Origin of the sequence: Nostoc sp. (assembly GCF_036917755.1) — a bacterium.
GTDB lineage: Bacteria > Cyanobacteriota > Cyanobacteriia > Cyanobacteriales > Nostocaceae > Nostoc.
On sequence record NZ_JBALFC010000120.1, the window covers coordinates 1 to 115,343 of the forward strand.

105 protein-coding genes, 1 tRNA gene and 7 pseudogenes (1 of these 113 running past the window's edge) are annotated in these 115,343 nt (G+C 42.9%); 49 read left to right on the top strand and 64 right to left on the bottom strand.

All coding sequences use genetic code 11. From position 1 onward, the window contains the following. Window positions 1-29 precede the first annotated feature (29 nt). Window positions 30-914, bottom strand: a complete 885-nt coding sequence (locus V7L05_RS26025; protein WP_335168425.1) for a type I restriction enzyme HsdR N-terminal domain-containing protein — start codon at window positions 912-914, stop codon at window positions 30-32. A gap of 440 nt (window positions 915-1,354) precedes the next feature. Between V7L05_RS26025 and thrC (V7L05_RS26030) the strand changes: the two genes are divergently transcribed. Beyond that, a complete protein-coding gene (gene thrC / locus V7L05_RS26030; RefSeq protein WP_335168427.1) occupies window positions 1,355-2,659 on the top strand; it encodes a threonine synthase in 1,305 nt (434 codons plus the stop codon). A 90-nt stretch (window positions 2,660-2,749) separates the two neighbouring features. Then, window positions 2,750-3,025 (top strand): ubiquitin-like small modifier protein 1, encoded by a 276-nt coding sequence (locus V7L05_RS26035; RefSeq protein ID WP_335168429.1) that lies wholly within the window; start codon window positions 2,750-2,752, stop codon window positions 3,023-3,025. A 457-nt stretch (window positions 3,026-3,482) separates the two neighbouring features. Here the strand turns inward: V7L05_RS26035 and V7L05_RS26040 are convergent, their stop codons facing one another. Beyond that, a complete protein-coding gene (locus tag V7L05_RS26040; RefSeq protein WP_335168431.1) occupies window positions 3,483-3,836 on the bottom strand; it encodes a hypothetical protein in 354 nt (117 codons plus the stop codon). A 941-nt stretch (window positions 3,837-4,777) separates the two neighbouring features. On the opposite strand from V7L05_RS26040, the gene V7L05_RS26045 reads away from it, so the two are divergent. Continuing rightward, complete coding sequence (locus V7L05_RS26045) at window positions 4,778-7,159, top strand: hypothetical protein (RefSeq protein WP_335168433.1); 2,382 nt, start codon at window positions 4,778-4,780, stop codon at window positions 7,157-7,159. Between the two features lie 101 nt (window positions 7,160-7,260). Here V7L05_RS26045 and V7L05_RS26050 read toward each other — a convergent pair whose 3' ends face one another. After that, on the bottom strand, window positions 7,261-7,452 hold the full coding sequence (locus tag V7L05_RS26050) for a hypothetical protein (protein WP_334786100.1): 192 nt from the start codon (window positions 7,450-7,452) through the stop codon (window positions 7,261-7,263). A 542-nt stretch (window positions 7,453-7,994) separates the two neighbouring features. Between V7L05_RS26050 and thrC (V7L05_RS26055) the strand changes: the two genes are divergently transcribed. The 3 genes from thrC (V7L05_RS26055) to V7L05_RS26065 all read left to right on the top strand — a co-directional run bounded on the left by thrC (V7L05_RS26055) (window position 7,995) and on the right by V7L05_RS26065 (window position 10,304). Then, window positions 7,995-9,086, top strand: a complete 1,092-nt coding sequence (gene thrC / locus V7L05_RS26055) for a threonine synthase (protein WP_335168435.1) — start codon at window positions 7,995-7,997, stop codon at window positions 9,084-9,086. Between the two features lie 302 nt (window positions 9,087-9,388). Beyond that, window positions 9,389-9,979, top strand: a complete 591-nt coding sequence (locus tag V7L05_RS26060) for a chromophore lyase CpcT/CpeT (RefSeq protein ID WP_335168437.1) — start codon at window positions 9,389-9,391, stop codon at window positions 9,977-9,979. A gap of 254 nt (window positions 9,980-10,233) precedes the next feature. Further along, window positions 10,234-10,304 (top strand) — tRNA-Cys (locus V7L05_RS26065). Between the two features lie 359 nt (window positions 10,305-10,663). Here the strand turns inward: V7L05_RS26065 and glgB are convergent. From glgB to V7L05_RS26085, 4 genes are all read right to left on the bottom strand, one after another. Next, window positions 10,664-12,955, bottom strand: a complete 2,292-nt coding sequence (glgB, locus tag V7L05_RS26070) for a 1,4-alpha-glucan branching enzyme (protein ID WP_335168439.1) — start codon at window positions 12,953-12,955, stop codon at window positions 10,664-10,666. 94 nt (window positions 12,956-13,049) lie between these two features. Continuing rightward, a complete protein-coding gene (locus V7L05_RS26075) occupies window positions 13,050-13,211 on the bottom strand; it encodes a hypothetical protein (RefSeq protein WP_335168441.1) in 162 nt (53 codons plus the stop codon). 127 nt (window positions 13,212-13,338) lie between these two features. Beyond that, window positions 13,339-13,671 carry a hypothetical protein gene (locus tag V7L05_RS26080; protein WP_335168443.1) on the bottom strand — a complete coding sequence of 111 codons (333 nt, stop codon included), beginning with the start codon at window positions 13,669-13,671 and terminating at the stop codon, window positions 13,339-13,341. Window positions 13,672-14,220: 549 nt separating this feature from the next. Further along, a complete protein-coding gene (locus V7L05_RS26085; RefSeq protein ID WP_335168444.1) occupies window positions 14,221-14,436 on the bottom strand; it encodes a hypothetical protein in 216 nt (71 codons plus the stop codon). Window positions 14,437-14,915: 479 nt separating this feature from the next. On the opposite strand from V7L05_RS26085, the gene V7L05_RS26090 reads away from it, so the two are divergent. Both V7L05_RS26090 and V7L05_RS26095 read left to right on the top strand, forming a co-directional pair. Beyond that, window positions 14,916-15,596, top strand: coding sequence for a hypothetical protein (locus tag V7L05_RS26090; RefSeq protein WP_335168446.1), 681 nt, complete (start codon window positions 14,916-14,918; stop codon window positions 15,594-15,596). Window positions 15,597-15,778: 182 nt separating this feature from the next. Continuing rightward, window positions 15,779-17,617: a peptidoglycan D,D-transpeptidase FtsI family protein gene (locus V7L05_RS26095; protein ID WP_335168448.1), complete on the top strand. Its 1,839-nt coding sequence runs from the start codon at window positions 15,779-15,781 to the stop codon at window positions 17,615-17,617. Window positions 17,618-17,625: 8 nt separating this feature from the next. On the opposite strand, the pseudogene V7L05_RS26100 reads toward V7L05_RS26095, so the two are convergent. The 3 genes and pseudogenes from V7L05_RS26100 to V7L05_RS26110 all read right to left on the bottom strand — a co-directional run. Next, a pseudogene (locus tag V7L05_RS26100) lies at window positions 17,626-17,931 on the bottom strand (AMP-binding protein); the annotation flags it as partial. A gap of 28 nt (window positions 17,932-17,959) precedes the next feature. Next, complete coding sequence (locus V7L05_RS26105; RefSeq protein ID WP_335168450.1) at window positions 17,960-18,190, bottom strand: hypothetical protein; 231 nt, start codon at window positions 18,188-18,190, stop codon at window positions 17,960-17,962. 15 nt (window positions 18,191-18,205) lie between these two features. Further along, entirely contained in the window at window positions 18,206-19,537 is a 1,332-nt protein-coding gene (locus tag V7L05_RS26110) for a HEAT repeat domain-containing protein (protein ID WP_335168605.1), read from the bottom strand. Window positions 19,538-19,732: 195 nt separating this feature from the next. Between V7L05_RS26110 and V7L05_RS26115 the strand changes: the two genes are divergently transcribed. Continuing rightward, window positions 19,733-20,587: an HIT domain-containing protein gene (locus V7L05_RS26115; RefSeq protein WP_335168452.1), complete on the top strand. Its 855-nt coding sequence runs from the start codon at window positions 19,733-19,735 to the stop codon at window positions 20,585-20,587. Window positions 20,588-20,707: 120 nt separating this feature from the next. Here V7L05_RS26115 and V7L05_RS26120 read toward each other — a convergent pair whose 3' ends face one another. After that, the gene (locus V7L05_RS26120) at window positions 20,708-22,408 is read right to left on the bottom strand and encodes an iron uptake porin (protein WP_335168454.1); all 1,701 of its coding nucleotides are present in this window, start codon (window positions 22,406-22,408) and stop codon (window positions 20,708-20,710) included. Between the two features lie 74 nt (window positions 22,409-22,482). Next, the gene (locus V7L05_RS26125) at window positions 22,483-22,977 is read right to left on the bottom strand and encodes a DUF4363 domain-containing protein (RefSeq protein WP_335168456.1); all 495 of its coding nucleotides are present in this window, start codon (window positions 22,975-22,977) and stop codon (window positions 22,483-22,485) included. Between the two features lie 426 nt (window positions 22,978-23,403). Here V7L05_RS26125 and V7L05_RS26130 point away from each other — a divergent pair, with 426 nt between their 5' ends. Further along, a complete protein-coding gene (locus V7L05_RS26130; protein ID WP_335168458.1) occupies window positions 23,404-23,688 on the top strand; it encodes a peptidase in 285 nt (94 codons plus the stop codon). A 1-nt stretch (window position 23,689) separates the two neighbouring features. Here V7L05_RS26130 and V7L05_RS26135 read toward each other — a convergent pair whose 3' ends face one another. The 3 genes from V7L05_RS26135 to V7L05_RS26145 all read right to left on the bottom strand — a co-directional run bounded on the left by V7L05_RS26135 (window position 23,690) and on the right by V7L05_RS26145 (window position 26,188). Beyond that, on the bottom strand, window positions 23,690-24,934 hold the full coding sequence (locus tag V7L05_RS26135) for a sensor histidine kinase (RefSeq protein ID WP_335168460.1): 1,245 nt from the start codon (window positions 24,932-24,934) through the stop codon (window positions 23,690-23,692). 52 nt (window positions 24,935-24,986) lie between these two features. Further along, window positions 24,987-25,664, bottom strand: a complete 678-nt coding sequence (locus tag V7L05_RS26140) for a response regulator transcription factor (protein WP_335168462.1) — start codon at window positions 25,662-25,664, stop codon at window positions 24,987-24,989. 95 nt (window positions 25,665-25,759) lie between these two features. Continuing rightward, complete coding sequence (locus tag V7L05_RS26145) at window positions 25,760-26,188, bottom strand: hypothetical protein (protein WP_335168463.1); 429 nt, start codon at window positions 26,186-26,188, stop codon at window positions 25,760-25,762. Window positions 26,189-26,384: 196 nt separating this feature from the next. Here V7L05_RS26145 and serA point away from each other — a divergent pair, with 196 nt between their 5' ends. Both serA and prmA read left to right on the top strand, forming a co-directional pair. Beyond that, on the top strand, window positions 26,385-27,965 hold the full coding sequence (serA, locus tag V7L05_RS26150) for a phosphoglycerate dehydrogenase (protein WP_335168465.1): 1,581 nt from the start codon (window positions 26,385-26,387) through the stop codon (window positions 27,963-27,965). Window positions 27,966-28,087: 122 nt separating this feature from the next. Continuing rightward, window positions 28,088-29,008 carry a 50S ribosomal protein L11 methyltransferase gene (prmA, locus tag V7L05_RS26155; protein ID WP_335168467.1) on the top strand — a complete coding sequence of 307 codons (921 nt, stop codon included), beginning with the start codon at window positions 28,088-28,090 and terminating at the stop codon, window positions 29,006-29,008. 197 nt (window positions 29,009-29,205) lie between these two features. Here the strand turns inward: prmA and V7L05_RS26160 are convergent, their stop codons facing one another. The 9 genes from V7L05_RS26160 to V7L05_RS26200 all read right to left on the bottom strand — a co-directional run bounded on the left by V7L05_RS26160 (window position 29,206) and on the right by V7L05_RS26200 (window position 44,932). After that, entirely contained in the window at window positions 29,206-31,962 is a 2,757-nt protein-coding gene (locus V7L05_RS26160) for a hypothetical protein (RefSeq protein WP_335168469.1), read from the bottom strand. 107 nt (window positions 31,963-32,069) lie between these two features. Continuing rightward, window positions 32,070-36,098, bottom strand: a complete 4,029-nt coding sequence (locus V7L05_RS26165) for a TonB-dependent receptor (protein WP_335168471.1) — start codon at window positions 36,096-36,098, stop codon at window positions 32,070-32,072. Continuing rightward, window positions 36,095-37,654 (bottom strand): hypothetical protein, encoded by a 1,560-nt coding sequence (locus tag V7L05_RS26170; RefSeq protein ID WP_335168473.1) that lies wholly within the window; start codon window positions 37,652-37,654, stop codon window positions 36,095-36,097. The genes V7L05_RS26165 and V7L05_RS26170 overlap by 4 nt, the downstream gene beginning before the upstream one ends. Window positions 37,655-37,848: 194 nt before the next feature. Continuing rightward, window positions 37,849-38,412: a hypothetical protein gene (locus V7L05_RS26175; protein ID WP_335168475.1), complete on the bottom strand. Its 564-nt coding sequence runs from the start codon at window positions 38,410-38,412 to the stop codon at window positions 37,849-37,851. A gap of 170 nt (window positions 38,413-38,582) precedes the next feature. Beyond that, entirely contained in the window at window positions 38,583-41,060 is a 2,478-nt protein-coding gene (locus V7L05_RS26180) for a beta strand repeat-containing protein (protein ID WP_335168476.1), read from the bottom strand. A gap of 788 nt (window positions 41,061-41,848) precedes the next feature. After that, window positions 41,849-42,445 (bottom strand): CPBP family intramembrane glutamic endopeptidase, encoded by a 597-nt coding sequence (locus tag V7L05_RS26185; RefSeq protein WP_334952536.1) that lies wholly within the window; start codon window positions 42,443-42,445, stop codon window positions 41,849-41,851. A 196-nt stretch (window positions 42,446-42,641) separates the two neighbouring features. After that, entirely contained in the window at window positions 42,642-43,730 is a 1,089-nt protein-coding gene (locus V7L05_RS26190) for a DUF3326 domain-containing protein (protein ID WP_335168478.1), read from the bottom strand. A 434-nt stretch (window positions 43,731-44,164) separates the two neighbouring features. Further along, window positions 44,165-44,350 carry a hypothetical protein gene (locus V7L05_RS26195; RefSeq protein WP_335168480.1) on the bottom strand — a complete coding sequence of 62 codons (186 nt, stop codon included), beginning with the start codon at window positions 44,348-44,350 and terminating at the stop codon, window positions 44,165-44,167. Window positions 44,351-44,614: 264 nt separating this feature from the next. Beyond that, window positions 44,615-44,932 carry a 2Fe-2S iron-sulfur cluster-binding protein gene (locus V7L05_RS26200; protein WP_335168481.1) on the bottom strand — a complete coding sequence of 106 codons (318 nt, stop codon included), beginning with the start codon at window positions 44,930-44,932 and terminating at the stop codon, window positions 44,615-44,617. Window positions 44,933-45,656: 724 nt separating this feature from the next. Between V7L05_RS26200 and V7L05_RS26205 the strand changes: the two genes are divergently transcribed. The 12 genes from V7L05_RS26205 to V7L05_RS26260 all read left to right on the top strand — a co-directional run bounded on the left by V7L05_RS26205 (window position 45,657) and on the right by V7L05_RS26260 (window position 53,461). Next, window positions 45,657-46,082, top strand: coding sequence for a hypothetical protein (locus V7L05_RS26205; protein ID WP_335168482.1), 426 nt, complete (start codon window positions 45,657-45,659; stop codon window positions 46,080-46,082). Between the two features lie 129 nt (window positions 46,083-46,211). Continuing rightward, the gene (locus tag V7L05_RS26210) at window positions 46,212-47,132 is read left to right on the top strand and encodes a DUF4351 domain-containing protein (RefSeq protein ID WP_335168484.1); all 921 of its coding nucleotides are present in this window, start codon (window positions 46,212-46,214) and stop codon (window positions 47,130-47,132) included. A 291-nt stretch (window positions 47,133-47,423) separates the two neighbouring features. Beyond that, on the top strand, window positions 47,424-50,054 hold the full coding sequence (gene acnB / locus V7L05_RS26215) for a bifunctional aconitate hydratase 2/2-methylisocitrate dehydratase (protein WP_335168486.1): 2,631 nt from the start codon (window positions 47,424-47,426) through the stop codon (window positions 50,052-50,054). A gap of 247 nt (window positions 50,055-50,301) precedes the next feature. Continuing rightward, the gene (locus V7L05_RS26220) at window positions 50,302-50,748 is read left to right on the top strand and encodes a DUF29 domain-containing protein (protein WP_335168488.1); all 447 of its coding nucleotides are present in this window, start codon (window positions 50,302-50,304) and stop codon (window positions 50,746-50,748) included. Window positions 50,749-50,761: 13 nt separating this feature from the next. Continuing rightward, window positions 50,762-50,908 (top strand): type II toxin-antitoxin system HicB family antitoxin, encoded by a 147-nt coding sequence (locus V7L05_RS26225; RefSeq protein WP_335168490.1) that lies wholly within the window; start codon window positions 50,762-50,764, stop codon window positions 50,906-50,908. Window positions 50,909-51,022: 114 nt separating this feature from the next. Further along, entirely contained in the window at window positions 51,023-51,175 is a 153-nt protein-coding gene (locus V7L05_RS26230; RefSeq protein ID WP_335168491.1) for a hypothetical protein, read from the top strand. Window positions 51,176-51,272: 97 nt separating this feature from the next. Further along, window positions 51,273-52,049 (top strand): hypothetical protein, encoded by a 777-nt coding sequence (locus V7L05_RS26235; protein ID WP_335168493.1) that lies wholly within the window; start codon window positions 51,273-51,275, stop codon window positions 52,047-52,049. Between the two features lie 36 nt (window positions 52,050-52,085). Beyond that, window positions 52,086-52,307, top strand: coding sequence for a type II toxin-antitoxin system HicB family antitoxin (locus tag V7L05_RS26240; protein WP_335168495.1), 222 nt, complete (start codon window positions 52,086-52,088; stop codon window positions 52,305-52,307). After that, a complete protein-coding gene (locus V7L05_RS26245; RefSeq protein WP_335168497.1) occupies window positions 52,297-52,509 on the top strand; it encodes a type II toxin-antitoxin system HicA family toxin in 213 nt (70 codons plus the stop codon). Before V7L05_RS26240 ends, V7L05_RS26245 begins: the two co-directional genes overlap by 11 nt. Before the next feature lie 112 nt (window positions 52,510-52,621). After that, entirely contained in the window at window positions 52,622-52,903 is a 282-nt protein-coding gene (locus V7L05_RS26250) for a DUF4258 domain-containing protein (RefSeq protein ID WP_335168498.1), read from the top strand. A gap of 17 nt (window positions 52,904-52,920) precedes the next feature. Next, entirely contained in the window at window positions 52,921-53,151 is a 231-nt protein-coding gene (locus V7L05_RS26255; protein ID WP_335105137.1) for a type II toxin-antitoxin system MqsA family antitoxin, read from the top strand. 82 nt (window positions 53,152-53,233) lie between these two features. After that, window positions 53,234-53,461: a hypothetical protein gene (locus V7L05_RS26260; RefSeq protein ID WP_335168500.1), complete on the top strand. Its 228-nt coding sequence runs from the start codon at window positions 53,234-53,236 to the stop codon at window positions 53,459-53,461. A gap of 332 nt (window positions 53,462-53,793) precedes the next feature. Here the strand turns inward: V7L05_RS26260 and V7L05_RS26265 are convergent, their stop codons facing one another. From V7L05_RS26265 to V7L05_RS26275, 3 genes are read right to left on the bottom strand one after another with little or no spacing between them, the layout of a single operon-like run. Then, window positions 53,794-54,000 (bottom strand): PIN domain-containing protein, encoded by a 207-nt coding sequence (locus V7L05_RS26265; RefSeq protein WP_335168608.1) that lies wholly within the window; start codon window positions 53,998-54,000, stop codon window positions 53,794-53,796. 20 nt (window positions 54,001-54,020) lie between these two features. Beyond that, complete coding sequence (locus tag V7L05_RS26270) at window positions 54,021-54,197, bottom strand: type II toxin-antitoxin system VapC family toxin (RefSeq protein ID WP_335168502.1); 177 nt, start codon at window positions 54,195-54,197, stop codon at window positions 54,021-54,023. Further along, window positions 54,194-54,454: a hypothetical protein gene (locus tag V7L05_RS26275; protein ID WP_292769494.1), complete on the bottom strand. Its 261-nt coding sequence runs from the start codon at window positions 54,452-54,454 to the stop codon at window positions 54,194-54,196. Before V7L05_RS26275 ends, V7L05_RS26270 begins: the two co-directional genes overlap by 4 nt. Window positions 54,455-54,846: 392 nt before the next feature. Here V7L05_RS26275 and V7L05_RS26280 point away from each other — a divergent pair, with 392 nt between their 5' ends. Next, on the top strand, window positions 54,847-55,020 hold the full coding sequence (locus tag V7L05_RS26280; protein WP_442937109.1) for a DUF29 family protein: 174 nt from the start codon (window positions 54,847-54,849) through the stop codon (window positions 55,018-55,020). Window positions 55,021-55,427: 407 nt separating this feature from the next. Here the strand turns inward: V7L05_RS26280 and V7L05_RS26285 are convergent, their stop codons facing one another. Continuing rightward, on the bottom strand, window positions 55,428-56,381 hold the full coding sequence (locus V7L05_RS26285) for a D-2-hydroxyacid dehydrogenase (protein ID WP_335168504.1): 954 nt from the start codon (window positions 56,379-56,381) through the stop codon (window positions 55,428-55,430). Window positions 56,382-56,813: 432 nt separating this feature from the next. Beyond that, window positions 56,814-57,791: a TauD/TfdA dioxygenase family protein gene (locus V7L05_RS26290; RefSeq protein WP_335168505.1), complete on the bottom strand. Its 978-nt coding sequence runs from the start codon at window positions 57,789-57,791 to the stop codon at window positions 56,814-56,816. 223 nt (window positions 57,792-58,014) lie between these two features. On the opposite strand from V7L05_RS26290, the gene V7L05_RS26295 reads away from it, so the two are divergent. Next, the gene (locus V7L05_RS26295) at window positions 58,015-58,251 is read left to right on the top strand and encodes a hypothetical protein (protein WP_335168507.1); all 237 of its coding nucleotides are present in this window, start codon (window positions 58,015-58,017) and stop codon (window positions 58,249-58,251) included. Then, complete coding sequence (locus V7L05_RS26300; RefSeq protein WP_335168509.1) at window positions 58,241-58,444, top strand: hypothetical protein; 204 nt, start codon at window positions 58,241-58,243, stop codon at window positions 58,442-58,444. The genes V7L05_RS26295 and V7L05_RS26300 overlap by 11 nt, the downstream gene beginning before the upstream one ends. 370 nt (window positions 58,445-58,814) lie before the next feature. Here V7L05_RS26300 and V7L05_RS26305 read toward each other — a convergent pair whose 3' ends face one another. From V7L05_RS26305 to fdhD, 3 genes and pseudogenes are all read right to left on the bottom strand, one after another. After that, on the bottom strand, window positions 58,815-60,554 hold the full coding sequence (locus tag V7L05_RS26305; protein ID WP_335168511.1) for an RluA family pseudouridine synthase: 1,740 nt from the start codon (window positions 60,552-60,554) through the stop codon (window positions 58,815-58,817). 51 nt (window positions 60,555-60,605) lie between these two features. Beyond that, a pseudogene (locus V7L05_RS26310) lies at window positions 60,606-61,461 on the bottom strand (Rpn family recombination-promoting nuclease/putative transposase). A 36-nt stretch (window positions 61,462-61,497) separates the two neighbouring features. Then, window positions 61,498-62,337, bottom strand: coding sequence for a formate dehydrogenase accessory sulfurtransferase FdhD (gene fdhD, locus V7L05_RS26315; RefSeq protein WP_442937883.1), 840 nt, complete (start codon window positions 62,335-62,337; stop codon window positions 61,498-61,500). A gap of 134 nt (window positions 62,338-62,471) precedes the next feature. On the opposite strand from fdhD, the gene V7L05_RS26320 reads away from it, so the two are divergent. Continuing rightward, entirely contained in the window at window positions 62,472-63,653 is a 1,182-nt protein-coding gene (locus V7L05_RS26320; RefSeq protein WP_335168515.1) for a serine hydrolase domain-containing protein, read from the top strand. A gap of 33 nt (window positions 63,654-63,686) precedes the next feature. On the opposite strand, the gene V7L05_RS26325 is transcribed toward V7L05_RS26320, so the two are convergent. The 5 genes and pseudogenes from V7L05_RS26325 to V7L05_RS26345 all read right to left on the bottom strand — a co-directional run bounded on the left by V7L05_RS26325 (window position 63,687) and on the right by V7L05_RS26345 (window position 67,993). Beyond that, on the bottom strand, window positions 63,687-64,445 hold the full coding sequence (locus V7L05_RS26325; protein ID WP_335168516.1) for a Uma2 family endonuclease: 759 nt from the start codon (window positions 64,443-64,445) through the stop codon (window positions 63,687-63,689). Window positions 64,446-64,574: 129 nt separating this feature from the next. Next, window positions 64,575-64,871 carry a helix-turn-helix domain-containing transcriptional regulator gene (locus V7L05_RS26330; protein ID WP_335168517.1) on the bottom strand — a complete coding sequence of 99 codons (297 nt, stop codon included), beginning with the start codon at window positions 64,869-64,871 and terminating at the stop codon, window positions 64,575-64,577. Then, window positions 64,864-64,992, bottom strand: a pseudogene (locus V7L05_RS26335) (type II toxin-antitoxin system RelE/ParE family toxin); the annotation flags it as partial. The pseudogene V7L05_RS26335 and the gene V7L05_RS26330, both read right to left, overlap by 8 nt. Then, window positions 64,992-65,711 (bottom strand): Uma2 family endonuclease, encoded by a 720-nt coding sequence (locus tag V7L05_RS26340; protein ID WP_335168519.1) that lies wholly within the window; start codon window positions 65,709-65,711, stop codon window positions 64,992-64,994. The pseudogene V7L05_RS26335 and the gene V7L05_RS26340, both read right to left, overlap by 1 nt. 56 nt (window positions 65,712-65,767) lie before the next feature. After that, the gene (locus V7L05_RS26345) at window positions 65,768-67,993 is read right to left on the bottom strand and encodes an FdhF/YdeP family oxidoreductase (protein ID WP_335168520.1); all 2,226 of its coding nucleotides are present in this window, start codon (window positions 67,991-67,993) and stop codon (window positions 65,768-65,770) included. Window positions 67,994-68,122: 129 nt separating this feature from the next. Here V7L05_RS26345 and V7L05_RS26350 point away from each other — a divergent pair, with 129 nt between their 5' ends. Further along, complete coding sequence (locus V7L05_RS26350; RefSeq protein ID WP_335168522.1) at window positions 68,123-68,257, top strand: hypothetical protein; 135 nt, start codon at window positions 68,123-68,125, stop codon at window positions 68,255-68,257. A gap of 214 nt (window positions 68,258-68,471) precedes the next feature. Here V7L05_RS26350 and V7L05_RS26355 read toward each other — a convergent pair whose 3' ends face one another. From V7L05_RS26355 to V7L05_RS26370, 4 genes and pseudogenes are all read right to left on the bottom strand, one after another. After that, a complete protein-coding gene (locus V7L05_RS26355) occupies window positions 68,472-70,517 on the bottom strand; it encodes an EAL domain-containing protein (RefSeq protein WP_335168610.1) in 2,046 nt (681 codons plus the stop codon). Between the two features lie 8 nt (window positions 70,518-70,525). Further along, window positions 70,526-71,533 (bottom strand): annotated as a pseudogene (locus V7L05_RS26360) (PAS domain-containing protein); the annotation flags it as partial. A gap of 623 nt (window positions 71,534-72,156) precedes the next feature. Further along, the gene (locus tag V7L05_RS26365) at window positions 72,157-72,465 is read right to left on the bottom strand and encodes a hypothetical protein (protein WP_335168524.1); all 309 of its coding nucleotides are present in this window, start codon (window positions 72,463-72,465) and stop codon (window positions 72,157-72,159) included. A gap of 355 nt (window positions 72,466-72,820) precedes the next feature. Further along, the gene (locus tag V7L05_RS26370) at window positions 72,821-73,045 is read right to left on the bottom strand and encodes a hypothetical protein (protein ID WP_335168525.1); all 225 of its coding nucleotides are present in this window, start codon (window positions 73,043-73,045) and stop codon (window positions 72,821-72,823) included. Window positions 73,046-73,343: 298 nt separating this feature from the next. Between V7L05_RS26370 and V7L05_RS26375 the strand changes: the two genes are divergently transcribed. The 7 genes from V7L05_RS26375 to V7L05_RS26405 all read left to right on the top strand — a co-directional run bounded on the left by V7L05_RS26375 (window position 73,344) and on the right by V7L05_RS26405 (window position 83,917). Then, window positions 73,344-73,619, top strand: a complete 276-nt coding sequence (locus V7L05_RS26375; protein WP_335168527.1) for a hypothetical protein — start codon at window positions 73,344-73,346, stop codon at window positions 73,617-73,619. A gap of 40 nt (window positions 73,620-73,659) precedes the next feature. Beyond that, a complete protein-coding gene (locus V7L05_RS26380) occupies window positions 73,660-75,042 on the top strand; it encodes an aminopeptidase P family protein (protein WP_335168528.1) in 1,383 nt (460 codons plus the stop codon). A gap of 595 nt (window positions 75,043-75,637) precedes the next feature. Beyond that, on the top strand, window positions 75,638-76,123 hold the full coding sequence (locus tag V7L05_RS26385) for a hypothetical protein (protein WP_335168530.1): 486 nt from the start codon (window positions 75,638-75,640) through the stop codon (window positions 76,121-76,123). Between the two features lie 154 nt (window positions 76,124-76,277). After that, the gene (locus V7L05_RS26390) at window positions 76,278-77,171 is read left to right on the top strand and encodes an alpha/beta fold hydrolase (RefSeq protein ID WP_335168532.1); all 894 of its coding nucleotides are present in this window, start codon (window positions 76,278-76,280) and stop codon (window positions 77,169-77,171) included. Between the two features lie 377 nt (window positions 77,172-77,548). Next, window positions 77,549-79,189, top strand: coding sequence for an AAA-like domain-containing protein (locus tag V7L05_RS26395; RefSeq protein ID WP_335168534.1), 1,641 nt, complete (start codon window positions 77,549-77,551; stop codon window positions 79,187-79,189). Between the two features lie 65 nt (window positions 79,190-79,254). Further along, the gene (locus V7L05_RS26400; RefSeq protein WP_335168535.1) at window positions 79,255-79,881 is read left to right on the top strand and encodes a type I restriction enzyme HsdR N-terminal domain-containing protein; all 627 of its coding nucleotides are present in this window, start codon (window positions 79,255-79,257) and stop codon (window positions 79,879-79,881) included. A gap of 124 nt (window positions 79,882-80,005) precedes the next feature. Next, window positions 80,006-83,917: an AAA-like domain-containing protein gene (locus V7L05_RS26405; RefSeq protein ID WP_335168537.1), complete on the top strand. Its 3,912-nt coding sequence runs from the start codon at window positions 80,006-80,008 to the stop codon at window positions 83,915-83,917. A 72-nt stretch (window positions 83,918-83,989) separates the two neighbouring features. Here the strand turns inward: V7L05_RS26405 and V7L05_RS26410 are convergent, their stop codons facing one another. From V7L05_RS26410 to V7L05_RS26420, 3 genes are all read right to left on the bottom strand, one after another. Further along, window positions 83,990-84,220 (bottom strand): hypothetical protein, encoded by a 231-nt coding sequence (locus V7L05_RS26410; RefSeq protein WP_335168539.1) that lies wholly within the window; start codon window positions 84,218-84,220, stop codon window positions 83,990-83,992. Window positions 84,221-84,238: 18 nt separating this feature from the next. Continuing rightward, a complete protein-coding gene (locus V7L05_RS26415) occupies window positions 84,239-85,030 on the bottom strand; it encodes a Uma2 family endonuclease (protein WP_335168541.1) in 792 nt (263 codons plus the stop codon). Window positions 85,031-85,148: 118 nt separating this feature from the next. Further along, complete coding sequence (locus tag V7L05_RS26420; RefSeq protein ID WP_335168542.1) at window positions 85,149-85,550, bottom strand: Uma2 family endonuclease; 402 nt, start codon at window positions 85,548-85,550, stop codon at window positions 85,149-85,151. Between the two features lie 183 nt (window positions 85,551-85,733). Here V7L05_RS26420 and uvrA point away from each other — a divergent pair, with 183 nt between their 5' ends. The 5 genes from uvrA to V7L05_RS26445 all read left to right on the top strand — a co-directional run bounded on the left by uvrA (window position 85,734) and on the right by V7L05_RS26445 (window position 89,896). After that, the gene (gene uvrA / locus V7L05_RS26425) at window positions 85,734-88,622 is read left to right on the top strand and encodes an excinuclease ABC subunit UvrA (RefSeq protein ID WP_335168543.1); all 2,889 of its coding nucleotides are present in this window, start codon (window positions 85,734-85,736) and stop codon (window positions 88,620-88,622) included. A gap of 76 nt (window positions 88,623-88,698) precedes the next feature. After that, entirely contained in the window at window positions 88,699-89,031 is a 333-nt protein-coding gene (locus V7L05_RS26430) for a DUF6883 domain-containing protein (protein WP_335168545.1), read from the top strand. A gap of 17 nt (window positions 89,032-89,048) precedes the next feature. Next, on the top strand, window positions 89,049-89,267 hold the full coding sequence (locus V7L05_RS26435; RefSeq protein WP_335168546.1) for a DUF4926 domain-containing protein: 219 nt from the start codon (window positions 89,049-89,051) through the stop codon (window positions 89,265-89,267). A 117-nt stretch (window positions 89,268-89,384) separates the two neighbouring features. Continuing rightward, a complete protein-coding gene (locus tag V7L05_RS26440; RefSeq protein ID WP_442937138.1) occupies window positions 89,385-89,531 on the top strand; it encodes a type I restriction enzyme endonuclease domain-containing protein in 147 nt (48 codons plus the stop codon). A 146-nt stretch (window positions 89,532-89,677) separates the two neighbouring features. Further along, window positions 89,678-89,896 carry a hypothetical protein gene (locus V7L05_RS26445; protein WP_335095260.1) on the top strand — a complete coding sequence of 73 codons (219 nt, stop codon included), beginning with the start codon at window positions 89,678-89,680 and terminating at the stop codon, window positions 89,894-89,896. Window positions 89,897-90,106: 210 nt separating this feature from the next. Here the strand turns inward: V7L05_RS26445 and V7L05_RS26450 are convergent, their stop codons facing one another. The 4 genes and pseudogenes from V7L05_RS26450 to V7L05_RS26470 all read right to left on the bottom strand — a co-directional run bounded on the left by V7L05_RS26450 (window position 90,107) and on the right by V7L05_RS26470 (window position 94,768). Then, complete coding sequence (locus V7L05_RS26450) at window positions 90,107-90,334, bottom strand: hypothetical protein (protein ID WP_335168548.1); 228 nt, start codon at window positions 90,332-90,334, stop codon at window positions 90,107-90,109. 220 nt (window positions 90,335-90,554) lie between these two features. Then, window positions 90,555-91,061, bottom strand: a pseudogene (locus tag V7L05_RS34855) (BrnT family toxin). Window positions 91,062-91,164: 103 nt separating this feature from the next. Continuing rightward, on the bottom strand, window positions 91,165-92,877 hold the full coding sequence (locus V7L05_RS26465; RefSeq protein WP_335168550.1) for a diflavin flavoprotein: 1,713 nt from the start codon (window positions 92,875-92,877) through the stop codon (window positions 91,165-91,167). 166 nt (window positions 92,878-93,043) lie between these two features. Next, window positions 93,044-94,768, bottom strand: a complete 1,725-nt coding sequence (locus V7L05_RS26470; protein WP_335168553.1) for a diflavin flavoprotein — start codon at window positions 94,766-94,768, stop codon at window positions 93,044-93,046. Window positions 94,769-94,911: 143 nt separating this feature from the next. Between V7L05_RS26470 and V7L05_RS26475 the strand changes: the two genes are divergently transcribed. From V7L05_RS26475 to V7L05_RS26485, 3 genes and pseudogenes are all read left to right on the top strand, one after another. Continuing rightward, window positions 94,912-95,796 (top strand): pantothenate kinase, encoded by an 885-nt coding sequence (locus tag V7L05_RS26475; protein ID WP_335168555.1) that lies wholly within the window; start codon window positions 94,912-94,914, stop codon window positions 95,794-95,796. Between the two features lie 198 nt (window positions 95,797-95,994). Beyond that, window positions 95,995-96,471: a hypothetical protein gene (locus tag V7L05_RS26480; protein WP_335168557.1), complete on the top strand. Its 477-nt coding sequence runs from the start codon at window positions 95,995-95,997 to the stop codon at window positions 96,469-96,471. Between the two features lie 8 nt (window positions 96,472-96,479). Further along, window positions 96,480-96,707: pseudogene (locus tag V7L05_RS26485) on the top strand (hypothetical protein); the annotation flags it as partial. Window positions 96,708-96,782: 75 nt separating this feature from the next. Here V7L05_RS26485 and V7L05_RS26490 read toward each other — a convergent pair. Together V7L05_RS26490 and V7L05_RS26495 are read right to left on the bottom strand one after the other, a co-directional pair. Then, entirely contained in the window at window positions 96,783-97,625 is an 843-nt protein-coding gene (locus V7L05_RS26490; protein WP_335168559.1) for an alpha/beta fold hydrolase, read from the bottom strand. A gap of 84 nt (window positions 97,626-97,709) precedes the next feature. After that, window positions 97,710-98,204 carry an NUDIX hydrolase gene (locus V7L05_RS26495; protein WP_334952492.1) on the bottom strand — a complete coding sequence of 165 codons (495 nt, stop codon included), beginning with the start codon at window positions 98,202-98,204 and terminating at the stop codon, window positions 97,710-97,712. A 756-nt stretch (window positions 98,205-98,960) separates the two neighbouring features. Here V7L05_RS26495 and V7L05_RS26500 point away from each other — a divergent pair. After that, window positions 98,961-99,125, top strand: a complete 165-nt coding sequence (locus V7L05_RS26500; RefSeq protein ID WP_167407613.1) for a hypothetical protein — start codon at window positions 98,961-98,963, stop codon at window positions 99,123-99,125. Window positions 99,126-99,296: 171 nt separating this feature from the next. On the opposite strand, the gene argH is transcribed toward V7L05_RS26500, so the two are convergent. The 10 genes and pseudogenes from argH to trmD all read right to left on the bottom strand — a co-directional run bounded on the left by argH (window position 99,297) and on the right by trmD (window position 108,213). Then, entirely contained in the window at window positions 99,297-100,682 is a 1,386-nt protein-coding gene (argH, locus tag V7L05_RS26505; protein WP_335168561.1) for an argininosuccinate lyase, read from the bottom strand. Window positions 100,683-100,805: 123 nt separating this feature from the next. Beyond that, on the bottom strand, window positions 100,806-101,012 hold the full coding sequence (locus V7L05_RS26510) for a hypothetical protein (protein ID WP_335168563.1): 207 nt from the start codon (window positions 101,010-101,012) through the stop codon (window positions 100,806-100,808). Between the two features lie 107 nt (window positions 101,013-101,119). Then, a complete protein-coding gene (larB, locus tag V7L05_RS26515; RefSeq protein ID WP_335168566.1) occupies window positions 101,120-101,908 on the bottom strand; it encodes a nickel pincer cofactor biosynthesis protein LarB in 789 nt (262 codons plus the stop codon). Between the two features lie 39 nt (window positions 101,909-101,947). Then, entirely contained in the window at window positions 101,948-103,738 is a 1,791-nt protein-coding gene (locus V7L05_RS26520) for an ABC transporter substrate-binding protein (protein WP_335168568.1), read from the bottom strand. Between the two features lie 40 nt (window positions 103,739-103,778). Further along, a pseudogene (locus V7L05_RS34860) lies at window positions 103,779-103,856 on the bottom strand (nickel pincer cofactor biosynthesis protein LarB); the annotation flags it as partial. Between the two features lie 124 nt (window positions 103,857-103,980). Next, the gene (locus V7L05_RS26525) at window positions 103,981-105,762 is read right to left on the bottom strand and encodes an ABC transporter substrate-binding protein (protein ID WP_335168570.1); all 1,782 of its coding nucleotides are present in this window, start codon (window positions 105,760-105,762) and stop codon (window positions 103,981-103,983) included. 24 nt (window positions 105,763-105,786) lie between these two features. After that, window positions 105,787-106,386: a PIN domain-containing protein gene (locus V7L05_RS26530; protein WP_335168571.1), complete on the bottom strand. Its 600-nt coding sequence runs from the start codon at window positions 106,384-106,386 to the stop codon at window positions 105,787-105,789. Window positions 106,387-106,395: 9 nt separating this feature from the next. Next, window positions 106,396-106,908: a hypothetical protein gene (locus V7L05_RS26535; RefSeq protein ID WP_335168573.1), complete on the bottom strand. Its 513-nt coding sequence runs from the start codon at window positions 106,906-106,908 to the stop codon at window positions 106,396-106,398. Between the two features lie 54 nt (window positions 106,909-106,962). Beyond that, complete coding sequence (gene ispF / locus V7L05_RS26540; protein ID WP_335168614.1) at window positions 106,963-107,448, bottom strand: 2-C-methyl-D-erythritol 2,4-cyclodiphosphate synthase; 486 nt, start codon at window positions 107,446-107,448, stop codon at window positions 106,963-106,965. Between the two features lie 63 nt (window positions 107,449-107,511). Then, entirely contained in the window at window positions 107,512-108,213 is a 702-nt protein-coding gene (gene trmD / locus V7L05_RS26545) for a tRNA (guanosine(37)-N1)-methyltransferase TrmD (protein WP_335168575.1), read from the bottom strand. Window positions 108,214-108,751: 538 nt separating this feature from the next. Here trmD and V7L05_RS26550 point away from each other — a divergent pair. Then, window positions 108,752-109,615, top strand: a complete 864-nt coding sequence (locus V7L05_RS26550) for a cyanophycinase (protein ID WP_334942831.1) — start codon at window positions 108,752-108,754, stop codon at window positions 109,613-109,615. Window positions 109,616-109,789: 174 nt separating this feature from the next. Next, window positions 109,790-112,495 carry a cyanophycin synthetase gene (cphA, locus tag V7L05_RS26555; RefSeq protein ID WP_335168617.1) on the top strand — a complete coding sequence of 902 codons (2,706 nt, stop codon included), beginning with the start codon at window positions 109,790-109,792 and terminating at the stop codon, window positions 112,493-112,495. 52 nt (window positions 112,496-112,547) lie between these two features. On the opposite strand, the gene tatA is transcribed toward cphA, so the two are convergent. Beyond that, on the bottom strand, window positions 112,548-112,721 hold the full coding sequence (gene tatA, locus V7L05_RS26560; RefSeq protein WP_196527662.1) for a twin-arginine translocase TatA/TatE family subunit: 174 nt from the start codon (window positions 112,719-112,721) through the stop codon (window positions 112,548-112,550). Window positions 112,722-112,911: 190 nt separating this feature from the next. Here tatA and V7L05_RS26565 point away from each other — a divergent pair, with 190 nt between their 5' ends. Then, window positions 112,912-113,349 (top strand): cysteine hydrolase family protein, encoded by a 438-nt coding sequence (locus tag V7L05_RS26565; RefSeq protein ID WP_335168577.1) that lies wholly within the window; start codon window positions 112,912-112,914, stop codon window positions 113,347-113,349. Further along, entirely contained in the window at window positions 113,291-114,112 is an 822-nt protein-coding gene (locus V7L05_RS26570) for a sensor histidine kinase (RefSeq protein WP_335168579.1), read from the top strand. Before V7L05_RS26565 ends, V7L05_RS26570 begins: the two co-directional genes overlap by 59 nt. Window positions 114,113-114,314: 202 nt before the next feature. On the opposite strand, the gene V7L05_RS26575 is transcribed toward V7L05_RS26570, so the two are convergent. The 3 genes from V7L05_RS26575 to V7L05_RS26585 form a co-directional block, all read right to left on the bottom strand. Beyond that, complete coding sequence (locus V7L05_RS26575) at window positions 114,315-114,449, bottom strand: type II toxin-antitoxin system RelE family toxin (protein WP_335168581.1); 135 nt, start codon at window positions 114,447-114,449, stop codon at window positions 114,315-114,317. Between the two features lie 128 nt (window positions 114,450-114,577). Further along, window positions 114,578-114,775 carry a hypothetical protein gene (locus tag V7L05_RS26580; RefSeq protein ID WP_335168583.1) on the bottom strand — a complete coding sequence of 66 codons (198 nt, stop codon included), beginning with the start codon at window positions 114,773-114,775 and terminating at the stop codon, window positions 114,578-114,580. A gap of 31 nt (window positions 114,776-114,806) precedes the next feature. Beyond that, window positions 114,807-115,343, bottom strand: partial view of a serine/threonine protein kinase gene (locus tag V7L05_RS26585; protein ID WP_335168585.1) — the 3' end only. 906 nt of this gene lie beyond the right edge of the window; 537 of the gene's 1,443 nt are visible here — the last part of the coding sequence; its start codon lies beyond the right edge, outside the window — the gene reads right to left on this strand; the stop codon is at window positions 114,807-114,809.

Below are 115,343 nucleotides of genomic sequence, written 5' to 3' on the forward strand. Positions count from 1 at the left end.
CGGTTTAATCTGATTGCTGCTCTCTACAATTACGAGCTTTTTCTCCCCAAAATCAAATCTTCCTGAGTGACTTTTGCAAGAGGTCTATTAATTTGATCAGTAAATACCCCTGGTTCTTTTTCCTGCTCAGTAGCATAGAGTTTGAAAATACGCTTTGCAAGATGATCACTGCTTTCCTCACTGCGGCGCTGAAAAGCATAGGGTTCTCCCTCTAAGTGATCAGGATTTTTTTCATCACGATATTTAACAAAAACAATCTTACAAAACTCACCAAAAGCTGCTATGGGACTGCGGCGACCACCTTCCCAAAGGGTTTGATGACATTTGCGAATGGCGGAACGAAGTTCTTCACGGGGAACGGCGGAAAGGTCTTGACCCGGTTTATCCTTGTAAAATCGCCATTCAGGAGGTTTGCCGTAACGAATAGGAATATCTGTAAGGTGGTTGTGATCGCGTTCTCCTGGTGGATATTTTTTCCGATCATCAAAGCGCAGGAGACGACGAGTTAAGCCAGCGATAGCACCACAAAAAGGTGCATCCAGCCCAGAACGATTACCACAGGCTTGTTCAATAGCTTGCGTAAACTCTGCATCACTGATATCTGCGCGTTTAATTTCAAATACAAAGTAAGGATCTTTAGCTTCATCATCTTTGTAAATAACCAAATCAGCCGAGTCGTTGGGAGTACGTCTAGGCACTCTTACCTCAAACTTGATCCGTTTTGGGTCGTATTCATACTTATAAATCAGTTCTGCCCAAAATTCAGCCCGAATTTTCTCTTCTGGGTCAGTCCATCGCTCAGAATGATTAGCGGCGATATAGCGTATCCGCTCAGTTTTACCTTCATGTGTAAACTCGGCCTGTCCATCTTCAATTGCTAGTTCGAGGTATGTTTTGTGATTCTCAGCAGGCATTTAACAATTTATCCATCTTAAATTTTTCATCTAGCATAATTTCCCAGGTTCTCTTGCAAACGCTGATAAATGCGATCGCTCCAAAAGCAGGCAACAGAGAAACCGTTATTGATAGTCTCCAAAGCTAACTTGCTATCAAAGTCCACCCTGTTACCTATTCCCTGTTCCCTGCTCACGCAAGTAAATTCAGGAATCAAACCGGATTCCTATATTATTCCTCAGTGTTAAGACTGAGTACTTGAAGCTATTGTCTTGTTTTATAGCATAGAAAATATAAATGTAAATACTAGATACGGGGATTACTGATGTCAAAGTTTTACAATAATCATTCCTCTCAATACCAAACATACCCGATAAAAATTATCGGGTATGTTTGACGGGTATTTTTGCTCGTGTTAGTATTCAGGCAACAGCGACAGACAAACAGGGAAAGCTAGTTTATGACTCAGGCAATCACAACCGAAACCAAAGCCAGCACTGCCTACTTTCAAGCCTTGAAATGTAAGGAATGTGGTGCAGAATATGAACTCAAAGCCACTAATGTTTGTGAGTTATGCTTTGGGCCCTTAGAAGTCAAGTATGACTATAACGCCCTACGTCTGACTGTCACTCGTGAAACAATTCAAGCAGGCCCCAATTCAATTTGGCGCTACCGTCCCTTTTTGCCTGTCGCAACTGACAATGTTATAGATGTGGGAACCGGTATGACTCCCTTGGTTCGTTCCCACCGTCTTGCCCGCCGCCTGGGTCTAAATAAACTTTATATAAAAAATGATGCCGTTAATATGCCCACCCTTAGTTTTAAGGATCGGGTAGTATCAGTTGCCCTCTCCAGGGCGCGGGAGTTGGGTTTCACGACTGTTTCTTGCGCTAGCACTGGTAACTTAGCAAATTCTACAGCTGCGATCGCAGCTCATGCCGGTTTAGACTGCTGTGTGTTCATCCCCGCAGATTTAGAAGCTGGTAAAATTATCGGTAGCTTGATTTATAGTCCCACCCTAATGGCCGTCAAGGGCAACTACGATCAAGTAAATCGCCTCTGTTCGGAAGTTGCTAATACATACGGCTGGGGTTTTGTCAATATTAATCTGCGTCCTTATTACTCTGAAGGTTCTAAGACGCTAGGCTTTGAAGTTGCTGAACAACTAGGCTGGGAACTACCTGACCATGTTGTTGCTCCTTTGGCATCTGGTTCACTATTTACCAAAATTTATAAAGGGTTCCAAGAATTTGTCGAAGTTGGTTTAGTTGAAAGCAAGAATGTTCGTTTCAGTGGCGCTCAAGCTGAAGGTTGTTCACCCATCGCCCAAGCCTTCAAAGAAGGACGCGACTTTATTAAGCCAGTGAAGCCGAATACAATTGCGAAATCGCTGGCGATCGGCAATCCAGCAGACGGCATTTATGCTGTGGAGTTAGCTCAGAAGACTGGTGGTAACATTGAATCAGTCAATGATGCAGAAATTATTGATGGCATCAAACTGCTGGCAGAAACCGAAGGTATCTTCACAGAAACAGCTGGTGGTACAACCGTTGCCGTGCTGAAAAAACTGGTAGAAGCGGGCAAAATTGATCCAGATGAAACTACCGTGATTTACATCACTGGCAATGGTCTGAAAACCCAAGAAGCAATCCAAGGTTATGTTGGCGAACCCTTGACAATTGATGCCAAACTCGATAGTTTTGAACGTGCTCTAGAGCGATCGCGTACTCTCGATCGCTTGGAATGGCAACAAGTTCTCGTTTAGTTATTTGTCCTTGGTCATTTGTCCTTTGTCATTTGTAAGAACAAAGGACAAATGCACATCCCCACTCTTCACTCCTAAATTTCTACTTTTATGGCTGTAAAAGTTTTAGTTCCTACGACTCTTCAAAGTTTTACTAATAATCAAGCGACTCTAGAATCCAACGGTAGCACCATTGCTGAATTGTTGGACTCCTTAGAACAAAGCTTTCCTGGTATTAAATCCCGGTTGTGCGATGAACAAGGCAAGCTACGTCGGTTTGTAAATTTTTACGTCGATAGCGAAGATATCCGCCATTTAGATGGTATAAACACAACTCTTAAAGATGGCGATGAAGTAAGTATTGTGCCAGCTGTCGCCGGTGGTTAATACAGAGAACAGCAAATAAAGTAGAATCCTGACTAGACAAACCTTTGCAAGATTGCCTCGTTCCCAGTCTCCGACTGGGAATGCCATTAAGAGGCTCTGCCTCTCTTACCTGACTTTTCGGCGTCATCTGAAAAAATCAACTTGATGGTGTCAGTTTTCATTAGGACTTACGCAAAATATCTCTCAAACTCTGATTTCTCTGTGCCGCGCCAGTTGCTACAAACTCCTCCACCCCCGCAACGCACTGGCTTCTCTGTGCCTCTGCGGTTCGTTATTCCGTAACTTGTGCGTAAGTCCTATTCATGTATTTGAACCACATCTGTCGTAGGGGCACAGCATTGCTGTGCCCCTACGACAGATGTGGTCTATTTACCTGAAAATAGCTGTAAGTTGACACCAATGGCTTTTCGACCCACCCCACAATAAGTAGTTGAGTATTTTTTCATTTGTCAGTCTCTTATGCAGCAATTATCTGAGCAAGTCTTTGTTGCCAAGATTCATTGTTATCAATAGTTAAGATAATCCGCTTGTAGGATTCATCTCGCAATTGAATGGTTAAATAATTTGTCTCTTGATTCACATACCAAAATTCTTTACCCCGATTAGTGTAATAAGTTCCAGCCTTAATCACTCCAGGAACAAAGCTACCAGGCGAACGCAATTCTCGCCAATTACTTTGGGGTTCGGCTGTCGTAACTTGTTCAATATGGGCTAGTGATATTTGCCAAAGTTTATTCAAGCGAACAGCTAGCAGCTGCTCTTTAAACGTAAATTCTATCTGCAATTTATCATCAACTATACTTAGATTCATAATGAACTTCGTTGCCAGTAATTTTTTCTCTAGTATTACCCAGAAAAGTTCCATTATAATCAGTATTTGCTGGGAATTGGCAAGTGCCAAAATTATTCACTATCTTATTGGTAAGCATTTGGCAATTTGGCAGATTGTTATGAGAGTATTTTGATATATTGCAGAAATTACCAAGATGTTTTTACTTTTTATACAAAGGACGGGCTAACCCCCGTCTTTTTTACTGCTAATTATTTAAGTTCTATAATATTTATCTGCAAGCAGAATTAAAAAGTAAAAGTACTCCGCAGAATGCCGATGGTAACTGAGTCACTATCTGGTGTGTTACCAGGCTCCAAGATATGAATTATTCCTGGTGTAATGCTGATTGCAATTTTTGGATTATTGCTAAATCTTCGCGGGTGACTAAATCGTTGGTGGCTGTAGTGATTAATTCGTTGACTCTATCTAAACTTTTGACTCATGAGTAGTTACTGTATTTATGTACTCTTGTGCTAGTACTTTTTGTGCAACTCCATTGACTCCCGCAATTAGTAACCATGCGAACATCCGGGCTTGGCGATGACTGCGGCTAATAAGTCTACCTTTCAACTTTTTACACTCTGCTTACATACTTAAGTGAAGAGTGTATTCGCGATCAGCTAGGGTTCACATGGGGATATTTACGGATTTTGTCCCAAATTAGACTTAATGCTTCTGGGCAACTTCTGAAAGGACGAGTATAACAGGGTATTAGGTAGTGGGGAGTGGGGAGTGGGGAGTGAGGGAGATGAGGGAGAGTGAGAATTTTAGATTTTAGACTTCGGCGTGAGCGCTACTTTGACAACGCTCAGTACAAGTCAGTCGAACGCTTTTGGATTAAAGAATTGAAATTTAATCCAAAATCTAAAATTGAATTGCCCAATGCCTAATAAATCTTATTGGATTGATTGGAAATTAATATGGCAAATCGCTCACGCAAGCTGAGGCCAAAAGGCTCTAAACGAAATCAACCTCATGCTGGTGTGATGAAACGCCTCGCTAAAAAACCCCAGAAAAAGCTAAAACGGGGAAGTTGGTTGTCGGCAATGCTAGCGATGTCTACGACGGGCTGCGCCTACGCAATTCTGTTAAGTAGTGCTAGTCTAATTATGGCTTTTGCCTGGATTAGCGTTCTCTTCATCTTCAATCCAGATCAGGTAAGCTGGCTAAATAAAATTTTACCTGCATGGGCACAAATTCCCCTTGGTAAGCATGAACGCCCCCAAACTCTCAAAGAAATTCAACTCGATTTGAGTAAAAAAAACCAAATATTTGGGGAAACTCTGCCTTTATATCAAAATGCGGAAAACTCATTTTTACTGCCAGTTTTTCAACAGCGTGCTAATTGTCAATCTAATTGTGAAGAACTTGTAGAACTCAGGGTTTACCAGCGCTCAGAAGAGTTAGAGTTTAAATCTCAGTCAGAAAATTACTACTATCTAGCGACTCAATTATCTGTAACTGGGCCAGAAGAATCCTTTGTGATTTCTCCCTTGCTTGATGGAATATCAGAACCCCAGGATATTAGCATTCCCCTACCTTTAACTGAAGTGGAACGCTTTGAAGGTGGGACTCAATTACCAGGAGTTTGGTTTAATTTGCGGGGTCAACGCCAACAAGGAACTGCTGCGTTTACTTACGGTTACGTCGTATACTACAATCCAGAACGCACCAATTTACTACAAATGTTGTCTTGGACTAGTCCTAATGGAGAATTACCCAAATGGCAACAGGTAACTGGTGATGGTACAAAAGAGTTAGTTGTTGATCAAACTATCGGTTTAGAACCGCACTTACTAGTTTACCAAGTCAAGCCTCTGAAGTTATTCCTCAAACCAATTCAATTGGAGGCGATTACCCTCAACTCACCAGCCCTCAAGGATTATGCCTACCAAAACGCCTTGTCAATTGCCCGTAGTGGACTGTGGACACCAGCCTTTGAATGGTTGAAATTCATCAAGAAGCAGCGCAAAGGAGTTTTGCCAGAGGCGGCGCAAGCGCAAATGGATTTGATTCGCTTGCATTCCCAACTTACTAAAACCCAAGCCGAGAAAAATTGGGCAAGTCCTAGTCAAGAAGTGCTGGCAGATTTCATTGATGGTCGCTGGGAGAAAGCTTTACAGGTATTTCAAGCGTCGCCACATAATGCCCAAGAAATTGCTACCCTACTCAAAGCTGATGAAAAACGGTTGTGGAATCGCACAGTGGCGGCGTTGCGGGTGAACCCAAATAGACTAGATGTGCAAGCTTGGTTTGCTTTGATTTTAGCAGTTCAGCAGGGAGAAGAACATGCTAATTCCTGGTTAAAGGCGCAACCAGAAATTACAAAAGATAATCTTGCCTATATTCAAGGTCTGTTAGCAAGACTCAATAATCAGGGTACAAAGTCGCAAATATCCTCTACTCACCCTAGTCAAATTGTTGGTACAGTGCAACCAATTACTCAAGTTACCAACACGGAATGGCTGCAACCAAATTCCTCAGCAGATTTGAAACTCACAAATAACCAAGTTTGGTATCAGGTGGAAGTGAGTGCTTTTAATGATGGAAAACGCTGGCTAAATTCCCCCTTTGAGAATTTCAACTTACCCAAAACTGACACCGCCAAATTTTTCTGGAAAACTTTGGGAATCACTTCTGACCCGGAAATCCAGATTGTAGTCTGGTTGCCAAATGGAGAACAACAAATTACTATAGCTGCTATCAAAGCGGTGCAACTACGGGGTAAAGTTTTGCGCCTATTAGCTGCTAGCCCAAAAATTCCAGAGAATCTAAACAATGTTCTCCAACCGAAACCTTTAGCCTTGACAAATGCAGCGCTGGAATGGGTGCAACCATCTCCAATCAGTTTACAAGAAGTCTATCAACAAAATCCCCAAGGGGTCAAGGTAATTTTATCGAGTGTATGGCAATCTTTACAGCAATCTGGTGAAGTTCCGGCTGGTGCGATTCCTAGCTTTGAGCAGATGCAGGAAAAGTTGGGTGATTGGCCGGTTCAAGTGATTGATTTAACAAATAACGCTCAACCAGAAATAATACTGACTATCTCAGCAGCAGAAATAGCATCTTTGAATCAGTCTACACCTGGAATTCCGGGGGAAAACACCGAGCAACGCCCTGAACGGACGATAATTTTGTCTGATAGTAATAAAGTTATTTACACTGATTTTACAGGAAATTACTTACAAAAACTCTCTGCGATCGCCAAGCTTTCAGGCGGGCAATCTTTAGCTTTACTTGTAGAAAATTCTCATAACTACAGTTTGAGGCGCTGGTCACAGAAAAATCAGCGCTTTGAATAGCAGGCCCCTTAGCAAAATTTAGCCCCTGACTAAAATTTAGATTAGAGAGGGGAAAAGCGTAGGCGTAGCCCGTCGTAGACATCGCTTTCTACAAAACTGACTTATTCTTTTTGGTTAGCGTCGGCTAGACGTTGGTGCTTCAGGTTTTCCAACTGCTGCAACAGGGAGTCTACCTCTGCTTGTAAATGCATAAATTTAGCTTGCTGGTCGTCTTGATAATAAGACTTGGTTAACTTGCTGACCCAGGTAGTCTGGGAGTCGCGATCGGAAACACTAGATAAACAAGTAGGCATCGCTAATTAAATCCACAATTTAACTCACACCATTAGAAATATTATAATAATCCTCTTTTAAGCTTTATTATAATATTGGATATTTTCAATCAATTACTCTAATGGATTTTAGGTTTAATCATAAGAGACTGTGATCATAAGGACTGTGTTCCTGAGAAAACATTGCCCCAAGTGTGCAAAGCTTCCGTCCACTCGACGGTACTTAGCAATACTTAATTGATAGCCTGTCAATTATGGTCGTATGAATTATTATCGCCATTTTGGGGTAATTTACGCAAGAAATTACATATAGACTATATTTCGTTAAACCGAAGAGTGCCGTGGCGGTTTATGATAAACTTACATTCTAAATAAAAAAAAATAGCAAGTGTAACGCCTGCACCACAAAAAATAATATTCTTAATCATATACGTTTGGAATTAAGGGACTCTTAACTGGGAACTGGCAAATAAAAATTTACTTTGTTCCTCTTCCCGATTCGGCGCTTCCTTATCCCACCCTTTCTAAATATCCGATCCTTACATTCAGAAATTTTAAATCCCGTGACTTTGAGCCTGTCTACTGCTAAATCCCATCGCCAACCCTGGCCTGGACTGATAGAAGGATACCGCGAATACTTGCCCGTGAGCGAAAAAACACCGATTGTCACTCTGTTGGAGGGTAACACACCCCTAATACCAGTGCCAGCGATCGCCGAACGCATTGGCAGACAAGTGCGGGTTTTTGTAAAATACGACGGACTGAATCCCACCGGCAGCTTCAAAGACCGGGGGATGACTATGGCAATTTCCAAAGCCAAGGAAGCAGGGGCAAAAGCAGTAATTTGTGCCAGTACGGGCAACACCTCAGCCTCAGCCGCCGCTTATGCCAGGCGTGGGGGAATGAATGCCTTTGTACTGATTCCCGAAGGTTATGTGGCGCTGGGCAAATTAGCCCAAGCATTACTCTACGGTGCAGAAGTATTGTCAATTAAAGGTAATTTTGACCAAGCGCTAGAAATTGTCCGCGAGATGGCCGAAAGCTATCCAATCACTTTGGTGAATTCGGTGAATCCCTACCGATTAGAAGGGCAGAAAACAGCAGCCTTTGAAATAGTTGATGTGCTGGGTGATGCCCCAGACTGGCTGTGTATCCCCGTGGGCAATGCGGGAAATATCACAGCATATTGGATGGGCTTTTGTCAATATCATCAAGCAAAAAAGTGCGATCGCTTACCCCGAATGATGGGATTTCAAGCCGCAGGTGCAGCGCCCTTAGTACACGGTCAGCGAGTAGCGCATCCCGAAACCCTAGCGACAGCAATTCGCATTGGTAATCCTGCTAGTTGGGAGTTAGCTGTTGCAGCGCAAACCGCAAGTCAAGGAAATTTCCACGCCGTTACCGATACCGAAATTCTCGACGCTTATCGACTTTTGGCAGCATCAGAAGGTATCTTCTGCGAACCTGCTAGCGCCGCTTCTGTAGCCGGAATGTTGCAGGTGAAAGACCAAATTCCGACAGGGGCGACAGTGGTTTGTGTCCTCACAGGCAATGGTTTAAAAGACCCAGATACAGCCATTAAACACAATCACAGTCAATTTCAACAGGGTATTGCAGCAGAATTGGGTGCAGTAGCCGAGGCAATGGGATTTTAAAACTGTTAATCATCTTGATAATGGCCGAAACCGAAAAGCATACAGAGCGACTAAATTTATTTAGGACTTACGAAAAAAACCTTCTCAAACTCTCATTCCTCCGTGACGCGCCAGTTGCTACAACGGGGAGCCACTGCGGTGGACGGGTTCCCCGGCATAAAGCAAGTGGCGTGGGAACCCCCGCAACACACTGGCTTCTCTGCGTTCTCTGTGGTTCGTTTTCCATTACCTGTGCGTAAGTCCTATTATTTATGGGGATTGTTAATTTTGAATTTTGAATTTTGAATTCGGAGCGAAGCGACGTGACTCATTCTACTGATATTGCCACCTTAGCCCGGTGGATGGCAGCTGACTTTAGCAATCAAGAACAAGCTTTTGAAAATCCGCCTTTTTATGCCCACATTCGCGTGTGTATCCGTCCCCTTCCTTTGGAATTGTTCTCAGGGGTAAGTTTGTTTCTCGAACAAGCTTATGATTTTATGCTCAATCAACCCTACCGGATGCGGGTAATGAAGTTGATTCCGGTAGAAAACCACATTGTTATTGAACACTACACGCTTAAAGAAGAACAAAAATTTTACGGCGCATCTCGTGACCCCGAACGTTTAAAAGTTTTATCCATTGACCAATTGGAAAAAATGCCAGGTTGCAATATGGTTGTAGAGTGGACAGGTAATAGCTTCAAAGGCAGGGTTGAACCTGGTAAAGGCTGCATTGTGGTTCGTGACGGCAAAAATACTTATCTAGATAACGAATTTGAGATTGACGCTAAAGAATTTTCCAGCCTCGACCGGGGAAGGGATTTAGACACTGATGAACGGCTGTGGGGTTCTATCGCTGGGCCATTTCACTTTGTCCGATGGGGCAATTTTGCCGATGAAGTGAAGGTGTAACAAGTCAGGAGTTAGGAGTGAGGAGTTGGGAGTTAGGAATTAAAACTCATAACTCTCTTTAATCTGCTAAGAGTTGTTTGTAGCATATAGTCAACTTGCGATCAGAATTTTCTAGCGATGCCTAAAGACTACCAGAAACATCCAATTAACCCACTATCACAACCTCACAATCCTATGCTATCATGGTTTAACTAGCGCCCTATCACTACTAAGATACATTAGAAACATTAAAGTAGTTTAGGGAATCCCGGAGTGGCGGCATAGCCAAGTGGTAAGGCAGAGGTCTGCAAAACCTCCACCCCCGGTTCAAATCCGGGTGCCGCCTTCAAGGCTTTCAGCCTTTTAAAACAATCAAAATCACATCAAAAGGTTTTTTGATAGCCAAAGCGACAGTAGAGCAACAGTAAAGACTTTAAGACAGTCATGGCGATCGCTAGTTGAGAAATTACTATAATTCTGTCATTAGAAAACTGGGCTGAATAGCTGTGAATTATCTCGTTCCCAGTCTCTGGCTGGGAATGCCTAATGGGTGGCTCTGCCTCTTGACTTGCGGCAGAGCCGCAATGAGGAAAGTACTGGATAAATTATAAACGTGAAGTTATAGGTAAGTGATGTTGTTATATAGCTGATCTTCGTAATTTTTTCTAGCCAGTTTCTGGGGTGGGCATCACCCACCCCAAATTATTATCCCATTACCTCAGCAGTCTTCTTCTTATCCAACTTGAGAATCAACACACCCAAAGGTGGCAAACACAAATCCAGCGAATGGGGACGACTATGCAAAGACCAATCATCTGTCCACTTACCACCTAAGTTGCCCATATTGCTGCCGCCATACTGACGCGCATCACTATTGAACAACTCAGTATAAAATCCCTTTTGCGGTACACCGATGCGGTAGTGAGAATGGGGTTGCGGTGTAAAATTGCAAACGACGATCACAAAATCATCAGAATCCTTGTCACGCCGGATGAAAGAAACTACACTATGGCGGTTATCGCTACAGTCAATCCACTCAAACCCAGGTTCAGCAAAATCCTGGGTATACAAAACTGGTTCAGAACGGTAGAGATGGTTCAAATCGCGGAAAAACGTTTTTAACTGTTTGTGGGCTTCATGCTGCAATAAATGCCACTCCAAATCTGCCCAAGCATTCCACTCACTCCACTGCCCAAACTCCATGCTCATAAACATGGTTTTCTTGCCTGGGTGAGCAAACATATAGCTAAATAAACAACGCACATTCGCTAACTTCTGCCATGTATCCCCCGGCATTTTGCCGATGATATTGCTCTTGCCATGCACCACTTCATCGTGGGACAGAGCCAGCATGAAGTTCTCACTGTGGTTGTACCACATACTAAAGGTAATATTGTTTTGGTGGAACTGGCGGAACCAAGGGTCCATGCTGAAGTAATCCAGCATATCGTGCATCCACCCCATATCCCACTTCAAGTTAAAGCCCAGTCCGCCTGTGTAGGTTGGCCAAGATACCATTGGCCAGGAAGTAGATTCTTCAGCAATTGAGAGAATACCGGGGAAATAGCTAAAGATAATGTGATTTACCTGACGCAGAAAATCTGCTGCTTCTAGGTTTTCTCTGCCGCCATACTTATTGGGCAGCCATTCTCCAGGTTCGCGGCAATAATCGTTATAGAGCATCGAGGCAACAGCATCAACACGAATCCCGTCAATGTGGTACTTGTCGAACCAGAAAAGGGCATTTGCTGCTAAAAAATTACTGACTTCATGGCGACCGTAGTTGAACACCAAAGTACCCCATCCTTTGTGTTCGCCCTTGCGGGGGTCAGAGTGTTCGTAGAGGTGGCTACCATCAAAGAAAGCTAAACCGTGTCCATCTTTGGGGAAGTGACCGGGAACCCAATCTACAATTACCCCTAGATCATTTTGGTGACATTTGTCAACAAAATACATGAAATCTTCGGGGCTGCCAAAACGGGAGGTGGGGGCATAGTACCCAGTTACTTGATAACCCCAAGAACCATCAAAGGGATGCTCTGCAATGGGTAGCAATTCTAGATGGGTGTATCCCAATTCTTTGACATAGGGAATGAGTCGGTCAGCCAGTTCCCGGTAAGTAAGGAAGCGTGCGCCTGGCTTCAGTTCAGAAACGATAACTACAGGTTCCGTTTCACCATTGGGGAGTATCGCTGGTTGGGCACTAGAAGCGTGTAACCAAGAGCCTAAATGCACTTCATAGACTGAAACTGGCTGAGTGAGGGGATCAGTGCGACGCCGCTTTGCCATCCACTCTTCATCACTCCAACTGTAAGCATTTAAATCAGTAACAATGGATGCCGTTTTCGGGCGGGGTTCCTGCTGGAAACCGTAGGGATCGGATTTTTCGTAAATGTGTCCTTCAAAATTTTTGATTTCATATTTGTAATGTTCTCCCACACCGATTTCAGGAATAAACAATTCCCAAACCCCGGTGGGGCCTTTACGCATCTGGTTTTTGCGCCCATCCCAGAGGTTGAAATCTGCCAGCAATGAAACATTCCGGGCGTTGGGTGCCCAAACAGCAAAATAAACGCCTTTAACGCCGTCTATTTGCGTGGGGTGCGCTCCCAGTTTTTCATATATCCGGTGATGGTTGCCTTCACTAAACAAATGCAAGTCAAAGTCTGTCAAGTTGGGAGAACGAAAAGCGTAAGGGTCATAAGTGACACGCTCATGTTCACCCTCTTTAATCCGTAACTGGTAGTTTGCCAGTTCTGCGGTTTCAATGGTGCATTCAAAAAAGTGGGGATGATGCACTGTTTGCATTGGATATTCCTTCCGTTGTTCGGGAAGAACTACCCATGCGGCACTTGCATTTGGTAGGTAGGCCCGCACAGCCCAGACAGTTTTGCCGTCTTGTTCTATGGGATGAGAACCTAGTATTTCAAAGGGATCGTTATGCTGATTCCAAACGATGCTGTTAACCTGTTCAGGGGCGATCGTGGTCATGGACATGAAGCTACCTAAGTGAAATAACGTGATTGACTAAATCTACTTTTTTAATATCTATATATATTCTTTACATTTACTTGCACTATTGTCGTCACCGTTATCCTACCTCAGAATTGGGCATTGGGCATTGGGCATGGGGCATGGGGCATGGGGCATGGGGGATTGGGCATGGGGCATTGGGCATTGGGGAAAGCTGTTGATTTTTGACCCTCCGAATTTTAGATTTTGGATTTTGGATTTTTTGGGGTACAAGCCCCACTCTCTTAGTGGGTGGAAAAATCTAAAATCGTCTTTTCTTCAATCCCAAGCCGCGCACCCTCGTAGTCGGGGTCAATCCAAAATCGCAAATCTAAAATCCTTGCATTGGTTGACCCTTGAGTAATTTGTCAAAAATTTAAAAATGGGAAAAACTGAAATAACGTTTTACGTAAGCGAAGCAAGAAAATCTGTTCCCGAATTTTGGGGTCTAGTTTTGGTGGCGGGACTTCTTGCAGCTGGGCTTGTAATTGGACGTATTCAGCAGCAGTTAGGAATCTTCCATCAATAGGCGATCGCGCTTCTATGATTATCTTAGTGCGTAATATTTCTTCTGGTGTATCCTCTGGTGGCGGTAATGCTATTACCACTGATCCCCAATAGCTACTTAACACAACCAACGTAGCACTAATCACGATTAAGCACAGTAATTGTATTGCCTTTCTCGCTTTAACTCTTCCCATTTCCTGAACTGCGTTCACAACGCAGGATGAAAATCTGTTTTCCCCATGCCCAATGCCCAATGCCCAATGCCCCATGCCCAATGCCCAATGCCCAAAGTTACAAATTTTCCCAATAAAAATCTGGCAATATCAAGGGACATTACCAGGTCTGTTCTGATATGGAATAGACTACAGGGAATGCTCAAGAGGAATTGCCAGCGTGCGATCGCGATGAATTGTTTTACCCTTTCAAAACTCAGGAGTATAAGCCATTCCAAATACCAAATCAGGGAAGTACCTTACCCACAAAACAGCTTAGATTCAGGTAACTCAACTCCGTTGGACTTGGGGAACAAGGTTCGGTCAGGCAAAAATTTCCGGCGGACACTTGGTTGAGGACGTAAACCTCATCACCAGTGTCCTCTACTTGCTGCCCTACTTAGCTGATATTTGAGCAAACTTTAGGCTCTGATACACCAATAGAAAGATGCAGGTTTTTAGGTTAACCTAATTAATTCCAGCTATGTGGTGACGAGCCTTGTTACTAAGCTGTTTTGGCCATGATTTAAACTATTTAGGAGTAGCTGCGGGAGTAGTTGCAGGAGTAGTTGCAGGAGTAGGTGCTATAGTAGCGGCGGGGCTAGACCCAGCAGCAGGTGCATCAGTTGGTTCACCTGTAGCGGCGGGAGTAGGAGTGGTACCAGCACCATCACCACCACCTTCACAGGCTCCGAGAATTGTAGCCAGACTTAACATTAGAGCCAAACCAAAGATTTTTGTTTTCATAACTCCTCTTTCACCAATTGTGGCTAGAACAATTTTTCGCCTGTTGAATACGATACCGTATTTATTGCTTTTTTTTTAAGGCCGCCAGATTACATACTAAAAAAACAATCCTTTGGCGTATTCTTTTTGGGATTACATATCATATAGCCATCTGATTAGTTTCTCTTAACTCAGGAGCAAAACGGAAATAACCAAGTTTTCTAGCAAACCGAGTTATCATAGCAAAAAATTTTATTTTTTTCACGGAGTATTGCATCTTGCTGCCCCGCGTTGCCATACTTTAGGTGCGATACCTAAAGGGCAAGCTGTCCAGTTGCTAATCGCTGATTGCAAACATTGATACAGCTACCTATCAGAACAGTTAAAAGAGTGTAGTCTGTTATGTGTGCTTGTTCCACAGAAGGTGATTTTAACCTCAGCAAAAAAAGACAATCAAGACAATCAATCGAAAGTACAGGATTTCCCATCTAAAAAAAATTATGGTAGTTGCTCGTAAATCTACTGTTTCTACAAGGGGTAATTGGTTCCGGCAAGATTCTATCCTTTCTTTAGGGAGGCGACGATCTGCGCGTATGGAGTCAGCAGCACGGAGCGCTTCTACACCAGTATCCTCTCAAAGACAACGGCGTTCCTCGAAAAATCTCGCGGTTTCTCCCACAAATGAGGCGGTTATGCCCAAATCGGTGAAAGAGTTGGGTAGACGACAAGTGCCAAATCTTAATGAGCAGTCGAGTCCGAACCAGAAGCCTCCGGAGGTAGGTTTTCTTCCCCTTCCCACAATGTCTAATTCGAGAGCGACACCTTTGTGGTTGCTGCGCTTGTACAGCTTTCATCGTTATTCGGCAGTTTTGGCGTTTTTGTTAGTAGCATCGACACTTGCTGTTTATGGCTGGACGGTATATTGCCAACAGCTTTGGAGTCAGTCATATCGCAGACTGCAAAGCCTCCAACGTCATGAGCGGCTGCTAATGACAACCAACGCGACGCTGACAAATAAAATGGCCCAAGAAGCAGAGCAACCAACAGCAGGGCTGGTATCGCCGACTCCTCAAGGGATGATTTTCTTGCCTCCAGCATCTCATAGTCCTAAGCCAGCATCGTCTAACACAACGCCAAATTCTCAAACGCAACAGCAAACAATCTTGCCACTGGGATACTAATTCGTAATTCGTAATAGAGCCTCCGGCACGCACTCGCGTTCGTAATTCGTAATGACGCTTTGTAGGAGACGCTCTTGCTAGTTTACTTAAGAGCAAGAGTACGAATACTCGCTAACGTAATTCAGAAAGTTAGATTTATAGCAATTTTTAGGCAATTAAACCATACTGTAGGGCGAACAAATGTGCAGAAGTCACCAAGCAGAACCAAATCCAGAAAATTTCGGAATCCAGCACTCACAAGGCGACAAAAAGGTTATAAACGAGGGCTTTTGGCAAAATTAGCCTCTAATATCCAAGACCAAACATTCAACACCAAGTCCCGACTGTTCATAGTCTGGGGCGTATTAATGGCATCAGGGTTGGGGTTGGGGATTAAATTGTATAACCTCCAAATTGTCAAGGGGCCAAAGTTAACTGAGCAGGCACGAAACCAGCAAATGGTGAATTTGCGACCTTTTATGCCCCGTCGCCCGGTGGTAGATCGCAATACTAATCTATTGGCGATTGACCGTCCTGTATATACTTTGTACGCTCATCCCAAGCTGTTTGATAAGTCTAATGAAGATATGGCAGGGCGACTTGCCCCAATTTTGGCAAAAGATCCTGCTGAATTGGTGAAAACTTTTCAAGGCAAAAGAAGCGGAATTATACTTGCCCCAGCCCTACCGGAAGAAATTATCGATCGCATCATCTCTTTGCGCTTAAATGGCTTGGAGTGGATTCAAAAATACTCCCGATATTACCCCTCAGATGATTTGGTTGCTGATGTGGTGGGCTATGTGAATGTTGACCGCCGTGGTCAAGCAGGTGTGGAATATTCTCAAGAGAAGTTGCTAGAACGTCCTGTGCAAACGATGCGGCTCAGTCGGTCGGGTAATGGGGACTTGATGCCGGATCATGCCCCTGAAGGTTTTTTGCATTTTGATGATTTGCGACTGCAACTCACTATCGATAGCCGTTTGCAACGAATTGCTCGGACTGCGCTCAAACAACAAATGCAGAAGTTTGATGCCAAACGTGGAGCGGTAATTGTGATGGATGCGTTGGATGGTTCCTTACTTACCCTGGTTTCTGAACCTACCTATAACCCTAATGAATACGCTAAAGCTAATATTTCGCTATTTAAAAACTGGACGGTAGCGGATCTTTATGAACCGGGATCGACTTTTAAGCCTTTGAATGTGGCGATCGCTCTGGAAAATGGCGTGATCAAAGCAGATGATATGTTTAATGACTCCGGTTCTATTCAAGTAGCTAATTACACCATTAAAAATGCTGAAAACAATGCTTCCAGGCGGATCAACATCGCTCAAATTCTGCAATATTCTAGCAACATTGGCATGGTGCAAATCATCCAACGCTTAAAGCCTTCAATCTACTACAACTGGCTAGAACGTTTGGGGCTAGGACAAAAAGTTGATACAGACTTACCTTTTGAAGTTGGCGGTCGGCTCAAAAGTCAAGAAGAATTTATCGCTTCGCCAATTGAAGCAGCTACTACTTCCTTTGGGCAAGGCTTTTCCATGACACCGTTACAGCTAGTGCAAATGCACGGCGCTTTAGCCAATGGCGGTAAGTTGGTAACACCCCATATAGTTCGGGGGCTGATTGATAGCAAAGGGCAAATGCATGATTCACCCACTCGCACCATCCCCCGCCAAATTTTCTCAGCCGCAACAACTCAAAAGGTTGTGGAAATGATGGAAACTGTTGTTACTGAAGGCACCGGCAAGATGGCACAAATTCCGGGATATCGCATTGCTGGTAAAACTGGTACAGCCCAAAAAGCTAGTCCCTCTGGCGGCTACATCAAGGGTGCTAGAATGACCAGCTTTGTGGCTATTTTGCCCGTGGAATCTCCTCGCTATGTAGTGTTTGCACTGGTGGATGAGCCAAAAGGAGAAAGTGCCTATGGTTCTACTGTCGCCGCGCCAATTGTGAAGTCGGTGATCGAAGCCCTGATTCCTCTTGAGGAGATTCCGCCAAGTTCGGCGATTGAGCAACAGACGCAAGCGCCGTAGGGGTGTTAGCCGCGGATTTTTACCTGCTCGTCGAGGCGACCTAAAAATTCAATGTTACCATCTACTCGATAGCGAACTAAATCACCTGTTTTATAAAGCCGTGCTTTTAACTTATTAGTAAAAGAATGATAGATGAAGCATTCCGCAGTTAAGTCAGGACGGTTTAAATAACCTCGCGCCAATCCATCACCACTTATGTACAACTCTCCCGAAATGGCAATAGGTATTGGTTGTAAATGTTTGTCTAGTATGTAAACTTGCGTGTTAGCGATCGCACGACCAATTGCAGGTGCTAAATTATCTTTATTCTTAACAGAAATAGCTTCAGCAGATAAAACAAGGCTATACATCAGACAGAATCGTTCTCCAACTTTTTACCCGACCCTCAGCAACATCTTTTTTATCCCACTCGAAGGATTCAATAAATCCAGGAATATCAAGTAACTCTTGGGTAGCGTCTTCACTTTCTTTATCTGCTAGATAAGCTAAGAAGTCAGCAACCAGTTCTAGGCGTTCTGAAGACAATCCATCTAGATATTGGTTGATTTGTTGACGAACTTCTGTGTTGTTCATATTTTTGAAACTCTTTTACTTCTCAAATTCTGCCAACTTCTGTTGAGCAAATTTTCGCACTTTCTCATCTGGGTCATTCTCTGCTTTGTAGCGTAACAGTGGTGAAGTCTGGGGATGTTGAGGAAATTGCTTGATAATTATCTCAAGTGCAACGCGCCGAGGGTTGGGGTGCTGCCAGGGGTCATGGCTACCTTCAAAGAAGCCATTGACAGCACAGTTGTAGTAAATTTCAAACAACTCAGGCTGATTTCTGAAGTGTTTCGCTAATGCTTGGATGGCTGCACGTTGCACATTCCTATCATCATCAGCAGTGGCGCGTTCTTTGAGAAACCAGTGGGTGTCCGGGCCATGTGGAAAATTGCTGGCTAATGCTTGGATGGCTGCACCTCGCACATACCCTTCATTATCAGCAGTGGCGCGTTCTTTGAGAAACGAGCGGGTGTCTGGGTCATGTGGAAAATTACTGGCTAATGCTTGGATGGCTGCACCTCGCACATACCCTTCATTATCAGCAGTGGCGCGGTCTTTGAGAAACGAGCGGGTATCCGGATCATCTTGGAAATTGCTAGCTAATACTTCGATGGCTGCACGTCTTACACCCCTTTGATTGTCAGCAGTGGCGCGGTATTTGAGAAACGAGTAAGCATCCGGGTTATCTTGGAAATTGCTAGCTAATGCTTGGATGGTTGCACGTCGCACATCCCCAGATTTATCAGCAGTGGCAAGGTCTTTGAAAATCGAGTGGGTGTCCTGGTCATCTGGAAAATTGCTGACTAATACTTGGATGGCTCTATATCGCACATCCCCAGATTTATCAGCAGTGGCGCGGTTTTTGAGAATCGAGCAGGTGTCCGGGTCATCTGGGAAATTGCTGGCTAATGCTTGGATAGCTGCACGTCGAACATCCTCATATTTATCAGTAGTGGCGCGGTCTTTGAGAATCGAGCAGGTGTCCGGGTCATCTTTGAAATTGCTAGCTAATGCTTCGATGGCTGCATATCGCACATCCCCAGATTTATCAGCAGTGGCGCGGTTTATGAGAAACGAATGGATGTGTGGGTCATCTTTGAAATTGCTAGCTAATGCTTCGATGGCTGCACGTCTCACACCCCCTTGATTATCAGCAGTGGCGCGGTATTTGAGAAATGAATAGGTGTCTGGGCCATCTTTGAAATTGCTAGCTAATGCTTCGATGGCTGCATATCGCACATCCCCAGATTTATCAACACTGGCGCGGTCTTTGAGAATGGAGCAGGTGTCAGGGTCATCTGGGAAATTGCTGGCTAATGCTTGGATAGCTGCACGTCGAACATACTCATATTTATTAGTAGTGGCGAGGTTTTTGATAAACGAATGGGTGTTCGAGTCATCTTTGAAATTGCTGCCCGCACTTCTCTACGAGACGCTGCGCGTAGCTTGCTTCCACGTTCGCGGAGCGTCCCGTAGGGAAGTGGTACGACAAAGCTCAGTGACCGTCGTAGACATCGCATAACTCAAGGGATGCTGGGAATAATAAATTTGGGACATCAGCACCAAAATTCCATGAAACAGCAAAAAAATCAATTCAGCCATCTTACTGCGATCGCAAGAAATTATCTATCATTTCCGGCACAGTTTTTATTAAATCAAAACCTTCTACAAGGCAAAATACTAGACTTTGGTTGTGGCTTTGGTAATGATGTTAAAATATTGCGCCAAAAAGGTTGTGATATTACAGGCTATGACCCTTCTTATTTTCCAGAATATCCTGATCATAAATTCGATACAATAATTTGCTTTTATGTTTTAAATGTTTTATTTACTGAAGAACAAACTAATGTTCTTATGGAAGTATCACACTTATTAAAACCAGGTGGTAAAGCTTATTATGCTGTAAGAAGGGATATCAAAAAAGCAGGTTTTCGAGAACATTATGTCCATAAAAAACCTACCTATCAGTGTATTGTCAAACTTCCATTTACTTCAGTTTGTTTAGATGAACATCGGGAATTATATGAGTATATTCACTATAATCATCAGCGAAATTCATCTAATTATTGCATATTCTGTAATCCCCATAAAAGTCTCAAACTATTAACGGAATCAGCAACTGCTTATGCTATGTTTGATGGCTATCCTATAAGTAAAGGACATATTTTGGTTATTCCCAAACGTCATGTTAGCAGTTATTTTGAATTACCATTCAAAGAGCAATCTGCTTGCTGGTTTATGGTGAACAAAGTACAAGAAATTCTCAAAGCAGAATTTGAACCCGATGGTTTTAATATAGGAATGAATATCAACCGATCCGCCGGTCAAAATATTATGCACGCCAGTATTCATATCATCCCTCGTTACAAAGGCGATACTGTTGGCGCTAAAAGTGGAATCAGAAACGTTATTCCTAAAAGGCAATAGTTTTTAATTACGAATTACGAATTATTTTAACGTTAGTTGTGATCAAGAGTAATTTAGATGCGTTTGCCCTGATACTCTCTTCAGGGCTAAACTCTTCTCGTAACAGATTCAGGTTTACCTTTAGAAAGTAAAAGTAGTTCTCAATGCACCAATGACAGCATCATTGTTATTACTGTTGTTATCCGGCGAAGTCAACCAAATAATTCCGGGAGTAATAGTAATATTGTCGCTCACCTTGTACTGGTAGAACGCTTCTAGATGATATGAATTGTTCTTGTCTTTGCCGATTTGGGCGACACTAGAACTTGTCACATAAGGTTCCATACCAACCACGATACCTGCTAGATTTCCTTTTTTACCAAGGTCGGGGAAGGATAAAGTGACTGCCCAGTTCCAGATATCAAGAGTTCCCGGATTAATTCCACTTCCATTGTTTGGCAGGATACGAGTGTTAGTGTAGCCAGCCCAGCCACCCAAGACAAATTTATCACTCAGTTGTAATGATGCTTCTGCGCCATAAGCATTACTGGATACTGGTAGATCAGAACCAGAAAATGGAGCTAAATCATTTGGTAAATTGGGATTATTCAGTAAAGCTGAACGTAGGTTAGCACGGTTGCTGCCTGTACTACCATTGGCAGTAAAATCATTGTTGTAAGAATTAACGTAAGTCAAACCAAGGGTGAATTTTTCAGTAGGTTTGATAGTTAACTGGGCTATGACTCCATAAGGGCCGTTGAACAAACCACTTTTATTTTGAGGGTTAGCAGGATCATTAGCTAAATACCCCAAACTTAGTTCCAGATTCTTGCTGAACTGGTGCTGGATTCCTAAACCAGCACCATTGACTAGATAGTAAATAGGATTGCGAGTCCCAAAATGAGAAAGAGCGCCGCTACCACCATCTCCATCTAAATAAGGGTTAACTGTATTAGTAAAATCATCAGCTGCACCGGCATTTGCTTCAATGATCACATTTGTTTTCTGAGTAAGAGGGAACTGATACAACAGCGCATCTATCCCAACAGCATTGTTGTTGTCATTAGCAAAAGTACCACCTGCAAACCGGAAGTCACCTTCTGGTGTAAATGTAGAGTTTCCAGAGAAGGCATTTAGATTTGTGGCTTGGAGTCGAGTTCTGAGTAAATCTTTGCCTGTAAAACTGGTGTCAAAGTTGAGGCGGATGCGATCGCCTAAAATAGTATTGCGATTGAGTTTTTCTCCCCTAGCATTATCTCCTGACACAATTCCTGCCACTGCAAAAATAGCTTCAGCATTGAGTTTGGTTGTGGTAGAAAACCGATTGGCTTCCAGTTCGCTACTGCGTGATTCCAGCGCATCCACTCGACCTCGTAGGGTTGCCAGTTCTGCGGTAAATTCCTCTTGCAATTTTTGTAATGTAGCTAAATCTTGTTTCTTGACCAAATCATTAGTTGAGGTAGCAATGAGTTCATTGACGCGTTCCAGACAAGCATTCAAACCCGCCGCAAACTCATATCGCGTCATCGCTCGATTACCACGATATGTACTATTGGGATATCCAGCAATACAGCCGTAACGTTCTACTAGTGATTGCAACGCTTGAAATGCCCAATCAGTGGGCTGCACATCTGATAATTGAGATACGGAGGTGACTTGCGCTACAGCATCAGTAGTCGCTGGAGGATCTAAAGATTGCTCGCTCTGGTTACTTCCAGCTTTTGATGTAGTGTTATTTGCTCCAGATGCGATTGCCAGTCTACTATAACCAACAACTAAGGCAACAAGCACTATTAATGGAGTCTGCCGAAGAAAACTCCAGATAGCTTTTGTTTTTGACATTTTTATTCCTCACACAAAAAATTAATCAGGACTAGCACACTAGCCAACAAATACTCAGTCTATGTATTTGGCTTTTAAGGCTTGGCAACACTAGTGACATTCTTGTTAAGAGACTCTAAGGCTGTTAACATTTTCTGTTTATTTGGTGCAGAGGCTTTAAGTCCTGCCTTCACCTCATCCGATTTATCTTCAATTTCTTTGTAGGCATTGGGAGATTTAACTTTCACTCCATCCTCAACCTTTGACCAGAAATCCTCAAATTTATCAAATTCCCCTTTAGCTTTGGCAAAATTTCCCGCCTCAACTGCTGTCTTAGTATTGGTAACAACACCCTCTAAACCTTGAAATTCGGTTGTTGCAGTGGGACTAACTGCTGTATCAGCCTTGGTTGTCGGAGTGGGACTAGCAGGTGTTTGGGCGCTAGTTGCCGGAGTAGAACTAGCTGTTGTTTCGGAGACAGAACTGCCAGCAGGTGATGTCTGTGCAGTAGGTTCTTCACCCTTGTTGCATCCAACCAAAGCCATTAGGCTGATTAGAGAAACTATCAGTACAGAATTAAAACGATTCATTATAGACTCCTCATCAAAACTCGTTTTTGTAGACTAGTACAGCACGGCGGAAATAAACCACCCATTCCAAATAAATGAAATGCTTACGCTGTATACCTGTTTGAATTTTTAATTTTGAATTCCGCCTTGCGGTACTAGTGTTCAGATATCGCGCTTACTATGAACAAAAATATTAGGTAATATTTCTGTCATTCAAATATTAAAGCTATTAAGGTAAAAAACTCGGAAAGAACTGATATTTTATCTTTCCGAGTTTTTTACCTGCTGTGTTTTACCTTAAGAACAGAGTTTACAAAAACTCCTCGCACCAATTACTTACTTCGAGTCTTGTCTGACAAGACTCGATTTTTCTCATCTAATTTGCATTTACGGTGATATTGAGGCTACATTGTATTGGAAAAAGTTTCTACTGACCGGAGAACTACTATGAAACGATCATTTCGTAAGTATCATCGTATCCTTGGCATCATCTTATCTCTGCCACTTATTTTAACCGTACTGACTGGGATGTTAACAACGGTTGTCCGTGAGTGGTCTATTAGTATAGGAGTTCCAGCTAGCTTCCTCTTAAGTATCCATACAGGTGAAATCCTTCATCTTGAAGGAATCTACCCAATTTTGAATGGATTAGGACTTCTGGGATTGTTGGCAACAGGATTAAGTATGTCTGGTTTATTTGGTAAAAAGACTCGACAAAACCCCAAGAATTAAACTAAGAAGCTAAGGGCAAACGTACCTGAAAGCAGCTACCAACACCGACTTCACTAGTGACGATAATATCTCCTCCATGAGTTCTAGCGATCGCATCGGCAATAGCTAATCCCAAACCTACCCCGCCCTCTCGCTGGCTTCTAGCTTGATCTGCTCTCCAAAAGCGATTAAAAATTAGCGGAATGTGTTCTGGAGCAATACCAATACCAGTATCCTGAACATTTATTACCACCAGCCGCTCAAGTTTAACCAGACAAACTATGACAGTTCCACCTTTCGGTGTATAGTGCAAGGCATTTTGCAACAGATTAGAAAATAATCGCTTTATTTGAATAGCTTCACCTTTGATGAAAACTTCGGTTGATATTTCTGACTTCAGAGTAATTTCCTCAGATACTGCTTGCGGTTCCAAAAAATCCACCAAATCCTCTAATAGCTCATCTAAAGGAATAGTTATCCATGCAATCATTTGAGAACTCGTTACTGCATCAGTTCGAGCTAATAAAAGTAAATCTTCTACTAATCGAGTCATTTGATTACTTGCAGATGATATTGCTTCCAATTTATTCACATTAGCTGGATGAATTCTATCTGGATAATTCATAATCACTTCAACTGAAGTTTTAACTACTGTTAAAGGACTACGCAACTCATGGGAAGCATCGGCAGTAAACTGTTTTAACTGCTGAAAACTTTGCTCAATTGGCTGCAAAGATTGTCTTGTTAGCCACCAACCACCTAAACCACTAAGAATTATTACAATCAGTCCTCCTAACTCAAATCCCCATAAAAGTCTGTCTAGTTCTTCTTCTAGTTCTTCTGTAGATTCACTTACCCGCACATAACCTTGCAGCTGCTTTTTTCCGACACTTAAGCTATGCAGATAAACAGGAATAGTAATGCTGCGGATTTTATGATGTTGGATAACGTTAAAATTAGCAGTAAAAGACATCCGAGAAATAGTGTTTCCCGCTTTAGCCAATAGCCGGCCATTCGCATCAAACCATTCTACCCCTTGATGATTTTCACGTAAATCTTGCCAAGGAATATCTAAATCCCCATCATCATCATTATCTAAAATTCGAGGAATTTTAGTATTAATTGCTTTTTTGTCAACTGGCGCTGCTATTAAGTTGTGAGAAGCTGCATTCGCCAAATTGACAATTTCAGTATCTAATTTTTGATAGAGATTGTAAGATAAAAAATTGTAGACGACTGTAGTAGAAGTTCCCCAAATTGTTACCATTACACCTAAATAGGAAAATAAAAGCCGCCTGCCTAAAGCCTGAAACATCAATTTAAAAAGTTTGTTTTAGTCGATAACCTAAACCGTATATTGTCTCAATAAAATCAACAGTAGCTCCAGCAAACTTCAATTTTTGTCTTAAACTCCGAATGTGAACTTTTATTGTTTCTTCTCCTGGTGGCTCTTCAAAAGACCAAAGATGTTTCAGAATCTCGCTGCGATGAAACACTTGATGGCTGTGACGTAAAAACAATTCCAAAATTCTATATTCTTTGGGAGTCAGATGTACTGGTTGTCCATTATATGTTACTTCACAATTACTTGGATCTAAACGCAAGTTTTCCCACTCAAATACAGGGGGGAAAATAGTAATTCCCCGCCTTAGTAAAGCACGAATCCGAGCCATTAGCTCTTGTAAATCAAAGGGTTTGACAACATAATCATCCGCTCCCGCATCTAACCCGATTACTTTGTCTATGCTAGTATCTTTTGCAGTTAGCAACAGAATAGGCATAGAGTAGCCCTCTTGCCGTAGTTGCCGACACAAACTTATACCATCTAACTTTGGTAACATCAAATCTAACATTATTAAATCATAAGGAAAGGCTTTAGCAAACTCCCATCCTACTTGACCATCGCTAGCAATATCAACAATGTAATTTTGGTCAATTAGTACTTCTGCCAGTGCTTTTGCAATCCGATATTCATCTTCTACTAAGAGAATTTTCATCACAGTTTTGTCCTGTTTGCAATCTTGTCTACTACATTGACTTTCGCTGATTTCGATACAGCATAACGCGCCACACCATAAGCAGAAGTAAAATCTTAATGAAGTCGGAAGTCGGAAGTACAGTTTTGTAACGGGGATTTAGACCCCGCCACAAAACTTAAAGCCGTGCTAGAAGCACGGGGTTTAAAACCCAATTTTTTGATAACTAACAAGACATATAAAGCTATTACACCGACTGGGATAATAGTGATTTTTTTCTCTGCAAGAAATGGTACAAAGATAGATGCAACGCTCACGCCAGTTGTCGATTGGGCAAAAACTAAGGGAATTGGATGAATCAGAATTAGAACAACTCCCAAGATTGAGATCAGACGGTGATATTTAAATATCTGCCCCCGCGCCAGCTGAAACTTCTGATTTTTATGTGAAGTAAGAAGATTGCCGATAACTGCCGTGAGCGTCAACATTCCCGTACCCAGTAATGCGATCGCACTTGAAAGCCAGATTAACTGAAGATGTGACATCACAGAAATCTTTTAACGTCTGTGGCCAATGCTTGTTCAACACTAGCTGCTTTGATACCACCAATATATAGTGTATATAGTGTAAGTTAAGGTTAAGTCGATATTCAAACGAATAATTTTTGCTGAATTGTGACAGATAAAGATTAAACTAAAAAGTCTTGTGCAGCAAAACCTGTAGCTTTAAAATGAAGTAATCATGTCTAAGGTTCTTGTCTCTGATTCTATTGACCAAGCTGGAATTGACATTCTTTCGCAAGTTGCTACCGTTGATGTCAAACTAGGTCTAAAACCAGCCCAACTGATCGAGATTATTGGTCAGTATGACGCGCTGATGATTCGCTCTGGTACACGCGTCACCGAGGAAATCATTGAAGCCGGCACCCAGCTAAAAATCATCGGTCGGGCTGGTGTGGGTGTGGATAATGTGGATGTTCCTGCTGCCACCCGCCGGGGAATTGTGGTAGTCAATTCTCCAGAGGGAAATACAATTGCTGCCGCCGAACACGCGCTAGCGATGATTTTGGCTTTGTCTCGCCACATCCCCGATGCTAATGCTTCGGTGAAACGCGGTGCGTGGGATCGCAATAGCTTTGTCGGCGCAGAAGTCTACAAAAAAACTCTCGGCGTTGTCGGTTTGGGTAAAATTGGCTCCCATGTCGCCTCTGTAGCTAAGACAATGGGGATGAAACTCCTAGCTTATGACCCTTTTATTTCTACAGACCGAGCCGAACAACTTGGCTGTCAGTTGGTGGAGCTAGATTTACTCTTCCAGCAAGCAGATTATATTACGCTACACATCCCCAAAACCCCAGAAACTACCCACTTAATCAATGCCACAACCCTGGCAAAAATGAAACCCACAGCCCGGATTATCAACTGCGCTCGTGGTGGGATCATTGATGAAGTAGCTTTAGCAGCAGCTCTGAAAGCGGGTACAATTGGGGGTGCAGCCTTGGATGTGTTCGAGTCTGAACCACTGGGTGAATCTGAGTTGCGATCGCTAGGCAAAGAAATCATCCTCACCCCCCATTTGGGAGCCTCCACCACGGAAGCTCAAGTAAATGTGGCCATTGATGTTGCCGAACAAATTCGAGATGTACTTTTAGGACTACCAGCACGTTCAGCCGTCAACATTCCCGGACTCGGCCCCGATGTGTTGGAAGAACTCAAACCCTATATGCAACTAGCAGAAACTCTAGGTAATCTAGTAGGACAGCTAGCTGGCGGACGGGTAGAAACCCTCACTGTGCGACTGCAAGGCGAACTAGCGACCAACAAAAGTCAGCCTTTGGTAGTAGCAGCCCTGAAAGGATTACTTTACCAAGCTTTGCGGGAACGGGTAAATTACGTAAATGCCAGTATAGAAGCCAAAGAACGCGGAATTAGGGTGATTGAAACCCGCGATGCTTCCATTCGAGACTATGCCGGCACACTTCATCTAGAAGCCACAGGTACTTTAGGTACTCATTCGGTCACAGGCGCGTTGTTGGGTGAGCGGGAAATCCACCTCACCGACGTTGATGGTTTCCCGATTAACGTCCCACCCAGCAAATATATGCTATTTACCCTGCACCGCGATATGCCAGGGATTATCGGCAAACTTGGTTCCCTACTCGGCAGTTTTAATGTGAATATTGCCAGTATGCAAGTAGGTCGTAAAATCGTCCGTGGTGATGCCGTAATGGCTCTGAGTATAGATGATCCCTTACCTGAGGGCATTTTGAATGAGATTATAAAAGTCCCTGGCATTCGGGACGCGTATACGGTAACTCTCTAATTTTGGATTTCGGATTTTGGATTTTGGATTGGTAATGGCTAATTGCTCATTGTTTTTCGCATTGATCATTAAGCGTTACCAAGTCCCCAATCTAAAATCTAAAATCTAAAATCTAAAATTATATGGCAAAGACTTGGTGGGAACTACAGATTTTATGTGAGCCAGACCTAGAAGATTCGATCTTTTGGCGACTGGAAGATTTTGGCTGTCGTGGTACAGCTAGTGAAAACAAAGGAAATTTATCTTTAGTAAGAGCTTATCTGCCGACAATTGAAATACAGCTACTAGATTTGGCAGCGCTGTCGCTGTGGCTGCGTCAAGATGCCCTTTGTGTGGGACTTTCATCTCCCTCCCTGCAATGGCAGTTAATTGATGAGGAAGATTGGGCGACTAGCTGGAAACAATATTGGCATCCGCAAGAAATAGGCGATCGCTTCCTAATTAACCCCGCTTGGCTACCATTACCAGAAACAACGGAACGGTTAGTGATTCGTCTTGACCCTGGTGTAGCATTTGGTACGGGCAACCATGCCACCACTCAGCTATGTTTGGAATCCCTGGAAATGCGGCTGAGTGGAGTTTCTCAGTCGTTTGTGGGTAATACTGGCAAACATGAACATCTGGTAATTGCGGATATTGGCTGTGGTTCTGGTATCCTTTCCATTGGGGCGCTGCTACTGGGAGCCGAGAAAGTCTATGCAGTGGATACTGACCTTTTGGCGGTGCAATCAACTATCAGCAATCGCACCCTGAACGACATTAGTCCAGAACGTTTACTACCTGCACAGGGAAGTGTAGACGTTTTGACACAACTGGTTTCTCAACCAGTGGATGGTATCGTTTGCAATATTTTGGCTGACGTGATTATTGAATTGGTTCCAGAAATGAGTGCGATCGCTAAACCTGAGACTTGGGCTATCTTCAGTGGTATTTTACTAGAACAATCTAAAGCTGTTGCTGACGCTTTAGAAGAAAATGGTTGGGTCGTTGCTACCCTGTGGAAACGCAAAGAATGGTGTTGTTTGAATGTACGGCGTTCTTAACTCAGTGGATACTAGTACCGCTTCGCGTAATTCGTAATTCGTAATTCGTAATTACGTTTTAGCAAGGGTTTCAGACATGACAAATGGTGAACCAGCGCTGCGGGAGGGTTTACCTCCGCAGGCGACTGGCTTTCCCGTTGGGGTGGCTTATTTACGCCGTGCTGTACTAGTACACTGTGGCGGAAGTTCGAGTACCTTTATTTCACCTTTGCGCGGAAGCGAACAAAGCCATAAGAATTAGCTGGTGTGCCAGATCCAGATGCTGCGGGTAGATTGGGTAAATCGGAACTCCGCGTGATATTCACCATCACAGCCCCATTGATGTTAATGCCACAGGATGATGGTATGCCTGATTCGTTAGCTGTATAAAAATGCCCGCGATCGCTATCTGCGACATTACTCAAATAAACCGTCGGTGTAATAGAACCAATAGCTAAAGCAATACCTTGATCTGCTCCTGGTAAGCCACCATCATTAGGAGTCATACCATTAAAAGCAGTAGGAATAAAATTAACATTAATCGGAACTAAGTCACAAAACTTCACATTAGTTGCATTACCCAGACCATTGGAAAGAAAATAGATGGTGTATTCCAATTCATCTCCCGGTTTGACAGTGCCAGCATTGATTAATCCTCGCAAGTAGCCAACCGGCCATTTAGGATCGCTATCATCAGTAGCATAAGGTTCTGGCAGATAGTTGCTGGCATTAGTGGCAACGTCACTGCGTCCATCCACAATATCAGTTAAATCTTGGTTATTGATGCGGGTAATGCGTTTAGTTAACAGCAATTTAGGATTAGAACTAATAATATTTAATACTGTAAATAAAGTGGGGTCATCATCTGCGGTATCGGCAGGATTATTACCAGTATTTACACCATCATCAGTAATTTGGAAGAAGGAATTACCGAGAGTCGGTGGGTTATTGGTAGCGCCAGCAGAATTTGCATCTGTGAACACTGTACCAACAGTTCCGCTAGGATTATCAGGTGTGTTAAAAGTAGCATTTGCTTGGTTACTAATTGGATTACCGCCATTGGCATTATTAATTGTGGCAGTAATTTTAATGGTGATCGTATCGCCTACACGCAAAATACCAGAATTTGTGACAGCAACAACACCAGCACCGTTGTAACTGGGATTGGGTGTGATGTTATTCCCCGAAGTTGCAGCAGTAATTGCTGCACTCACAAAAGTTAACTGTGAGGGTAATGAGTCGTTAATGACAAAGTTAATTGCATTGCTATTACCTGGATTCAGGTTGGAGTAAGTGAGGGTATATTCGATGCGATCGCCGACAGTCACTGTTCCACTAGTATCATAGTCTGTGAGGAAGCGAACAGATTTGGTTCCTCTGACATTTGCTTGAGTGTTAGTAGTAATTACCAAAGGAGCAGTGATTGCTTGACTTGGGAAATATGTCCAAGTATCTATTCCCTTAAAGTCACCATAATTACTACTAAATTTATGCTCTCCTGACAGACTATTGATCCCTCTAGCGGCATTACGCGGGCTAGTGGCTCCCGTACCACTTAAGTTAATCGTCGTACCATTAGCGGTAGTATAATCACTGTCATTGTAATAAATGGTATTCGATCCAACCTGCTGTCCATTTTGATCTAGAAGGTTAGGAAAAGCAGTCGGAGCGTTTTCCATTGTGATTTTAAACCCCAGCGTATTATTTTCTGCATCCAACATGGGAAAGTGATATTCACCAGACCGTGTTGTGATTATGGCACTGTATGCTGCATTTCCTGATAGAGGTAGGAGATTTGTCCCACTTGCATTCTTCCCATCCCAAAACACCAAATTTGAGCCGACAGACAGCACATTTTGCATTACTCGATCGCTACTAGGGTCAAAAATGCCATCATTGTTGGTGTCAATAATTATTTGATAACTGCCTGTTGAGACAGCGCTGAAGCTAAAATTGCCTCCCACACCCACAGAAGTTTGGTTTCCACTACCTCCAGTACCCCCAGTGAATTTGAACGAAGTCGGTACTGTGGGAACAGTCGCGGCAATCGGAATACTCAAAGCACTGAGGGTTGAGGTGTCCGGTCGATTGAAGAAAACTAGGTGGGTAATGTCTGTTGTAGTATCAGCAACACTTGGATTTTGGACTCGCACATTGCCGGCAAAGCTCAAAGTATTATCAGTAGCGCCGCCAGCAGAATGGTAAACAGTGCTGTTATTTGTTGTGTCAAGGTATCCCCGGCTATTAGCAAAAAAGATGAAGCCATACGGATCGACTCCATTCATGTCAGTTTCGTACCGATACCCATCTTTGGTTTGAATATAAAGTTTAGAGTTGAGTGATAGGGAATTTCCCCCCATATTCATAGCGATATAGTTGGTAAATACTCGCCCTTTTTTGGTAACGCCGTTACTATCTCGAACTGTGATATCCCAAGCAGCTACCCCTGAAAGTTGAGTACTATCTGTAGGAAATGCTGCCGTTGTAGCTTTTGGCGGCGGATCGCCAGTACCAGTTTTATTCGGAGAATGAAATTCAACTTGGTAAATACCTGTTTCTGTAGCGACGAAACTACAAGGGGTATATCCACCACTATTAGGTAAAGGGCCGGCCGTTTCTTTGGCAACGGTGTTAATCAAACCAAAACCAGAAGCTAGAATATTACAAGAGCTATTTTGACTACCAAAGGGACTGCGGTAAACGATATCTTGGGGGTCTGAGAAACTAGTAGGCACACTAGAGCCAAGATTAACTGTTTCTCCCGCTTCCACATAAACTTTGAGTGTGGTTTTCCGAACAATACCTGCCGATATTAAATCTGACCATTCCAGGTAGGGTCTGTTTCCGCCATCAGAAACTAACTCTTTGCTGCCTTCAGCCAAACTAGGTTGAATACTATTTCCTAAAATACACAAAAAAAAGCCCAGGCTACTCAGCCATAGTTTTTGGCGGCTAATTGTTAATGGCTTTTCCATAGTTTTTTTTATTAGCTTGCCCAAACTGACATACAATCTACCATCAGCATTCACCTTGAGATTTAAGTTTTTAGTGAAATTACAGTAATGTTTTCGTATAAAGAGATTCATATTTTTAGCTTGTCTACCTCCGCTGCTTGATTGACTACTGGTTGTACTTTAGATTCCTGTTGCTGGCGTGGCGGAATCTTTTGCTGTCCAAAGCCGTCAAACAATTCGTTGAGCTTAACAGTTAAGCCCAAATACGCCCCTCCCGCAGAACGTGCGCCAGAAAAATCCCGGTCATCGACTTTACCAAAAACATATCCAGCAGAAAGGCGCAGATTAGGAGTGAGATAGTAACCTGTTTCAATAACAAAGCCGGTTTCGCTGTAGCTAGACTGACTAATTAAACGAGCTTCACCAACTAAATCCCAGCTATATCCCAAACGATAGGTAGCCCGGAGTTGCGCCAGATTAACCATACTTGTACCCACCAAATCGTTAGCTAAATAAGAAGTACTGTTACGCAAAGCATATTTACCGTAGAATTCCCATTGCCAGTTAGGGGCGTAGATAGCTTCTAAAGCAAAGGTATGGTCTTGGGAACCCGTACCACTCCCTAACAAAATAGTGTCAGGAATAGTTGCCGGATTTTGCCGATATTCATAACGCAACAAAGCATTAAATTTATCGTTATTGGGGTCGCGGTAGGCTAAACCCAGCTTCAGGTTAGCAGTATCTCCCAGTCCTGAAAGCTTTTGATTGGAAGAACCGGCTTGTTGATAACGTACCAAAGCTGTGAGAGCCGGAGAAATTTTACCCGCAGCACCTGCGGTAATTACTGTATTACCACCACCAGAAGAAGAACGATGTTCATAACGGGCGCTGGCTTGAAACTGCGGATTATCAGAGTATTCCAGCCCCACACTGTAACTATCGCCACCATCAAAGCCGATCGCCGATGCTGATTGACCAAAAGCGTAGGGTTGAGCATATTGTTGACCCGTCGCAGTCCGTCCGAAGAAGTTGCCAAATACGTGTTCGTAAGCTAAGTTCAGCCGCAATCCCGAAGCAATAGTCCAGCGGTTATTTAGACCAATTGCTCCTTGGGTAGTCATTTCGTTAGCACCACCCAAAATTGAGTAACGACCGGTCAAAGTAGTATCTGATCCGAGTTTGTGTTCACCGTTGACACTCAAGCTGGTGATGGAATTACCCGAAAATTGACCACTACTGTAAAACTGTTGAGCTAAACTGACGCTGACACCAGGAATTACCGCCCAATTCAACCCTAAAATGGTACGGTCTGGATAAACAGTATCTTTTTGGGAAGATAAACTCAGTTCATTTTGGGCTTGAAAAGTCAGGTTCTTAGCTAGAGGAATAGAAAAGCGCGATCGCAATTGATTAGAATTACTACTTAGGGCGCTGTTGGGGATGCGGTCTTCCCGATGACGATGAATCAAATCCACATCCAGAATAGCTTTACCCAGACGTTGTTGAATCCCGGCGGAAATCGTCGTCAGCGAATTATTAACTTGGCTCCCAGGTATGGCCTCAGAACGCGGTGCAAACAGTTCTTCAAAAGTATCTAGCGGTTGAGGAGCAATCCCAAAATTGTCTTCGTGGTCATATTGCGCTCTGACATTGGTAGTTGAGGTGACTTTAGCTGTAACCTGCGCTCCATAACGGGTTTGTCCTGGGACAAAGCTGATGGTGGCATTATTGGCAAAACCCGTATCAGCAAAGCGATAATAGGCACGACCTTGAATTCTATTGGCAATTTCTCCCTCAGCTTCCAATCGATACGCATCACCACTGACCTTTCCCACAACATCAGAATCATTAGTAGAATGGGCATATTCTGCGATTAACTTCCCCTTTTCACCCAAAGCAATCAGCGCATCTGCGCCGTAGAGTTGAAAGTCACGCACCCCATGATTTTCTTGAACGTAAGTTGCTCCTATCCAACTTTCTTGATTGAGCTTGCGGGAAAGGTTATATTGCAGACGACCAGCATAGATATTGCTGTTAGAGTTTTGGTCGTCGTATTGATAAGTCACAACAATCCGGCGTACCAATACTTGTCCAGTTTGATCAATATCGGTGCGAAGAATCGGTTCGCGGAATAATAAGGTACCGCGATCGTAGTCAATCTCGTAGTCTGGGCCTCGGTTCAGTTGTTTGCGTTCTAGTACAGTCCCAGGACGATTGAGTTCTTCTAACTCAATAAAGACATTTTCGCTACCTGCTTGTAATAGTCTGCGAGAAAGGAAGTAATAACCACTAGTACCATCGGGAGCAATGGTATCCCTTTGAAACCCCTCTAAGTTGTTGCCATATAAACCTGTAATTTGTAAGTTTCCTAAGTTGTAGTTAGCTTTAAAACCGTGGAGTTGACGGGTGATAGAAGTAAATTGCTGCGATCGCCGAGCAAATTCTTCTGTGTTATAGTCACCCCACATCGCATAATCAGGATCAGAGCCGGGGATACGAGCCGATCGCTCCAAACGCAGATATACGCTGTCAGTGGAAGGAGCAAGAACATCAATGTTGGAACTATCGCCATAGACAGGATAGTTTTGCTCGCTGGATTGATAAGTTTTAAATAGGCGATTATCGCAGTCGCAATCTTCATTGAGGTTACGAGAACTGTTGTATGCACCTGTAAATAACCATTCCCCGATCGCACCAGTGGCAAATATCGCTGAATGGAAATCTAATTGTGTTCTATTGTCTTTGTCAGGAGGGAGGAAATCACGGAAACTACCGTAATAATTTGTACCTCTAGCGCCCAAACGTAAATCTATGACTCCTGTTACCAAACTCGGACGCAGTGCTGTTTCAAATTGCAGTTCGGTAAAGGCTTCTAAATCATTAGCGATCGCCCGAATTCGGACAGTTTGCGCCTTCAGCTGCGATCGTAAAATCGCTGTAAATTGCCCTGCTTTCGCCTCCACTTGAAATCCAGGTTGATCGGGTTTGAAGTCTTTCCCAACCAACTCCCCAGCAGTAGGTATGAGAGTGATAACAGCATCACGATTAGAGCGATTGCCACTTGCATCGATGAGTTTACCCCGGATTGTCGCCGTGGAACGTCCATCCGCCGGGATACGAGACTCAACTGTTTCTAAAGTTAATTGCTGTGGCGCTCCTCGGACTGCGACTTGCACTGTTATAGGGGGTTGTGTCCCTCCGACAACTTGTGCAGAGATGGCGTTATTACCTTCTTTTAGCGAGACACCATACCATGTCTGCGTTACTAAGTTGGTGATGGTATCACTTTCTGTTCGTCCGACTAAGGAAGAGTCTACCAACCTGCCATTCACCCGCAATTCCACCTGACTACCAACAGAAAATTGCAGAATCACCGTGGTAGCTGGGACATCTACAACGCTGTCAGCCGTCGGAGTCAGGATTTTAATTGCTGTAGAAATGGCGGGAGTGGAAGAGGGGGGGAGTGCAGGAGGGGGAGACTTGGGAAGATTTTCTTCATTCACCCCTTGTCCCCGCGTCCCCGTATCCTCGATTCCGGCTATTTTGCGTAAGCCTTTAGGTAAACCTACAGAAGTTGCTGGTTGAAATGGTTGTATTTCCGTTGAAGAAGCTTGAAACTGTGTTTCGGTGTCTTTGCGTGCGTCGTTCTTGTCCTCGATTCCGGCTATTTTGCGTAAGCCTCTGGGTAAATCAACAGAAGTTGCTGGTTGAAATGGTTGTATTTCCGCTTCAGTAGGCTGGACATCTGGAATTGAAGTATCAATAGTTGGTGCTGAAGAAGTTGAGGGAAATTCGAGAGGTGGAAACTGCTGCTGGGAACTTGTCAAAAGATGAAGAGAATTTGAATCCATACTTTTTTCAGCAACTTGATTCTGATCCGCTTGATCTTCGACCTGACTTTTCACATCATCTGAAAAAATCAAAGCGGAACCAGCCTGCTTCCCTTGTAGGGAAGGGGAAGAATTCAAAGCCTCTACCCTTTTAATGGAAAGGCTTTCACCCTTATCTGCTTGCGAAGTGGAATCAGGGAAAAAGAGGTTTTCACTCGTGATTTCTGCTTTGACTATTGCAGGATACAAAACAAAGCTGAGAGCTATCGGCATCGCCCCCATCAATCTCAGGTTAAATGTAGTTGCACAGTGCAGTCTCGGTTTCATTTCTTCACTGGCTCCTGCAAGGTGGCGGTAACTGCGAAATTCATACGTACTAAGCCACCAGGCTCCAAATGCACCAAGCGAGATTGGCTATTCCGTTCGCGGAATTTTTCGTTGGGAGCTAGGGTGTAACCAGAGACACTGCTGAGGTCTAGTACACCTGTGTGATATCCAGGTAAGGCATTAGCTAAGGAGAACAAACCATTAGGATCTGTAGTGATGCGGTTTCCATCCTCCAGAAAAATCACCGCATTTGGTACCCCAGGCTCACCAGATTGTTGTTCTCCATCAAAGTTTTTATCAACAAACACGCGACCGATAATCGTGCCACAGTCAGAAACGATTCCGGCACGAATTTTCAATTGGTGCGTTGCAGGGCCATCCTTGGTGCTAAAACGGTTATCAGCTCGTTGAGCATTAACGATCGCACTATTACGACCATTACCACGCAGCGCATCGGCTGTTAGTTGAGCAGCGTAGGCAATATTCAGGACTTTCTCTGTGGGAATCGTTACATCTGTGCGGAATGTCAGCGTGTTACCATTCCGTTCCGAGGTGAGAGTAACTGCTTTACCATCCAACTCTCCCCGCACAGATTTAGGTAAAAAGTTGAATCCTAAAGGTAGGTTGTCGGTGACAAATATATTATTCAAATCAGCATCAGCAAGATTTTTGATCGAGAGGCGGTAGATTACCGTATCTCCAGGTTCAGCAGCAGCGCGATCGCCTGTTTTGATAATCTGCAACTGATTCGCTTGACACATATTTGTGGTGAATTCAAAGGCTAATAAGTCCAGTCCCACTGCTTCTGCATTGGGAACTAAGACAACTGTTTGCTCTACCCTGGTTTCGCCTGTGAGATTAATTGGTTGACCATCCAGAGAAGTAGCGACATATCGCACGACACTATTACCTTGTGTGCCATTGCTAGCAATAATTTCAATCTTGACGCGTCGTTGTTTGTAGATAGAATTTGGTGGTGGATTAACTACAAAAATATAGGTTCTACCTGGATCAGTTTGACCCTTATTCGGATCGAGTAGGAAATTGTAGAAACCCGCAGGGTTATTCCCAACAAAGTAGGGGTTACTGTTCTCGGTATTTGGCGATTTACCGCCAGGAACGTTGTTATTAGGAATATCTGGTAACTCTGTTCGAGTCAAAGCAACCAAGCTGCCTAATTCTGTCCCCGTTGGGTCGCTAGAGCTAGGTTCGTATACGCCAACTGAAAAACCTGTATAGTCAGTTAAAATTGTGCCAGCGCAACCTAATATCCGCCCTAATGGATCAACTAATGGAGTAGAACTAATAGGAGTAACATTTATCTGACTAGAACTTCCTTGATATTCAGAATTACTAGCAGAATCTGTATAAGTATAAGTAGCTTGATTTATTAACGGCAAAGACGTAGCCAGATTATTAGTCTGTTGGGCGATCGCTGGTACAGGTATAGTAGTATGTAAAAAACTTCCCAGGATAATACTTGCTGTTAACCTTTGCCGCCAGCTACTGCTAGAAGTAATTTGCTTTTGTTTTTGAGAACGGCTCACTGAACACATCTCTTCTGGAATGCCAATCTTATTTTTAATAAAAATGCTTATTTATTTCTGGAAATCTAAAACTATTAAATAGTATTTCCTACAATTTCACTGCTACAGTAATCCGATTTAATTGCTGAAATATTGCCTAAAAGTTGTTCTTGGTCATTTGTAATTACAAAGGACAAATGACCAATTACAACCCTAAATTTCAATCAGCGCACTTGTGTTTGATAAGTCGCCTTGACTGTTGTCTTGGCTGCAACTGACGGAATCTGCAAACGGATATTGGTGTAAGCAATGGCTGGTGCTGGTTTGGTTTCCACTTTCCCGTCAGGAAGAGTAACTTTAACAGTGGGATTTTCGACAAAGCTGCGCCCGCCATCAATGCTATAAATAACTTTGGCATTGTTGCCGGCATTGGCAGATTTCAACACGTAGACCATTCCTTTGGGAATTGATTGATTAAGAGTCAAATTCTTCACTGGGCGATCGCTCTTATTTTCGCCGCTCAAGGTATATCGCAACACATCTCCTGGTCGCACCATAACTTGACCTTTCAAAGGTTCCCATTTTTGGCTTTGCTTACCTTGTTGATCCTTTGTTACTACTTGCTTTTCTGCTTCTAAGCGCAATTGTATTTGCCCTTGAGTTTTGACATTTTGAGCGATGGCACTTGTAGAATGCCATACATTTGTGATTCCCGGAATTTGACCGACAAATGGAACTGTAGTAATCAGTGCGATCGCTCCTAAACCTGCAAAATAAAGACGCTTCATATAAATAACCTCAAAAAATTTCCAGAATGTTGATTGTTGATTTATATTTCCCTGTTTTCGCTAGGGAATAATCAGTTTGTAGTTAGCGCTTTAGGGCTAAATTGCCAACTACAAACACATAGGCCGAATGACATCTCTCTTTGCAAACAAAGAAAGTGAGGTCAAACTATCTAGTTAACCTTGCGTTGGAAAGTAAACGTTCTTTGAATACCCGGTGCAACCTGTCCAGTCACAGCATCCACATATTTAGTCACATCTGTGTTTGTCGTAGTTCCAGTTTGGTCATTACCAGGGAAGAATTGAATAGTTGATGTCCCAGAATCCTTAGCTGAACTAACAATGTTGCTAGTATCAATTTGACTGTTGTTATCGTTGTCTTTCGCCCAGTTGTTGGGAGTTTGCGTACCATCTTCAGTAATCACAATCTTGTCAGCATTCAGAATCAGATTTCCGGTTCCCACTTGAGGAGTAGAAATATTTTTGTAAGTAATCCGATACTCAATAATGTTGCCTGGGGCGGGTTTTTTAGCTCCAATACTAAATGTGCCATCAGTACTACCCGATGGCAGTGCTGGCCCAGTTCCTTGTAAAACTCGTGACTCTTTCAGCAATTGCAAGAAGCCAGTGTATACGCGGTCAATGCTGATGTTCAGAGGGTTTGTGCCCGGTATACCAGTAGGAGTAGCAGCTGACTCAATAAAAGCCGTAACCGGTGTGGGGAAACCGCGTTCTATAATAGTTGTGACAGATGCACCTTGAGCAGTAGTATCAGTTGAGAGTGGCGTACCAGCAGGCAGGTCAACGCTTACACCATAGTTAGCTTTACCACCATTCGCTGGAACTGCATCAATTCGCACTGGATTAGTGACACTAATTGGGTTGCCCCCGACACTACCCGCACCACTTCCTGGCACGAAGTCAAAGCTTGCGCCATTGTACTTATAAGCAGCTGATAAACCTTGATAGGATACCGTCACCACTGTATTCGCAGGCAAATCACCTGGTGTTGTTGGTGGTGTAGGTACAAGAGAAATATTGGCAACAGATGTACCAGTATTCTGAACTGTGTTAGTAAAGGATACCGCAGCCGGATCAACACCGACGCCAGGAGCAGTATTGGGTGGAATTAGTGCTGATTTATTAGTGAAGTCATCATTCTTGTCGGTTGGTCCAACGGCATCAGGCACTCCATTTGGCCCATTCAAGAGAGAGCTAGGATTGGGGACTGTGAGGGTGGTTACATTTAAAGACCCTGTGGCACTAGTAGTAGAACCAGTGTTGTTATTGTTTGTGTCATTCGTCGGACTAGTAATACCAGCGTCTGGTGTAGTAGGAAAGGTTGTACCGTTATAGTTATCTGGGCTTTGGTCTCCTGAGTTGTCATAGATTTTGTTGGTCGGGTCTCCAGCAGTTGTACCGGCCACTTGAGCGATGTTGTTAATAGTTGAGGTAGTAGCTGTATTAGTGGCAGTGGATTTAACTTGGATGCTAAAACCGCTAACAGTTGTTCCAGTACCAACTGAAGTGACAACGGTAGGATCGTTAACGAAACCAACCCGTGTAACTGAACTCAAGGATGCTGGTGCGGTATATGACCACGAAGCCGATTCAGCATTTGTACTAGTAGAAGAGGTGGTGTAAACTACTTTCCAACCCGATGGAGCAATTGGAGTGCTATTAAGCACTGTATTTGCTGGAATAGCATCAGAAACTAAGATGTGGGCGACACTATCAAGAGTGATAGTTGTACCAGCCAAAGCTGCGGGGGTAATACCAGTATTAGTTACGTCGTTACTCTCAACCCGCAAGCTCAAACCATAAGTTAGCAAGTCATCACTTAGGTTAGCAGAAGTGCCAGCATTATCATAGGCTGTTTTAGTTTTGAGAATAGTTGCTAACGCCCTAGTTTTAGCGGTATTTCCTACTTGAGTCTGCTGGGTAGCACTAGCTTCTCTGACACCATTGATTGGCCCGGCTGTTGATATCTGTACAGTGAAAACGTCGCCACCATCAGCAGTCCGGGGTTGGTTTTGAGCATCACCAGGAGTTTGTCCTAGTCTGGCAGTGATAATATCACCTGTTTGAGCGCCAGCTTGCACGGTAACTGGTACACGCACCAATACAGTACCATTAACTGCGATCGCGACTGTAGTTAGTCCACCAGCAGGGATATTTATCCAGGTTACACCGCCATCAATACTGTATTGCAAGTTACCAGATGTAGTACTACCAGGTAATAGACCCGAAACTGTGGCTGGGCCTGTTGTTGTGGCTAAGTTAGGAATCTGGAATTTGGTGGAATCGTTACCGACGTTGGTTACGGTGTAAGTGTAAACAAGTACATTACCAGACTGAGTACTACCACCTGGGGTAGTTTGATTTGCAATCCCAGAACCTGTAACAGTAATACCAGCCACCTCTGCTACAGTCACGGTGACAGTGTTAGATGTGGAATTAATGGGACTCCCTGGTGCGTTAGGATCTTCGTAGGTCGCTGTAGCTGTGTTACTGATAGATGTACCCGCAGTAGTTCCGTCAGCTAATACAGGTGCGACAAATTGGAAAAAGCTACCAGTTAGTAATGCTGTTACTACTAAAGTTTGGTAGCACTGGCGCTGCTTGTTGAAAGATTTATTTCGATTTATCATGGATGCAGTTTGTTTATTTGCTGGACTTGTATCTTGGATTTTGAGACAGGATAAAGTTCGGCAATTCCTTAAAGAATTACCGACTGTAGCTGCCCAAAACTTTAACGTTTCGGAAATACATATTAAAGGAGCTAAATTATTGACACTCCTTAAAAACTATATTGAGGCAGTAACCAGAAGTAACTTGCCTACGTGTATTTACGATTACCCTTGAGATTCAAGAGGAATCGTAAATACACGCAATATTTGGCTGTATGATTAATTGCTGATATAAGAATAAATGTAACTTTTATAGCCAAAAAATACTTCCGTATAAATAACTAACTTCTCTAGCTATGAATGAGTGAGTGCATCAAAGCTGAAAAATTAACTTTATTTTCTGTCTGTTGGCTCATTTCGCACTTCGACCCTTCGACCCTTCGACCCAACTCTTGGAGACGCTGCGCGTAGCTTGCTTCCCCGTAGGGATACGACAGGTGTGATAGTCGGCAGTTCGGTAAGGCTCACACTGTCCACCTGTCGAACTGCTCTGTTATCACCGTAGGCATCGCTGTCTATTGCAGATGATGTGGAATGGATGCGGTAACGGTGCAGGGGTTGTTTAAAAATTTTTTGTTCCCTACGAATTTACTTTGGAAGAGGAAGAGACACTGATAGAGATTGGAAAGGCCATTAGCCGGAAAATCGTCAGTTAACCTTGCACTTGTGAACAACTGGATATATGCAGTTGCTGCAACTGTTAACTATCAAATTTAATTAAACGCACTAATTTCTACTAAGCTCAAAATTTATTTTTTAATTGCCGACAATTGCGACATTTTCCAGAAATAGCTAGAAATCCAATTGGTAATAATGTGAGCGACAATCGGTACTAATAAGTTGCCCGTGAGCAGGGCGCTATATGCCAATATCATCCCGACAATTGTTGCCCAAATCACATAAGGCCATTGTTGGGAACCACTAAAATGCAAGATGCCAAAGCAAAGACTGGATACAATTAAAGCTGTAAGATCAGCGCCTAAAGCTGGCAGCATCACACCCCTAAATAATAATTCTTCACTCAGCCCTGGTAGCAACCCCAGCCAAATTAAGTCTGGTAAAGCTAAAGGTTTCAGTACCACTTCTAAGTAATAATCTGCACTTTTACGATAGGCAGTCCAAAGGCGATAAGTTAAGCCACTTAAGGCGGTGATGATGAACCCTAACCCTACACCCAATAGCAACTCTCTTTGGTTCAAGTCCCAAGAAAATAGGGAAAAGTTGCCAAAGTGCAACGAAAGTTTGGCGACTATCAACAAAATGATTGCAGTCGCTCCCATCGCCCCAAGTACTTGGATGCGTGTTAGGTATGGAATTTCTGGCTCTTGCTTGTGTTGTTCAACCACGGGTTTTAAGGGGAGTGGGGAGTGGGGGAGAATGGTTTGTATGCAATATACTCTCACCTCTCTCCTAAAAGGAGAGAGGCTTTGAATCTTACTCCTCTTCCCTTGTAGGGAAGGGGCTGGGGATTAAGTCTGTATTGGATTCAACACAGAAGCGCTACAGTCTGAATTCTAACTTTTAACTCCTAACTCCTAACTCCTAACTTTTAACTACTGACTGCAAAGGTAATAATTTGGGACGGAGGGCGGAGGGATTGATGCCTGCTTTGTGTGCTGCTAATACACCTACTGCCTCTAAATATGAGTTTACCTGTATAGCTTTGATCCCCAACGGTTGGGGAGGAACTTTTATCAGAGTTTTATTTTCTTCTACTGTAATTATTTGGCATCGTCTTTGGCTTAAACTTAGTAAGGCACTGCTACCACAAGCTGTTGCAGGTGCGATCGCAGCATCCACTTGATCTGCCCAAATATCTTCTTGCTGTGATCTGTAGGCGTAGCCCGTCGTAGACATCGCTCCTCTCTCTATTATAAATTGTGGGGCACGACTTAATCCGACAAGGACGCACGGCAAAAAAGTATAGCCCAATTCTTCGGCGGCGGAACGGGGAGATAAATCAGGTTTTGGAGGTTCGCTCAAAAGCGCGGGAGAATGGGCGCAAGGAATTTCAAAGGTTCGCACTAGCAAATGGCTAATTACGGCTTCTGCACCCGCTAAAGGATCAACACCTTCACCGTGGCGATATTTCTCTACTGCTTCTGAGTCTATATCATCCGGGAAACGGGCAACAACTGCGATCGCTTCTGCCCCCGCTTTTTTAATTAATATCTCAGCTGCCCGTAATAAGCTATCTGGGTTGCCAATTGTTCCCCAACTAGCTCCCGATGCTGTAGTCCGTAATTCTACATTTAATGGTGCATCAGTAATTACATAATCTGTTAGAGTCAATCCCAGAGTGGCTCTGGCTGCATCTGCGGCTTGTATATGTCGTAGTCGCAACTCTGGCTCAATAGCTTGGTCTAAAAGCAAACCTACTTTGTTGCTACGGACTGGACGCAAACCCCAGCATCCAGAGGCAAATTTGTCAAGCCCATAACCTTCAACATAGAAAGCGTTTGGGAGATTCCAATACAAAGAAGCGCCATTAAGGACATTGGGGTGAGTAATTAGGCGATCGCAAACCTGTGCTATAACTTTGGCAACAGGTAAAGCATCTCCTGCATAACCCCCAATGGCAGCCCCAACCCCAGTTGGTACAATTAAGATCGCGGTGTATGGACGATTCATCGTAAGTTATGAGTGATGAGTTATGAGTTATGAGCAAAATTTTCAATTACTCCCACTCTTCAGGGCTATTTCGTTCTAAATATAAACCGCCCAGAACTTTAGTTCCGGGCTAATAACTAAAGTCAGTTTTAACTGACTATAATCTTTTTTCAGTCGTCTTCAGACGAATGAGTGCTATTAGACTCAGAATTTATTCTGAGGCGGGCTAGATGAAACTGCAATAACCTTGGCCCACTCTCAACTTTTAAGTTCTAATATCATGTCCGCTTGATTGCTTATTAAACCCGAAGAACCCCACCCCCGCCAAAGCTATGCTTTGTCTCCCCTCCCGAAGAGCGGGGAGAGGCTGGGGGTGGGGTGTATTGACTGTGGTTAGCATAACTAAATTATGCGGACATGATATAACTCAGCATCGGCTAAACCCCCCGCTATCGCTAACAGCACTCAGCACTCTTTGTTACTACCGCTTCAACTGTAGCTTTTTGTTCTTCAACATCCACAGAGGTAATTGCCCAACGCAGAGGTTCTCCTTGTTTCTTCAACTCTGTTTTAATTACTTCTAGTAACTCTGCGGGAGTTTCTTGTAAATCAATTTCTGCGCTAATAAAATGAGTCGTCATCTTGGTAAATCCTATTGATTTGTAGTTTCTAGAATAGCTGATATCATCTGCTAGGAAATACTAATCTTATTTATCAGGTTTGGAAATTTTCAGCGAACAGTTATTCAGTTATGAGTAATCATCCGATATCATCCGATATACTGATAGTGTTTCCTAATCATATTAGATATATCATAGTCCCCTCCTCGCTTGCGGGGAGGGGGTTGGGGGTGGGGTTCTTGTAGCTCACAAAGGCCGAACACCGCTATAACTGTTTACTGATTATTAGCCTTTGCCAAACTGTAACTGATAAACTACGTCTTCTTTTTCCGTCTTAATTTTCAAATCAGAAAGGGGTTTGGCAACACAAAGCAATACGTAACCTTGCTTTTGCAAATCTGGACTAACGCCCATACCATCAGTTTGATCTACAGTTCCCTCGCTTATTTGACCGGCGCAAGTTGTGCAAACACCTGCATTACAAGAACTCGGCAGTTCTAAACCAGCAGCATCGGCAACTGATAAGATCGTTTTATCTTCAGGAACTTGCAAGGTATGAATTTTGCCTTGGTGATCAATTTCTACGGTGTAAGTTTTGGGCATATACAAAACAAGCGTGACGCAACGGACAAATTTATCAGTTTATCTGGATTAGTTAAAAATATCCAGATGTTACTATAAAATTTTAGGCTAAAGATTGATAATTATAGCAACTAATTCTGAATAAGTTATAGATTAGTAACATGATTTACTATACAATACACAAATAAATTTTATCACCACCACACAAAAGAATAATAACTGTTGATCCTTGCTGTCCAACTCTGCGATCGCTGTAAATCAACAATATACACTATGTAGCGATGATTGCACTCACCAACAAACTTTGGTCATCAATGTTACAACATTAACCCTTAAGGTTACAACATTAACCCTTAAAGCTAGAACCTTAAGGCTTAAGGTTACAACATTAAGCCTTAAAGTTAGAACCTTAAGGCTTAAGGTTACAACATTAAGCCTTAAAGCCAGAGCATAAAGCCTTAAGGTTACAACATTAAGCCTTAAGATTAAAGCGATCGCAGTTGACTAGAAGTAAAGGTGCGATGTCTACGACGGGCTATGCCTACGCTTATGCAACAATATTGTAGTTTTCGTGCAACTTAAACATAATATTATTTTTCTGAAAATCAACCTTTGGTGATTAAATACCGAGAAATTACGGACATAAGTAAAAAAATTATTTACAAGACTGCGCTTTTTGCTGAACCACAATATAGATTAATTGAGACAAAATGGCTCTGTAAAGCTTTAAAAGCCGTGTAAATTTATGTCTCGAAAAAAACGTAGTTCCCGGATTCTAGAAAAAGCTGAGTTTAGAGTTGCCGGACTGAAAGCTATCGATCAAAATATCAATTTTGATGATACTTACAACTTGCAAAACCTGAGTCAATTAATAGAACGCTTCCACAATATGCTTGATGATTATAACGCTGATATAGCTATGATTGACTCTTCTAAAACAAAGTTAGATGAGATGGAAAAAACCTTAAATCAGGTTTCAGACAAAATGCTGATGGGAGTTGGTTTCAAGTACGGCAAAAACAGCAATGAATATGAACTTGCAGGTGGTATTCGAGACAGCGATCGTATTCGTAAAAGCAGATTAACACGCTTGAAAGCTAATACAGATAAAATATCAGGTGAAAATAAAATAACCGCCATATTACCCTTGCGCGGAAGTTTAAGCGAGTAAAGTTAAAAGTAATTAGCCAAATATGACATTACAGATATAGCAGTCTTATCAATTTTCTCAGGAATAATTCAGGACTGCTATATAATAAAACTTTGCATTATCCCAGAACTTCCGCAATTTTAAAATTGAATGACCCGTTTTATACATGATAAATTTGCCAAAGACTATCTAGAAGAACTATTAAAAGATTACGGAGAAGTCAAGGCATCAGAAAAAGTATCAGGAGAGATTAAAGAAATAGATGTTTTATTCACTCCTGCTAAACAGCAAAGTTCTAATTTACAAATACTGGGTTTATTAGGAAGATTTGCGGAACATCCTGCGATTATAGAATCATACCGCAATCCAGCTTCTACCGATGAAATCTGCGACTGTATTCTCAAATTATTAGAAATCAAGGCTCTATTACGACGAGAAGCTAAAGCCAATAAAACCAAACTTCAGGATTCAGAAATTCCCAAATTGTGGATTCTGACTCCAACCATATCTGAAACTAGATTGTCTAGCTTTGGAACTATGCAAAAAGCAACTTGGTTATCAGGAGTGCATTTTCTGCCAGATGCGTTGCGAACAGCAATTGTAGCAATACACCAACTACCCCAAACACCAGAAACGTTATGGTTGAGACTTTTAGGAAGAGGAAATGTGCAGTCACAAGCAATTATCGAGTTGCAAGCGTTACCATTAGATCATCCATACCAGAAAGCAACTCTTGAATTAGTTTACAACTTGCGCGAAAATTTGAGAGTAAATCAAGAATTAGAAGCAGATGATCGGGAGTTAATTATGCGATTAGAACCACTTTATCAAAGAGACAGAGAACAAGCCAAAGAAGAGGGAAGGCAAGAGGGAAGGCAGGAGGGAAGGCAAGAGGGAGAACAAGACTTAATAGTGCGTCTACTCAATCGCCGTATTGGTGAAATTGATGCATCATTAATCGAGCAAATTAAAGGCTTATCCATTGAACAATTAGAGAATTTAGGAGAAGCATTGCTAGACTTTTCTAGCGTCGCTGATTTAGAAACTTGGTTAAACCAACAATCAATATAATTCATTATTACTAGACCTGGCAACTAGAAGTCGCAGCTATACAGAGAAAACCCACCGACCTGGGTTAAGAATCCTTGATTTCCTCTTAGTCCAGGTCGGTGGACGAGAGTTTGTGTAGTAGCAAATTCTATTCGCCTCATATTTTTCAAACTTTCAGTATAAAAAAAACTTGCTAATAACTGATTACCAGTAAGGCTTTTAGTAATAAAAGTAAGCTAAACTTTTATAGCCAAGTATTGCCTAAAAATATTTCATAATTAAAGGGAGAAAATCCCAATGGAGAACATAAAAATGCTGGAATCATATCGTAAACACGTTGCCCAAAGAGCAGCACTCGGTATTCCTCCTTTACCATTGGATGCGAAGCAAACCTCAGAATTATGTGAATTACTGAAAAATCCGCCAAAGGGTCAGGAAGAGATATTATTACATCTATTGAGCGATCGCGTTTCTCCTGGTGTTGATCCAGCAGCTTATGTCAAAGCTGGATTTCTCACCGCCATTGCCAAAAAGGAAATCACCAGTCCCTTGGTTTCGCGCATAGAAGCGGTGCAATTGCTGGGGACGATGATAGGTGGTTACAACGTGCAATCTTTAATCGATTTACTGCAATTTCCCACTGTATCCCTCTCAGACTCATCCGAAACACCTTTAGTAATGGGCGGACAAGGAAAGGAACCCATCGCCGCCTACGCCGCCAACGCCTTAAGCAAAATCTTGTTGGTGTACGATGCCTTCCACGATGTTTTGGAGTTGTCTAAAACCAATCCTTTCGCCAAGCGGGTAATTGACTCTTGGGCGGAAGCTGAATGGTTTACCCTTCGTCCCACAGTTCCAGAAGCGATTACTGTCACCGTTTTTAAAGTTCCTGGCGAAACCAATACCGACGATTTATCCCCCGCCCAAAGTGCCACAACTCGCCCAGATATTCCCTTACACGCCTTAGTGATGTTAGAGTCACGGCAACCGGGAAGCTTGGCAACTATTGCTGAACTGAAGAAAAAAGGGCATCCTGTAGCTTATGTAGGGGATGTAGTTGGTACTGGTTCCTCGCGGAAATCTGCTATCAACTCAGTATTGTGGCATACAGGAAATGATATACCTTTTGTGCCAAACAAACGCGCTGGGGGTTATGTTTTAGGTGGTGCGATCGCGCCTATCTTCTTTAACACAGCAGAAGATGCCGGTGCTTTGCCTATTCAGTGCGATGTCAGCCAACTCGAAACCGGCGCGGTAATTACCATCCATCCCTACAAAGGCGAAATTACAAACGAAGCAGGCGAAGTCATTTCCACCTTTGCCCTCAAACCTGATACCATCCTCGATGAAGTTCGCGCAGGTGGACGCATTCCCCTACTTATCGGACGTACCCTCACCGACAAAACTCGTCTTGCACTTGGTTTAGAACCTAGCACAGTTTTTACCCGTCCCCAGCAAGGCTTTGACACAGGCAAAGGCTACACCTTGGCACAGAAAATAGTCGGTAAAGCTTGCGGATTACCTGGTGTGCGTCCTAGCACATCCTGCGAACCCATCATCAGTACCGTTGGTTCCCAGGATACCACAGGCCCCATGACCCGCGACGAATTGAAAGAACTCGCCTGTCTTGGTTTCAGTGCAGACTTAGTGATTCAGAGTTTCTGTCACACAGTTGCTTATCCCAAACCAGTTGACATCAAAACCCATCACGAACTCCCCGACTTTTTTGCCTCTCGTGGCGGTGTCGCCTTACGCCCCGGTGATGGTATTATTCACTCTTGGTTAAACCGGATGCTGCTACCCGACACCGTGGGAACTGGCGGCGACTCTCACACCCGCTTTCCCTTGGGTATTTCCTTCCCCGCCGGTTCGGGATTAGTGGCCTTTGCAGCCGCCTTGGGTGTGATGCCTTTAGATATGCCAGAGTCAGTATTGGTAAGATTTAAAGGTGAATTGCAACCAGGTATCACCCTGCGGGATGTCGTGAATGCGATTCCCTACGTGGCAATTCAAAAAGGTTTGCTGACAGCAGAAAAGCAGAACAAGAAAAATGTCTTCTCCGGGCGAATTCTGGAAATAGAAGGTTTGCCAGATTTAAAAGTTGAACAAGCCTTTGAACTCACCGATGCTAGCGCCGAGCGTTCTTGTGCCGGATGCACAATTAAGCTGAGTGTAGAGACAATTTCCGAATATCTGCGTTCTAACGTCGCGCTGCTGAAAAATATGATAGCACGAGGCTATCATGATCCGCGTACCATGCTGCGTCGTGTGGCAAAGATGGAAGAATGGTTAGCAAATCCCGTATTATTATCAGGCGATGCCGATGCAGAGTATGCGGAAATAATTGAAATTGATTTGAACGAAATCAAAGAACCAATTGTCGCTGCTCCCAATGACCCCGATAATGTTAAATTATTATCGGAAGTTGCGAATGATCCAGTGCAAGAAGTATTCGTCGGTTCTTGTATGACGAATATTGGCCATTATCGGGCAACAGCGAAAGTTTTGGAAGGCGCAGGTGAAGTGAAAACTCGGCTGTGGATTTCACCACCAACCCGGATGGATGAACACCAACTTAAAGAAGAAGGTGTATATAGCATTTTTGGGGCTGCGGGTGCTAGAACAGAAATACCAGGATGCAGTTTGTGCATGGGTAATCAGGCGCGAGTTGCTGATGGTACAACAGTGTTTTCTACCTCTACTCGTAACTTCAATAATCGCATGGGTAAAGATGCGCGAGTGTATCTTGGTTCAGCAGAATTAGCCGCAGTTAGTGCGCTACTGGGACGGCTTCCCACAGTGCAGGAATATTTGGATATTGTGGCGAGTAGAATTGAGCCTTTTGCCGATGATTTGTATCGGTATTTGAACTTTGATCAAATACTCGGTTTTGAGGATGAAGGGCGCGTGATTTCTAAGGAGGAGCAGGCTTTGTTGGTATAGTTTAATTAGGTGGGTGTTATCGAACAGAATTCAGAATTCAGAATTCAGAATTCCGAATTCAGGAGTCAGAATGAATTCTGTATGACTGGCGGATGAATAACTGGGTTTAAGACCCCCACCAAATCTACGATTTGGTGGTCAACAAGAGAGTGGCGGGTCTGAATCCCCGGCTGATTTATTCTGAATTCTGGATTCTGCATTCTTCTTCATGCCCACCTAATATTTAGCCTTTCCGAGAGGAATATTAATGACAAGTCCATCTTTTATAAATGAAAAAAATCTCTATGAACAAGACTTTTACTTGTGGACGCAAACAATTGCCCAGCAGTTAAAAGAAAATAATTTTAATCAAATAGATATACCTAATCTAATTGAAGAAATTGAAAGCATGGGGAGAAGTGAAAAACGCGAGTTAAAAAATCGATTAATTGTGCTATTAATGCACTTACTGAAATGGCAATATCAACCAGAAAACCGTAGTGAAAGTTGGCGCAGTACCATTTCTGAGCAACGTATCTGTATTGAAACATTATTAGAAGATAGTCCCAGTTTGCAACCTCTACTTGCAGAAGTATTTGAAGATTGTTATCAAAAAGCTCGTCTCAAAGCATCTGATGAAACAGGGATTAAATTAAATTTCTTTCCTAAAGAATCTCCTTTTACATTAGAAGAAATATTAAAAAATACTTATTAAGTTGGAGGAATGAATGAATTTTTACACCCTCGTACTCAGAAAAAGTTCTGGCTATTGGGTTGCTTTATGTTTAGAAAACGGCATTGTCGGGCAGGGAAATATTCAAGAGGATGCAATTAATAAACTGAAAGAAGCAATTGAATCCTTTGAAGTGGTTTAGGAGTCTGAAAGTAATATTTATAAATCTACCGTTTCAATAGATGAATTACATGAATTTTTAGCTGTTGAAGAAAAAGAACAAGATTTAGAGCAGTTTGTGCGCTGCTAGGATATTGTGGCGAGTAGAATTCATCCTTTTGCAGATGATTTGTATCGGTATTTAAACTTTGATCAAATCGCAGGTTTTGAGGATGAAGGGCGCGTGATTCTGTTGGAAGAGATGCCCAGGCTTGAGCATATTTTGGGTATGCCTACGGCAGCGAGGTAGGTAATAGTACGGTGGGCAATAGCCAGCTAATTATTTAACATCAATAGGTAAACAAAAATGACTTTTACACCGTTGTACTTAATTAATAAAAATACTAATGAGACTATATACAATTGATACTGTACAGAGACATAACTATTATAAACTTCAATTTCAACCCCAAGCAGGAATGATTCTGAAATTGGTTAAAAATGTACCTTGCTTGGGTTTCTCTGACTGTTATGCTATTGGGGATGCAATAATAAAAGCTGGCATTAACAAAGACCATAATATTATACCTTTTCTTCTGCAACAATCAACTATCGAAGAATTAAAGAATATACAAAACACAGAAGAATACAAAAAAGAACTACAGTTAAAGAGCAATACAGAAGATATAAATCAAGAATACTTTGAAGAGAAAACTAAAACCATTAAAATTTACGATAGCACACTACATAAGAATGAAAAAGGAATTATCTTTTTGAAAGAACAAGCTCTATCACAGGATAAAGATATCATTGTTCTCCTAGAACTGCCTGTAAATCAGGCTCAACCTCATTATAAATTTGATGGCAATATAGAAATTTTATTAAGTCTCCATAAAACTTATTATGATGAAAGTTCAAATTCAATTTCTCAGCCTCAACTTTATGTAGCGATAGTCAAGATGAGTCATGGTTCAAAAGTTGAATTTACATACTCTAGCCCTTATTCCGACGATATCACACTACGAACATTACAAAATTTAATTAAATATAAATTTGAGTACACTTGCCATGAAGGAGGATTATATTATAAAGATGTTGATGGAGATAAATTATATTTTAAAAAACCTGACGAAAAAGAGTTTTTAAATTTGTATTCTGAATTCTCTATTGATATATTGCTTTAAACTAAAAAAATGTAACCCAAACCTCAGACTATCCCTATGAAGTCTCTGCAAAACTATACCACCGTGATCCGCCCTGATGATAATGGCACATTTGTTGCCTATGTTCCAGCTATTCCTGGTTGTCACGCTTGGGGACAAACGCCAGATGAAGCCCATACTGAACTTATCTCTGTTTTTGAAATGATTCAAGAAGAGTACAAAGAACAAGGGCGTTCTCTACCTGGAAATGTCGAGCTGGTGATTGCAAATGCCAGCTAAAGCAAGTGAATTGGAAAGAGTTGCCCGAAAACTAGGATTTGAAAAAGTCCGACAGAAGGGTAGTCATGCTCGTTGGCAACATCCAGATGGACGAGTAACTACAATTCCCATTCATGGCAACGCCGAAATTGGTAGTTGGTTGTTTTATGAAATTCTTAAGCAGTTGGGCATTACAGAAGAAGATTTTAACCAGCTAAAATAATTAGTGCGATCGCACGCACCCTCCCACTTTGCATACAAACCCAAGTAGGGGAGAGGTCAATCCATGCGATCGCTGTAAACTATTAAAGTCTAATTCCTCTGAGATTACCACCTTGTTCGATGAAATTTTGCAACGAATGCGAGATAAAGTTTCTTCTCGTCTGTATTTAATGACGCTACACGCTGAAGAAGAAATGAGCGATGACAATCTAACAATCTATGACATTGAAGAAGGCATCCTCACAGGCGAAATACTGGAACGTCAAAAAGATAAAGTGACAGCAGAATCTAAATATCGCATCAGAGGTTTAACTCTTGATGCAGGGGAAGTCGAAATAATTGCCAAGCTAAGTCCAACTGGAAAACTTGTTATCATTACTGTATACATACCCTAATACCAGGAAAGCGGCAAATGCTGTGTGATATTTGTGGAAGCGAAGGTGTCAAAATCCGCCGAATTACTAGAACTTACGGTAAGGGTAAAGACCTGCTAGTAATAGAAAATATTCCAGCGATCACTTGTACTCATTGCGGCGAAAGTTATTTAACTGCTGAAACTCTTCACAAAATTGAACAAATCAAAACTAACCGTAAAAAATTAGCTGTTGAACGTCCTGTGGAAGTGGCTAGTTTTGGATCATGAATAATTGCTAAAATTAAATATTCCTTCAGCAATTGTCTCACTAAGCTGGTTCAAGAATAAATAACAAATAGGAGTTATTAAAATGCTTGAAGTTCACAAAAATTATGTTCTTGACGAAAATCAACGACCTATTGCTGTACAAATTCCTATCGCTGAATTTGAAAAAGTTGAAGAAATTCTTGAGGATTACGGTTTAGCAAAACTTATGGAGGAAGTAAAGGAAGAAAAACCATTATCAAAAGATGAAGCACTAAAATATTATCAATCACTAAAGGATTTTGGCTCTCCTAGACTTCGTTTGATAAATTAATACTAAAAAACCCCTAAAATACCTGATATAACTAGGTTTCGCTAAAATAGAATCAAAGATTTAATAAAAATATGCTTTTTGATTCTTGAATCCCCTACCATGTAAGGACTTAACCTGATATCAAGTATTAATTTTCTATAACTAGTCTAGGAGAGCCAGGATTTTAAATCTGGGTTTATGAAGAGTGGTCGCTGTTTGCTGTAGGGAATTATGAAAGCCATCACTTAGAGTAGTAAATAAAAGTGCGATCGCTTTCAACTATATACAATTTAAAATTAAGGTCACAAATTCCTTTACTGCATTGTAGACATTTATACTTTGTTTTTAACCTTCTATCCTTCAATTTCCCAATCTTCTATTTTTAACCCTTCGACCCTGACAAATTCTTTAGTATTATGAGTCACCAAAATTAAATCATGGGACAGTGCAATAGAAGCAATTAATAAATCATTATAACCAATAGGAATACCGAGATTAGCTAATTGAGCGCGAATCCTACCTGCATTTAAAGCTGAAATATCATCTAAAGGTAAAGAAATAAATACTTCTAAAAATCGCTTTACTTTTGCCCAAACTGATCTGGGTTATCACTTCTCATGGCTCCATAAAATAACTCTAGTTTCACAAATAAACAAACCGCAATATCTTCTAACTCATAATTTTCAAGTCTCTGGCGAATAATCGAATCTTCATTGAGATATTTAATACATACATTTGTATCTAGTAAATATTTCATGTCAATTTAAACTCTTCTAAATCATCAAAAACACCTTCAGAATCTATAATTAGAGGTGTATCTTTTAAAGATCCTGAAGTTTCTTCAAAAAAGTTAGCAGGCCAACCTTTTCCTTTAGGTTGATTTTCCTGCTCAGAATCAGTAATAGGTTGTAAAATAACAGTAATAGTTAAATCAACATTAGTGACATCTACAGGAATATCTAAATGTAATATTCCATCTTGTCCAACACGAGAGTTTAAAGTTATTCTTTGCATGGCATCTAATTAGATTAAATAGATTTATTTCTACTAAAGATATAGCTGATTATATATTAAATAATTGTAGATGGGAGCATGGGAAATCTATTTATTGGGTTGCTTTATGCTTAGACAATGGACTGGTAGGACAAGAGATAAATCAAGAAGCAGCAATCAAGCAACTTCATGAAGCGATCGCCTCTTTTTTGTTAGTCTATAAAATAGAACCTGATATTTACCATCGTTCACTCACTATAGAAGAATTACATGAGTTTCGCTTGTGTAGTAGCGTACTCCTACGGAGAAGCAAGCTACGCGTCAGCGTGCCGGAGGCTCTATTATATTCGCCCAATCTTTTCAAACATCGTCTTAGTCCCACCTAATTTTTAGCGTTTACAAGAGGAATATTAATGACCAGTCCATCTTTTATAAATGAAAAAAATCTCTATGAACAAGACTTTTACTTGTGGACACAAACCATTGCCCAGCAGTTAAAAGAAAATAATTTTAATCAAATAGATATACCTAATCTAATTGCAGAAATTGAAAGCATGGGGAGAAGTGAAAAACCACATCTTTCGTAGGGGTAAAGCATGCTTTACCTCTACAGCATCGTCTATTTACGATCAAAGGATAATTAAGAAGAGCCTGAAACAACCTATTTTTGTTAACGCACATCAGGATGAATTTGTACAGTGCGTAAGTCCTATATTGGTTAAAACCTCGCCCGAAGTTAAGCGAAAAAATTAAAATATTCTTCCTCGTTAAAACTCTATCCCTGTCTTACAAAGTTCAGAATCTCCTACGGAGACGCTACGCGAACGGCGTCAGCCGCCGCTCCGACGCCAGTTGCTTCAAGTCGGGAAACCGCAAGGGCACACTGGCTCGACTTTGCGCTTTATGGGTAGAGTATTCACCAATTCTGAATTCTGAATTCTGTATTCTGACTCCTGTTTTATTGAATATCCCCATGTTGGATGTCTCTAGCGGTTTAATATCCTGCTTGCTTATTAACTACATTCCGTAAGGGCTGGCCGGCTCGGTAGCGCTCTAGATTATCGAGAAACAAGGCGGCGATGCGCCCTTTTAATGCTGGGGAAATTGCGGAAGTGTGGGGTGTGATCAACAGGTTAGGTAAAGACCACAAAGGACTTTCTGGCGGTAGGGGTTCAATAGAAACTGTGTCTAATCCTGCACCTGCAATCCAGCCTTCAGTCAGAGCTTTAGTTAATGCTGATTCATCTACAACCGCACCGCGACCAACATTAATTAAATAGGCATGGCTGGGTAGCGATCGCAGTACTGTTTCATCGATTAAACCTTTAGTTTCTGGTGTCAAAGGTGTAGTAACAATTATATAGTCAACTTCTGGCAACAGTGCGTGCCATTCATCTGCACCGACGATTTTATCAAAATTCGGTAGAGGTGCGGGACGAAGGCGACCACCCCAAACTCTTGCCCCAAATCCTTTAGCACGATCTGCGATCGCCTGACCAATATTCCCAGTACCAATAATTAACACAGTTGAATTTGCCAACTCTGGCAGTACCAACCAGCTTTTTTCCCATATGCGTTGATCGTGATCTGCTTGCAGTTGCCGTAACTGCTTTGCATGATAGAGGATCAAAGTCAATACAAATTCTGAAATGGGAATCGCATGAACCCCCGCAGCATTAGTCAGGATAATATCATGTTCGAGAAAAATGGGTGTGAGGATGTGATTTACACCAGCACTAGGAGTTTGTTGCCAACGTAGTCCAGGAGCAGCCGCCAGCACCTTATGTAGAGTAGTCGGCTTTAATTTGAACCCATTGAGATAAATTTCCGCATCACTAGCATCACCATCAAAATTACCATCACTATCTACTTGCACAAATTGCGTATCAGCTGATAGGTATGGCTCAATCTCGGCGGCAAGCTCTATAGGTAGAATTAGTTTGACCACGGGTTAATCCTTCATAGAATTGCTTAGTATCCTGCTGACTACTCATCCACCCACCAGTAATATTAGTTAGGTAGAATAGACAGCGATCGCAATAGGTTTTCAATTTAATTTTTGTTAACAGTCAACAATCAGCCCCTTCGGGTAAGTCAAAAGTCAAAAGCCTTGCTATAAATTTTTGACTTTTGACTTTTGCCTTGCGGTACTAGCCCTTTCAAAGCAAAGGTTCGTACTATCTATGAAAGAAATAATGTTTTAACCCAATTTTGGTATTTTGGCTGAGTCGTAGGCGTAGCCCAACCTAGGCATCGCTTAATTTACAGCCCACAAATTTGGAGTTTAATGCATAATCTCTTTCTTAAATTCCAGCCGATACCTGAAATACCGTAAAAACTTTGATAGTACAGATGCTCACGTTGAAAAGACTAGTTCTAACTATCTAGCTGACGAAAGGACTGCTTCTGCTTCAAGCTTCTCGTCTTTGTTCTTGAAGACGGTTGGTAATTCGCTGCTTAATGGTTCACCTTCAACTATTTGCGATCGGAAACCATCAGTCCCGACTGGAATATCGCCAGTAATGGTGGTGCGATAGAGTACGCGCTCGACTTCTACATGATCTAAATCCTGCGGTGCTAAATGTGCGGTGGCGCGGTTGTCCCAGAACGCAATGTCACCATTGTTCCAGCGAAAGCGGGTGGTGTAGGCTGGCTTGGTGATCTGGTTGAAGAACAGCTCCAGCAGTAGCTCACTCTCTTGTGGTGACACGTCAAGAATGTGAGAAGTGAAGCCAGGGTTGACGAATAATGCACGTTCGCCTGTCTCTGGATGAACCCGCACTACTGGGTGAATGGAAACCTGGGGATTGGCTGCGATGCGCTGGACAAGCTTGCTGTTGCTAGGCAGCCGCAAACGCGCATTAAAGCGATGTTCTGCTTTCAATGTGTCTGCTAGCGCTTTCAGTGGTGCTGACAGACCCTCGTAAGCTGCAACCAGATTAGTCCATTGTGTATCACCACCAAAACTGGGGACGTTAACTGCACGTAAAATAGACCCCGCCGGTGGGTTAACAACTGCTGTCACATCGGTATGCCAACGGCTCTCGTAGCTGGAACGACGCAGACCATTCTTGCGTTCGTAGCGGCTGCGGTCAATCGGCAGTATTTGTGAGAAGCCTTCGATTGGCTGATCCTCGTGGGGATGTGCATAGGTCACTTCGCCGAAACGAGATGTAAAGGCAATCTGTGCAGCATGATCGATGTTCTGACCGCGAAAGAATATGACTTTCCACTTCAACAGTGCTTGACGAATTTCCGCAACTGCATCATCGTGCAGAGGACGCGAAAGGTCTACGCCGTTGATTTCGGCACCGATGAAACCAGCTACTTGTTTAACTTCAATGTGCTTGTTGCTCATATTATAAATTCTCCTGAGTTTTACCCAGAGGGCGGTGTTCGCACTTGTTCACTTCCTTTGTATTGCCATCAAGTGCAAGGAATATACCAAAGGAGGCGATCATAGCTGAAAATATTGTACAGTAAGTTGATACATTTACCGTATTATAAAATTATCTAATGCAGTGTCTCCCTTATCCGCCTCATCTCCCTAATCCGCATCCTGACTTAATTTGGAGTTCACCATGTCAGAACCACGTTATGGTATTTGGGCACTTGTTGGTGGTAACTTTGGCCCCCTAGATACTCAAGAAGAACCTGTTGATGCTAGTTATGAGCGATCGCGATCGCTAATTTTAGAAGCCGAACGTTTGGGGATAAATGAGATAATAGAAACAGGCGATCGCGTAGAAAAGCGATCGCCTGTTTCTAGATACTGTGTTTATTTAAGGCTTACAAGCCAAAATCTAAATGAAAGCTGATAAATATCCATTTGCTCAAGAACTGATCACTGACACTAAAGGTAACATCAGGAAAGTAGTTATAGATTTCCATGATTATCAAGGTCTGCTAGAAGCTGTTGAGGATGAAGGACTAATTCTGGCGATGAAGGAAGTGCAAGATGAAAAGCCACTGAACCTTGAAGAAGCATTAGCAGAACTAGATAAAGAGTAAATACCCAATATCTACCCAGCTTTCTGAAAGATATCAAAGCGCTCAAAAGTACACTACACTTTGAATCTATTAAAACACTTGCTTTTGAAGAAATACCAAATACCTTAAGTTTTGCAGAAATCACGAACATAAAAAAGCTCAAGGGACATGAAAATGCTTATCGGATTAGGATAGGTGATTATCTTTGATGGAGAAACAATTATATTTCAGCGAGTTCTACACCGTAAGGAGATTTATCGGTATTTTCCCTAATTGGAATAATGCCTTCGCAATTACGATTGTTTATCATCTTTTTTCTACAGAAGAATTTCACGATTTTATATTAAAATAAAAGCAACAATATTCATAAGAGTTATTAAAATACTTGATGTCAAAAGGGCGTAATTGCTTGTAAATGCAGGGTTTTTTCTAACTGCGGATGCTCGAAGCGAAGTTCTCTGGCGTGCAGATGTAACCGACTGGTAACTGCACAGCATCCATAAAGGCGATCGCCTAAAATAGTTACCCCAAGTCCTCGCGCATCAGCCGCATGAACTCTCAACTGATGAGTGCGTCCTGTTAACGGCGTAAATTCTACGCGGGTGTAGTCTCCTTCTCTCGCCATTACCTGGAAGTGTGTCAAGCTAGGTTTACCCTGCTGCCAATCAACTTTTTGCTCAGGGCGATTTTCGGGATCTCCCCATAATGGCAGGTCAATCACACCTTGCTCAACTGTCACAGCACCGGAAAGTATGGCTTCATAAACCTTGTGAATCTGGCGTTGCTGAAACTGCTGGCTGAGTTGCCGATGGGTTTGGCGATCGCGTGCCAACAACAGAATACCAGATGTTTCCTGATCTAAACGATGCACAGATGTAAGCGCCATGCCATCAGCTAACAGATGACGTAAACGACTCAAAACACTATCTTGGCGATCGCGATAACGACCAGGTACCGAAAGTAGCCCAGCAGGTTTGTTTACAACAATCAGCCATTCGTCTTCATAAAGAATGGGGATCTCTCCTTTGATAGTGGAGAAAGCTGGGGAGTCAAACACATTGGATCTACGCAAATGTGTTAATCTATTTAGCAAGAGTGGGGCTGTTGTATGAAAATCCCTATTAGGGATTGAAATAGGTCTTAACCCTGATAGCAAAAATCCCATCAATGGCTGACATCGCTCGGCACATGCTCCATAAAATTCTCCCTGGATTTTATCCTGATTTACCAAAGACGCACCCCACCAAAATTCCGCCATTGCCAATGGTTTGAGATTATGTGTTGCCGCATAATGTAGTAGCTTTGGGGCACAACAGTCTCCTGTACCAGTGGGCGAACCTCCTGGCATCAATTCTTGTAATGATTGCGATCGCCCGGAAAAATTAGTCAGGCTGTAACTAGCGTGCATCTGAGCTTGTAATTGACGCGACAGTGCTTTACGCTGTTGTTTCAGTTCGCTAATTCGCGCATCCGTCGCTGTAATTAACTGTTGAAGGGGCTGTAATACTGCATTTTGCTGGCGTTTAAGTTGCCGTCGTTCAATTCCCTGCTGACGACTCTCTTCGTCGAGTTGTCCAAGGGCAATCGTGAGTGCTTCTGAAGTGAGTGTATTGCAGATTTGCTGACGTTTTTCCTGTCGTCGATGTTTGCAAAGGCGATGGCGATCGCTCATTGCTTGCAATTGTTGCTCAAACTCATCAACCAGGGTTTGGTACTGCTGACGTTCGGTGAGTTGCTTCAAGGTAAGGAGTTCTTGCTTAATCGCGTCCAACTGTGCCAAAGTGCGGGCTTCCTCTAAAGCAACCTCGTCTCGTCCTGAAATTGGCGGCACCCAGCCCTCAACCAGACTGCAACCATTCAAAAGACCGGAGAAGGCTTTGAGTACCCTTTGTTCGCCATTAGGCAGTTCAACCAATAGTATTCCATACATCTTGCCTTCACGAGAATAACAGTCATTATTGACAAGATATTTCATTAGTCCGTGAGCGATCGCTTCCGACATTGAGGTGCGGGGTAATTTCAGGCGTTCGCCACTTTCGAGACAACACCCTTCGTACCAATAACTACAAGATGAGTCGCTGATCTCAAAATCGCAGTCAATGAAATCTGAAAGTGGGTGCAGAACTACCATACAAAGTATGATTGCAAATCTAAGACTAAAGCTTGGTTTGGGGCTATTTAATCATCGCGCTTCTAGCCAAGCCTGTAAATCAGCGATACTGGTAAAATCTAACAGTGCCTCGCTCAAATCTTCGAGAACAGGTAGAGCTAGACTGGAAATGTGCGATCGCATTTCAAGAGAAACTTCTCCAAATCGCTTAGTTAGCAGTCGAATTACTAGATTAGCGGCCTCTTGCTGTCGTCCCTCTTCTCGTCCTTCTTCCTTAATTTCCCTGTAAACTCGGGTTTCTTTGAGTGTAATTCCTAACATCTCTTCTATCTCCATTCGGCTTAATTGTTCAAAGTTCAAACTTGTACACCATTATTATTGTCAATATTTCTATTATGGCGATACTTGATGGCGATCGCACTTCTTGACGGGTTCTTGTTAACAAATACCTTGCTTCTTCCGGCGCTTGTTCTTCTTCCACCGTAGTTAACACCATCAGCGCCACCCATAGAGGTAATTGACGAATATCCCCCAATTCATTCAAATACACCCGATGCACTTGGTTTCCGTTAAGTAGCGTTCGATGAGGATGAATGTCGCCTTGCTCAATACTGCGTGACGGGTAAATAATCACTGCTTGCCAATCGCTAAATCTGGCACGGTTGCGGTAAAAATATAACGATGATTCCGCAAATACTCTTTCATACAACCTTTCGTCCTTCTGGAATTGCACCTCACAGAAATATACAGTACCCGGACTTTCATTCTCAGGTGGTAAAAACACGCCATCAATTTCAAATTTGGGTTCTTTGATAGCAACCGAATCAAATCTATAGGCATCAGCATTTGTCGGGGGATTTGTCAATAGTTGAAAGAGCAAAGTGGGGGATTGTTGAAACAGTTTGTAAAATATTGAATCTCGTCGCATGAAATAACTTTACTGGTTTTTTTGCACAATGTGTTCCTAAGCAGCGTTTATTCTTTGTAAACCAGTGTAAATATTGAACCGTTCCCCGCGCAGGAATCCAATTAAGGTAATTCCGAATTCCTTGGCGACAGACACCGCCAAACTACTGGGAGCAGAAACAGAACAAACAATAGGAACTCCAGCAGTTGTAGACTTTTGCAAAATCTCAAAACTAGAGCGTCCACTAACCAAGACAATACAATTATTTAAAGGCAACTCGTCACTGAGCAAAGCTGTACCAATCAATTTATCCAAAGCATTGTGTCGCCCAACATCCTCCCACAGGTTTAACAATTGTCCTTGAGCATCGAAGGTAGCCGCAGCGTGTAAACCCCCTGTAGCAGTAAAGATACCTTGAGCAGCCCGGAGCTTATCAGGTAGGCTGTAGATGATCTCAGGTGTTACCCTTGGGCCAGAAGGAATCACTGGACATCCCCGCAGACGCAAAGCCTCAAGGCTAGCTTTACCACACACCCCACAGGCGCTACTAGTGTAAAAATGACGCTCCAAAGGCTGTAAGTCTGGAATCAACCCATCCCGCAATTCTACATTTACGATGTTGTGGCGCTGTTCACCATCTACTAATTTATCTACGCAGTAGCTGATACGTCGGATATCTTCTCTGCGGCTAACGATTCCTTCACTGTAGAGGAAACCAGCAGCTAGTTCAAAATCTGCCCCTGGTGTCCGCATTGTGACAGCTACCGTCTTCTGGAGAGGGACAAGGCGAATTTCTAAAGGTTCTTCAGTGGTGAGTTGGTCTAAACGAGGCCGTACTTGACTATTTTCCACTACCCAAACAGTGGCTTTGGTCTTGCTTTTAGTTACCATTTTCATTTTTATGAGAGTTGGTGAATTTAAATTTTGATACTAATCTGGGAACAAAGTAATGCTATTTGTATATCAGATGTCAGGTTCATCCTCACCAACTACTTTGTGCAGTTGAGCTAGATTTCTGTTTAGGAAGTAAAATGAACCTAAAATTTTTGGCTTTCAGTAAAATTTTATTTGCAATAGTCTTTGTGATTTCCCTTGGTTTTGCAGGATACCTAGTGGGTGATAACATTAGTCAGAGAGTAATTGAAAAATCTCTTGCTAAACAAGTCATATCTACCTCCACCATCGGAAAAAGTTCTCAACTACAGAGACTTTTAAATGAGATAGTTGTAGAACAAAAAATCCCTGGTGCAGTCATGTATATTTCTACACCTAAAGGCTCTTGGCTGGGAGCATCTGGTGTGAATGACTTGTCAACTAAAACCCGGATGAAACCCACGGATGGCTTTTCTATTGCCAGTATGAGTAAAACTTTTATGGCGGTGGTTGTGCTGAAATTAGTCCAGCAAGGGAAGATAGAATTAGATCAGGCGATCGCAACCTATCTACCAAGAGACATCAGTCCTCATATTATCAACAGCGACAAAATTACAGTTCGTCAACTGCTCAACCATACCAGTGGTGTTGCTGAATACCTAGACACAAAAAAGTTTATTCAAGCTACTGCGAAAAGAAGTCGCTCACAGCCTTGGACAGCCAGAGAAGCTATTCAGTATATGTACGGAGAGCAACCACAGGCAAATCCCGGAGAGAAATTTATTTATACTGATTGCAACTACATTCTTTTGGAACTGATTGTTGAAAATATCACTAGGGGAACTCTCGCACAAGCTATCCGCAGTCAGATTTTAAAACCATTAGGATTAAAACATACCTTCACGGAATTGCGCGAACCGGCAATTGGAGAAGTCGCTACAGGTTATGGCGATCGCCATAAGCATGGTAAGCTGGATAGCTACGCAAAAGTCAATGATGGCAATGGTTTAGGAGATGGTGGATTAGTTTCAACAGCAGAGGATTTAGCCAAGTTCGCTAAAGCATTATTTGTCAAAAAAACCTTACTTTCCTCGAAGATGATGAAAGAAATGTTGAAATTTAAAGATAATGGCGAAGGCTATAGCTATGGGTTAGGTGTAGAACGGTTTTCATCTCCTTTAGCAAAAGCAATTGGGCATACTGGTACAGCCTATGGCTTCGTAACATTGCTTGCATATCTCCCCAATCAAAATACCACCATAATAGTGCTGCTAAACAATCAGGATGTTGATATTAAATCAGTAGCTAGGACAGGTCTAGAGGTTGTCGAGAATAAATGATCCTAATTTGTAATTATGCTTGTAGGGCTGACATTATAATGATAAATTTTCTGGGTCAATGTTCAGTTCTCGCAATTTGGCTGCTAGGCGTTCAGCGCGTTGTCGTTCTTGTTCAGCGCGTTGTCGTTCTTGTTCAGCGCGTTGTTTTTCTTGTTCAGCGCGTTGTTTTTCTTGTTCAGCGCGTTGTCGTTCTTGTTCAGCGACTTCTTCAGGCGTGGGAATTAGATTTCCTTCCGCACTGAAATAGCGTAATTTATGTTCATAAACACCCAAGTACAAATTTAACTGCTGACTCCACAGCCATCTTTGAGAATTAGGTTCTATCGGTTCATAAGTACCGCCAATCAAGGTAAAGCCAGCAAATTCTGAATTATTGGGATCGAACCAAAAATATTCTGGTGTGCGAAAGATATCTTGAAAAATTTGTTTTTTCAAACCTTTGTCAGTTGCGGCTGTAGAATTCGAGAGAAGTTCTACAATTATGTTGGGATATTTCCCGTCTTCTTCCCAAACAACCCAACTTTTACGAATTTTGCGTTCACATCCTAGCACGACAAAAAAATCTGGACCCCGGAATTCTTCTGACCTCTTCTGGCGTTGACTGTAGTAAATTGTTAGATTACCCGCAGCGTAAAAGTCATTGCGGTTTCGCCACCACAATTCCAAAGATTGTAATAGCAGAATTATTTGGCGTAGATGTAGTTCACTTTCCAAAGGTGGTTCGTCACTATATAAATCCCCTAGAGGAAATATTACATCATTTGGGTATTCAAAATCTTTGGTGGCGGACATGGCTGCAAGTTTTGGGGTGATATGGGTGATATAAACTTACCGTAGCAGTAGTTTGAGTTTTAACATCTAGGTTTGTTTTTCCAGACGCAGGATCGCATTGAGACTTACGGAGTGTAGCATTTAAGGCTTTCAGCTTAACTTAACTGTTACTACCAAATGCAACCCTAATGCATCCAGCAAAGCATTCAGGCAATAAAATTCTATTTCTTCTTTCTCGGATAATATCTGTTCGAGTTTGTCATAAACTTGCTTAACTTGTACAGAAAATTGATCAATTCCACCTTTTGCCTTAATCACATTTTTCAGCGCCTTACTCAACATTTTCGGGTCGCCTTCTTCTAAGACAACTTCGATATAAGCTGCTGCTTCTAATGGGTCTTTGAGGTCTTCAATCAGTTTTTCGTGATAGCTTGCACTTTTAGGCATTATCTCTACTCCTATAATCTTCCCAATATTCTTTTGCTTTATCAATATCTTTTTCTTGAGTACTTTTATCACCACCGCACAAAAGAATAATAATTGCTGACCCTTCTTGCCCAAAGTAAACTAAATCGTATCTGGGTCAATACCCAATTCTCGCAATTTTGCTGCTAGGCGTTCAGCTTTTTGTGTTTCTTGTTCAGCGCGTTGTCTTTCTTGTTCGGCGTGTTCCGCTTCCCACTGTGCAATTTCTTCTGGCGTAGGCATTACCTGTCCTTCTGCATTGAAATAGCGTAATTGATTTTCATGAACGCCCAAGTACAAACTTAGCTGCTGACTCCACAACAATCCTTGTGGGTTGGGTTCTATAGGTTGATAGGTACCACCCAACAAAATAAACCCAGCAAATTCTAGATTCTTGGGGTCAAACCAGAAATATTCAGGAGTGCGAAAGATATCTTGGTAAATTTGTTTTTTTAAGCCCTTGTCAATCGCTGCGGTTGACTTTGAAAGCAGTTCTATAATCAAATTCGGATATTTACCGTCTTCTTCCCAAACAACCCAGCTATCGCGGGGTTTGCGTTCAGTATCCAACACGACAAAGAAATCTGGTCCCCGAAAGTCTTCGGATTTACGCTGGCGTGGACTGTAATGAATGCTAAGATTCCCCGCAGCAAAGTAGTCATTAAAGCGATTGAGGTCTTGCCACCACCAATCAAGGCATTTTATCAATAGCAGCATTTGCTGCAAATGTAGGTATGTTTCTAATGGTGGCTCGTTACTTTCTAAATTCCCTGGTGGAAATATAACATCTTCTGAGGTTTCAAAATCTTTGGCGACAGACATGGCTGCAAGTTTTGGAGTAATATTAAGTCGAGCGTAGGAGTGGGAAAGCGTTAATATTAGGTTTGCTTTTCTAAGCGTACTACTGCATTATAATCAGGAACTCCTTCAAGCGATCGCTTACTTTTATCTAATAGCACATTCCCTTCTGGCCAATGTACTTGCAAGTTTCCTGACTGAATTGGCGCAATATAGACTTGACATAACAACTCGCCTAAATCATTCTTAAGAATGACGCGATCGCTATCTTTTAAACCCAACTCTACTGCATCAGCAGCATTTATTAGCACCGCCTCTCGCACCGCCCCTGTAATTGCATCCTTGCGCTCCTGCACCATACTATTAAATTGTTTGCCTCGGCGCGTTGCTAATAAGAAATAACCTTCTGGTAATTCTCTTTGGGGTGGCAATAATACCCCAAAATGTGCCTTTCCATCTGCTGTCGGGAAATTCCAACCAAAGCACAAATGTGACCCGCCATATTGAAATTGATCACCAGCCTGCTGTAAGTGTTGAATACCTGCATATTGGGGGACAACTTGAGCAATTTCTTGACGGATAGCAGCTGTGTCAGCAAAAGCCAGCTTATCTGCTAAATCTGGTTTTACCCGCCTTGCTAATTCTAAAAATACTTCCCACTCTGGACGCGTTTCTCCAATGCGCGGCCCCGGAATTTCTGGACTGAAAATTACCCGGCGTTCGGTATTAGTTTCTGTGACTCCCCCTGGTATTTCGTAGCGAGTCGTCGCAGGTAAAAGCACCACAGTATCAGCAGGTTCGACTAACATTTGGCTGGAGAGAACAATATCCATATGTACCCGCAACGGTATTTGCTTCAGTGCAGCTTGCACATAATCCGGTTCTGGCAGCACTTCTAGAAAATTCCCGCCCACAGAGAACAACACATCTAACTGTCCCTGATGTGCGGCGTTAATCATTTCTGAAGCAATTAAACCTTTACTTGCTGGCACTTCAAAGTCCCAATGCTGACTCAATTGGGCAGCATTTTCTGGGGTGATAGGTTTACCGCCAGGAAATACTGTTGCGTAACATCCCATCTCTGCACCACCCTGCACCCCAGAGTGGCCGCGAATTGGCATTAAACCGCAGCCTTCCCGACCGACAAAACCTTTGGTAAGAGCTAAGTTGATGATACTTCGCACGTTATCTTCACCGCATTCATGCTGAGTAATGCCCATACTCCAAACAAATACAGCTTTATTCGCTTCTTTAACCATTTTGGCAAAGCCGGACATTGACTCGCGGGATGTACCAGAAAGCCGCTCTAATTCTTCCCAAGATTGGCTTTCTAACGATGCTTTGAGTTCAGCAAAGCCAACTGTATGTAAATCTATAAATGACTGGTCTACCCAATTGTTAGCAATTATATGTTTAATTGTGCCATTCAAAAATGCTATATCCCCGCCCATGTTGATTAAGAAGAAGTCTTCGGCAAACTTTGTACCGAAAACGGCACTTTCCACAATTGAAGGCACCCAGTAGCGCTCCATTCCTGGCTCACGGTAAGTATTAATAACTACAATCTTAGTGCCAGCTTTCTTGGCGTAATGGAGATACTTAACGGTAACAGGCTGATTATTGGCAACATTGGAGCCAATGAAGACTAATAAATCAGTTCCAATCCAGTCTTTATAAGAACAGGTAGTAGCCCCTGCACCGATAGCAGCTTTCAGTCCCGCCGTGCTGGGAGAATGGCAGATGCGGGCAGCGTTATCAATATTATTGCTTCCCATTGCCCGCACAGCTTTTTGGGTAGCATAATAAGTTTCGTTGACAGTACCGCGACTGGTAACATAGAAACTGAGGCGGTCTGGTGTAGTAGCGTGGATGCGATCGCTAATTACCCCTAAAGCTTCATCCCAGCTAACACGGCGAAAGCCTTTTTCCTCTCGTTGACGAATCATCGGGTAAGGAAGCCGTCCCAAGTCGCGTAATTGGGCGCTTTTTTGCTTTTGCAACTGCGAAACATCTTCCAATAGCAACGGGTCAAAAGCTGGCATAGTATTCATCCGCAACAGCCGCAACCGGACATTGCAGAGATGGATGCCATCTAAAGTCCAATCTTTCATCCCAGTTGTTCCGAGAGCGCAACCATCGCAAACACCTTTATCGAGAATATTCCACGCGTAGGGTAGTTTGTCACGAGACAGCCAGATTGCCCGAAAGACTTCCCAGTAGTTGTTCGGGTACTGTTCGCCAATCCCGAAAGGCTTCCAACTTGCCCAATGCTGGGGTGTCCAGTGCTTTTTGGGTTTAGGTAACATGATTCAGTGTATGTGAGTTGCTGGATTCTTCCAGGCTACCGTTTTGAGTAGCATTTGAGTAGCAGACAGTTAAAAATTCAGACAGAAGAGATAAAAAACTCCACCCACAAGGGGATGGAGTTTTTGGGCATGGGGAATGGGGCATGGGGCATAGGGAAGAAGTTACCAATGCCCAATGCCCCAAGCGGCGGGGCGGCTATCCCTCTCCACCCACTCAAGGGAATTGAGTTTCCCGCCGCTTTCAATGAAAACTGGGAAGATTAATTTATGTCTACTGAATGTGTCTTTACAACGTTCCACACGGCTTTCAGATCAAAATGACTGCTGACCAATGTATAACCAATGTGCTTTTATAGTATTCCACATGGCTCTCACATCAAAATCGCTGCTGATATACAATGAGCGCAAGCAGTTAACAGGTCGTCTGCTTGTCTTGTGTAACATTCTGAAAGCACCCAGCTACGGGAACAGGCTATATCTACCCCAATGGGCGAGGTACTGCGATGCCATATCCCTGTGCATAATCAATTCCTAGTGCTGTAATCCGCTCTAAAATTGCGTCATTCTCCACAAACTCAGCAATCGTCTGAATACCCATAACGCTGGCAATGTGCGTGATTGCTGTCACGATCGCATTATCCACAGGATTCTCGACAATGTTACGAATAAAGCTCCCGTCAATTTTGAGGTAATCCACAGGCAGAGACTTGAGATAGGCAAACGACGACATCCCCACCCCAAAATCGTCCAACGCAAAGCTACAGCCCATCCGTTGAAGTGACTCAATGAACTTTCTGGCTTTGATCAGGTTGGCGATCGCCACAGTCTCAGTAATCTCAAAGCAAATGCGCTGGGGTGAGATGGGGTGTAGGATAAACTGCTCATGCAGGAAGTCAATGAACTGATCATCGTTGATGCTAGAGCCAGAAAGGTTAATTGCATAGATACTTTGTTCATCGTCAACGAACGTTGACCAATTGCTAAACAGAGTCCGAATCACCCACCGATCAATCAGGTGCATCAAGTTGTACTGTTCTGCTGCGGGAATAAATGCCATCGGCAGCACTAAATTTCCCTGCTCATCCCGGAGCCGCAGCAGCACTTCATAATGGTCGCCGTTTTGAGCCGCCGGGGTGATGGCGGCAATGGGTTGAGCATAGAGACAAAACCAATCATTTTCCAAGGCTTGAGAAATGCGGCTGACCCACTGCATCTCTCCACGCCGTTGCAGTTGCTCCTGGTCGTGAGTCTGAGCAACGTACACGCGATTGCGCCCCCGGTTCTTCGAGGTATAGCAAGCTGCGTCAGCTGTGCTGATAATCTCTGTAAGGCTCTCGCTATTCGTGTCGATACCGACTAAGCCGATACTTACTCCAATTGAGAATATCTGCTCTTGCCAAACAAACCGGAACTTTTGAACACACGAAAGCAGATCATTGGCAACTCGTAAAGCTTGCTCTATCGTACACTCAGTGAGCAATACACCAAATTCATCGCCGCCTAACCGTGCTAGTGTGTCAGTTTTCCGAATCTTCTCCTGCAATAGGGCAGTAATTTGACGCAGTAATTCGTCTCCAGCTAGATGACCGCAGGTATCATTTACAATTTTGAAGTGATCGAGATCCAAATAGCACAATGCATGAACTTGGTAGTCTAAAGAAGCAAGGCGCAATGCTTCTTCAACCCGCCGCTCAAACTCCTGGCGATTCACCAATCGAGTTAAAGCATCATGGGTTGCCTGCCAGGATAGCTGAGACGAAAGCTTGCGGTTCTGAGTCACGTCGTGAAACACCATAACCGCGCCAATTATTTGTCCCTCACGATTGCGAATGGGTGCGGCTGAATCTTCAATCGCAATCTCTTGATCATTCTGATTAATTAAGATCGTATGGTTTGCTAAACCCACAATTCGATTTGACTGTAACGCTTGCTCAATTGGGTTCTGAACTGGCTCCCGTGTAGTTTCATCCACAATTCTCAAGACTTCTAATAACGGCAACCCTTGTGCAGATGCTTCACTACATCCGATCAGAGATTCTGCAACCGGATTGAGGTATTGAATCCTGCCAAACGCATCTGTGGTAATAACTGCATCTCCGATCGATTGCAACGTCACCTGAGCTAATTCTTTTTCTTGAAAAAGTGTTTCTTCGATTTGCTTGAGGGCTGTGATATCGCGTCCCACCGTTTGAAATTCTATAAAGCATCCTTCCTCGTCAAACAGCATCCGGTTATGCCACTGAGTCCAACGCACCCCCGAAGCCAGAAGCACACGATTCTCAATGATGACAACAGGATTATCAGCACTCATTGAAGCTATTAATTGAGCAACTCGCTCCCGATCTGCCTCAAAGATAGTGGGTTGATAGTGGCTGCCGATCAGTTTCTCTGGCGATCGCCCAAAATAAAGTGCATAAGCTTGGTTGACAAAGGTGAGTGTACCGTCTGGTAAATATCGGGCAATGAATTCAGTCTGATCTTCGACAATCGCACGGTAGCGAATCTCGCTTTGTTTGAGAGCAATTTCTGCTACAGTTGCAGATTTTCTTGATAGTCCGGCTCTCCTTGTCTGGGATCTCGATTAAAGAGGGCAAAAAGCTGCTTTGACCAGGTAATTTTGCCATTTGCAAGTTCAAACTCCCAATTACCGAGACGAGCAACTTGCTGAGATTCTTCTAATAAGGCTTCACTGTTGCGTAGTGTTTCTTCAACACGTTTGAGGTCGGTGACATCCACCACCAGCCCATCCCAAAGCACGCGATCATCCTGCAACTGGCGTGGGCTGGAACGAAAATGGAACCATTTTAGCCGAGCGCTAGGCGTTTGGATTCGCAGTTGTATATCAAACACCGAGAGATTCCGCAGGGATTCATTGACTGCTGCCAACAGGAGTGGTACATCCTCTGGGATGAACTGGCGATAGAGCAAACTTGAATCTGTCAGTGCATCTTCTGCCCTGACTTCCATCAGTTTTTCAATCCCCGCGCTGATATAAGCAAAGCGATCGCTGCCATCCAATTCGCGGATTAGCTTATAAATTGCCCCATTGGGAAGATTATCGCCAATTCGCCGCAACATCGCTTCACGCTCTTGTAGTGCGAGTTCTGCTTGTTTGCGATTGCTGATTTCCCGCTCCAGTTCTCGGTTGGCTGCCTCCAGTTGTGCAGAGCTGGGGAGAGCAAGTGCCTTTGGTATCAACTCTATGAACACAATACCTGTGTACACTGATATTAAAGCCGTGATGGCTTTGATGCAACCACTTAGCCAATAGGTAGGATACCATAGCGTCCAAATCTCCATTAGGTGGGTGGTACCACAACTAATAATAAATGTAGCGAATAGCAGAAATATCCAGTTGAATGGCAAATCCTGACGCTTGCGGACAAAATAAATTAAGGTGACGGGAATTGAATAATAAGCAAGTGCAATTAAACTATCGGATAAAATATGCAGCCCCACTAAGTCTGATTTCCAAAGATAGCAATGACCGTGGGGTATAAACTGTTTATAAGCAAGAAGGATTTTCCAAAATTCCAGCATCAAGAGTAAACGAGAGATAGAGTAACTAATTATACTTAATACTTAAATAATTTTGCTCCATTATTAACTAAACCAAAAAGTTTTTTCTGAAGGGCGGTAGCTACGCAGACCGCAGGGATCACCAACAAATAGCTACGTAAAATTAAGTTATATTAACTACTCATTACATTAAAAATAGTTATTGGGGCTTTACAGCTATTTTCAGGTCAACCAATGCAAGGATTTTAGATTTGCGATTTTAGATTGACCCCGACCACGAGGGTGCGTAGCTCTGGGGATTGAAGAAAAGACGAAAATAGATTTTTAGCTATCTCTACGAGACGCTACGCGAGGGCTTAGAGCGAGTTCGCGAGCGTCTTGATTCTGAAGCCAAGCCGCAGAGCGTCTCCGGCTCCGCTCCTGAATTCTGACGAATGTATTCTTCTTCAACAAATCACCAATGGAAAAGAAATCTTGGTAGAGAGTGCATGGCGCTAGGAATAGGAAAGAAAGAGTGAAGGCGTTATTTATTCCTATCAAACATGGCATCGGGTGTCAGCTTCTCTTGCCTTGGAAGCAATAGTTCAAATAAAAATCCCTGCCACAGTGGACAGGGATAGTAATTTTTAGCTATGACTTGTCTGCTAACTGCTAACAAAATCTTTGTGGGCAGCGACAAGCATCTGAGCTTGTCTTAAAACGTTTCCGAATAAATAAATAGGAATCTGCCAAGCAGCAACAGTAACTTCTTTGACAATATCTTGTACACTAATTGCGATTAATTCATGCTCTAGCGGCTCTCCCTCAACTGTACCCGACCAAGTAAAAGCTAATAAGAAATCATCGTCTCCAGGCAAGGATGCAATCAAGCATTCTTCTGGTGTTGGCTGGCAAATAATTCCATAATCATTTGCAAGTTCTACTAGTCTTTGAAAGTTGGTTACGTTCGTCATTTGTTCTTTGGATGTAATTTAATCTCAGTTTTAGAAGAAATCATATTTTTATCTCCATAACTCAAGTTAGTTGCTCTAGACCATAAATTAAAAATTATTAATTATTCGGTCAGAGTTAGGAGTTATTGGAGATGCATTAGGCTTAAGTCCAAAATCTTACCGCGATCGCTTGGTTCTATCAGCAACAATTGCTACTTTTTTAAAAAAATCTAGACTACCTACTTTTTCGGTTTACGGTATTTACATACACCTCCCTTCGTTACCATTTCAATATTGAGGAAAGGCTAACCAATGACCCATGAAATATTGTTCCCACTGCATCTTTTCCCTGCAAAATAGTGTAGTCCACAGGTACTTATGGATTGAGAATGATTAATTTTTTATTATCTTTAGCCAAGAATAAATTATATTGACCGCCAATGCCACGAATTTCACAAATTGTCACAGGGGGTTTCATTCCCTGAGGTTCTATTTGTAATTGTCCAGCAATTTGGAGTTCAATATTGGCATTCCAAATCTTTACAACTTCTTCACGGAGCAATTGTTCAGAAATAGTTGAAAATCCTCTGAAATCAGACACGAGAACCGTAACTTTTCTGGGTTTTCCCCCAACTCTAACTCAGAAGGAGTTTCCAGGATATTGGCGACGATTTGATCATTTAGATAGTGACCGAGGGTTTTTTGCATCTCGGTAGCGCTTTGAGCAATATACTGAGTGAGTGCGATGCCTGGGTTGGGCTACGCCTACGCAGAACCTACCGTAATCGAGTAGAGAGGGGCAGACTTGAACTAAAAGACGTTCATCGAACTCACGTTACCTTAGAAATTAGTCATACAATCTTCACAAACTAGGGTCAAAGTTAAAGGAAAACGGAAACATGAGGATAAAAATCTTCAGAAGCATCTTTGCTGCTGTCAACTTGGCGCTAATTTCTGGAGGATTAGTTAGTTGTGTTCTTGAAGTACCGCAGCCAGTTGCTCCAACTGAGCAACAAAAACCAGTCCTACAACCTACCCAACAGCCAAACCAGGTAAAGCAGAAGGACAAAAATGACGACGACAAACATGGCGATCGCAAGAATGATAAAAACGACGACAAACATGGCGATCGCAAGAATGATAAAAACGACGACGATAAAGAAGATAACGACTAAATAAAGGCAAAAATATTACCTTTTCTTTGAGTTTCCATTTATGCTTATCCCAGAAACTTCTACTTCCCTAATCGATACTTTACGCCTCCGACGGCAACAATTAGGCAACCTGATTAATTTTCCCGCAATTCTCTGGTCAGGTAGCAACAGTCCGCGCAACTTTCCAGCAAATCCCTTTCCGTTTCGCGCCAGCAGTCATTTTCTCTACTTCGCCGGACTGCCATTATCAAAGGCGGTAATTCGTCTAGAAGCGGGCAAGCTAGAACTATTCATCGACGATCCCTCACCCAGCAGCGCCCTTTGGCATGGAGAAATGCCAACGCGCGAGGAAATAGCCCAGAAGATTGGGGCGGATGTGGCTCGACCAATGGCAGAATTAGAGTCTTGGGTAGAAGATGCCGCGACAATTGCTGTACAAGATGCGGCTACTTGGACGCAGCAATCGCAGTTATTAAATAGATGGATTTTACCACAAAGCCCTCCCCAAGGAATTGATTTGGAGTTAGCTAAGGCGATCGTTACCCTCCGTCTCACCCATGATCAAGCTGCATTAACCGAGTTGCGAAAAGCTGCGGCACTCACTGTTGAGGCACACAAAGCTGGTATGGCTGCAACACCTCAAGCCAAGCTGGAAGCAGAAGTTCGTGCAGCGATGGAAGGGGTAATTATTGCCCACAATATGACCACCTCATACAACAGTATTGTCACCGTTCACGGTGAAGTTTTGCATAACGAAGAATATCACCACCCTCTACAACCAGGTGATTTACTGCTTGCCGATGTTGGCGCTGAAACCCAGACGGGTTGGGCAGGTGATGTCACTCGCACATGGCCAGTTTCTGGTAAATTTTCATCAACCCAGAGAGATATTTATAATGTCGTATTGGCAGCCCATGATGCTTGCATTGCCAAAATACATCCTGGTGTAGAGTATGGGGATATTCATTTGCTAGCTGCTACGGTGATAGTTGAAGGTTTAGTAGAGTTAGGTATTTTACAAGGAAGTCCCGAAGATTTAGTAGAGATGGATGCTCACGCGCTGTTTTTCCCTCATGGTATCGGTCATCTACTGGGTTTAGATGTGCATGATATGGAAGATTTGGGCGATTTAGCAGGGTATGAAGAGGAACGTGAAAGGAGCGATCGCTTTGGTTTAAGCTACCTGCGTTTAAATCGTCCTTTGCGTCCAGGAATGTTAGTCACAATTGAGCCTGGTTTTTATCAAGTACCAGCAATTTTAAATGATGTCAATCTCCGCTCAAAATATCATAATGTCGTAAATTGGCAGCGTTTATCTGAATTTGCCGATGTGCGCGGAATCCGCATTGAAGATGATGTTTTAGTTACAACAGAAGGTCGCGAAGTTTTAACAGCCGCATTACCAAATAGTGCCGATGCTGTGGAAAATTTAGTCAATGCCTGAGTTCATACTGACAGGCATCCACAAAGGATGCCTAATTACTGGATTCACCTTTGATGTCGCCGAGCATTTAACTCATCCCCCGGCTTGAAGCCGGTAGATTTCGAGTCATTAGTCATTAGTTATTAGTACCAATGACCAATGACAAATGACTAATGACTAAATCGGCGGGCAGCTATTCCTTCCACCCCTTGAAGGGATGGGATTCCTGCCGATTTTCGTTTCTTCCATCTGCTCTGGAATTACTCCAGCAGCAATTCTGTCGAATTCTTCCTGTGAGTAAAATTTTTCTACCGTTATATTTGTGGACGCAGAAGGCATAGGTTCTGTTTTCCAATCATTCCGTTTGGCTATTCGCATAGTGGGACTTAGACAAAAAACACCCATAAAAAAGCCTCAAATCTATATACAGAGAGACTTTGACATTGTTTTGCTTGGTTGATTGATATATCTGGGTTTGAGCCGTTATTGAGCATTTGGTGTATTTCCCTTATACTGCATGGGTTTGAGGCTTGTTTATCCCGAAAAAATGTTTAAGTCCCGATAGTAAAAAAAATATAATATGATACCTCATGATATTTGAAATAATTCCAAATTCATGATCAAAAACCCCATAGGATTACTACTCAACGGAGTTATTGTCAGTTTAGGACTATTGCCATTATTAGCTCAAGCACAGCAGCCGGTTTCTGATACCCAAGTTGCGGCGATGGTAGAGGCGTTGCGACAGGCTGCACCGCAGACAAAAAATGCCAACGATGGACTTTACAGCGAATGGCAAGTTAAACCAGAAACTCTCAAAGGCTGGTCAAAAACTTGTCTCAAACGAGAACTAACACCGACGCAGTTTGAAAACAGCCCGGCGATCGCTCGCCAAGTTGTATCCTGTATTACACGCCGTGAGTTAAGCAATCAGTTGCACGCCACCAACAATAATGAAATTGCATCTGTGCGTGGCGCAGCTTGTTGGTGGATGACTGGTAGCTATACAGGTTGTGAAAAAGGCTTCACTGCTGACTATGTGCAAAAAGTTGTCCGCTTTTACCAACAACATATCTCAAAACCAGCAGCAACTCAATTATAAATGACGGGGGCTTTACCGAGGTTTTTTTCAATTTTGCTTCGAGAACTAGCATAGATTTATTTAAGCTTGCTACTATGGCAGAAGTTGTCTAAATTAATCTAAAGCCCTCCTACAAAGACGGGGTTTTTACGCAAAGTTCTGATAAATCTCAATAATGACAGTAACTACACGGCAGTTTGCAACCCAAGACGCTTTTGAAAAATTCTTTTGGAATTGGCAGGGCTATAAAATTCAGTATACTGTCATGGGTACAGGACGACCTCTGATTCTGGTTCACGGCTTTGGTGCTTCCATTGGACACTGGCGCAAAAATATCCCAGTTTTAGCTAATGCTGGCTACCAGATATTTGCCATAGACCTTTTAGGTTTTGGTGGTTCTGATAAAGCGCCCATTGATTACAGTGTGGAAGTTTGGGTGGAACTGCTGAAAGATTTCTGCACAGCACATATACACGAACCTGCTGTATTTATTGGCAACTCCATCGGCGCACTTTTGAGCTTGATAGTATTGGTAAAACATCCAGAGATTGCTGCTGGTGGTATTTTAATTAACTCTGCGGGTGGTTTGAGTCATCGTTCCCACGAATTGAACCCGCCGCTACGGATTGTGATGGCAGCTTTTAACAGGTTTGTGCGATCGCCAATTACAGGTAAATTTGTCTATAACCGCATCCGCCAAAAAGCCCAAATTCGCCGTACCCTCTACCAAATTTACCGCGATCGTGAAGCCGTCACCGATGAATTAGTCGATTTACTTTATACTCCCTCTTGCGATCCAGGAGCGCAACAAGTTTTCGCCTCCATTCTCACAGCCCCTCCTGGCCCCAGTCCAGAGGAATTATTGCCCAAAGTCGAACGTCCCCTTTTAATAATTTGGGGTGCTGACGATCCCTGGACACCAATTAGCGGGGCAAAGATTTACGAAGAGGCGCGTGAGAATGGTAAAGAAATCAAAATTGTTCCCATTCCTAATGCCGGTCATTGTCCCCACGATGAGGTTCCAGATGTTGTTAATGCCCAGATTGTCGATTGGCTAGCGCAAAGGTGATAATTTCGTCCCTAAGCTCGACTTTATCGATTTTTTGGCAACGCTCAAGCTGACGCTGAAACCTTTGTGGGACGGTAGCTTTACTTTTTGGATTTAACCGTGAATCAGTTACATGGAAAAAGTTTTTGCCAAAAAGCTAGGGTTTTTGCTCTATAAAGAGATGCAAGTCTTAATTTGGGATAAAGTCGAGCTAAACGCAAATTGCCAAGAAAAAACCGGGCATGAAGATTAGTTAGGTTGCTTCCGGCTAGGAATTACAGCGCTTTTCTTTCAATGAAATAGACTACATGCGTAGGGGCAGAATATATTGTGCCTAGTTATTTGCTGTAGTAAACTACATCTAAGTTAGAAGCCTGAATTCAATAGTTGATAGCGCTGTGAAAAAAATCCTGATTGTATCAGCTAATCCCACGACAACAGATAAACTCCGCTTGGATGAGGAAGTAAGGGAAATTCAGGAAGGGTTACAACGCTCTCGCAGCCGAGATAAGTTTGAACTGATTACTAAATGGGCAGTGCGTCCTGACGATTTGCGGCGTGCGCTTTTAGATCACGAGCCTCATATTATCCATTTTTCCGGACATGGGGGAGGAAATCAAGGTTTAGCCTTAGAAAATAATACAGGGCAAATGCAGCTGGTGAATACAGAATCACTGGCAAGGCTATTTAAGTTATTTAAGGACAAGGTTGAGTGTGTATTATTAAATGCCTGTTATAGCGAAGTGCAAGCTGAGTCTATTTACCAACACATTAATTGTGTGGTTGGGATGAATCGGGCAATTGGCGATCGCGCCGCAATTAAGTTTGCGGTAGGCTTTTATGATGCACTCGGCGCTGATAGGTCTTATGAGGATGCTTACGAGTTTGGCTGTAGCGCTATTGACTTAGAAAGTATTCTAGAGTCTTCCACCCCAGTGCTGAAAAGTCGGAACAATCCCCAAGCTGCTATCTCTGCTAACGAAACTATTCCAGATAGCGAGATAAAAACAGCAATCTCCTTAGAAAATCCAGAAGGGCAGGTATCTCTGAACTCTGCTTTCTATGTCGAGCGATCGCCTATTGAGGTAGACTGTTATGAAGCGATTCTTCAACCAGGGGCCTTAATTCGCATCAAAGCTCCCCGGCAGATGGGCAAAACTTCCCTCATGTCGCGGGTTCTCTATCATGCTAGTCAACATGGCTATCAGACAGCACCCGTAAATTTCCAGTCAGCCGATGCAGAATTTCTCGGTAATTTAGATCAGTTTTTGCAGTGGTTCTGTGCCAGCATTACTTACGATCTGAATCTACCAGAGAAGCTAGGCGAGTATTGGAAGGGTGTTTTAGGTAGCAAGAATAAATGTACAAATTACTTTCAACGGTATTTATTACCCGCGATTAATAGCCCCGTAGCTATAGGTTTGGATGAAGTCGATGAAGTCTTCAAGCATCCCATAATTGCTGCTGATTTTTTTGGATTGCTACGAGCTTGGCATGAACGGTCAAAGAATGAGACAGTTTGGAAAAATCTCCGGTTGGTGATTGTGCATTCTAAGGAAGTTTATATCCCACTCAATATTAATCAGTCGCCTTTTAATGTGGGCTTACCTATTGAGTTGCCATACTTAAATCAAATACAAGTACAAAACTTAGTACAGCGTCACAGACTCAATTGGTCTAACTCACAAATTGAAGAATTAATGACACTGGTGGGTGGTCATCCTTATTTAGTGCGGGTAGCGCTTTATGAAATTGCCCGTGGTCGGATGACGCTGGAAAATCTGCAAAAAATCGCTGCAACTCAGGAAGGACCTTACAGTGACCATTTACTCCGCCATTGGCTGAATTTGCAAGAGGATGCAGAATTGCTAGCGGCGGTCAAACAAGTGATGATGGCAAATAGCCCCGTGGATGTAGGTACAACTGAAGCGTTTAAACTCCGCAGTATGGGGTTAGTTAACTTTAAAGGCAATCAAGTAGTGCCTTTGTGTGATTTGTATAGGCAATATTTTGGGCATCGCTTGGGAATTAAAAATTAAAAAAGTACATTAGGAGGGGAATAGGACTTTTATCTGCAATTACCATTTAGCAAAAAGGATTAATAATGGTTCAATTTATTCAAGGAAGAGATATAACCTTAGCCGAACTCATCGATAAATTTGGGCTACAACGTGCAGACAACGAACAGTTTTTTTTAGAGTGGCAGCAAGATTTACCTGAGTTGAGTGATTTAGAAAAGCAATCTCTCAACGAAGTCAAGACAGAATATTTGCATCTATCGAAATATCCTATTTTAGAACCTGTAGTCAAAATAGTCGTGCTATCTCCACTATTGCGTCTAGCAGGTTTTTATCAACCGCCTTTTTACATCGCGTCGAAAGAAGAGGTCAGAATTTCTTCTGAAGACGAAGGCATGATTATCAGAGGACGTATTGATATCTTGGTGTTTCATCCTCCACTTTGGGTTCTCGTTATTGAGGCAAAACGAGCAGATTACTCCTTAGTGCCAGCAATTCCACAAGCATTGGCTTATATGTTGGCAGATGCAACTTCGGCAAAACCTGTTTTTGGGTTTGTCACCAATGGTAGTGAATTTCAATTTATTAAGTTGACGAAACAGAGTACACCGAGATATGCCTTATCTTATACACTGTCGCTTAATTGTGGGGATGACTTATATACTGTGGTAAAAGTCTTAAAACATCTAGCTGGTTTAATTCGTAATTTGTAATTATGACCTCTCCCTGGTTTTACTACGCAAAACCGTCCCTCTCCGATTCGGAGAGAGACAGACTTGAACTTTAGTTCAAGGCAGGGAGAGGTTTGTTTAACTCGCGCTGAATTTTTAATTGTTTATGACCCAGTACCAATATCAAGTCGGTGGTAGTCTGCCTCAAAATGCACCAACTTATGTTAGACGGCAAGCTGACCATGACCTCTATGAAGGCTTGAAAGCTGGGGATTTTTGTTATGTACTCAATTCTCGGCAGATGGGGAAATCTAGCTTGCGGGTGCAGGTAATGCAGCAGTTGCAAACTGAGGGATTTGCTTGTGCTGTTGTTGATATTACAGCTATTGGGACGGCAGATATTACGCCAAAACAGTGGTATGCCGGGGTGATTGATACTCTAGTGGGAAGTTTGAATATTTATACAACTTTTGATTTAGATACTTGGTGGACTGACAACGTTTTACTTTCACCAGTACAGCGTTTGAGCAAGTTTATTGAAACAATATTACTAAAAACAATTACTGAAAAGATTATTATTTTTATTGATGAAATTGACAGTGTTCTGAGTCTTTCATTCAACTTAGATGACTTTTTTGCAATTATCCGCGATTGCTACAACCGACGAGCAGACCATCCTGAATATAATTACCTTACCTTTGCTTTGATTGGAGTGTCTACGCCTTCAGATTTGATTCAAGACAAACGCCGGACACCTTTTAATATTGGACAGGCAATTGATTTGACTGGGTTTAAACTCCAAGAGGCGCAACCCTTGGCACATGGATTGGCAGAAGTGGGCGATTCTCAAGAGTTGATGCAGGTGGTGCTGGACTGGACGGGGGGACAGCCGTTTTTGACACAAAAAGTTTGTAAATTACTAGTGCAGGGAGGACTGGAGACTAAGAACTGGGGGTTAGGAGCTGGGGATTGGGTGGAAGAGTTGGTACGCAAGGGGATTATTGAGTATTGGGAGACGCAGGACGAACCGGAGCATTTGAAGACAATTCGAGACAGAATTTTGCAGAGTGGGGAACAGAGGACTGGGCGATTGTTGGGATTGTATCAGCAGATTTTGCAGCACGGAGAGATAGTAGCTGATGATAGTCCTGAACAAACGGAACTGCGGCTGACGGGGCTGGTAGTGAAGCGAGAGGGGAAGTTACAAATTTATAACCGGATTTATGCAGAGGTGTTTAAGCAGGAATGGTGCGATCGCATCTTAGCAAACTTGCGTCCTTACTCCGATACATTCAACGCCTGGGTTGAGTCTGAATGTCAAGATGAGTCGCGCTTGTTGCGGGGAAAGACTTTGTATGATGCTCAAGAATGGGCAGTAGGTAAAAGTTTAAGTGATTCGGACTATCAGTTTTTAGCTGCTAGCCAGGAATTGGAAAAGCGCGATGTGCAGAAAAGGCTGGAGGCAGAGGAACAGGCAAAGCAAGTTTTAGCAAAGGCAAACCACAAAGCTAATCAACGGATTCGTATTGGTTCTTTGGTGTTAGGACTGACTGGGCTGGGGGCAGTTGCATCATTAATATTTGCTCAATATGAATTGGGACAAGCAGGAACAGCAAAGGCAGAAAGAGATAATGCCCAAACAGAATTAAATAATGCTAAGACAGAAACCGCAGCAACCAAGCAAGAGAATCAGCGAATATTGGCAGACAATGCCAAAATATCACGCGACAATCAAAGGATATCGGAACAGGCAGCACAGGCAAAACGGAATCTTAGTAACGCAACTTCAAAACTGAATGCTGCAAATGCCAAAGTGAATCAGGCACAGCAAAACCTAAAACTAGCCCAAAACAAAGTCGCAGCAGCTAGTGCAAAGGCTAGTCAAGCTGAAGTACAGGCAAACCAAGCGATTCAACAACGACAAGAGGCACAACAGCAGCGTCAAAAAGCTGTTGCAGATTTAAATCGGGCAAGGCAAGAACAAAAGCAGGCGCAAATTGCTCTGAATGCGGCAGTCGATGCCAGAAAAGTTGCTTTAACGGCTACGCGATTGGAACGAGACGGAACAAATGCGTTGCGACTGTTTGATGATTTAAAGGAAATAGATGCTCTGCTACTAGCAGTACAAACAGCAGGAACATTGAAAAGTCTGGTCAAAGATAAACAATCTTTAGCAGAATATCCAGCATTCAGCCCTTTGTTTAGTTTACAGAGAATTTTATTTAATATTTATGAACAAAATCATCTGGAAGGGCATAGCTATTGGGTCAACAGCGTCGTCTTCAGCCCAGATGGTAAAACTTTAGCTTCCGGTAGTGCTGACAAGACTATCAAATTGTGGAATCTCGACACGGGCAAAGAAATTACCACTCTCAGGGGGCATAGCGGTTGGGTCAACAGCGTCGTCTTCAGCCCGGATGGCAAAACTTTAGCTTCCGCCAGTAGTGACAAGACCATTAAATTGTGGAATCTCGACACGGGCAAAGAAATTACCACTCTCATGGGGCATAGTGATTCGCTCAACAGCGTCGTATTTAGCCCAGATAGCAAAACTTTAGCTTCCGCCAGCAATGACAAGACTATCAAACTGTGGAATCGGGAAACGGGCAAAGAAATTACCACTCTCAGGGGGCATAGCGATTGGGTCAACAGCGTCGTCTTCAGCCCAGATGGCAAAACTTTAGCTTCCGGTAGTGCTGACAAAACCATCAAATTGTGGAATCTCGACACAGGCAAAGAAATTACCACTCTCAGGGGGCATAGCGTTCCTGTCCAGAGTGTCGTATTCAGCCCAGGTGGCAAGACTTTAGCTTCCGCCAGTGGTGACAACATCATCAAATTGTGGAATCGGGAAACGGGCAAAGAAATTACCACTCTCAGGGGGCATAGCGATTTGATCAAGAGCGTCGTCTTCAGCCCGGATGGCAAAACTTTAGCTTCCGCAAGTCGTGACAATACCATAAAATTGTGGAATCTTCACAGCGACAAAGAAATTACTACTCTCAGGGGGCATAGCGATTGGGTCAACAGCGTCGTCTTCAGCCCAGATGGCAAAACTTTAGCTTCCGGTAGTGCTGACAAAACCATCAAATTGTGGAATCTTCACAGCGACAAAAAAATTACCACTCTCAGGGGGCATAGCGATTTGATCAAGAGCGTCGTATTCAGCCCAGATGGCAAAACTTTAGCTTCCGCAAGTCGTGACGACACCATCAAATTGTGGAATCTCGACACGGGCAAAGAAATTTCCACTCTCAGGGGGCATAGCTCTCCAGTCAACAGCGCCGTATTCAGCCCAGATGGCAAAACTTTAGCTTCCGCAAGTGTTTACGACAACATCAAATTGTGGAATCTCGACACGGGCAAAGAAATTTCCACTTTGACTGGGCATAACGATTGGGTCAACAGCGTCATCTTCAGTCCGGATGGCAAAACTTTAGCTTCAGCCAGTAATGACCACACCATCAAATTGTGGAATGTCCACACAGGCAAAGAAATTTCTACTCTTAGGGAGCATAGCGATTCGGTCAATAGCGTCGTATTCAGCCCAGATGGTAAAACTTTAGCTTCAGCCAGTAATGACCACACCATCAAATTGTGGAATAGCGAGACGGGCAAAGAAATTTCCACTCTTAGGGGGCACAGTGGTTGGGTCAACAGTGTCGTATTCAGCCCAGATGGTAAAACTTTAGCTTCCGCCAGTATTGACAAGACCATCAAGTTGTGGAATGTGGACACAGGCAAAGAAATTTCCACTTTGACTGGGCATAGCTTTTCGGTCAAGAGCGTCGTCTTCAGCCCGGATGGCAAAACCTTAGCTTCCGCCAGTAATGACCACACCATCAAATTATGGAATCTCGACACGGGCAAAGAAATTTCCACTTTGACTGGGCATAACGATTGGGTCAACAGCGTCGTCTTCAGCCCGGATGGCAAAACTTTAGCTTCCGCCAGTAATGACAAGACTATCAAATTGTGGAATCTGAATCTTGATGATTTATTAGCACAGGGTTGCAGTTGGCTTAAGAGTTATTTGGCTAGCCATCCTGATGGGGCTAAGGTGTGTCCAAGGGAGTAGGTAGATGAGGGAGATGAGGGGGATGAGGGGGATGAGGGAGTTAATATTCATAAAAGGCGATCGCTTGGTAAATTAGAGATGCGATCGCACTTCTGAACTTGGCGTTTCGAGTTCCGAACACCAATGACCGAGCAAAAAGGTCGAAGTTCCGAGTTCCGAACACCAATGACCGAGCAAAAAGGTCGAAGTTCCGAGTTCTGAACACCAATGTCCGAGTAAAAAGGTGGAAGCTCCGAGTTCCGAACACCAATGACCGAGCAAAAAGGTCGAAGTTTCGAGTTCCGAACACCAATGACCGAGCAAAAAGGTCGAAGTTCCGAGTTAAACCTCCGGTTCTACCCCCAGCGCCTTTAACTGAGCGGCTAATCTCTCTGCACGCTGGCGTTCTTGTTCTGCACGCCGACTTTCTTGTTCTGCACGCTGACGTTCTTGCTCTGCAAGCTGTTGAGCAGTGTTTTTCTCTTGCCGTTCTTTTGCTGCTAACTCCAAACCCCAGAGTAATAGTTCGCCGTTGTCATCCCACCAACGTAACCAATAACCCGTGCGGTTTTCTCGGCTTCCTTGCCATACGCCTAAAAACAAGTTCATTTCGGCAATCCAGTGACGATTGTTTGCATCTGGTGTTTGCAGTTCATAATGTCCTAAATCATCTCGCCGATAAACTTCTAAAACTCCCTCCTCTGGTTCAAAAATGGCATAGTTTGGTACTTGTAAAATCTGCTCATAATAAAACCATTTACCTGGGGGATAGGTCGGTTTACTAGAATACTCTCCACCTTCGGTATCTGAGATAAATTCCATCACAATTACGGGAATATCACCTTGCAATCGTGGAGTATAACTGCGCTTTACTTCTTCTCGTGAAACTCGAATAGATGATACATATCCCCAATCTGGTGCTTTGATCACAAACCGATTATTCAATGTGGCACAGATGCCGTAATTAGTGATGGTTAAAGCATCGGCGGGCAATCTTCCAGCTAGTTCTAAGCTTTCTGTTAAAGCAGCAGCCAATAGTGGCTGATTAATGTTATCCACTGGCTCGTTCTCTAAAGCAAAATCATCCGGTAACTTTTCCCAGGTGACATCATGGGTGGCGGCATTGGCTAGCATAATCAGAATATCTCAAGTACAACTTCAATTTCTAATGGTTCGATTAAAAATAGGACTTACGCACGAGTTACGGAATAACGAACCGCAGAGGCGCAGAGTACACGGAGAAATCAGAGTTTCAGAGATATTTTGCGTAAGTCCTAAAAAAATTGCACAGGCCAATTTCAGTTTGTCTGTTGCTGGGAGAAAGAATTTCAAACACTACTTGTGGTGGAACTCCCTCCTCTTTCCATTGTTGGTAACACAAGCGATGTCTACGACGGGCTACGCCTACGCCTTTTGGTCTACCTAACACCACCATCACATCTGGGGCGTTAACAATTTTATTGCGTCCCTCTACCGGATACCAAAATAAATCCCCGGCGACAAATACATTTGGATTGTCTGCAAATAGCCAGTCTATATTCTGTTTAATTTCTACAATCCAGCCAAACTGTATGGTATTATTAGCGATTGGTTGTCCGTCACTATCTGGGTAGATGACCTCTGGCTGGGTCGGCGGTTGGATTTGCGATACCATAGCTTCGCCCTCAGAAGGATATTTAATCGGGATGCTTCCAAATTAGCAGACTCTTAAGCATGTCTGCGGGATGAATCTAGAACGACAACTAACTAAAACAGTACGATTGTTCTACTATAAACTGATTTAAAGATAGTATTATTAAGGACTGTTTCATCAGAAACTCCCTCTTCGCCGCCCAATATGTCAGACCACCAGCTAGCAGCATCCTTGAATGGACATCTTCCGTACCCCAGCCACAACAGCCAGAATACCATTCGGATTCGGGGTGCTAGGCAGCATAATCTGAAAAATATTGACTTGGAATTGCCGCGCGATCGCCTGATTGTGTTTACTGGCGTTTCTGGTTCTGGTAAGTCTTCCCTGGCTTTTGATACGATTTTCGCTGAAGGGCAACGTCGCTATGTGGAATCCCTCAGCGCCTACGCACGGCAATTTCTCGGACAGTTGGATAAACCGGATGTCGAAGCAATTGAAGGCTTAAGTCCAGCAATTTCCATTGACCAAAAATCAACGTCTCATAACCCCCGTTCTACTGTGGGTACGGTGACGGAGATTTATGACTATTTGCGACTGTTGTTTGGTCGGGCTGGTGAACCCCATTGTCCGATATGCGATCGCTGTATTGCACCCCAGACAATCGATGAGATGTGCGATCGGATTATGGAATTAAGCGATCGCACCCGCTTCCAAATTCTTGCACCCGTTGTCCGGGGTAAAAAAGGCACACATCGTAAGCTTTTGTCAAGTCTGGCATCCCAAGGTTTTGTCCGCGTGCGAATCAATGGCGAAGTGCGCGAACTGTCAGATTCCATTGAATTGGATAAAAATTTTACCCACACCATCGAAGTGGTAATTGACCGCCTGGTGAAAAAAGATGGTATTCAAGAGCGTTTGGTTGATTCTCTGTCTACGTGTCTCAAACAATCAGGCGGTATTGCGACCATTCTTGTGAGTTTACTTGGTGACGACGGACAAGAAAAAGAAGAAGAATTAGTATTTTCAGAAAACTTTGCTTGTCCAGAACATGGCGCGGTAATGGACGAACTATCGCCGCGATTGTTCTCGTTTAACTCACCTTATGGTGCTTGTCCTGACTGTCATGGAATCGGGACTTTAAGGAGATTTGCGCCAGATTTGATCGTACCTGACCCGGAAGCGCCACTTTATGCGGCGATCGCGCCTTGGTCAGAAAAAGATAATTCTTATTATCTGGAATTACTCTACAGCATCGCCCAAGCTCATGGCTTTGAGTTACAGACAAATTGGAGCAAACTGACAGTAGAACAGCAGCAGATTATTCTGTATGGAGAAAAAGAAGAAGGAAATACAAAAGCACAAAAAACCCAAAATTTTAAAGGTGCTATTCCAATTTTGCAACGACAATATGAGGGTGGTTCTGAGCTAGTTAAGCAAAAATTAGAGCAGTATTTAGTTGATCAACCGTGTGAAGTTTGTCAGGGAAAACGGTTAAAACCGGAAGCTTTAGCGGTCAAATTGGGACAATATGGAATTTTAGATTTGACTGCGGTTTCGATTCGGGATTGTCGGGAGAGAATTGATCAATTCAAGTTGAGCGATCGCCAGTTACAAATTGCTGATTTAGTACTCCGAGAAATCAAAGCTAGATTGCAATTTTTGTTAGATGTAGGTTTAGATTATCTCACCCTTGCTCGTCCAGCCATGACCCTTTCTGGTGGCGAAGCCCAACGAATTCGTCTAGCAACGCAAATTGGTTCTGGTTTAACAGGAGTTCTCTACGTCTTAGATGAACCGAGTATTGGTTTGCATCAACGAGATAATGGCAGGTTGCTGAAAACCTTAACTAAATTGCGCGATTTGGGTAATACATTAATTGTCGTTGAGCATGATGAAGAAACAATTCGTGCCGCTAACTACATAGTTGATATTGGCCCTGGTGCAGGAATTCACGGCGGAAATATTATCGCCCAAGGTGATTTTCAAACGTTGCTAGCAGCAGAAGATTCCTTGACGGGTGCGTATTTATCAGGAAGGCGAGTAATTACCACGCCAACAGAACGCCGCGAAGGAAATGGGCGTAGTTTGGGAATTAAAAATGCCCATCGCAACAATTTAAGAAATATAGATGTAGACATTCCATTAGGTAAACTTGTTGCCATCACAGGTGTGTCTGGTTCTGGGAAATCTACCCTAATTAACGAGTTACTTTACCCATCATTACAACACCATCTAACAAAGAAAGTTCCCTTACCCAAACATTTGGATAAAATTCAGGGATTAAACGCGATTGATAAAGCGATCGTTATCGATCAATCGCCCATTGGACGTACACCACGTTCCAACCCTGCAACTTACACAGGAATTTTCGATGCCATTCGAGATGTATTTTCCCAAACAGTAGAAGCAAAAGCTAGGGGTTACAAAGCCGGACAATTTTCTTTTAACGTTAAAGGTGGACGTTGCGAAGCTTGTAGCGGACAGGGTGTGAATGTTATTGAAATGAACTTTCTCCCCGATGTTTACGTGCAATGCGAAATTTGTAAAGGTGCAAGATACAACCGCGAAACTTTGCAAGTGAAGTACAAAGATAAGTCTATTTCTGATGTTTTGAGAATGACAGTTGAGGAAAGTTTAGACTTTTTTGAAAATATTCCCAAAGCGATCGCGCGGTTGCAAACTTTATTTGATGTCGGGTTGGGTTATGTCCAACTCGGACAACCTGCGACTACCTTATCTGGTGGGGAAGCGCAACGGGTAAAATTGGCAACAGAACTATCTAGACGCGCCACGGGTAAGACACTTTATTTAATAGATGAACCGACAACCGGGTTATCTTTTTATGATGTCCACAAATTGTTAGATGTGTTGCAACGATTGGTAGATAAAGGCAATTCAATATTAGTAATTGAACACAACTTAGATGTAATTCGTTGTTCTGATTGGGTGATAGATTTGGGGCCAGAAGGTGGCGACAAAGGCGGAGAATTGATTGCTGTGGGTACACCGGAGGAAGTTGCAAAAAATCCCAGGTCTTATACTGGGCAATATTTGCAGCAGGTTTTGAAACAATATCCGGTGGTGAAATCTTAGTCTTTTGCAAGTAAGGTGCATTACATACAGGTCATATCCAGGTCAGAAAAGCGGAGAAGGTTCTAGCAAACGTATTATGAAACTTCCTAACCGTGAATGCGCTATCGTTGAAATAGATAAAATCGCGGGTTACTGTCTCAACCCAGAACATCCAGAGGGAAAACACAAAGCCCGTGTATTTAAATCTGCACTAGACTTAAATTTAGATCATGCACAAGAATTACAAGCGATCCTTTTACAAGCAGTAGCAAATTATGATGCCATCCCTGGTAAAAGGAATCCATACGGTCAAAAATATATCATTGATTTTCCCCTGAATCGTTCAGATAAACAAGCAATTATTCAAAGCGTTTGGATAGTGCGTAATAATGAAGGCTTTCCCCGCCTAGTCACCTGTTATGTAATCTAAGCAATGAGGTAATACCAATGAAATTATTAGATGTGGTTGCCCTAACCGAAGACTTACCAGAATTGGGATTGCATCGCGGTCAAGTAGGAACAATTGTAGAAGAATATGAACCTGGAGTTTTTGAAGTAGAATTCAGTGACTTAACAGGAAAAGCTTATGCCGTAGAAACTTTAAATGCTAGCCAGCTAATGAGTTTATATCATCAAGCAATTGGTGGGAAAACATTATTGGTTTAACTCCTCTTCCTACGGTACTTTTAAGATCGGTTTATTTCAGGCAATTCGCACCACCTTCGTTAAACACGCTACAGCCGGGGCTAACAGTCCAGAAGATTTAGATAGGCGATTCGGCAGATTGTTTCTAATGCAGTTGTAACAGTTCAGATGGTGGATATTTTCGCTGCTGCTGGGATGCACAATCCTTATATTTACATCCTCTCTGATGAATTTTTGGCAGATGTGCGTCTACTTCCTCAGCGTCATTTGGCTTTAGAAAGCTAATTCTCTACAGTAAAACCCTCAGAGTGTTTATATACCAAAGGTTTTGTTAGTTCATAAAAAAATTATCTTCAGTACAGTAAGAATACTATTGCATAAAAAAGCTACTGCTATAGAGAATAGATACAGAAAACATTGAGATGTTAATAATGAGTACAAAAAACGATGACAATAATTTTGGAGAAGCAGCAGGATTTGCAGCAGGTGGTGCTGTGCTAGGAGGTGGTGCTGCGGCTACATTAGGGGGTATTGGTGTACTCGCTCCTGCTGCTGGTATTGCGATTGGTATTGGTGCAGCTCCAGTTGTAGCAGCGGGTGCTGTTATAGGGTTGGCAGCTTATGGCATCAAAAAAGCGTTTAACTGGTAACTTTTAGATCAGTATTTCTCACATAACAAAACCCTCAGAGTGCTTAGTCTTTGAGGGTTTTGTCGAGATTTGGCTGTATAGGTAAAAGAAAATCAACAACTAAACAAACTTGCATCAACGTGAAAAAATTTTCCTAAAGCCTCAGCTTTTTCTAAGGTTCACGCGCTAGCAAAGCATCCAGCAAAATATTTGTATCAAATAAAATTCGCATTACAGATACTTTTGCACCAACCGCTCATCTAGCATGGCTTTCACTTCTTCATCTGTAGGTGGCAGGGTGTCAGTCTTTGCAATGCCGATTAAACTCGCAGCTAAACCCTTCGGCTTTGACGTTGGCTGAAGTTTTGGTTGGAGCGATCGCATCAATGTATTAATTAACTGCCAACGATCCTCGGCAGATAATCTCAGTGCTTGCTCTTCAAGTTCACCTAACGTCATAGCAATAATTTCTAACAGAGAGCGTTGAGTTATCAGAATAAGACGGCTTGCGATGTCTGACGACAAGCCAAGAAGCGTCTACGCCCAATGCAACGGGGTTGTTAGGCTGTCTCGCCGTTTGCTGTTTGTGGCATTGACTCAATCAACGCCCTTAAAACTTTGTTGACCGATTCTGCTGTGGTAAAAACCTGAGCCACATCTTCATCTAAAACCACAACCGTTAATTGTTGCGTTCCACTGCGGGTAGCAAAGCGATTGGGCTTTGCCTTCTGATAATCGAAGCGATACTCAGCCGGAAGCTCGTCGTCAGAATTTTGCGATTTTTCTGGTATGCGTTTCGTTCATAATCTTCACGTTCCTTTCGAGTAGCTAGACGGGCGCTGATGATACGGATAACATTGGAACGCTCAGTGAAGGAAATCAACAGCAAGAGGTTTTGTTGAGAGTGACCAATAATGATTTCTCGCTGCTCATTTATAGAGCAATACGGTTCAGTTAAGGCTAAAACTCTTTGTGAAAGTTAATTTTTTTTAACGAACCGCAGAGGCGCAGAGAACACAGAGAGAAGGAAGAAATGCTTAACTGAACTGTATTGATTTATAGAGTGCGCTTCATGATCAAAGATCACTGCCAGAGAATTGCCGAAGACAGTTTTGGCTTCTTCAAAGCTAACACCGTGCTTCTTCAAATTTGCGGCTGCTTTTGATTTATCCCACTGGAACTCCATGACCAGATCATATCCGATTAGCTATGCAGAGTTGATAATCAGTTGCGTTTTTGATTTGGCTAGTAGGTCGCCTAAACTATTGTCGCAAATTGGAGATGATTGATTAATAATGAGTTGCCGACTTGCGATGATGCACGGCTGTAACGCCATCATTATCTAACAATTTGCCACTCTCGACAGTCGCATAAACCAGCCAATGGTCGCCAGATTCCATCCGGTTTTGTACGGAACATTCGAGATATGCTAGGGCATCAGTAAGTATGGGAGAACCGCTTTCAGTTTCTTGGGCGGCGACATCAGCAAATCGGTCTTCTCCTGGGCCAAAAGGTTTAAGGAAATGCTTCATCAACCCCAAATGATTCCCTTCTTTGAGAATGTTGAGGACAAATTTATTTCCTGTATGTGTCAGTGTTTCTACTGCGCGGTCTTTGGCGACGGCTATGGTTAAACCAGGGGGACTAAAGCTAGCCTGAGCCACCCAAGAGGCTAACATGGCACTGGAGCGATCGCCTTCTTTTGCTGTGAGAACACAAAGAGAACCGACAATCCTACCAACTGCTTGTTCTACACTTGTCGCAGGTTGACTTGGCGATCGCACTTTTCTGATTTTCTTCAGAGCTTGGGCAAAGTCGGTTCCAGCTTCTTCACACAATTGTAAGGTGGCATCGTCGGGTTTGAATTTTACGCGGATGGTGTCAAAACCAAACCGATAGCCAGCATCTTTTAATTTACCTTCGATTAAATCAACCCCTTCTCCACTCCAGCCAAAGGAACCAAAAACACCAGCGAGTTTATTATTAGTAGCGGTGGATAGTACAATTCCTAAAGCTGTTTGTACAGGTGTGGGTGCATGACCGCCGAGGGTTGGTGAACCGATGACAAAGCCAGCAGATTTTTCGACAGCAACCCGGATTTCTTCAGGTTCAGTGAATTCGCAATTAATCGATTCTACAGCAACACCAGCTTTTGTAATCCCACGAGCGATCGCTTGAGCTAATGTGGCTGTATTCCCGTAAGCTGAAGCATAAATTAACGCTACTGTCAAGTCAGCAGATGTTTGCTGTTGACTCCATTCCCGATAAGCTTTGGTTAGTTCGATTAAGCCATCGCGTACCAAAGGCCCGTGTCCATTGGCATACATTCGCACGGGAAAATCGGCAAGTTTATCTAGCGCTGTTTCAACTTGACGGGCGTGGGGAGCCATGAGGCAATCAAAATAATAGCGCCGATCTTCGTTATATATTTCCCAGCCTTCATCAAATACCTGATCTCCGCAAACATGCGCCCCAAATAACTTATCTGTGTACAAAATTTCTGTCTGCGGATCATAAGTGCAAAGTTGATCTGCATAGCGGGGGTTGGGGGTGGGAATAAATTGTAAATTATGCCCGTTACCCAAATCTAGAGTTTCTTCGCCCCGCATCACAATAATTTGCAAATCGGGATTTTCCAGCGCCGCACGTAAATTTATCGCCCCTGGATTAGAACAAACAAAAGTAATTTGCGGGGCAATTTCCAACAAAGCTTTTAAAGTTACAGTCCGGTTGGGATTTACGTGTCCCAAAATTACATAATCTAACTCTTCGACATGGAAACGCTGCTGCAACGCTTCTAAATAAATTTGCGTAAACGTTTCCCCTGGAGGATCGATAATTGCGGTTTTCTCGCTTTCGATTAAATAAGAATTAGCAGTTGTACCCTTAGCAAGAGCATATTCAATTTCAAATCTCAGCCTTGACCAACTGCGCGATCGCAGTATTCTTGTATCTGTAGCTATTGGATAAACTTGAACATCACGGGGTTTGTTTGTTGACATGGGGAGTAGGGAATAGGGAGTGGGGAGTGGGGAGTGGGGAATAAGAAGTAGGAATCACCACTTCCTATTCAGTTTTTTAATAATGCTTTCCGACATGGCTTTTGGGGTAATGGGGAATAAGAAGTAGGAAACACCACTCCCTACTCCCTACTCCCCACTCCCTCTCTTAATAATGATTACCAACTTTGCGATGATGGACTGCTGTTAGCGCATCTGGCTTAGAAACCCGTCCAGCGTAGACGGTGCTGTATACTGCCCAATGGTCGCCGCAGTCCATTCTACTGACGACTTCGCACTCCATGTAGGCGAGGGCGTCGTTGAGGATGGGGGCACCATTTTCGGCTGGCTGGGTTCTCACACCTTCAAAGCGATTTGCGCCAGGGGCGAACCGTTTCAAAAAGTGCTTCATTAGTGGTTGGAAATTGCCTTCTTCTAAGATGTTGAGAACAAAGCGATCGCCTACTTGCATAAGTGATTCAATTGCCCGATCTTTGGCTACTGCAATGGAAAATCCCAAGGGTTTAAAGCTAGCTTGATTTACCCAAGAGGCTAGCATGGCACTGGAAACATCGCCTTTTTTAGCAGTAATAATATACAATCCGCCGCTCAGTCTGCCTAGTGCTTTATCTAAGTCAGCACCGAGAGATTTCATGGCTTTGATACTGCGATCGCGTGTTACCCATTGAGCTAAGTCTGTACCCGCTTCTTCGCACAACTTGTAAGTGTTTTCTGTGGGCGTTTGTTTAATCCGAATCGCTGGAAAAACTGTTGTCAAACCCAAATTGCGGAATTTACTCAGCAAAGGATCTATCGGCTCATCATCGCCACCGCCAGTTTCAAACACGCCGATCGCTTGCTTTTCTTTGGCTGATCCTAATACTGTACTGAGTGCAGCTTGGATGCTAGCAGCGCCAGAAGCCGGAGTTAGACCAACGATTAGTCCAGCACAACGGCTTACTAGTTCCCGCAGTTCTTGTAAATCTACTTCCGATCCCAAATCGACAATTTCCACCGCGACACCAGTTTTAGCGATACCATTGGCAATTGCTTGCGCGAGGCGATCGCTATATCCGTATTCTGAAACGTAAAATATCCCAACTGCCGTTTCTACCTTGGTTTGTGTTTGGCTCCAAGTGCGGTAACGTCCAACTAATTCCTCAACATTATGAGATAATAATGGCCCGTGCCCTGTGGCAATCATCTTGATGGTTTTTAGTTCCGCCATCCGCTTCAGGGCAGACAAAACTGACCGTGCATTCGGTCCCATCAAGCAATCGTAGTAGTAATGAAAGTCTGCTTCGATCGCTGCCAAGTCTTCATCAAAGGTGCTATCTGAGCAATAGTGCAACCCAAAGGCATCACAAGTATAAAGAATTTTGGTTTTGTGGTCAAAGCTGAAGATGGTATCCGGCCAGTGTAAATTTGGGGCAATCACGAATTCAAGTTCGTGACCATTACCCAAATCTAAGCGATCGCCATTTTTCACAATCCGGCGTTTGAATGGCTGATGTACGAAATCTTCAAGAAACTGAATCGCCACCTTAGAGCCGACAACGGTAATTTCTGGAGCCATTTGCAGCAAATCTTTAACTAAACCGCTATGGTCTGGCTCCGTGTGGCTGATAATCAAATAATCAATCTCTGTAGGCTTGATTAGTCCGGTAAGCGTATCAAAATATAGTTGACGAAACTTTTCGTGGGAGGTATCAACTAAGGCAGTCTGCTCTCCACGGATGAGAAACGAGTTATAAGTGGTACCGTTTTGCAGACCAAACTCAATATCGAAGCGATCGCGATCCCAATCCAAAGAACGAATAGCCGTCGTCTCTTGAGCGATTTCCACAGTCTGTATGGTCAGCCGTTTTTCAGTTTTTTCGGTGAGCGCTACCATAACTCCCCTCCTTAACACAATGAGTATTTCTTCCTCTAGGTTTATTGTTACACGGCTTGAATGTTAATTTTTATTAAAAAACCTATTACTGACTTAAAAAATTTAAAAGTGTGAAACCGCAGAGGATTGGGGAGATGGGGGAGATGGGGGAGATGAGGGAGATGAGGGAGATAGAGAAAATTTGGTTAGCGTTGGAAATTGGAAATTCTCGGCTGCATTGGGCATTGTTTATTGGCGAGACGCTTTACTCAGCTTGGGATACTGACTATCTACCTGAGTCTGCTATACAACAGTTGGCTGAATGTCAAACCCTGGATGATTTACTAGAGAAAATTTTTCCACCCCATCAGAAAATTAGGGAAGATTGGGCAGCAGGGGAAGAAAATACTTCTTTATCCCCCTCATCCCCCTTATCTCCCTCATCCCCCTCATCCCCCCCTCCCCTTCTCATAGCCTCCGTAGTTCCCAGCAAAACTGCTATTTGGCAAACTTACCCAAATACTCGTGTTATTACTTTAGACCAAGTACCGCTTAAAGGTATGTATCCGACATTAGGAATTGACCGCGCTTTAGCTTTATGGGGTGCGGGGAAAACGTGGGGTTTTCCAATGTTGGTGATTGATGCAGGAACAGCGCTGACTTTTACGGCTGCGGATGATAATCAGTGTCTAATTGGAGGTGCAATTCTGCCGGGATTAGGCTTGCAATTTGCAGCTCTCGGTCAACAAACAGGACAATTACCATTTGTAGAAAAGGGAAGTTTTGCATCTTTACCACCACGTTTTGCACTGAATACAACAGAAGCAATTCAAAGTGGAGTTATTTACACTATTTTAGCTGGAATTAAAGATTTTATTGAGGCATGGTGGGATTTGTTTACTGATGGTAAGATTGCAATTAAAGGGGGCGATCGCACTTTATTACTAAACTATCTACAAGCTTTATATCCTGAAATTACAGCAGGTTTGATTGTAGAACCAAATTTTATTTTTTGGGGAATGCGGGAAATAGTAATGGGGAATAGGTAATATATAGCAATCCTAAATCATTCGTGAAAAGTTAGATTCCCGACTTCTTTGAGAAGTCGGGGATCTGGACACCAAGAATTTTCACAAATCAGATAGGATTGCTATAGCACTTTCAAAGCGAACGCAAGGAAAGAAGACAGGGCTAGGTAATAATGGCATAGAATGGAGAGAGAAATTCCTATCTGGTAAGGAAATGATATGCCTAAAACATCACAGTTCGATGGGATTATGCAACAACTGAATGCCCTTTCTTTAGCGGAATTGCTAGCAGTAAGGGCAAGAGTCGATACCTTGATTGACGGTCAATCGTTGCCATTGGGCAAAGGTCAACGACGTTTATTTCGTTCTGTGAACACTTATATCACTCAAAACACTCCATATCGTGGGAGTTACCGGAGAAATACATTCATTTCTAGTGAGAATATCGACGTTGATATCGTTGCAGCACCTCCAACCATAAACCCAATAACAAGTACAACAAATCGCTTCCCAGACTGGTTACAATTCAGACAAAATGAAGTTGCCCAATTTTTGAAATCGGAAGCAAAAGAGGATGATTCCTTAGAACAGGTAATAGAACTAGTTGATGAATGGATGGCTGATGAATCAGGATACGATGAGGAAACGTATCCTCAGATTCAGGCAGCTTTAACTCAGAATCGGCTGTCAGTATAGTAACAAAGATGAGTAGAGTTATATTGCTAGACACTCATCCCCTGAGTAAAGTAACGCATCCGAAAATAGACCCAAAAGTACAGCAGTGGTTGAAATCTTTACGAGAAAATAAAACTGTTATACGTGTGCCTGAAATAGCCGATTATGAACTTCGGCGTGAACTATTGAGACAAGAAAAACAAAAAAGTATAGACCGCCTCAACAAACTTAGTCAAACTTGTCTCATACCACTGACCAAATAATTACTAATTCGTAATTCGTAATTCGTAATTCGTAATTAAGAAGGTACATGGCACCAAACTCTGAATGAGCTAGTTTAATTCGTTGAAATTATGGCTTTTTAAGATAGTTTTAATAAACTCCCGAATTTCGATCGCTACAACCCCAGCACAAGATTCTGGTAAATCGTTTCCAGCATGGGCAATCATTTTCAACTCGACTTTCGGTATCAGTTGAGCATAAACCCGACTTTTGGCTAAAGCATCAGGTGTATCTTGGCCACCTTGTAAAATCAAAACCGGGACATCAATCATGTAAAGCTGCTTTTGCAGTAATTCCGCCTCAATTTCGGCTTGTCGCCTTTTAAAAAGTAACTGGCAACCTATGGGATACGGCAATAGCGCCTGACGCAGCTGCAAGTCCTGGGCAATTTTTTCATGCCAACCCAGAACTTTAGTTAAGGGAGTTAGCGATCGGAACAATTTTACTATTAGTGGTGGATAGCTCACTAATCGCCGCATCTTCCGGCAATACTCTTCTTGTCCTGCTATCTCTACGCCCTCTGGTGCTAGCAGTACCACACCATCAACTTTCTCTGGATACTTTAAAGCATAGCTAGCAGCAATCCAACCCCCAAGAGAATGCCCTACTAAATATACTTTTTCTATCTTGACAGCTTGCACAAATTCAGCTAAACACTCTACTTGTAAATCTATCGAATGGTGGATATTCGGATTCTCTGATTCACCAAACCCTAACAAATCAGGTGCGAAGCAATGGAAATCTTGTGCAAGGGACTCCATCACAGATAACCATTGACTGCTCTCATTCCAACCACCATGTAAAAAAATTATAGGAGTTTTTTCACCGACTTCACGCCAGAATATCAGCCCTTGAGAGAGCTTTCTCCGGGAGTTACGGAATAGTGTATCCATCTTAAATTAGTCGTTAGCTTTTAACACCATAATAAATAGTCATTAGCATCTGACAAAAAATAAATGACTAATGACAAAATATTATTATGCCAATGTTGTCAAGCCCTTCAGGTAGTCTTGTAACTGCCGAGTATGGTCGTGAGACATCTGTCCTGAAGGCAGGAAATTGGGAGAGAAAGCTTGGATTTCCACGACTTCCAAAGTATCTTGAATCTCCATTGTCCCATGCACCTCGGCTTCAACCACAACACAAATTGAATGAATTCTGGGATCGCGGTCTGGTGCGGAGTAAACTCCTACCAAACGATTAATTTTCACCAATTCTAGCCCGGTTTCCTCCATCAATTCCCGGCGGACTGTGTTGGGAATATCTTCTCCCCAATCCACCATCCCTCCAGGCAATGCCCAAAGACCATCATCACGTCGCCGGATCAGTACTATCCGACCATCGGGTAAAATTGGGATGATACTAGTTCCAGTAATGGGATGACGAAATATCATACCCAGTACTGTTTGTCCAATACGCCATAAACTACGTGTGGACTCGACAGCTGCCGGAAAAAAAGCAATAACGTTCAATCTTCAAAATTTATGTATTGTATTCTATACTTCTCTACCACTTACATAAACTCAACTAATAAAATTTATATTGAGTTTTGTTTTATACAAAAAGGTTGGTGGTTTGAGATTTTATTCCCACGATTTACGTAGAATATTATTAATTCTAACATCAAGTTTCAATAGAAGCACTGTATTCATCTATACATGATATTTATTAAATCAGAAAACTTTTCAGTTTATAACTAACATTAGCCTTGCTCAAACCAGCGATCGCTAATAGTTTTTCAGCACACATTCAAAAAATTAATTTGAATAATTAAGTTAGAATCCAGAATTCAGAATTCAGAATTCAGAAGAGAAAATTAAGCGGCGTTTGATACCGCTATCTAATTCTTGATAATATTCATTAGTTTGTTCCAAGAACAACAACTAGTTATAGCAATCCGATCTGATTTGTGAAAATTATCGGTGTCCAGATCCCCGACTTCTCAAAGAAGTCGGGGATCTAACTTTTCACGAATGATTTAGGATTGGTATAGCTAATTTACATCTATTTGACATATTTGAATCTAAGAAAGGGTATTTTTCGTCTAGGTGGTGGAGATAATTATAAATTTTTATTGACAGAACAAGGTTTAATGCGGTAGACTAGTACATTGTTTAAAGCGTATTAATTGCTGCACTAGGCTACAAGTATATCAATAACATTGGTAGCTGATATTGCCTATGTGATGCCTAGTTGCTACTTTTTTGTTGTTTATTAATGAGGTGAACATGGCCAAGCGCCGTAACCCGAAAAAAGAAAAGGCGCTACGTAACCAGGCGTATGCCAGAAAGTTTCGTAAACGGACTACGACAGGAAGAATGCAGAGAAGGTTCCAACAAAGACCACCAAAGAGTGAGGAAGAAGAAGGCGCAGCAGCAGCTGACACTGAATAAGCTGCCTGCTTTAACCCTTGTTATTTAGTTTATTTAGCTTTTAGGGCGCACATTTGTACGCCCTTATTTATTTCTGGGCATTGGGCATTGGGCATTGGGCATTGGGCATTGGGCATGGGGCATTGGGAAAGAAAACTACTCTCAACTTCCTACTCCCCACTCCCTACTCCCTTATTGAGCGATTTGAGCGCGGGCAGCTATAAGTGCTTTGCTAACCTGTACAAAGCCAGTACCACCGTAACTGTTGCGGGCTGCCACAACTTGCCGGGGGGATATCGCTTCATAAATATCTGCTGCAAATGCTGGATGTATTTGTTGCCACTCTGACAATTTCAAATCTTTCAGGAGTTTACCTGCGGCAATACTAGTTTTTACCACCTTACCCACAAGGTTATAAGCTTCTCGGAAAGGGACGCCCCGTGCTGCCAGATAATCTGCTACATCGGTAGCATTGGAAAAATCTTCCGTCACGGCTTGGGCTAATCGCTGGGTACGAAATTCTAAGCCTTCTCTGAGCAAAATCGTCATCGCTTCTAGAGAGGCTTTGACTGTGTTAACGCTATCAAATAGACCTTCTTTATCTTCTTGCAGGTCTTTGTTATATGCCAGGGGTAGCCCCTTCATAATCACTAACATTGCCTGGAGATGACCGAATACACGCCCCGTTTTCCCCCGCACCAATTCTGGTACATCGGGGTTTTTCTTTTGGGGCATGATGCTGGAACCCGTGGCGCAGCTATCTTTGAGGGTGACAAAGCGAAATTCTTCAGTTGACCAAAGAATGACTTCTTCTGCAAGACGGCTGAGGTGAACCATAATCAAGCTAGCAGCAGACAAGAATTCGATCGCAAAATCGCGATCGCTGACTCCATCAAGGCTATTAGCATAAATATCGTCAAAATTCAAGAGTTTAGCTGTGTAGTGGCGGTCAATGGGGAAAGTAGTTCCCGCTAAAGCACCGCATCCCAACGGTGAGATATTCACGCGGCGAGAAACATCTCCTAAGCGTTCCCAGTCGCGTTGCGCCATTTGAAAGTATGCCAAGAGATGGTGAGCTAAACTCAGGGGTTGGGCGCGTTGTAGGTGAGTATAGCCAGGAATCAGGGTTTCAACGTGCTTTTCGGCTATATCTAGTAAAACACCTTGAAATTCTCGCAATTCGCTTTTGATTTGTTGGATTTGGTCGCGGAGATAGAGTCTGGTATCGGTGCCAACTTGGTCATTCCGCGATCGCGCCGTATGCAGTTTTTTACCCACATCGCCGACAATTTCTGTCAGTCGTCGTTCAACTGCAAAATGTACGTCTTCAGCATCGACACCAGGCTGAAATTTACCCTGGCGGTACTCTTGGCGAATTTGCTCCAAACCGGCAACCAGTTGCTCTCCTTCTTGTTGGGAGATAATGCCCGTGTGAGCGAGCATTTTAGCATGAGCTTGAGAACCAGTCAAGTCATATTCGATTAATTCAATATCGAAACCTATACTGGCATTAAAACGAGCGATCGCTGGATGCAACTCTGATTCAAATCGCGGACTCCAATTTTCTTCTTTGGTCATAAATATTATCAGGGGAGTGGGGAGTGGGGAATGGGGAATGGGGAATGATGATTTAGGAAGAGGAGGAAGATAATTTTCCTGATTTCCCTACTCCCTACTCCTTATTCCCCACTCCCCCTAGATTTAGCCGTAGCTAGTTAGATTCCGAATCATATAGCCAATGACTAAACCAATCAACAATGCCCACACTTGACCTGTTTGTATAAAGTGGCTCCAAGCTTTTTGAATCTGACCCATAAGGTCTGGGTCAGTAATTGTTTGTGCTAGTGCCGTCAAATTTACAGGCAAATGCCAAAATAACTGAGACATCAAATCGCTGTAGTGGCTCATATTTGGTGCTTAAGAACTAAAGGGTGGCAAATTTCAGCATCAGTTTATTTTTTACATTAAATACTGATAGTGTACTGAAATATTCGATATAACTTTAATGTCTTAACTCAAGATGCAGCCGATGCCAACCGCAATTTCTCGGCAGTCCGCAAAATTTGCCCCGCCAAAACTGCTGCGCCAAAACCATTATCGATATTTACTACGCCTACTCCCGCAGCACAAGAGTTAAGCATTGTCAATAAAGGTGCTAAACCCCCAAAACTTGCGCCATAACCGATGCTGGTGGGTACGGCAATCACAGGACAACTCGCTAAACCCGCGACAACACTGGGTAAAGCGCCTTCCATCCCCGCCACGACAATTAACACCGATGCTGACTCAATCAGGTGGCGGTTACTTAATAAGCGGTGAATCCCAGCAACGCCAACATCCCAAAGGCGCTGGACGCGGAAACCAGAAAGTTCAGCAGTTACAGCTGCTTCTTCAGCAACGGGTAAATCGGCGGTACCAGCAGAAAGAATGCCAATTTCACCCGCAAATTGTGGTTCGATAGTAGGAGGAGCGATCGCACAAATTCGCGCCGATTCGTAATATCGCAAACCGCTAACTTTTGATTGCAGTGCGGCATAAACTACTGGTTCAATGCGAGTCGCCATCACCACCGGATTGCGGAGGCGCATCACCTCCATAATTTGAGCAATTTGATCGGGAGTTTTACCAGGGCCCCAAATCACCTCTGGGAAACCAGTTCTAAGGGCGCGATGGTGGTCAATTTTGGCAAACTCACCCACAGATTCATAAGTTAAATCTTTGAGTGAATGTAATGCCGTATCTGGCGTAACTTTACCATTGGCAACCGCTTCGAGGAGCGATCGCAAAGTTTTTTCATCGGTCATTTGTCATTTTTCCTGATATTGTTATGTGATGACTAATGACTAATCGGTTACTTTCAGTTCGTAGAGATTCCAAAATGGGCCGCCAAGAGCAGTATATTGAATTCCTTGGAAGCGATCGCGCACTGCTTGCAAATTCAAACTCTCCACTAAATGAATAAACGGCAACTGTTCTGAGGCGATGCGCTGATATTCGTAATAAATCTCCTTGCGCTTGTTTTCATCCAATACCTGTGCGCCTTTAATGTAAAGGCTGTCAATTTGCTTTTCCCAGTCGGAAACTTCCCAGCCAGTTATGGGTGGATCTCCTGGTTGTGGCCCCAAATTAAATGCATGGGATGCACCGGCAATCCTCCAGATATTGCTAGCGCCGTGGGGTTCAATACCGCCTCCAGCAAATCCTCCCAGGTAACAATCCCAATTATGCGTAACTTTGAGTTTTTCTAGATAAGAATTGAAGCTGAGAATTTGCAAATCTACTTGAATCCCAATATTACCAAGATCCCGTCTGATTTGAGATGCCATATCTCCTCTAACTTTTCTTTCCGAATTCGTTAAGATTGTAAATCTGACTCTGTTACCATTAGCATCTAAAAGCTGATTTTGGTCATTATATTTAAACCCAGCTTGTAACAGTAATTTCTTCGATTTATCTGGCTCGTAATTATATACCTTTAACCCTTTTTCTGGAGGAAGGAAGTAGGGACTTTTGACATAAACAAATGAATTTTGCAGTTCACCCAGTCCCCGATAAGCATTTGTTTTCATGGTTTTGCGGTCGAGCGCGTAGGCTATAGCCTGCCTGAATTCCTTTTTATTAAACCAGCTAGATTTAATTGGGTCTACAAAAGGTTTACCCTGAGAATTCTTCGCTTTACTAAGATTGAAAGCAATAAAACTCGTACTTGTGCCTGGGCCGCCGTTATAAATTTTAAACTTCGCCCGTTTTTCTTCTCGCTTCAGCAAACTAAAACCTTCAGGAGGAACTTCTAAATCATCCAACTGCCCAGAGCGAAAACTAATCAACTGGTTTTCAGTAGATTCAATAATTTGCCAAACAATGCGCTCGATGTAAGGCTGAGGATTACCCTGAGCATCTTTACGCCAGTAGTATGGATTACGCCGAAATATAACTCGCTGACTGGAAACGTAGCTTTCCATAACATAGGGACCGTTACCAACAATTTGTTTCGGATCAGTGCCTGTTCCCCACATTGAGAGAAACTTAGAATTTCCACCAGAACCGATTGTGCGAACTGCTTTCTGTAGAACATGGGCTGGCATAATTGGGATGCCGCCGACATATCTTAAAAAAGGAGCAAAGGGTTCCTGTATGCTAAATTCAACCCGACGCTCATCAATTTTTTTCACCTTTGGCAAACTGCCCTTATCGCCAATTCTTAGGGCATCTTTGGTAGAAGTGGGAATTTTAGGATTGAGGTAGATTTCGTTATAACTAAAAACAACATCATCAGCAGTCGTTGGCTGACCATCTGACCACTTAATTCCTGATCGCAGGGTGATTACAATCCGCTGACCATCTTCAGAAACTTCCCAGGCTTCTGCTAGAGCAGGCTCTAATTTTGTGGTTACAGGATTCTCATTAATCAATGAGTCATAGAGGAAGCCAAAAACGCTATATGCCGACTCATTCAGAGCATAGTTGAAAGTTGAAGGCTCACTCAAAACTGCGGTGACAACTTGCGGCACTTGAGCAGCTGCGCTTTTGAAGTTAGCTGGGTTGCAGGCGGTAACTGTAAGTGCAATTGCTGAAGTCAGAATTAATGTTAGCCAAAAACGCCTAATTGCAAAAAAGATGGAGGGTGATTTCATAGAATTCAATTTACTGGAATTCTGTCTAATTATGTTCAATAAATTCACCCGCAGGTTTATAGGACAAAGATTCAAGTGCGTCTAATCCTATATCTGGGGTAACTTTACCATTGGCCACTGCCTCGAGGAGCGATGCCTACGGCGGTAAACTACGCAATGTTTTTTCATCGGTCATTGGTAATTAACCCTTTGTCTTTTGTAATTTATCAGTCGTCCAATGCCCAATGCCCTATGCCCCATAACTAATCCCTTATTTTGATTTGTTCAATATTCCAGAATGCGCCGCCAAGAGCAGAGAATTTAATGCCTTCAAAACGATTACGCACCGCTGATAATGAATAAGGATTAACCAGGAAAATAAAAGGTAAATTTTCCTGGGTAATCCTCTGTGTTTCGTCATAAATCGCTTTAACCTTTGCTTCGTCTAATTCTCGTGCCGCTTGAATGTAAAGATTCCCTATTTCCGCTTCCCAAGGAGCAATCTCCCAACCCTGAATCGGCTTTTGTCCTGCTTGGGGTTTCTGATTAAACATATGCAATCCGCCTTCAGGTGCCCAGACATTAGCACCATCATTCGGTTCTAATCCGCCGGTTAGACCCATCAAAGAAGCTTCCCAATCCAAAGAGTTAGAAGTTTTGTCAGTAAAAGTATTCCATGCCAACGGGGTGAAATCAACTTGAATGCCGATTTTGCTCAAGTCTTGTTTTATCTGCGATCCCATTGCCTCACGAATTTTATTTCCAGCATTGGTAAGCAAAGAGAAACGGACGCGATTTCCCTGAGCATCTACTAACTGATTATTGTTGTACTTAAATCCTGCTTTTAGAAGTAATTCCTTCGCTTTTTGCTGATTGTAATCGTAAACTTTTAACCCCTCTTTAGGGGAAAGATAATAGGGGCTTTGCACAGAAATCGGTGAATCTTGTGCTACACCCAAGCCACGAAAAGTGTTATTAATCATCGTTTGGCGGTCAATTGCATAAGCTATAGCTTGCCGAAATTGCACATTATTGAACCACCCAGACTTAACCGGATCGACCAGTGGTTTTCCGTCCCTTTTACCTTTGTTGAGATTGAACCAAACAAACGATGTACTGGATGTTGGTCCACCATTATAAATTTTGAATTTTCCTTGCTTTTCTTGCACCTTTAGCAAAGAAAAATAATCTGGCGACACTCCCACAGTATCTAACCCGCCAGAACGAAATTGCAGCAACGAAGTATCTGTTGATTCCACAATTTCCCAAATTACCCGTTCAATATAAGGCTGGGAATTGCCTTGAGCATCCTTGCGCCAGTAGTAGGGATTGCGCTGGAAGACCACACGCTGACTCGTGTCATAGCGCTCTAGTTTGTAAGGGCCGTTGGCAATAATTTGGTCGGGAGGAGTATCAACGCCCCATTTTGTCAGAAAGGTCGGATGCCCATTTTGATCTTTCGTTTTTACCGATTCTTGCAATGTATGGGCGGGTAAAATTGGCGAACCTGTACTCAGTAGAAAAGGTCTAAAGGGTTCCGGTACGCTAAACTCAACTCGGCGTTCATCCACTTTTCGCACACTGGGTAGTTTCCGACTTTTACCAATCCGCAGTGAGTCTCGAACATCAGTAGGAATCGCTTCGTTTAAATAAATATCGTTGTAGGTAAACACCACATCATCTACTGTTAGTGGCTGACCATCAGACCATTTTAACCCTTCACGTAAGGTAAAGACAATCTTTAATTTATCATCAGAAATTTGCCAGGATTCCGCTAATGCTGGCTCGACTTTCGCAGTTATCGGATTTTGGGTGATTAACCCCTCGTAAATTAGAGAAAAAACATTTGGAGATTCCTGACTGAGAGGATAGTTAAAGGTTTTGGGATCACTGAGAATAGCACTTACCAATTGCGGCACTTGAGCATCTGCACTTTTGAAGTTAGCTAGATTGCAGGCAGTAACTGTAAGTGCTGTTGCTGAAGTCAGAATTATTGGCAACCAAAAATGTTTAATTGCTAAAAAGATTTTCCTAAAAAATTTCATAATTTCAATATGCAAATAGTGTACTTAATTTGATTGAGATTGTAACCAACCAAGGAAGTTTTGGGTTTTATTGAAATACTGAATGCCACTATCTCGTAAAACCTCTATAACTTCACGTATGCCAAATTCATTGGAATTAGCGCTTAAAAATAATTTATTTTCATTAGGATGTAAGCCAGCATGAAAAATTATACACTCCAAGATTACTCTATCTATAATGTGCTTATCAAAAATTGCTCTATTTAACGTTCCTTGAAAAATACCCGTACTTAATGTAATCATTTCTGATTTGCTGATAAGCTGATTAAAAGCTACATCAAAACGTTCTTTAACTTCGTTATTTCGTTCAAGAAAGCTAGTTCTTGATTGCTCTAGGCGAAACAGCAGTAATCGTGCATTATCTGAATTATCTCGCTCTGCTTGATTAATTTGTATATCTAACTTGCGGAGGAAATCTAGATTATATTTTTCTTCTTGTTCCAATGTTGTCAATGATTCTACAAAACAAATACTTGGCACTACTAGACGTAAAGAAGAGGGTGTATTTTGCAGTAATTCTTGTGCTTGTGAATCTTGCCCTTTAGCAATACTCATTAATAAATTAGTTTCAACGTAAATTATCACTGCTAATCATTAATAAAGTTGAGTTCTTCCGTCTTCTAGTACTTGCAATAAACCAATTTCTGTCATTTCCTTTGTAAAAGGTGATATTGCAGATTTCCAATGATAGGCCAAGTCACGTAGCCAAGCTTCTGTAAGACCTTTAAGGTAAAGACTAAATATCCTTTTGTCGCGGAATTTTGGCTCGTAATGACTAAGCACATCACCAGTATTAAGACTGAGAATCGGCTCTGATAAATTATTGCCATCCCATTGAAAAATCAGAATTTTATTTACATCAACAAGCATAGCAAAGGGAATCGCTATCTTTGCAGCTTGTAAGTAATCAATCAGCCGTAAAATAGCATATTGTTTGGCTTTTGTTTCTTGAAAATTGAATGGGAAACCTTTGACTTCAGCTATGAGAATAATTTGTTCGTCTTTGTCTAAAGCGACAATATCAGGGAAGTCTATATCTTCTATGTTTGTAGCTTGTAAGTCCCTAATTTCCGACCAAGTTAAGGTTTGTTTGTCCTTAGAAATCATTGAATTCTATCCTCGTGAGTCTTCGATATTTTTACCGATTGTTTCAAAGAAAAGTTACTCTGAGGCAACTAGTAAAACAACAGCATAAGCACATATACCTTCTTCGCGTCCAACGGGGCCTAATTTTTCGTTGGTGGTAGCTTTGATGCCAATTTGATTTGGTTCTAATTCTAAAACCGCCGCTAGTTTGTCGCGCATATTGTGAATATGCGGTTTTAATTTTGGACGTTCTGCTACTACCACCGAGTCAATATTTCCCACCTGCCAGCCTCGATCGCAAATTAGCTGATGTACTTGAGTTAATAGTACTAAACTATCTGCTCCCGCCCATTGGGGATCGCTAGGCGGAAAATAATGACCAATATCTCCCAAAGATAATGCCCCAAGCATGGCATCCATAATCGCATGGGTCAGCACATCAGCGTCACTGTGCCCCAACAAACCCAGTTCATGGGGAATTTGAATTCCCCCTAAAATTAAAGCGCGATCACTCACCAGTTGGTGAATATCGTAGCCATTACCAATCCGAATTTTCGTCATTTTTTTCATTTGTCATTTTCCCTCATCCCCACTCCCCACTCCCTACTCCCTACTCCCCACTCCCTACTCGGCACTCCCTTTCCCCTGCTCCCATTTTTCCAAAAGATCAGGGCGGCGATCGCCTGTTCTTTGAATTTGTTGTTCATAACGCCACCGCGCGATCGCGGCGTGATTCCCACTCAGCAAGACATCAGGCACTTTCAAACCGCGAAAATTGGCAGGACGAGTATATTGGGGATAGTCCAACAACCCTTCCTCAAAACTTTCTGCCGTGAGGGACTCCGTTTTGGCCACAGTTCCAGGTAAGAGCCGCACTACGCCATTAATCAAAGCCATTGCTGGAATTTCCCCACCAGTCAGAATAAAATCACCTAAAGATACCTCACGAGTTACCAAATGTAGCACCCTCTCATCCACTCCTTCGTAATGTCCGCAAATAACTACTAACTGGTCATAATTTGTCACCAATTCTTTCAAAAGAGGTTGATTAATTGTTTGACCCTGTGGACTCATCAAAATTACTTCTCTTCGGGGTAGAATTGGCAGCGACTCCACAGCAGAAAAAATCGGTTCCGGCTTCATTAGCATCCCAACGCCGCCACCGTAGGGTTCATCATCTACCTTTCGGTGCTTGTCAGTGGTAAAGTCCCGTGGGTTAACCAGATGCACTTCGGCAATCTGTTTAGCTAAGGCTTTACCCAGCAGCCCAGAATTGAGAACAGAGTTAAAACAGTCAGGAAAAAGCGTAACTATATCAAAGCGCACAGTTATTCGTATTCAAGGACACTAATCTTAAATTTGAATGTCTAGCAAACATCATCAAGCCAAGGTCGGGTCAAATTCCAGTTAAACTTTATCAATAGTATCTAAAACTACCAGACCTCTTGGATTTTAGATGGGAGCAAAAGTTTTTCTAATTACTTAATTTATGTTTAAATGTTGTCACAACTACATTTAAATTAATAATCATATCAAGTTAACAACTTCCAGGATGCATCGAGCCAGCCTCACGAAAAAGCGTAGTCTTAACTGCTCGTCCCCAACCCGAAAGGGGGAATCTAGCCCCCTAAAGACTATTTTGCCCTGCTGCAAGTGGACAGGTGAAAAACAAGGCGCTGGCTTTGAGGAACAGGAACGAACACCTTTAGACCGAGGCAACGCGAGCGTTAAGCGAGAATTTGGAGAGTGCCTGACCCAGTTCCAAACTTCCAAAAAGTGTCCTCTCAAAGAAGCAAAGCCCAAAAATCATGGCTGCTTCTGAACCTTGTTAAATTCACCTGAAGTTGTTGACAGGAGAAACACAATGCCGCAATTACAAGCTAAATCGCTAGAAATGAGGACACCCCAAGCAACTAAAACCGCCGTTCTGGTTATCGGAGGCGCAGAAGATAAAGTTCATGGGCGCGAAATCCTACGAACTTTTTTTGGACGTGCTGGTGCTAGTAAGGCTTATATTACAATTATTCCATCAGCCTCTCGCGAACCCGCGATCATCGGTGGTCGGTATATTCGCATTTTTGAAGAAATGGGTGCCCAGAAGGTAGAAATTTTAGACATCCGCGAACGGGAACAATGTGAAGCTTCCCAGATCAAAGCATCCTTAGAAGCCTGTAGTGGGGTATTTTTGACAGGAGGAGACCAACTGCGTCTTTGTGGCGTATTGGCAGATACGCCAGCAATGGAAATTATTCGGCAGCGAGTCAGGGCGGGGCAACTGACGTTAGCAGGCACTAGTGCAGGAGCGGCAGTGATGGGGCATCATATGATTGCTGGCGGCGGTAGTGGCGAGTCGCCAAATCGTTCCCTAGTAGATATGGCAACGGGTTTAGGATTTATTCCCGAAGTAATCGTTGACCAACACTTTAATAACCGTAATCGCATGGGGCGACTGATTAGTGCGATCGCAGCTCATCCCGATCGCTTAGGTATTGGCATTGACGAAGATACTTGTGCTGTATTTGAACGCGATGGTTGGCTACAAGTCATGGGCAAAGGCAGTGTCACCATTGTTGATCCCACCGAACTCACCCACACCAACGAACCCCATGTCGGTGCTAATGAACCGTTAACCGTGCATAATTTACGTCTCCATATCCTCAGCTACGGCGATCGCTTTCACTTGTATCAGCGGACTGTATTGCCTGCTGTACACCGAATCTCCAGCTGACGGGATAGAGTATCTGAGGTTACACTGAGTTGACCGCACATTTATTATTTCTTACCGTAGAAAAATGATAAGAATACCATGTAAAAAGAAAAAACTGTTTGCAATGAACAGTTTAGCGGTCAATTTCAGTAAGAAACTAGAATTTTGGTTCCGAATCTCCATCTACCTATTCCCATGAGAATCCTCAAGATCCAGACCTTACGCGGCCCAAACTATTGGAGCATTCGACGCCACAAGCTGATCGTCATGCGCCTCGATTTAGAAACCCTTGCCGAGACGCCCTCGAATGAAATCCCTGGCTTTTATGAAGGATTAGTTGAGGCGCTGCCGAGTCTGGAGGGTCACTATTGTTCGCCTGGCTGTCGTGGTGGTTTTCTGATGCGAGTCAAAGAAGGCACTATGATCGGCCATATCGTCGAACACGTCGCCCTAGAACTCCAGGAATTAGCTGGTATGCATGTCGGCTTTGGTCGCACCCGCGAAACTGCCACACCCGGAATTTTCCAAGTAGTGATCGAGTACCTGAACGAGGAAGCGGGACGTTACGCTGGACGAGCAGCTGTGCGGCTGTGCCAGAGTATCGTTGATCGAGGCCGTTATCCCAAGGCAGAACTAGAGCAAGATATCCAAGACCTGAAAGACTTTACTCGTGATGCTTCATTAGGCCCTTCTACGGAAGCGATCGTCAAAGAAGCAGAAAAAAGAGGTATTCCCTGGATGTCTTTGGAAGCCCGTTTTTTGATTCAGCTAGGCTACGGTGTGAATCAGAAGCGGATGCAGGCCACAATGACCGATAACACCAGCATTCTGGGCGTAGAGCTAGCTTGCGACAAAGAAGCCACTAAACGCATCCTCGCGGCTGCTGGTGCGCCAGTCCCCAGAGGTACAGTGATCAACTTCTTAGACGATTTGGAACAAGCCCTAGAATTAGTTGGCGGCTATCCCATCGTCATCAAGCCCCTGGATGGCAATCATGGACGTGGGATCACCATTGATATCAGAACTTGGGAAGAAGCTGAAGCCGGATACGAAGCTGCCAGACAGGTTTCCCGGTCAATTATTGTCGAAAGATATTACGTTGGGCGCGACCACCGGGTACTAGTGGTAAATGGCAAAGTCGTCGCAGTCGCCGAACGCGTCCCGGCTCATGTGATTGGCAACGGCAGATCGACGATCGCCGAACTAATTGAGGAAACAAACCTTGACCCAAATCGCGGTGAAGGACATGATAACGTCCTGACCAAGATTGAACTAGACCGCACCAGCTACCAATTGCTAGAAAGGCAAGGCTACACCCTAAATAGCGTGCCACCCAAAGGCACTATTTGTTATCTCAGGGCAACGGCAAACTTGAGTACAGGTGGTAGCGCTGTAGACCGTACCGATGAAATTCACCCAGAAAATCTTTGGTTAGCACAACGGGTAGTGAAGATTATCGGTTTGGATATCGCCGGACTCGATATTGTCACCACGGATATTAGCCGTCCGCTGCGGGAAGTCGATGGCGTGATTGTCGAAGTTAACGCCGCTCCCGGCTTCCGAATGCACGTCGCCCCAAGCGTGGGCATTCCCCGCAACGTCGCTGGCGCAGTCATGGATATGCTGTTTCCCAACGAGCAATCTAGCCAAATTCCCATCCTCAGCATCACGGGCACTAATGGCAAAACCACTACTACCCGACTACTAGCACATATTTATAAACAGACTGGGAAGGTAGTAGGTTATACGACTACTGATGGAACATATATCGGTGATTACTTAGTAGAATCTGGCGATAACACAGGCCCCCAAAGTGCCCAGGTGATCCTCCAAGATCCCACAGTAGAAGTAGCGGTACTGGAAACGGCTCGCGGTGGCATTCTCCGCTCTGGATTGGGCTTTGAAGCAGCAAATGTGGGTGTGGTTTTAAATGTAGCCTCCGACCACTTAGGAATAGGCGATATAGATACCATTGAGCAGTTAGCTAACCTTAAGAGCGTAGTGGCGGAAGCTGTATTCCCGGATGGCTACGCGGTACTTAACGCCGACGATCGCCGCGTCGCCGCCATGTCAGAAAAAACTAAGGCTAATATTGCTTACTTCACAATGAACCCCGACTCGGAATTGGTGCGAAAGCACATCCAAAAGGGTGGAGTAGCCGCAGTATATGAAAATGGCTATTTGTCAATTGTTAAAGGTGATTGGACACACCGCATAGAAAGAGCCGAAAATATACCTTTAACAATGGGCGGACGTGCGCCGTTTATGATTGCCAACGCTTTAGCTGCAAGTTTGGCGGCATTCGTGCAAAACGTCACAATTGAGCAGATTCGGGCTGGTTTGAGGACTTTTCGGGCTTCAGTTAGTCAAACGCCGGGACGGATGAATCTATTTAATTTAGGCAACTACCACGCTTTGGTGGACTATGCCCACAACGCAGCCAGTTACGAAGCTGTAGGTTCCTTTGTGCGGAACTGGACTACAGGACAACGGATTGGCGTAATTGGTGGCCCAGGCGATCGCCGTGACGAAGACTTTGTTACCTTGGGCAAATTAGCAGCACAAATTTTTGATTACATCATCATCAAAGAAGACGATGACACACGGGGAAGAGTACGGGGATCAGCCGCCCAGTTGATTATTCAAGGCATCACCCAAGTTAAGCCTGATAGCCGCTATGAATCAATTCTGGATGAAACCGAAGCGATAAATAAAGGCTTAGATATGGCTCCCGATAACAGCCTTGTGGTAATTTTGCCAGAAAGCGTTACTCGCGCGATTAAGTTAATTAAGCTGCGTGGTTTAGCGAAGGAAGAGACACTCCAACAAAATCCCGGCACAAATGTCATCGATTCCCAAAATGGGATCACACCTTCTTCTGTTGTTAATACCTTGCTCTAGTCAGGAATCAGGAGGAGCCAACGCACTGACTCCTGTATTCTGACTCCTTTGATCATTGTTTTTCTTCTTCCTGATTGGTTTCCTCGCTGGGAGTTTTCATCTCCTCCTTAAAACCTCGTAGGGTTTTGCCCAGTGCAGTTCCCAGTTCGGGAATTTTTTTGGGGCCAAAAATTAGAACGGCGACTATGGTAATTACAGCTATTTCTGGCCATCCCAGTCCAAACATATAAATTTCCTCTAAGGCATCTCTAATTAAATATAGACATTGATGGCTCAAATCTGATCAGTTCGCCACTGATCAGCGCTGGACTCTCTTGTAAAAACAGGGTATAAATAAAACCAATTAGTTTTCGTTACAAACACACTTAGAACGGGAATAATAAAGTGTCTGTACATACTAAATAGTTAGAAATACAATGCAACCCCAAAGTACTGCTGTGATCTTGATTGGTTATCAAAATGACTACTTTGCAGCTGATGGTATTCTACATAGTGTCATTGAGGAATCCTCAAGGGCCACCAAAGTATTAGAAAACACGGTTGAGCTTGTAGGGTCTTTGCTACAAACTCCAGTGTTGATGATTACCACACCGATTTTTTTTACGCCAAACTACCAGGAATTGGTTGAACCTGTTGGTATTCTTAAAACTATCAAGGAAGTTGGGGCTTTTCAAGCTGGTACGAAGGGATCGCAGATGATTGATGAGTTGCTACCCTTTCGCAGCAGAATTCTCGAAGTTCCCGGAAAACGGGGATTTAATGCTTTCATGAATACTAACCTAGACATGATTCTCCATGAAAAACAGATTACTCAGTTTGGGGCAATTAGTTGCAGGGATTGCTCACGAAATTAATAATCCAGTTAACTTTATTTACGCTAATCTCACCCATGCATCTGAATATACAAAAGTCTTATTAAAAATATTGCAACTCTACCAGCAAACCTATCCAGTTCCCTCGCTACACATTCAAGAAGCAATAGTAACCTGGGATTTGGACTTTATTCAAAAAGATTTAGGTAAGCTGCTGGAGTCGATGCAAGTTGGCAGCGATCGCATTAGAGAAATTGTGCTGTCACTGCGAAATTTTTCTCGGTTGGATGAAGCAGAAATCAAAAATGTTGATATTCACACAGGTATCAATCACACAATCATATTTCTGCGTCACCGCTTCCAAAATGAGTCGGGAAATCAGGTAATTCAAGTAATTAAAAATTATGGAGTAATTCCCCAGGTAAAGTGCTATCCCGCGCAAATAAATCAAGTATTTATGAATATTTTAAATAACGCTATCTATGCTTTAAATGAGGCAATTGCTAATCTATCAATTAGTCAAAATCCTCAATCTCAACCGTTCGTTCCTACTATTTGGATTAGTACTGAAATTCTTGATAAAAATTGGCTTAATATTCGTATTAAAAATAATGGACTGGGTATTCACGAATCGGTAATTTCCAAAATATTTGATCCGTTCTTTACAACAAAGCCTGTTGGTAAAGGAACTGGACTAGGCTTATTTATTAGTTATCAGATTGTAGCAGAAATGCACCAAGGAAAGTTAATATGTAACTCAAAAACAAGCCAAGAAACAGAATTTTATATCCAAATTCCCATCTAATAGAACTATCGCTTTCAAAAGGTTGACTAATGTCGATTTAACCCTCTTTTATTACTCTAGGCTGTTTCCCAAATAAGCAGCACCAAATTTTGTTTCGTAGTAAGGGTTACAATTAAGTCTCATCTAAATTTTGCTAGTACGATTGTACGGTCTATGAAGACAGTATTATCCATAGAAGCATAAGTTTTACAACTGCTGTCTATCAGGACTCATTTCTATAAACCTCTCTACGATGTTTCACTTTAATTACATTCACTAAGAGAATATTATCAAATATTTGATAAATTACTCTATAACCACCTACTCTAATCCGATATAAAGATTCTTCGTCTGCCAATTTTTTAACGCCAACTGGACGTGGTTCTATTGCTAATTATTCAATTTTTGAGTCGATACGTTCTTTAATATCGCTTGGTAGTTTCTTCAGTTGTTTATTAGCACCCTTAGTAAATTCAATTTGGTAAGTCACGCGGTTTTTTTCTTGTATTCATCCCAAGATATAGTCCCGTTAATTTTTGCGTCTGCTATTTCAGCAAGGGCATCTCTAATATCTTCTTCATCCTCTAAAAGTTCTAAAACTTTTTCTAAAGTGCTTTCGGGTGCAAGGTTTAGATGTTTTTGAATTAATTCCATTAGCGATCGCCTTTTGCTTGTAGTTGCCATTTTTAGACCTTTTTAATATTATTGCTTTTGTTTATTCTCGCTGAATTGGTAAACCTAACCAATCGCTTAATTCATCAGCTACCCATTCCAGTTCCGCTTCAGATTTAATCGCACCACTAATACCACCAAGTTGATATTTTTTTACTCCTACCCAAATATCCAATTGTGCTGGAACGGCAATTCTAGTGCCTTCAGAGTCTTTAGTAAAATGTTTGGGAATGTAAACCAACTTACTAACACTTTGTCTTGGCGATGTCCGGGGACGATAAAATTTCCAAGCAAACAACTCCCAGGTTAGGCTAATTTGTTTAGGATTCAGGCGTAAGCAGATGCGTCCAAATAAATGAAACAGAATTTTATACACCATCACAAAGCCAGCACCCCAAAAAGGAAGTGAGAACATGGCAAAGGGGATGTTGACAGGAAAAGGCGCTGAGAGTGCGCCAATTGTCCAAATGAGGATAAATGAATTCCAAACGATCGCAAATAAACCTGTGAATACTATTGATGCATCAAAACCAGCTGGTGGAACGATAATTTCTAAAGAATCCCAATTTTTAGTTAGTTG

Bases quoted from the DNA above. Each gene is read 5' to 3' on its own strand.
- V7L05_RS26025 (WP_335168425.1), bottom strand. From the start codon at position 914: ATGCCTGCTGAGAATCACAAAACATACCTCGAACTAGCAATTGAAGAT.
- thrC (WP_335168427.1), top strand. From the start codon at position 1,355: ATGACTCAGGCAATCACAACCGAAACCAAAGCCAGCACTGCCTACTTT.
- V7L05_RS26035 (WP_335168429.1), top strand. From the start codon at position 2,750: ATGGCTGTAAAAGTTTTAGTTCCTACGACTCTTCAAAGTTTTACTAAT.
- V7L05_RS26040 (WP_335168431.1), bottom strand. From the start codon at position 3,836: ATGAATCTAAGTATAGTTGATGATAAATTGCAGATAGAATTTACGTTT.
- V7L05_RS26045 (WP_335168433.1), top strand. From the start codon at position 4,778: ATGGCAAATCGCTCACGCAAGCTGAGGCCAAAAGGCTCTAAACGAAAT.
- V7L05_RS26050 (WP_334786100.1), bottom strand. From the start codon at position 7,452: ATGCCTACTTGTTTATCTAGTGTTTCCGATCGCGACTCCCAGACTACC.
- glgB (WP_335168439.1), bottom strand. From the start codon at position 12,955: ATGTCCATGACCACGATCGCCCCTGAACAGGTTAACAGCATCGTTTGG.
- V7L05_RS26080 (WP_335168443.1), bottom strand. From the start codon at position 13,671: ATGGGAAGAGTTAAAGCGAGAAAGGCAATACAATTACTGTGCTTAATC.
- V7L05_RS26085 (WP_335168444.1), bottom strand. From the start codon at position 14,436: ATGAAAACAAAAATCTTTGGTTTGGCTCTAATGTTAAGTCTGGCTACA.
- V7L05_RS26090 (WP_335168446.1), top strand. From the start codon at position 14,916: ATGGTAGTTGCTCGTAAATCTACTGTTTCTACAAGGGGTAATTGGTTC.
- V7L05_RS26105 (WP_335168450.1), bottom strand. From the start codon at position 18,190: ATGAACAACACAGAAGTTCGTCAACAAATCAACCAATATCTAGATGGA.
- V7L05_RS26115 (WP_335168452.1), top strand. From the start codon at position 19,733: ATGAAACAGCAAAAAAATCAATTCAGCCATCTTACTGCGATCGCAAGA.
- V7L05_RS26120 (WP_335168454.1), bottom strand. From the start codon at position 22,408: ATGTCAAAAACAAAAGCTATCTGGAGTTTTCTTCGGCAGACTCCATTA.
- V7L05_RS26125 (WP_335168456.1), bottom strand. From the start codon at position 22,977: ATGAATCGTTTTAATTCTGTACTGATAGTTTCTCTAATCAGCCTAATG.
- V7L05_RS26130 (WP_335168458.1), top strand. From the start codon at position 23,404: ATGAAACGATCATTTCGTAAGTATCATCGTATCCTTGGCATCATCTTA.
- V7L05_RS26135 (WP_335168460.1), bottom strand. From the start codon at position 24,934: ATGGTAACAATTTGGGGAACTTCTACTACAGTCGTCTACAATTTTTTA.
- V7L05_RS26140 (WP_335168462.1), bottom strand. From the start codon at position 25,664: ATGAAAATTCTCTTAGTAGAAGATGAATATCGGATTGCAAAAGCACTG.
- V7L05_RS26145 (WP_335168463.1), bottom strand. From the start codon at position 26,188: ATGTCACATCTTCAGTTAATCTGGCTTTCAAGTGCGATCGCATTACTG.
- serA (WP_335168465.1), top strand. From the start codon at position 26,385: ATGTCTAAGGTTCTTGTCTCTGATTCTATTGACCAAGCTGGAATTGAC.
- prmA (WP_335168467.1), top strand. From the start codon at position 28,088: ATGGCAAAGACTTGGTGGGAACTACAGATTTTATGTGAGCCAGACCTA.
- V7L05_RS26160 (WP_335168469.1), bottom strand. From the start codon at position 31,962: ATGGAAAAGCCATTAACAATTAGCCGCCAAAAACTATGGCTGAGTAGC.
- V7L05_RS26165 (WP_335168471.1), bottom strand. From the start codon at position 36,098: ATGAAACCGAGACTGCACTGTGCAACTACATTTAACCTGAGATTGATG.
- V7L05_RS26170 (WP_335168473.1), bottom strand. From the start codon at position 37,654: ATGTGTTCAGTGAGCCGTTCTCAAAAACAAAAGCAAATTACTTCTAGC.
- V7L05_RS26175 (WP_335168475.1), bottom strand. From the start codon at position 38,412: ATGAAGCGTCTTTATTTTGCAGGTTTAGGAGCGATCGCACTGATTACT.
- V7L05_RS26180 (WP_335168476.1), bottom strand. From the start codon at position 41,060: ATGATAAATCGAAATAAATCTTTCAACAAGCAGCGCCAGTGCTACCAA.
- V7L05_RS26190 (WP_335168478.1), bottom strand. From the start codon at position 43,730: ATGAATCGTCCATACACCGCGATCTTAATTGTACCAACTGGGGTTGGG.
- V7L05_RS26195 (WP_335168480.1), bottom strand. From the start codon at position 44,350: ATGACGACTCATTTTATTAGCGCAGAAATTGATTTACAAGAAACTCCC.
- V7L05_RS26200 (WP_335168481.1), bottom strand. From the start codon at position 44,932: ATGCCCAAAACTTACACCGTAGAAATTGATCACCAAGGCAAAATTCAT.
- V7L05_RS26205 (WP_335168482.1), top strand. From the start codon at position 45,657: ATGTCTCGAAAAAAACGTAGTTCCCGGATTCTAGAAAAAGCTGAGTTT.
- V7L05_RS26210 (WP_335168484.1), top strand. From the start codon at position 46,212: ATGACCCGTTTTATACATGATAAATTTGCCAAAGACTATCTAGAAGAA.
- acnB (WP_335168486.1), top strand. From the start codon at position 47,424: ATGCTGGAATCATATCGTAAACACGTTGCCCAAAGAGCAGCACTCGGT.
- V7L05_RS26220 (WP_335168488.1), top strand. From the start codon at position 50,302: ATGACAAGTCCATCTTTTATAAATGAAAAAAATCTCTATGAACAAGAC.
- V7L05_RS26225 (WP_335168490.1), top strand. From the start codon at position 50,762: ATGAATTTTTACACCCTCGTACTCAGAAAAAGTTCTGGCTATTGGGTT.
- V7L05_RS26235 (WP_335168493.1), top strand. From the start codon at position 51,273: ATGAGACTATATACAATTGATACTGTACAGAGACATAACTATTATAAA.
- V7L05_RS26240 (WP_335168495.1), top strand. From the start codon at position 52,086: ATGAAGTCTCTGCAAAACTATACCACCGTGATCCGCCCTGATGATAAT.
- V7L05_RS26245 (WP_335168497.1), top strand. From the start codon at position 52,297: ATGCCAGCTAAAGCAAGTGAATTGGAAAGAGTTGCCCGAAAACTAGGA.
- V7L05_RS26255 (WP_335105137.1), top strand. From the start codon at position 52,921: ATGCTGTGTGATATTTGTGGAAGCGAAGGTGTCAAAATCCGCCGAATT.
- V7L05_RS26260 (WP_335168500.1), top strand. From the start codon at position 53,234: ATGCTTGAAGTTCACAAAAATTATGTTCTTGACGAAAATCAACGACCT.
- V7L05_RS26270 (WP_335168502.1), bottom strand. From the start codon at position 54,197: ATGAAATATTTACTAGATACAAATGTATGTATTAAATATCTCAATGAA.
- V7L05_RS26275 (WP_292769494.1), bottom strand. From the start codon at position 54,454: ATGCAAAGAATAACTTTAAACTCTCGTGTTGGACAAGATGGAATATTA.
- V7L05_RS26280 (WP_442937109.1), top strand. From the start codon at position 54,847: ATGACCAGTCCATCTTTTATAAATGAAAAAAATCTCTATGAACAAGAC.
- V7L05_RS26290 (WP_335168505.1), bottom strand. From the start codon at position 57,791: ATGAGCAACAAGCACATTGAAGTTAAACAAGTAGCTGGTTTCATCGGT.
- V7L05_RS26295 (WP_335168507.1), top strand. From the start codon at position 58,015: ATGTCAGAACCACGTTATGGTATTTGGGCACTTGTTGGTGGTAACTTT.
- V7L05_RS26300 (WP_335168509.1), top strand. From the start codon at position 58,241: ATGAAAGCTGATAAATATCCATTTGCTCAAGAACTGATCACTGACACT.
- V7L05_RS26305 (WP_335168511.1), bottom strand. From the start codon at position 60,554: ATGGTAGTTCTGCACCCACTTTCAGATTTCATTGACTGCGATTTTGAG.
- fdhD (WP_442937883.1), bottom strand. From the start codon at position 62,337: ATGAAAATGGTAACTAAAAGCAAGACCAAAGCCACTGTTTGGGTAGTG.
- V7L05_RS26320 (WP_335168515.1), top strand. From the start codon at position 62,472: ATGAACCTAAAATTTTTGGCTTTCAGTAAAATTTTATTTGCAATAGTC.
- V7L05_RS26325 (WP_335168516.1), bottom strand. From the start codon at position 64,445: ATGTCCGCCACCAAAGATTTTGAATACCCAAATGATGTAATATTTCCT.
- V7L05_RS26330 (WP_335168517.1), bottom strand. From the start codon at position 64,871: ATGCCTAAAAGTGCAAGCTATCACGAAAAACTGATTGAAGACCTCAAA.
- V7L05_RS26340 (WP_335168519.1), bottom strand. From the start codon at position 65,711: ATGTCTGTCGCCAAAGATTTTGAAACCTCAGAAGATGTTATATTTCCA.
- V7L05_RS26345 (WP_335168520.1), bottom strand. From the start codon at position 67,993: ATGTTACCTAAACCCAAAAAGCACTGGACACCCCAGCATTGGGCAAGT.
- V7L05_RS26350 (WP_335168522.1), top strand. From the start codon at position 68,123: ATGGGGAATGGGGCATGGGGCATAGGGAAGAAGTTACCAATGCCCAAT.
- V7L05_RS26365 (WP_335168524.1), bottom strand. From the start codon at position 72,465: ATGACGAACGTAACCAACTTTCAAAGACTAGTAGAACTTGCAAATGAT.
- V7L05_RS26375 (WP_335168527.1), top strand. From the start codon at position 73,344: ATGAGGATAAAAATCTTCAGAAGCATCTTTGCTGCTGTCAACTTGGCG.
- V7L05_RS26380 (WP_335168528.1), top strand. From the start codon at position 73,660: ATGCTTATCCCAGAAACTTCTACTTCCCTAATCGATACTTTACGCCTC.
- V7L05_RS26385 (WP_335168530.1), top strand. From the start codon at position 75,638: ATGATCAAAAACCCCATAGGATTACTACTCAACGGAGTTATTGTCAGT.
- V7L05_RS26390 (WP_335168532.1), top strand. From the start codon at position 76,278: ATGACAGTAACTACACGGCAGTTTGCAACCCAAGACGCTTTTGAAAAA.
- V7L05_RS26400 (WP_335168535.1), top strand. From the start codon at position 79,255: ATGGTTCAATTTATTCAAGGAAGAGATATAACCTTAGCCGAACTCATC.
- V7L05_RS26405 (WP_335168537.1), top strand. From the start codon at position 80,006: ATGACCCAGTACCAATATCAAGTCGGTGGTAGTCTGCCTCAAAATGCA.
- V7L05_RS26415 (WP_335168541.1), bottom strand. From the start codon at position 85,030: ATGCTAGCCAATGCCGCCACCCATGATGTCACCTGGGAAAAGTTACCG.
- V7L05_RS26420 (WP_335168542.1), bottom strand. From the start codon at position 85,550: ATGGTATCGCAAATCCAACCGCCGACCCAGCCAGAGGTCATCTACCCA.
- uvrA (WP_335168543.1), top strand. From the start codon at position 85,734: ATGTCAGACCACCAGCTAGCAGCATCCTTGAATGGACATCTTCCGTAC.
- V7L05_RS26430 (WP_335168545.1), top strand. From the start codon at position 88,699: ATGAAACTTCCTAACCGTGAATGCGCTATCGTTGAAATAGATAAAATC.
- V7L05_RS26435 (WP_335168546.1), top strand. From the start codon at position 89,049: ATGAAATTATTAGATGTGGTTGCCCTAACCGAAGACTTACCAGAATTG.
- V7L05_RS26445 (WP_335095260.1), top strand. From the start codon at position 89,678: ATGAGTACAAAAAACGATGACAATAATTTTGGAGAAGCAGCAGGATTT.
- V7L05_RS26450 (WP_335168548.1), bottom strand. From the start codon at position 90,334: ATGACGTTAGGTGAACTTGAAGAGCAAGCACTGAGATTATCTGCCGAG.
- V7L05_RS26465 (WP_335168550.1), bottom strand. From the start codon at position 92,877: ATGTCAACAAACAAACCCCGTGATGTTCAAGTTTATCCAATAGCTACA.
- V7L05_RS26470 (WP_335168553.1), bottom strand. From the start codon at position 94,768: ATGGTAGCGCTCACCGAAAAAACTGAAAAACGGCTGACCATACAGACT.
- V7L05_RS26475 (WP_335168555.1), top strand. From the start codon at position 94,912: ATGGGGGAGATGAGGGAGATGAGGGAGATAGAGAAAATTTGGTTAGCG.
- V7L05_RS26480 (WP_335168557.1), top strand. From the start codon at position 95,995: ATGCCTAAAACATCACAGTTCGATGGGATTATGCAACAACTGAATGCC.
- V7L05_RS26490 (WP_335168559.1), bottom strand. From the start codon at position 97,625: ATGGATACACTATTCCGTAACTCCCGGAGAAAGCTCTCTCAAGGGCTG.
- V7L05_RS26500 (WP_167407613.1), top strand. From the start codon at position 98,961: ATGGCCAAGCGCCGTAACCCGAAAAAAGAAAAGGCGCTACGTAACCAG.
- argH (WP_335168561.1), bottom strand. From the start codon at position 100,682: ATGACCAAAGAAGAAAATTGGAGTCCGCGATTTGAATCAGAGTTGCAT.
- V7L05_RS26510 (WP_335168563.1), bottom strand. From the start codon at position 101,012: ATGAGCCACTACAGCGATTTGATGTCTCAGTTATTTTGGCATTTGCCT.
- larB (WP_335168566.1), bottom strand. From the start codon at position 101,908: ATGACCGATGAAAAAACTTTGCGATCGCTCCTCGAAGCGGTTGCCAAT.
- V7L05_RS26520 (WP_335168568.1), bottom strand. From the start codon at position 103,738: ATGAAATCACCCTCCATCTTTTTTGCAATTAGGCGTTTTTGGCTAACA.
- V7L05_RS26525 (WP_335168570.1), bottom strand. From the start codon at position 105,762: ATGAAATTTTTTAGGAAAATCTTTTTAGCAATTAAACATTTTTGGTTG.
- V7L05_RS26535 (WP_335168573.1), bottom strand. From the start codon at position 106,908: ATGATTTCTAAGGACAAACAAACCTTAACTTGGTCGGAAATTAGGGAC.
- ispF (WP_335168614.1), bottom strand. From the start codon at position 107,448: ATGACGAAAATTCGGATTGGTAATGGCTACGATATTCACCAACTGGTG.
- V7L05_RS26550 (WP_334942831.1), top strand. From the start codon at position 108,752: ATGCCGCAATTACAAGCTAAATCGCTAGAAATGAGGACACCCCAAGCA.
- cphA (WP_335168617.1), top strand. From the start codon at position 109,790: ATGAGAATCCTCAAGATCCAGACCTTACGCGGCCCAAACTATTGGAGC.
- tatA (WP_196527662.1), bottom strand. From the start codon at position 112,721: ATGTTTGGACTGGGATGGCCAGAAATAGCTGTAATTACCATAGTCGCC.
- V7L05_RS26565 (WP_335168577.1), top strand. From the start codon at position 112,912: ATGCAACCCCAAAGTACTGCTGTGATCTTGATTGGTTATCAAAATGAC.
- V7L05_RS26570 (WP_335168579.1), top strand. From the start codon at position 113,291: ATGAAAAACAGATTACTCAGTTTGGGGCAATTAGTTGCAGGGATTGCT.
- V7L05_RS26580 (WP_335168583.1), bottom strand. From the start codon at position 114,775: ATGGCAACTACAAGCAAAAGGCGATCGCTAATGGAATTAATTCAAAAA.